We start from the raw sequence: 115,343 nt of genomic DNA, 5'->3' as shown, positions 1-115,343 counted from the left end.
CAACGGACAGATGCCCGCGCCCGGCTTGCCGAAGTTGCCCCGCAGCAGCAACAGGTTGGCAACCTGTTGCACGTTCTGCGTGCCGGTAATGTGCTGGGTCACGCCCATGCCGTAAGTGACGATGGTGGCGTTCGACTTGGCGTACGCCGCGGCCACTGCGCGCAAAGACGCTTCGCTCAGACTGGAGGCAGCCTCGATGGCCGTCCATGACGTGTTGCGCAGATCGGCGGCCAGCGCATCGAAACCGCGGGTGTGCTGCTGGATGAAGGCATGGTCGATGACGTCCGAGTCCGGACCGGCCGCCTCGTCCATCTCCAGCAGCGCTTTCATGATGCCCTTGAGCGCTGCCGCATCGCCGCCGACCTTCACCTGCAGATAGGTCGATGCAATCGGCGTGGAGCCGAGCGTCGCCATTTCCCACGGATCCTGCGGATCGGCGAACCGTTCCAGCGCGCGCTCGCGCAACGGATTGAGCACGATGATCGGAACGCCACGATGCGCCACTTCGTGCAGCGTGCCCATCATGCGGGGATGGTTGGTGCCCGGATTGTGCCCCATCGCGATGATCAGCTCGCAATGATCGAAGTCGTCGAGCGAGACGGTGCCCTTGCCGATGCCGATCGAATGCGGCAGGCCGACGCTGGTCGCTTCGTGGCACATGTTGGAGCAGTCCGGGAAATTGTTCGTGCCGTATTCCCGGGCGAAGATCTGATAGAGGAAGGCCGCCTCGTTGGACGCCCTTCCCGAGGTATAGAACTCGGCCATGTCCGGACTGTCCAGGCCGCGCAGGATCTCGCCGATGCGCGCAAAAGCCTCGTCCCAGCCAATCGCTTCGTAGATGTCCTTCTCGGCGTTATAGGCCATGGGATGCGTCAAGCGTCCCTGGTCCTCCAGCTGGTAATCGGTCCAGCCGAGCAGCGACGTCACCGTGTGGGCAGCGAAGAACGTGGGCGGCACGCGCTTGTTGGTCGCCTCCCAGGTCACGGCCTTGGCGCCGTTTTCACAGAACTGGAAGGTCGAGGTGTGTTTCTTGTCGGGCCACGCGCAGCCGGGGCAATCGAAGCCTTCCGGCTTGTTGGTCCGCAGCAGCGTCACCGCCGCTTCGCCCGCGTCCATCTGCTCGCGAACCGCCCGGGCCGTGGCACGCAACGCACCCCATCCACCCGCGGGATTGTCATAGGGGCGAATGCCAGGAATCTCTTTCTCGGCCATGACGGCACCTCGCTGAATCGTTGAACACCCGCTGCGCCCGCAACGTTCCGGCGGACACATGCACGAGCGGCCTGGCGCTTCCCTGCGCGTACGGCGAAGCTACGCCGGATAAGAACTATCCTCCCATCGATTCGCGAGTGTCCACCCTTTCCATGTTAGATAGGTGGCTGACATCCACTGCCCAGGTCGCCATGTCGAACCAAAACGTTCCCACCCTCTACGAATGGCTTGGCGGCATCGATGCACTGAATCGCCTGACCACGCGGTTCTACCAGCACGTCAAAGCCGACGCCTTGTTGGGACCCGTGTTCGAGCACATGGGCGACGATCATCCGAGTCACGTCGCCGCCTTTCTGGCCGAAGTGCTCGGCGGTCCGCAGACCTATTCCGCGCAGCATGGCGGTCATCCGCACATGATCCAGCGCCATCTCAACCGTCATCTGACGCAACCCCAACGGCGACGCTGGGTGTCGCTGCTGCTGGAAACGGCGGACGAGCTGGACATGCCGGACGATCCCGAGTTTCGCTCGGCCCTGGTCGGCTACCTGGAGTGGGGTTCGCGCCTGGCCGTGATCAATTCGCAGCCGGGCGCCAGCGCGGATCAGGATGCGCCCATGCCCAAATGGGGCTGGGGCGAGGTCAAAGGCCCGTATACGGGTTGAGCCCTTCAAGCCCGGCGCAAAGGCAGGAACCGGCTGTTGCGCAGCAGTCCCGCCGAGACCAGCGACACCAGCACGCCGACCGGGAAAATCTCCACGAAAGTCATCGGCAGGCGGAACATCGGGTTCGCGTACTGGACCTTGAAGGCCTCCATGTCGGCGCTCAGCTTCGCCAGTGCCTCGGCGCTGGCACCCTTCGCCTTCTCGCTGGCGATGATGGCCTGCGCATAGGAGTTGGCAAAATCCATGTGCATCATCGACTGCACCGCCTCCCACGCGGCCACGTAGAAGATGCCGGCAATGAAGGAGATGCCCAGCCCGACGCCGAGCGCCGGCCAGAAGCCGATCACCCCGCCCCGGTCCACATCCCGGTGCCGCTTGATCCCCACGAACACGGCGCTCAGTGCGATCAGCATGGTCGTATAGCCGATCAGCATGCCGTATTTCTGCGGCGGCATGCCGGAGAACGCGGCAAAGGTGACGAACTCGAAGCCGCCGACGACCACGCCGGCGATCACGCCGTATTTAAGGATAGTGCGCAACACGGTGTTCCCCTCAGTGATGGAAGTAGACGCCATTGACCGCGTTCGGGCCGCACCGGGCAATCGCCCGAAAGGGTGATTTGGGCCTATTCACCCGAAAAACCCGGCTTCAGGGCACGATCCCCAGCTCGCGTGCACGGCGGATCGCCTCAGTGCGCCGCTTCGCCCCCAGCTTCTCGAACAACCGCGCCACGTGCGTCTTGACCGTGTTCGGCGACACGTGGAGGCGTGCGGCGATCTCCTTGTTGGAGTGGCCGGCGGCCAGTTCGTGCAACACCTCCAGCTCACGCCCGCTCAGGCCCAGCTCGGCCTGCGCCTTCGGGTTGCCGTCGAAGGTGGCCGCAGGCGGCGTGGCAAAGACGCGTACGCCCAGCACGATGCCGAGCACCAGGAAGGCCGCCGCGACCAGGAACAGGTAGATGTCGCCCGAATGCATCCGCGCCAGGCGCTGGTAATCGAGCCACTGCAGCGCGAGCGTTCCCGCCGCCAGCAGCACCCCATAGCCGACCACCCGCTTCCACATCGCCGCCTCCGCCCGCCTTGCGCGCGATCATCTTAGCGCCGGTCTTTGGGCGGCATGGCATGGAGAAAAGCGTGTCCGGACTGCACGACCCGTCGCGTGCAGGTTCAACCTTCCGGAATGGTGGCAGCGGCGAATGGGGCCAGCACCGTCCAACCCAGGTTCGCATACAGGCTCCGGCCGTCTTCTGTCGCCACCAGAAGCTGTGGGCTGGCAGGTGATTTTCTTGCAGTACCCAGCGCGACCATCACCGCAATCCCGAGTCCTTTGCGCCGGTGATCCTGCGCCGTTTCGATTCGGTCGTAGATGAAGACATCGGCCGTTTCCGCCGCGCATCCGCTCGCGGCCAGATCGCCTTGCGGCCCTATGATGCTGGCCCGGGTGACTGCCCCGGCCCGCTCGAACTCCATCCTGTAGCCTTCCGGCAGAGGCTTCGTATCGTCGGCCACCGCAGTCGCCATCATGAAATAGTTCGCCGGCTGAATCTCCCAACGATCTGGCAGCGCACTTCGCAACTCCTCGTCAGAGCCGCAAAGCTTCAAATAATGTCGCGGCGCCGTAACGTCACGGGCGATGGTGCGCAACCCGTCGCACAACTGCGGAAACACCCAGCGCCTCACTTCCTTCTCCGAGTGCGTATCCACTCGGAAGCCTCCACGATCGGGAACGGGAGATGGCGAGCCGCGAGCGATGGAGTGTGCGGCCTGCCAGGCGAAAAGGAGGTTGGGATCGACGCGGGATAGGGTCATGGCTGCTCGTATGCGGCATTCGGATGCGGACGTATTTTCCGGCGGCCACACCCATCGTGCCGTGTTGACTCTCGCCGAAACGCCCATGACTTTTGACTAAAGCAATGCACCGTCTCAGGGGCTAAGACGGCGGCAATGGACTGGCTCAGAAGGGGCCAGGCAAACCGTCACGGAGAAAGTCGACGGAGGCGTTCATGCCCGGAATGAAGAATTCCTCGTTATTGCGGGGATAGAGAACTCGGGCCCGTTACGTCCTACAAGTTCGGCGGTGTCACCGACTTCGGCTGGGACCGCTACATCGTCGAGCGACGCAACGGCGCTGAAACCGTCTACCTGCTTGTCGATGGCAGCGGCTTGATCATCAGCGCATACCGCAAACCGGTGAATAGCTGAGCATCGGCTCGACATGCGAGGGCAGCGAATCGCCGACTGCCCTGGCGTGTCCTGGAAGTGGGCTATCCGATTCGGGTCGACAGCGAACGTCTGCTGTACCCCTGTCCTGCTGGAGATTGCAGCGCCCGATCTTCGTCACGGCCGCTGATGCGCGGAACGAAGACGCATCCAGCGTGTCCTGAAGCGATCCACCACCCAGCCCAGGTGAATCCAGATCTGTAGCAGTGGTCGGCGCAACGCAGGTGGCGGCGGCAACGGATAACCCAGCTTTCCGGCATCGTCGGCCAGCATCGCGCTCAATCGCTCGCGTTCGCGCGCGGTAAGCAAGTTGAACTCGACATCCGCCGGCCGCCGGTTCAATTTCCCAGCCACCTTGTTGCTGTCAAACGAGCTGTTGCTCGGGGTGGGAATGCCGTTCGCGGTTGGCAGGGTCAGGATCGGCAGCGGCTCGATCCCGAGAAAGGAGGCGATCCGTTGAACGCCGCTCGCGGTGTCCTCGAGCAGGTCCTCATAGCGAACAAGCAAGTACGAATCCGATGCAGGTTGAACGGAGCGGCTGGCTGCCTCCCGGTACGACAGGCGCATTTGACGCAGGAACCGGCTCTCTTCGCTCGATGGAAGGCCCGAATCACGCAGGGACTTGCAGCTCGACGCATAGACCGCGAAAGGATGGCGGACAACGTGGAGCATGCGTGCCTCGGGAAATTCGGCCATCAGGCGTTCCAGGAAGCGCTCGTTGGCAGGTGTTTTCTCGACCCATCGCTGCAAGGCTGACCCAGCGCCAAACCCTCTCGTGCAATGCGCGTAGGCAAGCGCGATCGCGACCAGCGGCCAGGACGTCGTGCGCGGCCCGAACTGCGTTCTGACCAGGGGCCACCAAGCCCGCACGGCACGAGCGAATTCAACGTAGGCCGAGCCTTCCGGCGACGAACGGCCAAGCAGCCAGTAAGGCTGCTGGTTGATCGGGTTGGCGAGTCTGCGCAGCCATTCGCAGCCGAGAAATGGCAGCCAGCTATCGGGTTCCAGTCGCTTCAGGTGCCACGCGAAATTGGTGAGCATGGTGCCTTCGGCGGGAAGCACCGAGAGCGCTGGGTGGTGGTCGAGCAGATCGCGCACCATCGTCGTGCCGCTTCGGTGGGAGCCGAGAACGAACACAGGCCGACGCGCAATGGCGAATCCCCGCTCGATTTCGCTCGTGGTGAGGGTCGGAAGGCCGGCCGACCCGCTGGCGGACCACACCGCCTGGGACCAGGCGATGGCCGCCTCACGCACGGCTGCCAGATTCGTGACGCGCGGTCTTTGCAGATGCTGATCGAGCTGGGCCTCGAGATCGACAATGGTCAGGAACTCGCGATTCATTTCACACGCTCTGTAGGACGCGCAAGTTCGCGGCCGCCGTTCAAGAAGCAATCACGGGCAACCTGGATCTTCGGCATGTCTACGGGGCCTCCGCTTGTCGCGTGGAGATAGGCTGCGACGGCACCTGCGCGGAATGCCAGTACCCTGGCCGCGTCGCTCCCTGTCGAATCGTCATGGTGAGTGTCTCCAGACGGCCCTTTTGGTTGCCTTGCGAAACCAAATGGCTCCGGCGGGGCGGCCTTATGTGCCAAAGCCGCCACAACACCGGCTGCGGGCGGAGGGTCGTCCGCCTAGGCGAGCGCGGTCCGCAGCGACTCGGACAGGGTGGGTGGATTTCCTCTGCTGATCATGGGTGTTTCTTTCGGCTCAAGCTCTAGGCATAAACGTGCCTGACCTCGGTGTATGACACCGCTGACCCATGGACGAAAGGGCGAATGGGCGGCAGCAACGTAGCGATGCCGGCCGGAGAAAAAGAAAAGCCGGACCCCATGGGGCCCGGCTGTGAAACGCAACATCGACAGGTTTGCGTGACGCCTTGGTCGCCTGACTAGAACTCCTGGCTCAACCGTATGCCGATCGTGCGCGGCGGGGTCATGACGGTATAGACCTGGCCATTGGGATAACCCGGCACCACGTCGTGTGCCGCGCAAACGGCTTCGGCGCATTCGGTGTAGCGGTAGAGTTGGCCTCGTTTGTCGAACACGTTGTTGATATAGACGTCCAGCGACAGGCCATGCCGCTTGATGCCGGCGGTGAAGTCGGCGGTGGTGTATGCGGGCAGGTTGCCCACCAGGCCACGTTCCACGACGCGCAAGTCCGACGTGCGTTCGCCCACGTGCACCACGGCGGCCTGCAGGAAGGCCTCCATGCCGGCGACGTCGAAGGTGTAGCGCGCCATCAGGTTGCCCTTGAACTTCGGTGTCACCGGCAACTGCGTGCCCTTGGGCGCCTGCGGACCCGTCACCACGTCACCGGTGAGCGGATTGACCGTGCCTGCGGGGCAGTAGGTGATCGGCGTGCCGCTGGTGTCGGTGAAGCCGCAGTAGTTCTCGGTCAATTTCGCGTTGTACAGGGCGATGCCCGCGCCGATGGTCAGGTTATAGGTGGCGGCCCAGTTGAGATCCGACTCCAGGCCGTCGATCTGCGCCTGGCCGGCGTTCTTGATCTCGGTCAGGCCGTTGGCGCCCAGGATGCTGAACTGGAAGTCCTTCCACTTCTCGCGGAACACTGCACCGTTGAACGACAGTCGGTTGTCGAACCAGGTCGTCTTCCAGCCCAGCTCATAGTTGGTCAGGTAATCCGATTTGTACGGCGGCAAGCTGCCTCGGCGATTGATGCCGCCGGGGCGGAAACCTTCGGACCAGGTGCCGTAGATCATCTTGCTTGGGGTGATCTGCCAGGTCAGGTTCGCCTTGCCGAGCGAGCCTGTTTCCGAGGTGGTCTTGAAGAAGTCCGAGCACGGTGCGCCGTGATAAGGCTGCTGCGTGATACAGCCGGCCTCGCCGTAAGTCGAGCTGGGCGAATAGCCGGAGCTGAAGCCGTAGAAGCCCTGCAGGCTGTTGTCGGTGCGGAAATAGCGGCCACCGATGGTGCCGGTCAAGGTCTCGGGAATGAAGTCGTAGGAGACCTCGCCGAACACCGCTTCGTCGCGATCGTTGCGCTGTTGCTCAGTCAACCACAGCGTGTTCGGCCAGCCCGGCACGGCCAGCGAATCGGCGAGGCCGTTGATCATGTAGGCCTGTTCGATGTCGTGCACCTGCTTCTGCCAGAACAGGCCGCCCACCACGCGCAGGCGGTCTTCCTTGGGCGAGGCGATGCGCAGCTCGTGGCTGTCCATCGTGTAGCGGTCCTTGCCCTGGATGTACTGCGACGGATTGATCAGCGCACCGCTGTTGTCGTAGATGTAGGCACCGTAGCCGGCCAGCGTGTCGTACCAGAACGAGTAGTCGCTGTAGTCGGTGTATTCCTCCTGGTTGCGCTTGAGATGGCCATACGCATAGGTCAGGTCGAAGTTGCCGATCTTGCCTTGCACCGTGAGCGCCGCCTGGATCCAGCGGTCGTTGGTCTTCTCCGGATAGAAGTGGGTGATCGCCAGGCTGCCCACCTGAGGATCGGAGGCCACGTTGCCATTGGCGATCGTCTGCTGTCCGATCAGCGACGGCGTGATCGACCAGTCGTCGTTGAGGTTGACCTTCAATGCCGCACGCGCACCGCTGGTGTCGACGTCGTTGTAGTTCTTCTTGGCCGCGCCGGTGCAGACCAGATCCGGCCCGGAGCAACCCTTGGCATTGCTGACGGTGATGCCGGAGGTGGGAAAGGTGCGCTCGCCGACCACGTTGTCGATGTAGCCGGCATCGTGCTCATGCCAACCCACCAGGCGGATCGCCGCACTTGGCGATAACGGGATATTGATCATCCCGTCGGCTTCGTAGCCGATGCCGCCATGATCGACCGAGTTGGTGCCGAGGCTGTAGCTGGCGGCAAATCCGCTCGGGTCGGGCTTGTTGGTGATGATGCGCAGCGCACCGGCTTCGGCGCTGGCACCGTAGAGCGTGCCCTGCGGACCGGACAGCGATTCGACGCGCGCGATATCGTACATGTGGATATCGAGCGGACCCTGGATCGTGGTGACCGGTTCTTCGTCGAGATAGACGCCCACGCTCGGCAGGGAACCGGAGTGGTTGCCGTCGCCGCCGCTGGCCACGCCACGCATGTAGATCAGCGCGTAGCCAGGCCCGAAGGTCTGGTAGGAAACGCTGGGCAGATACTTCACGTAGTCATCGAAACTCTTGACGTGCAGTTCCTGCAGCTGCTCGCCGCCCAGCACGTTGATGCTGATCGGCACCTTCTGCAGGTTCTCCTCGCGTTTCTGTGCGGTCACCGTCACTGCGCCCAGCGTCTTGGGCTTGGCCGGCGTGGCGGGTTCCGCGGCCGGACTCTGCGGCGGATTCTGGCTCTGGCTGTTGTCCTGCGCGAAAACGTTTGGCGCCACTGCAAGACAGATCGCCGCGGCAAGCGGCAACCTGGCTAGTCGCACCCTGTCGGTACGTATTGGCTGTCTTGGCCTGACCCTCTGCATCGACTTACCCTCCCCGGTAGTGACGACACCTATCAGTTAATGGCTATAAGACTCCCCATGCCGGCGGCTCGGGATAACAGCCGAGTACCGGTCCCAACGCCTGCTCCAAAGGCGCCAGCCAGCGGTCATAGTGGCGCCAGTGATCCACGCCTTCGCGGTAGATCGGCCGGCGTACCTGTTCCGAACTGGCCGTACGCACGGGCCGCTCGTTCTGGAAGAAGCGCAGACACGATTCCTCGAACGGCAAGCCACAATGGTCGAGCAGACGCCGAACCTCCCCTTCGGTGTCGTCGACCATGCGTTCATAGATGACGCGATGGATGCGACCCGGCAGTGCCTGGTCGAAATGCGTCATCAGCGCGACGTAATCGCGGTAGTAGCGACCGAGATCCTGCAGGCTGTAGCTGAAGCTCTGCCCGCGCGCAAAGTGCTGCTTGAAGCCTGAAAAACAGCAGGCCAAGGGATGCCGTCGCGCGTCGATGATCTTCGCGTTCGGCAGCATCAGATGGATCAGGCCGATATGCATGAAGTTGTTCGGCATCTTGTCGATGAACAACGGTGCCGAGGTCTTGCGCTGGATGCGCGTGTGCTCAAGATAGCGCTCGCCCAGCTCGTGCAGTGCGTTCGCATCGAGCAGCGCGAGCGCATCGTGGTACGGCATCTCGCTGGCGGCGTTCGCTTGTTCGCGCAGGCTGCGCGTGATCGAGGTGACCTCAGGCAGCTCCATGGTGCCCTCCACCATGCTGTGGCTGGAGAGGATCTGCTCGATCAAAGTGGAGCCGGCGCGCGGCAGGCCGACGATGAAGATCGGATCGGCCGATGCATGGCCACACCCGGCGCGCGCGGCAAAGAACTCGCTGGTATAGCGCTGGCGGATATGCTCGACGCGCGCCGTCGTTTCATCCGCGCGGTAGTTGAGCTGCGCATGACGTATGGCGTTGCCCTGCGCGTAGTGTGCAAACGACGACTCGTACTCGCCGCCATCTTCCAGCGCCTTGCCAATGGCGAACTCGAGGTGCAGGCGATCATCCTCGCCCAGGTCGCCGCGGGTCAGTTGCCGCCGCATCACGGCAAGATCGTCCGCGCTGAAGCGGAAGGTCTTGAGGTTGGCCAGGCTCCACCAGATCTCACCGAACGACGGTTGCAGCGCGACGCCGCGACGATAGGCATCGATGGCGCGCGCGGTGTGGCCGGCCGTCTTCAGGGCATGGCCGTAGCTCATCCACACGCTGGGATGGCGCGGATCGCGTGCCACCAGGTCGGCGTAGATGGCGATGGCCGGCTCGTAGTCGCCGATGCGGCATTGCACGGCGGCCTTGAGGTTGAGATGGCCGAGGTTGTTGGGTTCGACCGCGAGCAGCCGATCGATCTCCACCAGCGCCCGTTCCGGCTGATTGCCCCGGTGCAGCACCAGCGCGTAGTTCTGGCGCGCCGCATGAAAACTGGGCGCCAGTTCCAGGCAGCGCGCGAGCAGATGTTGCGCATCTTCAAGACGGCCCAGGCGTGCGGCGACCTCGGCGAACATGCGGATCGCCGCCACGTCGGTCGGCGTCTGCTTCAGGTGTTCGCGCAGCAACGCCTCGGCTTCCGGTATGCGGTTTTCGACCAGCGCGGTGGCCGCCGCCAGCAAACGCGGATCGCTGGTGGAATAGCGCACGTGCTGCGCATACGCTGCGTCGGCCTGGGCGTGCTCACCGGCAGCCATCAGCAGATCGCCCAGCGCACGCCATGCGTGCGACAGATCGGGCTTCTGCGCGACCGCCTTGCGCAATGCCGCGATGGCTTCCTGTCCACGTCCGCTACGAGCGAGCGCGATGCCGAGGTCGAAATGAGCGAGCGCCCAATGGGGCTGCGTGCGCAGCAACTTCTGCAGGTGGTCGATGGCGCCTGGCAGGTCATCCTGCGCTGCGCGCGCCGCGGCCAACAGGCGCAATGCAACGGGCTGGTTTTCGACCACCTTGAGGATTTCGGCGGCCTGCTCGGCGGCCATGGCAGGGTCGCGTTCCAACAGGCGCGCGGTATGCGCCAGCGCCTGTTCCAGGGTGCCGCTGGCGTCGTGTGCGGTCATGGCGCGAGGACTCTACGCCGCAGGCGGTGCGGCACGGGGCTTGGCATCGGGCGGCAGCTGCTACTCATAGGTCTTTGAGCAACCGGTAGTTGAATTCCAGCGACTGGTAGTAGGAACTCACCAGAATGCGTTCGTCCTGCCCGTGCGACCGGTCATCGTCCACGTCGTAGGGCAAGCCGTTGAACACATACGACGGCATGCCGGCCGCGCGCAGGAACACGCTGTCGGACGCACCGGCCGACATCATCGGCGACACCGGCACTGCTCCCCACACCGACTTCGCCGCGCTGGCAATTTGCGCAAACAACGCCGGGTCCACCGGACTGGGCGGGCTGGGCTGCGGTGGTGCGACGCGGCTGATCTCGATGCCGGCATCGGCCACGGCGTTCTTCAGCATGAGGTCGACCCGGTTGGGATCCTCGTCCGGCAGCAAGCGGCAGTTGATGGTGGCGCGTGCCATCTGCGGCAGCGCGTTCTCGGCATGGCCACCTTGCAGCAAGGTGGGCACGCAGGTGCTGCGAAGCTGGGCGTTGTTGTAGGTGGACGATGCCGCCAGCCGTTTCAGGGCGGCCGGATCGGAGGGATCCTTGCCCACGGCCCGCATGTCGGCCGCGTTCTTGTCCGTACCGAAGGTCGCGAGTTCGGCGTAGTAGCCGCGCGTGGCCGAGTTGCTGCGCAGCGGAAACTGCAGCGAGGACAAACGATCCAGCCCCTTGGCCAGTCGATAGATCGCATTGTCCGGCGTAGGCAGCGAGCTGTGCCCGCCGGGATTGCGCACGGTGAGCGTATAGCTGAGGAACACCTTCTCGGCCGTTTCCACCGACAGCACGGCCGGCTTGCCGTTGCGAATTTCCGGGCCGCCGCCATCGACATTGATCGAGTACGCCGAACGGATCAGCTCAGGTCGATGCGCCAGCAACCATTGCACGCCGTTGGAGATGCCGTCTTCTTCGCCCGCGGTGAGCGCGAGGATGTAGTCGCCCTTGGGCTTGAAGCCTTCGCGATGCAGGCGCAGCAGCGCATCGACCAGACCGGCGCCGCCGCCCTTGATGTCCATGGTGCCGCGGCCATAGAAGTAGCCGTCGCGCTCGGTCAGTACGAAGGGATCGACATGCCAGTCCTCGCGCCGCGCCTCGACCACGTCGAGATGGGCGAGCAGCAGGATCGGCTCGCGCTCGCCACGACCATGCAGGCGCACGACCAGATTGCGCCGCTTGGGATCGTCACCCACGACTTGCACGTCTGCCGGTGCAAAGCCCGCGGCGATAAATCGCTTGGCCAGCCGCTCAGCTGCCACCGTCGTGCTGCCGTGTTCGGAGGTGGTGTCGGTGGTGATCAGCTCATTGAGCAGCTCACGGCCCAGCGCGTTCTGCGCGCCGATGGCGACATCGGTCGCGTGTGCCGCCGCGGGTGGTAGGCACAGTGCGGCAAGGAGTGCGCTGGTCAAAACACGATTCATGCTCGCTCCATGGCTAAAGCCAAACCCTGGCCCACGCCGACACAAAGACTGATCAAGGCGCGCCGCTGGCCATGTCTGCGCAAGGCAAAGGCGGCGGTCATCGCCAGGCGCGCGCCGCTGGCGCCTAGTGGATGGCCAAGCGCGATCGCGCCGCCAGTCGCATTGAGCTGTGCCGCGTCGTCAGGCAAACCCAGCGCGCGCGCGCACGCCAGCACCTGCGCGGCGAACGCTTCATTGATCTCGATGCGATCAAAGTCCGCCAGCGCAAGGCCGCTGCGCGCGAGCAGCTTGTGGATCGCCGGCACCGGGCCGATGCCCATCACGCGAGGCGCCACCCCGGCCGACGCCATGCCGGTGATGCGCGCCAGCGGTTCGAGACCGTACTTGCGCACGGCCTGTTTGGACGCCAGCAGCACGGCGGCGGCACCATCGTTGAGGCCGGAAGCGTTGCCGGCGGTGATGCTCGTGCCTGCGCCAAGCAAGGGCTTGAGCGCGGCCAATTGTTCGTGGGTCGTGGCGGGGCGCGGTTGCTCGTCGGCATCGACGGTAGCGGTCTGCTTGCCCATCGGCACCTCGATGCCGCTGATCTCTTCGGCGAACCAGCCTTGCTGGCGCGCCTGTTCGGCCCGCTGCTGGCTGCGCCACGCATAGGCGTCCTGATCGGCGCGCCCGATGCCGTGTTCGCGCGCGAGGTTCTCCGCCGTCTGCGTCATCGAATCGACGCCGTAGCTTTCCCGCATGCGCGGATTGATCAGGCGCCAGCCCAGCGTGGTGTCTTCCAATTGCTGGTCGCGCGCCAACGCGCCGTGCGCCTTGGCCATCACGTAGGGCGCGCGCGACATGCTCTCCACGCCACCAGCGATGATCAACTCGGCCTCGCCGCTGGCAATCGCCCGCGCGGCCTGACCGATCGACTCAAGACCCGACGCGCACAGGCGGTTCACCGTAACGGCGGGCACGCTTACCGGCAGTCCGCTCAACAGCGACGCCATGCGTGCGACGTTGCGGTTGTCTTCGCCCGCCTGGTTGGCGCAACCGAGGATCACTTCGTCCACCGCCGCCCAATCGAGCGCGGGGTGACGCGCCATCAAGGCTGCCATCGGTCGCGCGGCCAGATCGTCGGTACGCACACCGGACAACGCCCCGCCATGCCGACCAAACGGCGTGCGCGTGGCGTCGACCAGGAAGGCGCTATGCATAGGCTCTCGTCAGCGCCATATGCGGTTGCCAGCTGCCGTGCTGGATCGCGTATTCGATCGAGCGCTGTGCGTCCTGCAAGGCGGGCAGGATCAGCTTCACGGCACGCGCCGGTGCATCGTCGGCATAGGGCATGCCCACGTTGAGCGCGGCAACCACGCGACCGTCGGCGGCATGGATCGGCACGGCGATCGAACACAAGCCCAGTTCCAGCTCGCGCGCCACGATCGAGTAGCCCTGTTCGCGCACACGCTTGAGCTCGGCCTTGAGCGCGGTCGTGGTGTGCAGCGTGTGCGTGGTGATCGCGCGGAATTTCTGCCCGCGCAGCCATGCCGTCAGCTCGGCTTCCGGCAGGTCCGCCAGGGTCACGCGTCCCAACGAGGTCGCGTAGGCCGGCAGTCGCGCACCGATGCCGAGAGCCACGCTCATCACGCGTCGCACCGGCACACGCAGCACATAGACGATATCGCTGCCGTCGAGCACCGCCAGCGAACAGGACTCGCCGACCCGTTCGGACAACAGGGCCAGCGTGTTCTGTGCCAGCTCGGTCAGATCCAGCGAGGAGAGATAGCTGTAGCCCAGCTCCAGCACACGCGGCAACAGGTAGAAGCTGCGCCCGCGACTGCCCACGTAGCCAAGATGCTGCAGCGTCAGCAGCAGGCGGCGCGCCACCGCGCGCGACAGCCCGGCGCGCTCGGCCACCTGGGAAAGGCTGGGACTGGCCATGTCGTGACTGAAGGCGCGCAGCACTTGCAGGCCGCGTGCCAGCGACTGCACGTAATCCGCACTGTCCTCGAAAGATTCCGGTGCCATAGGTCGCAAGTGTCCATTGACAGGCCGAGCGTAGAAGGATTCCAATGAGTTCGCAATACGAATTTATGTTCGGTAATCGAACAAGCAGACTCCGGGGGGAGAGGCTTGGCAAGCGAACACGACAGCGTCCTGCACAGCTGGTGCGTGCAGTCCCAATGGCAAGCGCCGACCGTGGTCGGCGGCAGCGGCGCGCACCTGCAACTCGCCGACGGCCGACGCATCCTCGACATGAGCAGCCTGGCCGAGTGCAGCAATCTCGGCCATCAACATCCCGCCGTCGTCGAGGCGATCCGCCGCCAGGCCGAACAGCTGTGCTTCGTCACCTCGGCCTGGGGCGCGCAACCGCGCGCGGAGCTGGCCGAGGCCATCCTGGAGAAAGCCGGCTTCGACGGCGGCCGCGTGTTCTTCACCCTGGCCGGCGCGGACGCCAACGAGAACGCGGTGAAGTTCGCGCGCCAGGCGAGCGGCAAACCGCACGGCAGCATCGTGACGCGCGACCGCTCCTATCACGGCGCCAGTTATGCGTGCATGGCGCTGTCCGGCGACGCACGCACGCGGGCGCAGGTCGATCCCGCCGCCTTCGGCGTGGTGCATGTGCCGCCCCCGTATGCCTATCAAGGCGCGTTCGGCAGCCACGATCCGTCGATCTGCGGCGAGCGTGCGGTCGAAGCCGTCGCCGCTGCGATCGACCATCATGGCGCCGCCAACGTCGCCGCCGTGATGATGGAGCCCAACGCGGGCACCAATGGCATCGTCGCTCCCGACAATTACTGGCCCGGCCTGCGCGCAGCGACCGAAACGCGCCAGGTGGCGTTGATCGCCGATGAAGTGATGAGCGGCTTTGGCCGCTGCGGCGAATGGTTTGCCTGGCAGCGCTACGGCGACGCCGGCAAGCCGGACCTGATGACGCTGGCCAAGGGCCTGACCGGCGCGCATCTGCCGCTGGGCGCGGTGGTGCTGTCGGCGGAGATAGCGGCGCGCCTCGAGCACCAGATGCTCTACACCGGACTGACCTACTGCGGGCATCCACTGTCATGCGCAGCGGGCCTTGCCGCGTTACGTGCGTACGAGCAGGAAAAGCTGATCGAACGCTCGCGCACGCTCGGCCATCACATGTTCAACGAGTTGCAGGCGATGCAATCGCGTCACGCCGTGATCGGCGATGTGCGCGGTGGCCACGGCCTGTTCGCGGTGATCGAACTGGTCGCCGACCGCGCCACCCGCCAACCGTTATCGGCATGGCCGAAAACTCCAGACACCCTCAACGCACTCGTCAATGCGGCGATGAGCGAGGGCGTGTCGCTCGCCTGCCGCGGCAACCTGATCTTGCTGGCGCCCCCGCTGGTGATCGATGAGCAGGACCTGGCCGATGCCTTGGCCCTCCTTGATCGACTGTTGGCGCACTTCTTTCCTTCGGGCCTCTGAGGAAACATCGATGAGCTTCCGTCTCACCTACGCCACCATGTACAACCCGCCCGAGGCGATGCACGAGCGCTTCGAGGAGGCCATGAAGCGCGTCGAGGCGAAAGCCGGTGCGCGCCATCCGCTGTTCATCGATGGCGCGGACTGCGACGCCGCGCAATACGTGGAACGCCATGCGCCGTTCGACCGCACGCTGAGGCTCGGTTCCTTTGCACTCGCCGACGCCACCGATGCGCATGCGGCCATGGAGGCGGCACGTGCCGCCTATCCGGCGTGGCGGGCGACGTCAGTGGCTGAGCGTGCACGGCTCGTTCGTCGCGTTGGCGATCTCATGGAAGAACGCGTCTACGACATAGCCGCCGCGCTCACCCTCGAAGTGGGCAAGAACCGCATGGAGGCGCTGGGCGAAACGCAGGAAACGGTCGATTTCTTCCATCACTACGCCGACGATTTTGAAAGTCACGCCGGCTACACCAACGCGCTGCCCGATGATCCGATCGACGGCATGGCATCGCATAACGCCAGCGTGATGCGGCCTTACGGCGTGTGGGTGGTGATTGCGCCGTTCAATTTTCCGCTCGCCCTGGCGGGCGGCCCCACCGCTGCCGCGCTGGTGACCGGCAATACGGTGGTGCTCAAGGGCGCGGGCGATACGCCCTGGGCCGGGCGCCTGCTGGCCGACTGCATCCGCGATGCAGGACTGCCGCCGGGTGTCTTCAACTATGTTTCCGGTGCGGGCCGCGACGTCGGCGAGGCGTTGGTACGGCACCCGCATACCGCGGGCATCACGTTCACCGGCTCGGTGCCGGTGGGCCGGCAGCTAATGCAGCAGATGACCAGCGGTACCTATCCGCGCCCGTGCATCGCGGAAATGGGCGGCAAGAACCCGTGCATCGTGACCGAACATGCCGACCTCGACCGCGCCGCTGCCGGCATCGTGCGCTCGGCCTACGGCATGGGCGGCCAGAAGTGTTCGGCGTTGTCGCGGCTGTATGTCCACGAGAGCGTCGCCGATGCACTGATTGAACGCATGCAGGCGCAGATCGCTGCGATCCGCGTGGGCGATCCGCGTCGACGCGAGCACTGGCTCGGGCCGGTCGTCAATGCGACGGCGTACGCGAGCTACGGGCAATACGCGGAAGCGTTGCGCACGGGCGGTGCCCACCTGCTCAGCGGTGGCGCGCGACTGGGTGAAGTCGAACCGACGCTGGCGAACGGCTACTACGTCGAACCCTTACTGGCCGAAGCACCGCTGTCGCACCCGCTATGGCAGCACGAGATGTTCGTGCCGATCCTGATGCTGCACCGCTACCAGGATCGCGATGAAGCGATGCGCCTGGCCAACGATTCGCCGATGGGCCTTACCGCGGGGTTCTTCGGCAGCGACGACGAAGTAGCGTGGTTCCACGACCATATCGAAGCGGGCGTGACCTATGCCAACCGTCCGCAAGGCGCCACCACCGGCGCGTGGCCGGGCTACCAGCCGTTCGGCGGCTGGAAGGGGTCGGGTTCCACCGGCAAGGCGATCGCCTCGTTCTACTACCTCGCGCAATACCTGCGCGAGCAGTCGCGCACCGTGGTGGAGTGAGCCATGCATCTCTCGCTTGCCGATGCGATCGAGAACTTCGTCGCCGATGGGACCAGCCTCGCGCTTGAGGGCTTCACCCACCTGATTCCGTTTGCGGCGGGCCACGAGATCATCCGCCAGCATCGGCGCGACCTGCACCTGATCCGCATGACGCCCGACCTGGTCTACGACCAGATGATCGGCATGGGGTGCGCGCGCAAGCTCACCTTTTCCTGGGGCGGCAATCCCGGCGTGGGTTCGCTGCATCGCCTGCGCGATGCGGTGGAACACCAGTGGCCCAACCCGATCGAACTGGACGAACACAGCCATGCGGGTATGGCGACCGCGTTCTGCGCGGGCGCATCGCGGCTGCCGTTCGGCGTGCTGCGCGGCTATGTCGGCACCGACCTGCCCGAGCGCAACCCGAACATCCGTCAGATCACCTGCCCCTTCACCGGCGAGCCGCTTGCCGCCGTTCCCGCGATCAACCCCGACGTGACGATCCTGCACGCACAGCGCGCGGACCGCGAAGGCAATGTCGCCATCGAAGGCATCATCGGCGCAGCACGCGAAGCTGCACTGGCGGCGCAAACGCTGATCGTCACCGTCGAGGAGATCGTCGACGAACTGCCACCGGCGATGAACGCCATCGTGCTGCCGCACTGGATCGTCAGTGCCGTGGTGCACTGCCCGGGCGGCGCGTATCCGTCCTATGCGCAAGGTCATTACACGCGCGACAACGCGTTCTATCAGCGTTGGGACGCCATTGCGCGCGAGCGCGACAGTTTCCGGTCCTGGATGGAGGCGAACGTGATCGGCGCACGCGACCACCGCACCTTCCTCGCCGGTTTGCAGCAGGCGGTTTCATGAGTGATTGCACCCGCGACGAATGGATGACCATCGCCGCATCGCGTTTATTGGAGAACCGAGCGGTCTGCTTCGTCGGCATCGGCTTGCCGAGCGCGGCCTGCAATCTGGCGCGGCTGACGCACGCGCCCGGGATCGTACTGATCTACGAATCGGGCACCATCGGTACGCGACCGGAGGTGCTGCCCTTGTCGATCGGCGACGGCGAACTGGCCGAGACGGCCGCCTGTGTGATCTCGCTGCCGGAGGTGTTCAGTTACTACCTGCAGGCGGGACGCGTGGACGTGGGTTTTCTCGGCGCCGCGCAAATCGACCGCTTCGGCAACCTCAACAGCACGGTGATCGGCTCGTATGACGCACCGACCACGCGCCTGCCCGGGGCCGGCGGCGCACCTGAAATCGCGCATCACGCGAAACAGGTGTTCGTGATGGCGAAGGCGTCGCCGCGCAGCTTCGTCGAGCAGCTCGACTTTCGCACCAGCGCCGGTTATCTCGATGGCCATGGCGCGCGGGCACGTGCCGGGGCATCCGGCGGCGGACCGCGCGCGGTGATCACGGATGTCGGCATGCTCGCGCCGCATCCCGAGACTCAGGAGCTGCAGCTGGTGGCGTTGTACGCCGATGCCAGCGTCGATGAGGCGCGCGCGGCAATCGGCTGGCCGCTAAGGGTCGCCGACCATCTCGACACCATTGCCGCGCCCACCGCACACGAACTCAACACCTTGCGCGCACTCGAAGCGCGTACCCGCGAGGCGCATGCGCGCCCTGTCCATATTCCGCTGCCCGCTGAAGGATTGCCGTGACCATGACCGTGCCCAATCCGGCCCATATCAAGACCGCCCTGCCCGGCCCGAAGGCCACCGCGATGATCGCCCGCGATGCCGAGGTGATCTCGCCCTCGTATCCACGCGACTATCCGTTCGCCATGTCGCACGGCCGCGGCACCGAAGTGTGGGACGTCGACGGCAACCGTTTCCTCGATTTCGCCGCGGGTATCGCGGTATGCGCCACCGGTCATGCCCATCCGCGGGTGGTGGGTGCGGTGAAGGCCGCTGCGGACCAGTTCCTGCATATTTCCAGCGACTACTGGCATGCGCAGATGCTCGGCCTGGGCGAACGCCTCGCGCGAGTGGCGCCGATGCAGACGCTGGCTGGCGAAGCGGCGATGAGCTTTCTGTGCCAGTCCGGCACCGAAGCCGTGGAAGGCGCGCTGAAACTCGCGCGTTACGTGACACGGCGGCCGCGCTATATCGGCTTTCTCGGCGGCTTCCACGGCCGCACCATGGGCTCGCTCTCGTTCACCTCGAGCAAGTACACCCAGCAGCTGGGCTTCGCGCCGACCATGCCAGGCGTGACGCATGTGCCGTACCCGAACCCGTATCGCCCGCTGTTCGCCGGGGCCGACCAGGGCAAGGCCGTGCTCGATTACATCCGCATGCTGTTCGAGCGCAGCGTGCCCGCCTCCGAGGTCGCGGCATTCCTGGTCGAACCCATCCAGGGCGAAGGCGGTTATATCGTGCCGCCCGAAGGCTTTCTCGCGGGCTTGCGCGCACTCTGCGACGAGCACGGCATCCTGCTGATCTTCGACGAGGTGCAGTCGGGCGTGGGCCGCACCGGCAGGATGTTCGCCTGCGAGCACACCGGCGTGGTGCCGGACATCATGACGCTGGCCAAGGGCCTGGGCTCGGGCTTGCCGATCGGCGCGGTGGTCGCGAAGAAATCGTTGATGTCGCAGTGGAAGCGCGGCGCACACGGCAACACCTATGGCGGCAATCCTCTCGCTTGTGCGGCGGCGAATGCCACGCTCGATCTCGTTTCGGAAGGTCTTGCCGACAATGCCGCAGCGACTGGCGCGCATTTCATGGCGCGCCTGCATGAGCTGGCACGCGACTATCCCTGCATCGGCGAGTTGCGTGGCAAGGGCTTGATGATCGGCATGGAACTGATCGAAGCCGGCGCCGAGCGCACGCCGGCCCGCACCTTGTGCGACGCCGTGGTCACCCGCGCGTTCCACAACGGCCTGCTGCTGCTTTCCTGCGGTACCAGTACGGTGCGCTTCATGCCGCCGCTCAGCGTCAGCACCGGCGAGATCGACGAGGCCATGGTCCTGCTGCGCGCCAGTCTCGATCAGGCACTGGCAGGACGCTGAGGCGATGCGGCGCCGGCTGGTCCTCGCCTTGGCCCTGCTCGCTTGCGCCGGCTCGACGCAGGCGGCGCGCGAGAGTGTGCTCAAGCAGATCGATCTGCCGCACGACTATTACTGGCGCGAGCTCTACCTGCCGCAGCTCACCACCGGTCCCGACTTCGCCAGCTTCACGCCCGCAGGCGATGCGCTGATCTACAGCATGGGCGGCTCGCTGTGGCAGCAGCGTATCGATGGCGATACCGCGACGGAACTGACCCACGCTTCACGCGCCTACGATAATCAGCCGGATGTCGCACGCAATGGCCGTAGCGTGGTGTTCACACGCTATGACGGCAACGCCATCGAGTTGTGGCGGCTCGATCTGACGACAGGGCGCGAGCAAGCGCTTACTTCAGGTGGCGCGGTGAACGTCGAGCCGCGTTTATCCCCCGACGGGCGACAGATCGCGTGGGTATCGACGCAGGGTACAGGCCACTTCAACCTGTTCATTGCCGACATCGATGCAGCAGGCCTGCACCATGCACGCCCTTTGCTCGGCGAGCGCAAGACCACGCTGGACCGCTACTACTATTCAGCGGTTGACCACGCCATCAATCCTTCGTGGTCGCCGGACGGCAAGACGATCTTTTACGTCAGCAATCCGGAGATCGCCTGGGGCACGGGCGACCTGTGGTCGGTGCCGGTCGACGATCCGGCCAAGCGCAGCAAGGTACTTAGCGAAGAAACCAGCTGGAACGCACGGCCCGAACTCAACCCGGACGGCAAGCGCCTGCTCTACACCAGCTATCACGGCCGGCAATGGCAACAGTTCTGGCTGACCACTCCTACGGGCGCTGCGCCGCTGCCACTGACCTTCGGCGACTTCGACCGCCGCAACGCGCGCTGGTCCTCCGATGGCAAACGCATCGTCTACGTCGACAACCAGGCAGGCAACACCGCCCTTCGCGTCCTCACCGCACTGGGTGGCGCCACGGCAACGGTCACGCCCGTCCATCGCCAGTACAAGACGCCACACGCTCGCCTGGTGCTCGACATCGTCGACGAACACGGCGAACGCACGCCGGCACGCGTCGCCGTGCTTGGCCATGACGACCGCGCCTACGCGCCCGACGACGCCTGGATGCATGGCGAAGACGGCTTTGACCGAACCCTGCAATCCTCGGAAACCCATTACTTCCACTGCGCACCGCCATGCGCATTGGACGTACCCGTCGGTGCCGTGAACATCTGGGTGCAACACGGTTTCGCCTATGCCCCCTGGCGCAAGACGGTGAATGTCGCGGCCGGCCCCGGCGTGGCAGTGCGCGCCACGCTCGTTCCGCAACCGTTGCCTGCGGCGTTCGGCCAATGGATCAGCGCCGACCTGCATATCCACATGAACTACGGCGGTCATTACCGCAATACGCCGGCCAACCTGGCACGGCAGGCGCGTGCGGAAGATCTCGATATCGCCTACGACCTGGTGGTCAACAAGGAAGAACGCATTCCCGATATCGCTTCCTTCCGCACCGCCGCCGACCCAGCCAGCCTGCCGCACAGCCTTGTGCTGCACGGCCAGGAATTTCACACCAGCTTCTGGGGCCACCTGGGTCTGCTCAACCTCGGCGATCATTTCATCACGCCGGATTTTTCCGCCTATCGGCATACGGCGATGGCCAGTCCGTATCCCCACAACGGCGTGATCGCGGATCTTGCGCACGCACAGGGCGGCCTGGTCGGCTACGTGCATCCGTTCGACACCCTGCCCGATCCCGCGCACGATGCCGTGCTGAGCAACGAGCTGCCGGCCGATGTGATCAACGGCAAAGTGGATTACATCGAAGTGATCGGCTTCTCCGACCACAAGGCGACGACCCAGGTCTGGTATCGATTGCTCAATCTCGGCTTCCACCTGCCCACCGGCTCGGGCACCGACGCGATGGCGAACTATGCCTCGCTGCGCGGACCGGTTGGCCTCAACCGCGTGTTTCTCGATACCGCCGGCAAACGCGATGCAGCCGCCGCCATGGCCGCATTGAAGGCCGGCCACGGCTTCGCCAGCAACGGGCCGATGCTTGGCCTGTTGCTCGACGAGGCCAAGCCTGGTGACACGATTGCCGCAGGTAAGCATCGCTACCGGGTCGCCCTGCGCTCGCCGGTGGCGGTGCAACACCTGGAACTCGTGCATAACGGCAAGGTGGTGAAGACCTTCGCGCTTGGCGGCGACCGCCATACGTTCGACAGCGAAGGCGACATCGACCTGGACGGCGGCTGGCTGCTGCTGCGCGCCTGGAACGACGGCGGCGATCCGCAGGTGCTGGATATCTACCCCTACGCCACCACCAACCCGGTCTGGCTGGGCGACCATGTGCGTGCGCCCAGTGCGCGCAACGATGCCGCCTGGTTCGCCGACTGGCTGACACGAACCATCGACGCGGCATCCGCACGCGACGACTACAACACCGCCGAGGAGAAGCGCTTGACGCTCGATTACCTCCATCAGGCACGCGAGGCATACCGTGCCCTTGCCAGCGAACCGACTTCCATTGAATCGACACGAGGCACGCGATGAAGCGAATTCTGTGGCCGTCCCTGCTGCTAGTAGCGCTGTACTGCATTTCCGGCGCAGCCCAGGCAGACGACACTCGTTTCAACGCCGCCGACATTAACCGCGTGGCCGATATCGGCGAACCGGTGTTGTCACCCGACGGCAACGCCATCGTCTACACCGTGAGCACGGCGAACCTGGAGCGCGACGAGCCGCAGTCGGACCTGTGGCGAGTGCGTTACGACGGCAGCGGCCGCGTGCAGCTCACGCATACGCCCGACAGCAGCGAGAGTCACCCGCAGTGGTCCGGCGACGGCAAGTTCATCGCCTTCCTTGCCGACCGCAAGCTCGATGGCGAAGCGAGCGACGACGACACCAAGACCCAGGTCTGGGTGATGCCCGCCGATGGTGGCGAAGCACGTCGCGTCACCAATCTGCCAAGCGGCGTCGAAGATTTCGTGCTCTCGCCCGATGGCAAGCAGCTCGCGGCGATCGCGTTCGATCCCGAGTATCCGGTGGGCACCAAGAAACCGAAGCATCCGCTGCCTATCGTCACCGACCGTTTCCAGTTCAAGGACGACGACACCGGCTGGCTGGGCAACCGGCACAAGCATCTGTACCTCGTGGACATCGCCAGTGGCGCCGCTACCCAGATCACCTCGGGCAAGCACGACGAACAGCTGCCGGCCTGGTCGCCCGACGGCAAGCTGATTGCCTATGTCACCAAGCGCGGCGCCGATCCCGACCGTCACCTCAACTACGACATCTACGTGATTGCCCCGCGTGCCGGCGCCAAGGAACGGCAGCTCACCACGTTCCCCGGTTCCGACCTCGATCCGTATTGGGGAACGCGCCCGGCATGGAGTCCCGACAGCTCGCGTATCGCCTATCTGCAAAGCGGCGAGGACAAGTGGATCTACTACGCGCCGTGGCAGCTGGCGATCATCGATGTCGCCAGCGGCAAGGCGACGCTGCCGGCGCCGATCGACCGTTGCTTCACCAAGCCGCGCTGGTCGCCCGATGGACGCAGCATCTACGTCTTGATCGAGCAGGCCGAGGTCACTCACCTGTCGCGCGTCGAGTTGCCCAGCGGCAAGATCACCGAACTGACCCACGGTGACCGCTTCGACAGCGACCTGGATGTGTCACCCAACGGTCACCTGATCGTGCTCGGCGGCGATAACACGCATCCTCCCCGCCTCTCCGCCGTCGAACCGGAGAAGTTGCGCCTGCTGGACGATCAGAACGCGTGGCTGGCTGGCAAGAAGCTGGCAACCACCGAAACGCTGCATCTGCAAAGTGCCGACGGCACCGCGCTGGATGCGCTGCTGACCAAGCCGGTGGGCTATGTGTCGGGCCGCCGCTATCCGACCATCGTGCGTGTGCATGGCGGTCCGGTGTACCAGTTCAGCCATGAGTTCATGCCCGACTGGCAGGTCTATGCGGCGCAGGGTTATGCGGTGCTTGCCGTGAATCCGCGCGGCAGCTCGGGACGCGGTTTCGCGTTTTCCAAGGCCATCTATGCCGACTGGGGCAACAAGGACACGCAGGATGTCCTTGCCGGCGTCGATCACGTGGTGACACTGGGTGTTGCCGACCCCGCTCGCTTGGGCATTGGCGGCTGGAGTTATGGCGCCATCCTCACCGACGAAATCATCGCCCGCGATACCCGCTTCAAGGCCGCCATCGCCGGCGCAGGCTCCGGCAACATGTATGGCATGTATGGCGACGACGAGTACGCACGCGAGTACGAACTCGAACTCGGCACGCCCTGGGCCAACCGCGATGCCTACGACCGCGCCAGCTACCCGTTCCTGCATGCCGACCGGATCAAGACGCCGACGATGTTCCAGTGCGGCGAACGCGACTTCAATGTGCCCTGCATTGGCGCCGAGCAGATGTACCAGGCGCTGCGCTCACTCGGCGTTCCCACCGAACTGGTGATGTATCCCGGCCAGCATCACGGCCTGACCGTGCCGAGCTATCTGCGCGACCGGATGGAACGCAACCTGGCCTGGTACGACCGCTATCTGAAAATCGGCGGTGCAACTCCGTGAGCACGCTCGGCTCAATGCGGTGGTTCGTAACGCCCGAAGCGCTTGAGCAGCGCGATCAGCTCTGCATGCGAAATGGCCTTGGCGTAGTGCCCGCCATCGCCCTGCATGTCGCGCGCGGCGATCATCGCATTGACGATGCTTTCCTCGGCCGCTTGCGCCGTGGCCTCGAACAAGGGGTCCACATGGTCGTTGCCGATGAAGCTCGCCTGCTGCAGCGGCGTATCGTGCAGCGCCTGCGCATTGGCCGTGGAGAACGCCACGAAGATGTCGCCCGACCCATTGCCGGCATAGCTGCCCATCCGTGCCAGCCCCATGCCGGCCCGCTTGGCGATGCGCTTGAGCTGCTGCGGCAGCAGCGGGGCATCGGTGGCCACCACGATGATGATCGAGCCGGTGTCGGCCGCAGCGGGGTTGGATGCGCTGCGCACACGGTCGTCGCGAAGATACTTGCCCACCGGCACGCCCGCGACGCGCAGGCTGTCGCGCAGGCCGTAATTGGCCTGCACCAGCACGCCGATGGTGTAGTCGCGCTCGCCGATATGCACGCGCCGCGAAGCGGTGCCGATGCCGCACTTGAATTCGTGGCAGATCATGCCGGTACCGCCACCGACATTGCCCTCGGCCACCGGCCCGCTCTTCGCATCGCGCAGCGCCTGCGCCGCGTGCTCGGGACGGACGTGGAAACCGTTGATGTCGTTGAGGTCGCCATCCCAGGTTTCGGCCACCACCGGCAACGACCACCAGTAGCCCGAGGCATCCGCGCCACCCCCGCGCACGCGCTCGGCGATCACCGCATCGCGCACCACGCCCACGCTGTGCGTATTGGTCAGCATCACCGGGCCTTCCAGTTCGCCGGACTCTTCCAACCACGCGGTGCCGGTCATCTCGCCGTTGCCGTTGAGCGCGAACGAGGCGCCGAAGGTGGGAATGTCGAAGCTGTCGTGCCCACGCGGAAGAATCGCGGTGACGCCCGTGCGTACCTTGTGTCCGTTCGGAAGGTCTTCGATCAGGGTCACCTGGCCCACGGTCACGCCGGCCACGTCGGTGATCGCATTGAGCGGACCGGGCGTGCCATCGAAAGGAATACCAAGATTCCTGGCGCGGGGTTCGGCCGCCGAGGCGACGCCGCACAGGACACACAGAGCAAACGCGAGACGACAGCGGGGCATGGAGACTCCAGAGTTCGACCGTTTGTTGGATCAGTCTATCCCGGGAAACCCATTTCGCATGCACGCTGACACGAAGATCACCGAGCTCACGCTCGCTCGCGCACTCGACCCGAAGTATTACTTCGGCGAACCCATGCTCGCGATGGAACAACGTGCGGTATTCGCACGCAGCTGGCAGCTGGTGGCGCACCAGGAACAGCTCGCTGCGGCGGGCGACCACGTAGTCGAACATATCGGCGGCGTTCCGGTCCTGCTGGTGCGCGGCCAGGACCATGTGTTGCGCGCCTTCCCCAACGTCTGCCGCCACCGCGCCGGTCCGCTGGCCCTGTGCAACGGCAAAGGTGCGAAGGCCCTGCACTGCAAGTACCACGGCTGGACGTACACGCTGGAAGGCCAGCTGCGCAGCGCGCCGGAAATGCAAAGCGCCTGCGACTTCAAAGTGGAGGACATCCGCCTTCCCCCGCTGCGCGTGCATGAGTGGCAGGGGCTGGTGTTCGTGGCACTGGACGAACGCGTGCCCGCGTTCGACGAGGTCTACGGCGGCATTGCCGAGCGCATCGCGCCCATCGATCTGTCCGACATGCGCTATCTGCACCGCGACAGCTACGATATCGACTGCAACTGGAAGGTCTACATCGACAACTTCCTGGAGGGCTACCACCTGCCCCATGTGCATCCGGGCTTGTCCAGAGTGCTGGACTATCGCGCCTACGACACCGAGTTGTTCCCGTGGCACTCGCTGCAATCGTCGCCCCTGCGCAATAGCGCCGAGATCTACGGCGACGGCCAGGCGTTCTACTACTTCATCTATCCCAACGTGATGTTGAACATCATGCCGGGCCGTCTGCAGACCAACCGCATCCTGCCACTGGGGCCGGGTCGCTGCCGCGTGGAATTCGACTATTACTACGCGCAGGAGGAAGCGGCACAGAAGCGCATCGATGCCGACCAGTCCTTCAGCGACGAAGTGCAGCAGGAAGACATCGATATCTGCGAGGCCGTGCAGAAGGGCCTCGCGTCCGGTTACTACGAGCCCGGCCGGCTGTGCCCCAAGCGCGAAGGCGGCGTCTGGCATTTCCACAACCTGTTGCGCACGGCGTATGCCCAAGGCGCTGGAGAACCTGCATGACGATGAAGTTGTCCGGCCTGTTGTGTGCCATCGCGATGGCCTGTGCCCTGCCCGCTGCCCATGCCGAGGGCGCACAACGTACTGTCGTGCATGCAGGCCATCTGCTCGACGTGGACAGCGGCAAGCTGCTGAGCGACCAGGCGGTCACCATCGTCGAAGGCCGTGTCGTATCCGTGCAACCGTGGTCGGCAAGCAGCGGCAACGGCGCCAAGGTCTTGAACTGGACCGCCTATACCGTGGTGCCCGGCCTGATGGACATGCACACCCATCTGGCCGACGAGATGGAAACCGCCGACTACGGTGCCGCGCTGAAGAGCAACCCGGCGCGCGATGCCTTCATCGGCGCCAAGAATGCGCACGATACGCTGCGTGCCGGCTTCACCACCGTGCGCGACGTCGGCGTGTTCCGTGGCTTTGCCGATATCGCGCTGCGCGATGCCATCAATGCCGGCTATGTGCCGGGCCCGCGCATGTTCGTTGCCGGTGCCTACATCACCATCCCCGGCGGCGGTGGCGAGATCACCGGGTTGCCACCGGGCACTGTGGTGCCGCCGGAATTCCGCGTCGGCGTCTCAAAGGGCGTGGAAGACGTGCGCAAGCATGTCGACTTCCTGCTCGACCACGGCGTCGACCACATCAAGGTGATCGCCACCGGCGCCGTGCTGGCCGACAACACCGAGCCCGGCGTGTCGGAGTACACCGAAGAGGAGATCCACGTCGCCGTGGTGGAGGCCGCCAAGCGCGGCAAGTTCGTCGCCGCCCACGCACATGGCGCCGAAGGCATCAAGCGGGCGACCCGCGCCGGCGTGCGTTCCATCGAACACGGCTCGCTGATCGACGACGAAGGCATCGCGCTGATGGTGCAGCACGGCACCTGGCTGGTGGCCGATATCTACAACGGTGACTACATCGACAGTGTGGGCCGCCGCGAAGGCTGGTCGGAGCAGACCCTGCGCAAGAACATCGAAACCACCGACGCCCAGCGCGAGGGTTTCCGCAAAGCAGTAAAAGCGGGTGTGCATATCGCATTTGGCACGGACGCGGGCGTTTATCCGCACGGTGACAACGCCCGCCAATTCGCGTACATGGTGAAGTATGGAATGACACCACTGCAGGCGATCCGCTCGGCCACCATCGATGCGGCGCGGCTGATGGGCAAGGAGAAGGAACTCGGCTCGATTGCACCTGGCAAGGCCGCCGACCTGGTCGCTGTGGCGTGCGACCCGCTGCAGAACGTCGAATGCCTGCGCAAGGTGCAAGGCGTGATCAAGGCCGGTGAGACGGTTTCCATCGACTAACCCAACGAGTGCAGACGACGTGAGCGAAAGCAAGAAGATCGGCTTCTGGACCTGCACCGCCCTGGTGGTCGGCAACGTGATCGGCATGGGCATCTTCATCCTGCCCTCGTCGCTCGCGCCCTACGGTTTCAATGCGTTGATCGGCTGGCTGGTGACCCTGGTCGGCTGCCTGATCCTGGCCCGCGTGTTCGCCCATCTGTCCAAGGCACTGCCGGCCGCCGACGGTCCGTACGAGTACATTCGCTGCACCCTCGGTGATCTTCCCGCGTACATGGCGCTGTGGGCGTACTGGGTCTCGTTGTGGCTGACCAATGCGGCGCTCGCCACGGGCGTGGTCGGTTACATCACGGTGGTGATGCCGCAACTGGCGGTGATCCAGCCGGTGCTGTTCGCGCTCTGCCTGTTGTGGCTGTTCGTGATCGTCAACCTGTTCGGCGTGCGCTCGGGAGGCGCCGTGCAAATCGTGACATCGGTGCTGAAGCTGTTGCCCATGGTCGCCATCGCGCTGCTCGGTGGATGGGTCTTGCTCACCTCGCCTGCAAGCTATGTGGCCCACCCGCCGACCACACCGATCACCTTCAGCGGCATCCTGGCGGCCTCGACCATCGCCTTGTACGCGATGCTTGGCATCGAGTCGGCCAGCGTGCCGGCCGGACGCGTGAACAACCCGGGGCGCACGATTCCGCGCGCCACCATGGCCGGCGCCATCCTTGTCGCGGCCGTCTACATCGTGGTCTCGGCGGTACCGCTGCTGTTGATCGAACAGAAGGAGCTGGCCAATGCCGATGCGCCGTTCGCCTTGCTGATGGATCGCTTCGCGGCGGCCGGCTCCGGTCGATGGCTCGCCTTGTTCGTGGTGGTGAGCGGCCTCGGCGCGCTCAATGGCTGGACCTTGCTGATGGGCGAACTCACCCGCACCATGGCCAACAACGGCTCGCTGCCGGCCGTGTTCGCGCGGCAGAATCGTCGTGGCGCACCCGCCATCGCGCTGATCGTCACCGGTCTGCTCGCTTCGGTGATGACCTGGATGAGCTACAGCCAGTCGCTGGTAGCGGCATTCACCTTCCTCACCCGCGTGGTCACGGCGGCCAACCTTCCGCTTTATCTCAGCTGCTCGCTATCGCTGGCTGTGTTGTGGCGTCGCAACGCCACCTTCGGCATGGGTCGCAAGGTGTTGCTGGTCGCCATGGGTGGTGCCGTGTACGCGGTGTTCGCCTTTGTGGGCAGCGGTCGTGAGCCGTTCCTGCTTGCCATGGGCTTGATCGCCGCAGGCCTGCCCCTCTACGCCATCATGCGGCTGCGTCGCAAATCGGCGCATGCCGCCACCGCACCGGCCAAGGTTTGAGTTCGATGAGAGATCCACGCTACGACATCTTGTTTACGCCGGTGAAGATCGGCCCAGTCACGGCCAAGAATCGCTTCTTCCAGGTACCGCATTGCAACGGCATGGGTCACGCGATGCCGCTTGCGCACGCTGCGATGCGCGAGATCAAGGCCGAAGGTGGCTGGGCGGTGGTTTCGACCGAAGAATGCGAGATCCATCCCAGCAGCGATCTCACGCCTTACGTCGAAGCGCGCCTGTGGGACGACCGCGACATTCCCGCGCTCGCGCTGATGTGCGACAAGGTGCACGCGCACGGTGCGCTCGCCGCGCTAGAGCTATCGCACAACGGCCCAACGGCTTCCAATCTGTATTCGCGCGAAGTGCTGCTCGGCCCTTCGCATCAGGTATCGAAATACGGTTATCCATCGCAAGCCCGTGCAATGACCCTACACGACATCCGCGAATACCGCCGCTGGCATCGCGAGGCCGCCTTGCGCGGCAAGCGTGCGGGCATGGACATCATCTATGTCTACGCCGCGCACGATTTGTCGCTGCCGATGCACTTCCTGCAGCGCCGCCGCAACCAGCGCAGCGACGAATACGGCGGCTCACTGGAGAACCGCGTGCGCCTGCTGCGCGAAGTGCTGCAGGACACGCGCGATGCCGTGGGCGATACCTGCGCTGTCGCGCTGCGGTTTGCCACCGAGGAATTGTTGGGGCCTGGCGGTGTCGAGTTGGCCGAAGCACAGGACATCGTCGGCATGCTGGCCGAGCTGCCTGATCTGTGGGACGTCAATCTCGCCGCCTGGTACAACGACTCGGTGCCGTCGCGCTTCGCCACCGAAGGCGCGCAGGAGCCGTTCATCGACTTCGTCAAGAAAACCACCACCAAGCCGGTGGTCGGCGTGGGCCGGTTCACCTCGCCCGATACGATGGTGTCGCAGATCCGGCGCGGCGTGATCGACCTGATTGGCGCGGCCCGTCCGTCCATCGCCGATCCTTATCTGCCCCGGAAGATCGAGGAAGGCCGAGTCGACGATATCCGCGAATGCATCGGCTGCAATATCTGCGTTTCCGGCGACATGACCATCTCGCCGATCCGCTGCACGCAGAATCCGAGCATGGGCGAGGAGTGGCGCAAGGGCTGGCATCCCGAGCGCATTCGTCCCGCCCCCCAACCCACCCGCGTGCTGGTGGTCGGCGGTGGACCGGCGGGTTTGGAGGCAGCGCGTGCGCTTGGCCAGCGCGGCCACGACGTGAGCCTGGCCGAATCGCGCAAGGAACTGGGCGGCCGCGTCACCCGCGAAGCCCGCCTGCCCGGCCTGGCCGAATGGGCGCGTGTGCGCGACTGGCGCGTGGGGCAGATCGGCAAACTCAACAACGTGAGCGTCTATCTCGATTCGCCGCTCACCGCGCAGGACGTGATCGATTTCGGCGCCGAGCATGTGGTGTTGGCCACCGGTTGCCACTGGAGGCGCGATGGTTTCGGACGCAGCAATGGCTTGGGCATTCCCGGTCTGGCGGACCATGCGCGCGTATTCACGCTCGATGACCTGATGGATGGTCGCCTGCCGGAAGGCCGCGTCACGGTATTCGACGACGATGGCTTCTACTACGCCAGCGTGGCGGCCGAGCTGCTGCGCGCACGCGGTTGCGAGGTCGCCTACGTGACGCCGGAAGACAGCATCGCCCCATGGAGCGTCAACACGCTCGACTACCGCCATATCCGCAAGCGCATGGCCAAGCTTGGCATCGAGGCCATCGTGTCGCACAACATCGCCGGCTTCGACGGTTCGACGCTGACACTGGAGCACGAGTGGGACGAGCAGCGGACCGAACGTCCTTGCGATGCCATTGTCACCATCACCTCGCGCCTGCCCGACGACGCGCTATACCAGCAGCTGTTGCTACGTCTGGGTGACTGGGGCGGTGCCGGCATCCGCTCCGTGCGCTGCATTGGCGATGCCGAGGCGCCCGGCCTGATCGCGCATGCGATCTACGCCGGGCACCGCTATGCACGCGAGTTGCAGGAACCGGTGACCGGCGAAGTGGCGTTCAAGCGGCACTTCCACACCGCCGATCCGGATGACCTGCGACGAGAGACGCCCGCGTGAGGTCACGTACCTTGCGTGAGCGACAAGCCGAGCGCAGGGGCGATGACATCGGTGTACTTCAAGCCTGCACCGGTGTTGAAGATGACCACGCGATCGGACTTCTTCAGGTCGCCCGAGGCGATCAGCTGCGCATAGGCGGCGGTGGCCGCGGCTCCTTCGGGCGATAGCAAGATCCCTTCGTTCGCGGCCCAATCGCGCAGCGATGCAAAGGTGTCCTCATCCGATACCGCGACAGCCTTGCCGCCGGATGCCCGGAGTATGTCCAGGATGATGTAGTCGCCGTACGCCTTGGGCACGCGCAGGCCGGAAGCCGCGGTCTTGGGGTCCTTCCACATCTGGCTGACGGCGGCGCCTTCATCGAAAGCCCGCACCACCGGCGCGCATCCCGACGATTGAATGGCGAACATGCGCGGCCGCTTGCCCGGCTTGACCCAACCCAGCTGTTCGAGTTCGTCGAACGCTTTCCACATGCCGATCAAACCGACGCCGCCACCGGTGGGATAGAACACGGCATCGGGGTATTCCCAACCCAGTTGTTCGACCAGTTCATAGCCCATGGTCTTCTTGCCTTCCACGCGGAACGGTTCCTTCAGCGTGGAAATATCGAACCAGCCTTCCTCCGCTTTGCGCTCGCCGACGATGCGTGCGCAATCGGAAATCACGCCGTCCACCAACGTCACCTTGGCGCCGTACGCCGTCGCTTCCACCATATTGGCGAGCGGCACGTCGCGCGGCATGAAGATATGCGCTTCGATATCCGACGCCGCCGCATACGCCGCCAGCGCACCGGCCGCGTTGCCAGCCGAGGGAATGGCCAGCTTGCGCAAGCCGTAATGCCGCGCCATGGTCACCGCCAACGCCAGCCCACGCGCCTTGAACGATCCTGTGGGGTTGGCGCCCTCCTCCTTGAGGAACAGTTCGCCGTGACGCTTGCTGCGCAGCATCGGCGTCCAGCCTTCGCCCAACGTCACCGGAGTGACCTCGGGCAGCACGGCGCGGTAACGCCACATGCCGCGCCAGGGCGTCGACGCATCGCCGCCATTCACCACATCGGCCGGCGAGCTGCCTTGCAGAGGCGTGAGGTCGTACCTCACGTAGAGCGCGCCCGCAGGCTGCTCGGGACATTGCGTGCACAGGGTCTGCGGCACGTCGGCGGGCAGACGCGCATGGCAGCGGGAACACTCGAGATAGGCAATGGCAGGCATACGACCTCGCTAAGGATGGAAAGCGAAACGACGAACGGAATCGTTCATGGGTGCTCGTCCACGGACGGCGCGTTTAGCTGCCGCTCCCACGACGCTACCGCAGCGGCAGCCACCGAGTTGCCGACGATGTTGGTGGCCGAGCGGCCCATGTCCAGGATGTGATCGACTGCCAGCACCAGCGCCAGGCCGGCGTCCGGCAGATGAAAGTAGTGCAGCGTGACGGCCACCACCGCGATGGCGGCGCGCGGCACGCCGGCCAGCCCCTTGGTGGTGAGCATGAGCAGGCCGAACAGCGTGATCTGCTGCCCGATGCTGAGTTCCACGCCGTAGGCCTGCGCGATGAACAGGATGGCGAACGTGCAATACATCATCGCGCCATCGAGATTGAACGAGTAACCCAGCGGCAACACGAAGCTGGCGATGCGCCGCGGTATGCCGAACGCCACCAGTTGTTCGAGCAGGCGCGGATACGCCGCTTCCGACGAGGAGGTGGCAAACGCCAGCAGCACCGTCTGCCGGATGCCGGCCAACAGACGCAAGCTGCGCGATCCGATGATCAGGCTCAGCGCGGCCAGCAGCAGCACCCACAGGATGGCCAGCGAAAGATAGAAGCCGGCGACGAAACGGGCGTACGTTCCGATGATGCCGATGCCATGCAGGCAGATCGAACTGGCCAGCGCAGCGAAGATCGCCAACGGCGCGACCTTCATCACATAGTCCGTCATCTTGAACATGATCGCGGCCAGCGACTCGATCAGCTCGACAAAGCGTTGCGCCTTCTCCTTCAACGCAGCCGCCGCTACGCCGATGAACAACGAGAACACCACGATCTGCAGGATCTCGTTGTTCGCCATGGCCTCGACGATGGAGCGGGGAATCAGGTGGGTCATGAAATCCGCCAGCGAAAAGCCCGGACTCGCGCCCGCAATTCCCGTCGTCGCTGGCAGTTGTGCAAACGCCGGCGTGCCATGCAGCGCCGCTCCGGGTTGTAGCCAGTGGGCCATCAGCAAGCCCACCGTGAGCGACACACAGGAGGCCACGAAGAACCAAAGCAGTGTGCGAATGCCGATGCGCCCGATCTCCGCCGCGCCACCCATGCGCGCCACCGCCGACACCAGCGAGGCGAACACCAGGGGCGCAACGATCATCTTGATGAGGCGCAGGAACGCCTCCGTGATGAGAGAGAGATCGGCGGCCACCGCAACGGAGCGCTCCGCACTGAGCGTGCGGTTGCAGATCCAACCCACGGCGACGCCAAGCACCGTCGCCGCCACCAAGGCCAGCGTGAAGCCGTGTCTCCCGGTACCTGCCGGGAGCCGCGGCTTATCGCCCTGCTGCATCTTCACGCAGACGCATGCCGTTCGCGCGACGCAGCCAACGAAAGCAGGCTCAACACGATGGCCAGCACCGCGTAGGCCCCGGCGAACTGCCACACCAGCTGTCGCGAGAGATCATCCAGCGACCAGGGCAGATAGACGCCACCGCTGATCTGCACCGAATGAATGATGCCGAACAGGCTCAGGGCCCCGCCGATCAGCAGAATGCCCGCCGCTCGTAGCGTGCGGCCATCGATCAGCGACACCAGGAAACTCGCCCAGATCATCGACGTGATGATGAAACCGTTGCCCAGCACCGTGATCACCGCCAGCTCGGAAATGCCGTGGCTGTGCTCGGCGAACAGCGCGCCGTAGCGATCGCTCGGCACGTAAGTGGGATCGCTCAGCTTGATCGTCACCATGCGCGCGATCGCCGGGAAGAAACTGAACACCACCGCCGCCGCGTAACGCACCGGCGTCGCTTCGAAGGCCTGCACGGTGATGCCGATCGCTACGAACACCAGGATCGGCGCCAGCACCGACAGCGGCAGCAGCTCGACCAGGTTGGAGAGATAACCGAACACGCCGCCCAGACCGATCACCAGGCCCGTCAGCAACGTGTAGCCGCTGCGCGCGCCCATCGCCTTGTACGACGGCTGGCCGATGTAAGGCGTGGTCTGCGCCACGCCGCCGCAAAAACCTGCCACCAGGGTTGCCAGGGCTTCCACCAGGAGAATATCGCGCGTGCGGTAATCGTCGCCGGCCACGCGTGCGCTTTCCGTGACATTGATGCCGCCCACCACCATCAACAAGCCGAACGGCAGAATTAACGGCAGGTAAGGCGTCGCCGCCGCCAGACCGTTGACCCATTGCAAGGTCGGCAGCGGCAAGGCAAAACGCCACTGCCATGCCACCGGCGGGTGATAGCCCGTACCCAGCCAGCCCAGCGGACCGAGCACGTAATACAGCAGCGCCGCGACCACAAACGCCACCAACACACCGGGCAAGCCCCACGGCATGCGTGCGCGCGCCACCAGCGCATACAGCACCACGCCCAGGCCGGCCAGGCCCACCATCGGCACCTTGAGAATCTCCACCAACGGAAGAAAGCCCATCAACACCAGCGCAATGCCCGCAATGGAACCGAGCAGGCCCGCGCGCGGCACATGCCGCTGCACCATGCCGCCAAAGAAGGACAGCACGAACTTCAGCACACCCATGATCACCAGCGACGCCATGCCCAGCTGCCAGGTGGCGATCGCGGCAGCATGTTCATCGAGCCCGCCTTGCTTGAACTGCAGGAACGCCGGACCGAGCACCAGCAAGGCCATGCCGATACTGGTGGGCGCATCCAGGCCCAGCGGCATGGCGGTGACATCGTCGCGGCCCGTCTGCTTCGCCAGGCGGCGCGCCATCGCGGTATAGGCCAGGTTGCCCAGCAACACGCCGAAGGTCGTGCCGGGGAACATCCGCAGGAACACGATATCGGCGGGAAAACCGAAGATGCCGATCAACGCCGTCGCCAGGAAGGCCATGATCGACAGGTTGTCGACCACCAGCCCGAGAAAGCCATTGACGTCGCCCGGCGAGAGCCAACGTTGCGAACGAATGCTGCTCATCTCAGAACGACACCTCGGCAGGCTGCGTCACCCGCAGCACGGACTGGTCGCCCGTGCGCTGTTTCCAAGCGGCACGGATAGCCTCCACCTTAGCGCGATTCTCGGCCGTATCCGGATAATCGATCACCAACATTTTCGATCGCAGGCGCTCCGGCGCCGTCTGCCCCTTGCCCTGCCACTGGCCATAGACGTCGACCACGCTCAGGCCATCGGGAAACCGCGGCGTCACCTCGGCATCGAGAAAGTCGCGCCAGCGCTGCTCGCTGACGCCACTGGCGGCATCGTCGAAGAGGCCGAGCCCGAAGTACAGCTTCGTATCCACCCAGGCCTGCGTTTGCGCGGGATGTGCCGGATCGCCATGCAAGGTGGCGGATGCCGGAGCCACCGAGGCGACGCAACCCGAAAGCAGCGCGACCGCCAGCAGCGCTCCCGCGCAACGCAAATGATTCATGGCTATTTCCTCATACCAATTTGGACATCTATACGGATAGACCGATGGAACGGTTTTCTTCGCGAAGTATTGACAACATAACTTCCGCAATGCAACAAATAACTGCCGGCCGCCGAGCGGGGCCAGCCCACTGCCAGCAGTACCCGGGGATCAGGTTTGTCGACGATGACGGAAAACATGCTTGAGAACCTGCACGCGCCGCATGGCATCGCCATGCGGCGATGTTGTCCGGCCTAGCAACCGTCTGCGCCCGACCTCGGCGCTCGCCTCCACTTATTCATCGCCTTCCGTGCCGGCTTCGCAGCTCGCGCTATGGACCGTTGCACCCTGAGGAATTCGTCATGTCGATCCACTCCACCGCGCCCACGCGCGTTCGCCTGCTCACCGTTCTCGTGGCCAGTACGCTGGCCGCACCGGCGACCTATGCGCAATCGCAGTCCGGCGATACCCAGGCCAAGACCCTGGATCAAGTGGTGGTCACCGGCGTGCGCGCCAGCAATCGCACCTCGCTGGACTCGCCGGTGCCCGTGGATGTGTTGAGCGAGCAGGATCTGCGCAACGCAGGCGCGGTCAACGGCGAACTGGGCGCAGCACTTGCCGTGCTACTGCCTTCGTTCAACTTCCCCCGCCAATCCAACTCGGGCGGATCGGATCATGTGCGAGCGGCCCAACTACGCGGGCTGTCGCCGGATGAAGTGCTCGTGCTGGTGAACGGCAAGCGCTTCCACACCTCGGCGCTGGTCAACACCGATACCAAGATCGGCAACGGCACCACGCCGGTCGACTTCAACGCCATCCCCATCAGCGCGATCAAGCGCGTCGAAGTGCTGCGCGATGGCGCCGGTGCGCAGTATGGCTCCGATGCGATTGCGGGCGTGATCAACATCATCCTCAAGGATGCGCCCAGCGGAGGCGAGGTCTCGGCGGATTACGGCGCCTACCACACGCACTTTCGCCCGACCGATCGCGAGATCACCGATGGCCAGGGCGGCTATGCCGCCGCGGATTTCGGTACCACGCTGTGGGGCAGCGGTTTTTTCCACGCGGGCGTGGAGACCAGCCACCATGCGGGCACCAATCGCGCCGGCTACGACACCGTGCCTGATTTCATCGCCGATCCCACCCCGGCCAATCTCGCCCTGCAAGGGCAGCGCAACTACGCGGCGGGCGATCCGCCCAATGAGAGTTACAACGGCTGGTTCAACGGCGAGCTACCGTTGAACGAGCACGCCAGCCTGTACGCCTTCGGCACCTATACGCAGCGCCACACCATCGGCGACAACTATTTCCGTTATCCCGACAGCGATGCGAACGTGCCTTCGATCTATCCGGATGGCTATCTTCCACAATCCATCGGCCACAACCGCGATGCCCAGACCGCCGGCGGCGTGCGCGGCACGCTGGGCGACTGGAACTACGACGGCAGCCTCAACTGGGGCAGGAACGCGTTCGACTACGACCTGCGCGATTCGTTGAATGCCTCGCTGGGCGCGCAGAGCCCCACGTATTTCCATATCGGCAGCTACGCGTTCAACCAGAGCACGGCCAATCTCGATGCCAACCGCCAGTACGACGTGGCCGGCAGGCCGCTCACCTTGGCGGTCGGTACCGAGTACCGCTATGAAACCTTCCGCACCGGCGCGGGCGATCCGGCGTCCTACGCGGTCGGCCCCATCGACGCGCCTGCCGGGGCGCAGGCCGGCGGCGGTTTGCAGCCGCAGGATGCGGCCGATCTCTCGCGCCGCGTGCAGGCCGCCTATGCCGAAGTCTCCAGCGACATCACCGACACCTTCTTTGCCGATGCCGCGGGCCGCTACGAGCACTACAGCGATTTCGGCGGCAACTGGAGCGGCAAGCTCAGCGCGCGCTGGGAATTTGCGCCCGGCTTCGCGCTGCGCGGCGCAGCCTCCAACAATCTGCGTGCGCCGTCGCTGAGCCAGATCGGCTACGAAGCCACCACTACCGGCTATGGCGCGGACGGCAAGCTGGTCACAGGCCGCATCCTGTCGGTCAACAACCCGCTAGCCCGCGACCTGGGCGCCCAACCGCTGAAGCCGGAGAAGTCGCGCAACTTCAGCCTCGGCATCACCGGCCAACTCGGCAGCGCCTTCGACTTCTCGCTCGACGCGTACCAGATTGCCATCGACCACCGCGTGACCTTGTCCGAGACCATCGACAACGATGGATTGGAGCAATACATCCAGCAGAACTTCGGCGTGGCCGGCGTGCAGAGCGTGCAGTTCTTCACCAACGCCGTGAACACGATCACCCGCGGCGCCGAACTGGTGGGCAACTATCGCACCACCGTCGCCAACGGCAACCTTTTACTCACCCTGGCCTACAGCCACAACAACACCCAGATCCGCAGTGTCGAGGCGACCCCGGCCGCATTGATCGCTGCGGGTGCCGACAACGTGCTGTTCGGCGTGGAAGCGCGCAACACCTTGACCGACGCCGCACCGCGCCAGCGCGGCAGCTTCACTGCCAAGTGGGACAACAAGCAGTGGGGCCTGCTGGGCCGCGTCACCCGCCAGGGCGCCACCACGCGCGTGTTCGATTTCGGCGACGGCTACATTCCCACGCAGACCTACGCACCGCGTTTCCAGCTGGATGTCGAAGTGGAATACCGCGCCACCGATCGCCTCAGCTTCGCCCTCGGCGGCGACAACGTCACCAATCAATACCCCACCCGCTCCAACAGCGACATCAACTACGGCGGCAATTTCCCGTACGACGTGATCTCGCCGATCGGCAGCAACGGTGCCTACTGGTACGGACGGGTGCGCTATACGTTCTGAACACCGCTTGGATTCTCGCCTCCGTATCCACTTCCCCTCACCGTCATTCCGGCGCAGGCCGGAATCCAGTAGCCTTCAGCGGACGGCTAGCGCCCAATGACCGCCCGCGTTGCGCGCGGCGCCAAGACCCCTGGATTCTCGCCTCCGTATCCACTTCCCCTCACCGACATTCCGGCGCAGGCCGGAATCCAGTGGTCTCAGTGGACGGCTAGCGCCCAATGACAGCCCGCGTTGAGCGCGGTGCCAAGACCCCCGGGATTCTCGCCTCAGTATCCATTGCCCTCACCGTCATTCCGGCGCAGGCCGGAATCCAGTGGCCTCAGTGGACGGCTAGCGCCCAATGACAGCCAGCGTTGAGCGCGGCGCCAAGACCCAATGCATCGCCACTGGATTCCGGCCTGCGCCGGAATGACGAGTGGCAAGAATGGAGCTTTTAAACAAGCTCCGAGCGCGATCAAGCCTCGCAACGATCATAGATGCTTCAACTTGTCCGGATTACGCACCACGTAGATGCCCGCGATCTTCTCGCCGTCCGTATCCAGCGCCGTGGTCTGGTACTGGCCATCGGCTTCCAGCGTGATGAAGCCCGGCAAGCCGTTGATGTAAACGGTGCGGATCAACGTCGAGCGGTTCTTCAGCACAAGCGCCGCCAGGCGCTCCATGGCTTCCATCACCGCGCGGTAGCCCATGATGGGTTCGGCCACCGCGGGACGCTTTCCGCCGCCGTCGGCATGCAGGCTCACGTCCGCCGTCAGCAGCGTGCCCAGCGTGTTCAGATCACCCTCGCGTGAGGCCCGAAAGAATGCTTCGGCAATCTGCAACGCGCGCTTCTTTTCGATCTTGAAGCGTGGCCGCGCCTCCCGCACGTGATTGCGGGCCCGCGTGGCGAGCTGGCGGCAGGCGGTGGCGTCCCTGTCCAGGGTGGTCGCAATCTCCTCGAACGGCACGCCGAACACATCGTGCAACAGGAATGCCGCTCGTTCGAGTGGCGACAGGCGTTCGAGCACCAGCATCAACGGCAGGGTGATGTCGTCGTGGTCGACGTCTTCCACCAGCGGTTCGGGAAGCCACGTACCGACATAGATCTCGCGTTGATGGCGCGCAGACTTGAGCTGGTCGAGGCACAGGCGCGTCACGGTGCAGCGCAGATACGCCCCCGGTTCGCGCACCGCGAGCCGGTCCACCGCCATCCAGCGAATGAAGGCATCCTGCACGATGTCTTCGGCGTCGCCCACCGAGCCGAGCATCCGGTAGGCGACACGCAACAGTTTCGGGCGCATGGCATTGAAATCCAGCGCTGCGTCGTTCAAGTCTGCCCGGTTCATCACGCGGCCGCCCTGCTCGCCTTGATCACGGCGGGATCCACCCACAGTCCAAAGCCGACCGCGATGCGGTTCCAGCCGTTGATGATGTTGATGGTCAGGGTGAGCTTGACCTGCTCTTCTTCCGTGAACGCGGTTTTGAGGGCGTCGTAGGCGGCGGCATGGTCCTGGCCATCGGACAGGCGCGTCATGGCCTCGGTCCAGCCCAGCGCGGCGCGTTCCCGCTCGGAATAGCAAGGCGCCTCGCGCCACGCAGGCAACAAGGCGATGCGCTGCCCTGTCTCGCCGTTCTCGGTGGCTTCGACGTAGTGCAGGTTGATGCAGTTGGCGCAGCCGTTGATCTGCGAGGCGCGCAACTTCACCAGCTCGCACAGGCTGGGCTCGAAGCTGGCGGCCTCGGAGAGCGACATCATGGCCCGCTGCCACTCCTGCATCAGCACGGGTGCGGCCGCAAACAGGTTGATCTTGTCAGTCATTACGGAACTCCTTGGGGATGGTCCATAGACATGACGAACCGCCGCGCCCGGGCGTGACATGCGCCCATGGCCAAGGGCCTTGTCCGCTCAGCGACGGGCGCGACGAGGCAGCACCGCCATCGCCAGACAGGCCGCCAACCCCACCAGCACCAGATACACGAACCAGTCGCCCCAACGCCCATACAGCGTGGAGGTGTCGTGCAATGGCAGGTCGCCCACCAGCTCCGCATCGCGATGCTCGCTAGAGGCTTCCGCCACGACCCGGCCACGATCGTCGCTCAAGGTGAGGCGTCCGCCACGTGCCGCTCGCGCAATGGCGAACCCGCTCTCCACACCACGCATGATGGCCATGCGGCTGTGCAACCAGCCATCGACATCGAAATCCGATGCGGGAACCAGCAGCAATTGCGTATGACGCGACGCGTAGGCGTGCCCGGTGTCATGGAAGTCCATGTCCTTGCAGATGGCCAGGCCAGTGCGCGGGCTGCCGTCGAGCATGGTGTAGGTGTCGCCGGGCGTGTAGTGCTCGAGCCCCAGCAACAGGTGATGCTTGTTATAGGTGGCCGGGGACTGGGCACCGGGCTGGATCACCGAGAGCATGTTGCGCTCGGGCTGCGCGGCGTTCTTGAAATCGATGCCGGAGGCCACGATCAACCCGCGTAGTCCCGCCAGTTGTTTGAATGCGGGAATAGTCGGGTCTTGCGCACCGAACGAAGTCTCGGGAATCAACACGATCTTCGCGCCGGCATCGGCAAGGCGACCCATAGCGTCCGCGTAGCGCGACTGCAACGCCTGGCCTTCGGCACTGTCGGCAGAACGCATTGGACCCAGCAGCGAGGCCAGACCGATTCGCAGCGAGGAGGTGGCCGGTTCCTGCAAGCGCCAGCCGCCATAGACGACGGTAGCGACGACCGCCAGCGCCGCCAGCGCACCTGCGATTACGCGATCGCGACGCGGAGCGGGCGACCACGTCTGCGCAGCGATGGCAGCGGGCACCAGCAGCACCAGGAAACCGATGCCCCACAGGCCCGTCACCGCCGCGATCTGGATGACAGGCAGCGCGTCAGACTGGGTATAACCGATATTGAAGAACGTGGAGTGCGGCGACAGCAGGCTGATGACGTACTCGCAGGCGACCCACAGCGCCGGCACCGACAATACCGCCGCGACCGTGCGCCCACGCAGCAGCAGGTGCCGATACAGCAGCACGCACAGCGCCAGCATCACGCCGCCGACCAGGATGAAGCCAATGACAGGCAGCGTCGGCAAACCGACCGCCGCGTGCAAATAACTCCATACATTCAAACCGCCGGCGGCATAGGCCGCGAACCCAGCCAGCGCCGCCCATCGCGCACCCACGCGCGGCGCGAGCCACAACACCGGCAGCGGCGCCAGCCAGGCCAACCACCATTGCGGCTCCACGCCGCTGGCAAACCACCAGGCCAAAGCAGCCAACGCAGTGGCTGCGACTCCCACCGGCCATCCGACAGTGTCAGGCTTTGAGGCCATGGATCAACTTCTCCAGTGATTGTTGATAGAAGGCGCGAAACTGCTTTTCGTCGTAACTGAAACGTCCCGCGCGATAGAGCGCGATCAAGCCATGCTGCTGCGCCCAGATCGCCATGGCGACGTCGTGCGGATCGTCGTGTTTCAACGCACCACCCGCCATCGCATCGTTCACCGCATCGACCACCACGTTGAACGTCGGCGAAAGGCCGGCACGGAAATCCTCCGGATAGCGCCGTGCATCGTCGCGACGCACCGAAAAGGCGTGGTCGAACAGATGCGGATGCGCCAGCGCGTAATCCAGATAAGGCTCGGCGATCGCGATCAGCCGCTTGATCAGGTCACGGCTGCGCGAGCGCGCCTTCCATTCGTGCGCGACGGCGTTGAAGCTGTCGTCCGACAGCCGCTTCAGCAGCGCATCGCGATTGGGAAAGTGGCGATAGATCGCCATCGGGGTAATCCCCACGGCATCGGCCACGCGGCGCATCGTCACGGCCTCGACGCCCTCGCCATCGAACAGCTGATGGGCGGCACGGAGGATCTTCTCGGCGGTAGTCAGACGGGTCATGTATACAGTGTATACAAAGAATTCCGCCGGCCACAACGGGACTTCCGGGCTAGCCGTCGCCAACTGTGGAAGCGCACTTGTGCGCGACCGCGGCCCACCGGCACGCACCAGTCGCACACAAGTGCGCTCCCACCATGGGCTCCGAAAATAGGCTAGCGTGCCAACTTCATCGAAACGACCGCCGAACCATGAACATCAGACACGCCGACCAAGCAGAGATCGATGCACTCGCCCAGCTCTGGTACGACGGATGGCAGGACGCCCACGCACCTCTGTTGCCGGCAGAACTCACCCGGCTGCGCACGCGCGAGAGCTTCGCCCAGCGGCTCCAGGCGGCGCTTGGGCGCGTTCGCGTGGCCGGACCGGCGGGAGAACCCGCGGGCTTTTCCATCATCAAACGCGACGAGCTCTATCAGCTGTATGTCTCGGCCCAGCAGCGCGGTGCCGGCGTCGCGACAGCGCTCCTTGCCGATGCCGAGGCCGCACTTGCAGCCGATGGAACGAAGACCGCGTGGCTCACCTGCGCGATAGGCAACGGGCGCGCCGCGAGCTTCTATGAAAAGCATGGGTGGCAGCGCGCAGGCGCCGTGACCAGCCTGGTGGAAACTTCGGAGGGACCGTTCCCGCTGGAGGTCTGGCGCTACGAGAAACGCCTGGCTTGATGCCGGCGTCGGGAGGCGTGTGCCAGACGCCCCATGGATCGGCCAGAGTCACAGCGGCAGCGCATACGTCTGCTTCACCACCTGACTCGGCATATCCGTCTTCACGTTCTGGATGCCATTCGCACGGGTGAGATGGGTGGACTGAAAATGCCGGTACGCATCCAGGTCCGCCACCGCCACGCGCAACAGCGCATCGCTTTCGCCGAGCATGATGTAGCACTCCATCACTTGCGGCAGCAGCTTCATCGCGCCGATGAAGTGCTCGATCGTCTCCGCGTCCTGCGCGGTGAGCCAGACGCGCGTAAACAGCGTCAGGCCCGCGCCGACCATCGACGGGTTGAGGACGGTCACGTAGCGATCGATGACGCCGGCCTCTTCCAGCAAGCGGACTCTGCGCAGGCACGGTGAGGGGGAAAGGCCGACGGTGCGCGCGAGGTCCGTGTTCTGCAACCGCGCATCCTCCTGCAGTGCACGCAGAATCCGCTTGTCGATCGCGTCAAGCTTGATTGGCATATAAATTCACCTAAGAAGCCATTCCTGGCATTGGATGCCAGAAATAGGCGATTAGCTGGAATATTAGCAGCCAAATAGCGCCCGCGCGGACGTACCCTATTCGCCATGACTACCCATGCGCTAGGCCTGTTCGCCCTCACCGTGATCCCGCTTATCTGCGTCCCGGGACCGGACATGCTCTTCATTGTTTCCCAGGCGATCTCTGGCGCCACTGCCGGCTTGCGCGCCACGGCGGGGGTGTGCGCCGGCTATGTGATTCATTCGTTGCTGGTCGCGTTCGGCCTGGCTGCTGTCGTTGCTGCATCGCCTCTGCTGTTCGAAGCATTGCGTTGGGCCGGTGTGGGCTATCTGGTCTACCTGGCGTCGCAACTGCTCAAGTCAGCGATGAAACCGCAAACCGCTGGTTTGCCTAGCCGACGAATCGCGAATCCGTTCCGCAAGGGATTCTTGACTGCTGTCTTCAACCCCAAGGGAATGATGATTTACTTCGCGATACTCCCGCAGTTCATGCAGCACGATCAGCCAGCCGCGCAACAAGCCTTCGTGCTTTCCGCGATTTTCATCGGCTTGTGCGGTGTCATCTACAGCGCCCTCAGCGTCATCACTGCGGCGACGGGCGGGAAAGCGGGTGGCATCAGCGATCGTCGTCGTCGTTGTCTCGAAGGCGTCTCGGGCGGCGTCCTCATTGCCGCGGCGGCAAAACTCGCAAGCCGTTGAGTGCGCACCCGTAGCGCGTCAGAGCCGCTCCATGCGCAGCCACGACGGATCTCCCAGCCAGGCGCGTTGAAACGCCTGGCGCGCTGCAGCGGCTTCGTTCCCGCGTCCGAGCGCCTCCTCGCTTTGCGCCAGCCCATACAGCGCCCAGCCGTTCTGCGGCGTTTGCTTCAGCGCCGCCTGGAATGCTTGGCTGGCCTCGTCGTAGCGACCGGCCTGGAACAACGCCGCGCCGAGCGACTGGCTGACCGGGTAGTACCAGTACGCGGGTTCCTGGTACGGGATCTTTCGCTCCAGCGCGATGGCTTCCCGGTAATGATCGGCCGCCTCCACGAAACTGCCTTGGGCTTGCGCATATCGGCCTCGCGCAACGGCTTCGGCCAGCAGCAGCAAATCGGGCGCAGGCACGCCCTGCTCGATCATCGTCGCGAACGCATCGGAGCCGCGCAGCGTGGAGAGCGCCGCCATTTCGCGGTCGAACGCCGCACGATCCTGCCGCTGCGCATGAGCCACCGCGCGCGCGTAAAGGCGCATGGCGGCCGCATAGGGAAGACGCGAATCTGGCGGCGGCAACGCGAGGATCGCATCGGCCTGCGCAAACTGCGCCATCGCCAGATAGGGCGCCGCATCGATCGCTTGGATCCACGCGATGCGCGCGGAAGTATCCGGGTCGAGCACGGTACGCAAACGACGCGCCTCGTTGATGGCGGTATCCATATCGCCCGCCATCTGCGCCGAAGTGACGATGAAATGGATGTTGTGCGGGTAGTAGCCGTAGCGCACGAGGCTGTGATCGTCCGTGCGGCGAATGAGCGCCTCGTCCGACCGGGCCGCCGCAACGTTGATGCGAATGGCATCGGCGTACCGGCCCGTCAGTGCATAGATATGCGCCGGCATGTGGACGAGATGCCCCGCGCTGGGAGCGAGCGGCTTGGCCAATCGATCCGCGGCCGCCTCCGCGAGACGCGGGTTGGCGCTGTTCTCCATCAGATGAATGTAGAGGTGAGCCGCCTGCAGGTTCTCCGGATGCCGGGCAAGCACCGCCTCGACCAACCTGACCGCCTCACCGCTGCGTCCCACGGGCGTGCGCTTGTCGGCTTCCCAATAATTCCAGGGACTGGTGTCCATCACCGCCTCGGCAGCGAGCACGGCGACATCGTCGTCCTTCGGAAACCGGCGTGCGACATCGAGCATCGCATCCGCATAGGCCACATCGAGCGCAACACGGTCAGCCTTCGCATCGCGCGAATAGCGGCGCGCCATGGCATCGATCAGCCCCCGCCCGAGCGGCGATGCCTGCGCGCGTAGTGCGCGTGCCCGATCCATCGCGGCCAGCGCCGCATTCCGGTCGCGATCATCCATCGGCGCATTGATATTGGGACCCAACGCGAGCGCCTCGCCCCACCAGCACATCGCGCACGCTGGGTCGAGCCGCTGCGCCTCGCGGAACGAGCGCACCGCGCCGGCATGATTGAATCCGTAGGTGAGGATCAAGCCTTGATTGAAGTAGCGCCTGGCCTGCTCGCTTCGCGTCGTGATCGACAGCTGAGATGCGGTGAGATCGGCAAAGAGCGGCATCGGCGCAGCGGCGGCGCCCTTCGGTCCAGCGACCACCGAAGCGAACGCCAGACTGCGTGTCAGCGACGACGTGGCCGACCCGCCCCCACACATCGCCGTCACCAAAAGGCCGGGATCAAAAGCCCGCGCTTCCGAAGAGAAAGACGCGACCAGCGACGAGCTCGTGAGCACCACGCCTGCCCCCGCAAGTACCGTGTACTTCAATAGGTTGCGCATGACCCAAGCTCCGCGTTCAAACGTAGCGAGCGCGAGGTTACTCCCCCTGTCCGGCTTGTATATAACCTGAAAGAGGTGTCCCCGCGGCGTCCCAGCTCGCCTTGTCGGGTCGCAACGATTACGTCGAAAGCACGGTGCGAAGCCGATACTTCCGCCATGCCATCGCATCGGGGCAACATCCGGAACCGAGGTGAACAAGATGAGCTACGCCATCGTCTGGGAATTCCTGGTACCCGGGGATCAAACAGCATCCTTCGAAGCGGCCTACGGCCCCGACGGTCCCTGGTCCCAACTGTTTGCACGCGCCCCGGGCTTTCTTGAAGTAAGACTACTTCGCAGCCACGACCGCGCAGGCCGCTACCTCACCATCGACCGGTGGCAATCGGTCAACGCGTTCGAGAACTTCAAGAGGCATTTCGCGAAGGAATATCAGGAGCTGGATCGTCAACTGGAAGGGCTGGCTTCTTCCGAGGCACCTCTCGGGACGTTTGATGACATGCCCGAAACTGGCGGGGATTCTTGCTGATCGGACGCAAGGAGAGTTCTTACAATGGCAGCAGTCCAGCGGCCTGGTAGTTCTTGATCAGTGCATCAAAGAGTTTGATATCGGAACGACCGCGCGCCATCAGCTGCGCTCCCGCTACGGCAGCGAAAATGGCATGGGCGCGCTTCTTGGCATCCTTGGTACTCACGATGCCCGCCGCAACAAGCGTCTTGCTGAGCCACGCGACATTGACGTCAGTGAAGGTCTCGACCTCTTTCTTCACCGGGTCCGGCAGATCGTCGAACTCCGCCGTCATGAAACTACACAGGCAGATGCGATTGTCGTTTTCCAGCGACTTTCGAAACGTTCCGGGAAATCGCCGCAAGCGATCGGCCGGGTCTTGAGTCCTTGAAGACAGCACTTCCAGTCCTGCGGCCGCGTCCTCCCAGTAGCGCTTGGCAACCGCGGCGGCAAGATCGGCTTTGCTCGGGAAATGGTGGTAGAGGCTGGCAGCCTTGATCCCGACTTCTTCTGCAAGCGTCCGCAGGTTCAGTCCGCCGTAGCCATGTGCCTGCGCAATCTTTGTCGCAACGTCCAGGATCTTGTCCCTGGAACTTGTGCCTGTCTGGCTATCCACGAATCCATCCTCGATGAAATGAGCCACCCGGCAATCGTGGGGCTCATTGATTTGTTCACGTGCGGCCCTTGGTCGGCTGAGCCCGATCAACGGGAGCGTCTCGCCGTACTCACGCGCCGCACAAGCGAGGCCTCTTCGCGATGCCGGTTCAGCTTTCTCACGATCCATTCTCTCAAGAGCCAAAGCCAACGCCAAACCCAGCCGCGCGAAAAGTGGTTGACGGGATCGTAGCATGATGCTTATCCTTCAACCTAACGAGCGTTAGGTAGGCCGGCTCCCTAGCCTTGTTGACCCTATCCAACAAGCCGAGATCCCCCTATGAGCACCGAACTTGTCTACCAAGATGCAACCAAACTCGCTGAGCTGATCCGCACCAAGGAAGTTTCACCGGTGGAGGTCATGCAGGCGCACATCGACCGCATCCACCTGACGAATCCCAAGCTCAATGCCATCGTTGCTGTCGCCGACGATGCGCTGAAAGCGGCGAAGGTGTCCGAAGCCGCCGTCCTGGCGGGTGAGAAACTTGGGCCGCTGCATGGCGTTCCCTTTACGGCGAAGGATTCCTTCGATACGGCCGGCGTACTCACCCAATTGGGCTCGCCGATCTTCAAGGGACGCATTCCCGACACCGACGCGACCGGCATTGCGCGGATGAAGAAGGCCGGCGGCATCCTTCTCGCCAAGACCAATCTTCCCGAGTTCTCCTACTGGATCGAGAGCGACAATTTGCTCTCGGGCCGCACGCTCAATCCCTGGAACCTTGATCGCACCCCCGGCGGATCGAGTGGCGGCGAGTCGGCAGCCATCGCGGCGGGCATGTCGCCCATCGGTCTTGCGACTGACGTTGCCATCTCTGTCCGCGGTCCCGCCGCGTTGACCGGCGTCATCGGCCTCAAGGCAACCCATGGACGGATCCCGATGACCGGCATCTGGCCGCGCGTGCCGCGTCGCTTCTGGCACGCCGGTCCCATGGCCCGTTCGGTTCGCGATATTGCACTCGCTTATGCGCTCCTGGCAGGTCCGGACGGCGCTGACGGCTTCTCCACCAGCCCACTCAGCCTGGACGCCGGCGTGGGCACCGTGCCGAACCGACCGGTCCGCGTCGGCTGGCTCGTTGAGCCGGGATTTGGCGCGATCGACAACGATGTGGCAGCCACCGTCAAGGCGGCGGCTGAGGCGTTGAAGGCCGCGGGCGTCATCGTGGAAGAAGTGCGCATCCCCGTGCTGGAGCAGATCAACGCGCTCGAACTTCTTTGGAAGGTCCAGGCGATGGAGACAAAACCCGCTTTCAGGAAGGCGACAGCCGGACACGAAGCGCTGATCTACAAACATGTCCAGGGCGTCTTCGACACTCCCGACACGTCGATCGAAGATTTCGTCATTGCCGAACAACAGATCGAGACGATGCGTGACGGCTTCGCTCAGTACTTCGCCCGCTATGACGCGCTGCTCTGCCCCGTGACGCCGGTGCCCGCACATGCTCACGACGCAGCGGAGTTCGTCATCAACGGTCAGACGGTCTCTTCCTTGCACGTGATGGATGCGACCGCACCGCTGAGTGTCACCGGGCTACCTGGCTTGTCGCTGCGCTTTGGCACGAGCAAGGATGGTCTGCCGATCGGTGTGCAGCTCGTGTCGCCGTGGTTTGCCGAATCCACGATTCTGCACCTGGGTTCGCTGCTGGAAAGCCTGAGCCCTGTCCGAGACCTTCACCCCAGCCTGGCCAACATGGGCATCGTGTCGTAACAGCATTCCCCGCGCGGTCAACGGCCTTTGATTGGGCCGAGTCAGCGATGGCTCGGCCCGGTTGCCGCGAAGATATGAAGCCCCGTTGCCGGTCAGCCCGGTGTTCCTTGACGGGTAGTCGGAGCACCTCACAGAATCCGGAGTCGCCCCACTGCAGGGTCTATGAGAGTCGGGCCTTATGAAGAATGCTCCACCCGGATACGCGTGTCCGTTCTGCGGCATTGCTGAGACGCTTCCATCGCCGGCCCAGGAATCAGCCGTTGTCCTGGTGGATGCCAACGTGTTCGCTTTGGTTCCGACTCACCACTACGCCGGAATAAAGGGCAACTGCCTCGTGATACCTCGGGGCCACTATGAGAACGTATTGGACATCCCGGACGATCTTGGCATCGACTTCTTTCGTGCCACGCGTCGCCTGGCGAACGCGATGCGCCATGCCTTCGGCTGCGAAGGCATCTCCACTCGCCAACACAACGGTCCCGCCGGGAACCAGGATGTGTGGCACTACCATCTTCATGTATTTCCTCGCTACTCCAATGACGGGCTGTACGGGGGAAGGAAAGTGCCCTACACCACCGAGGAGCGCATTGAGTTGGCAGCCAGTCTGCGGGCCGCCTTGCAGTAGCGGAATACGGGGCGGAGATAGCTAAGTTCGATCAGTTCGCGGCACGCACGGACATACGACTTAACTACCCCCGCCCCTTTGCGACAGGCACGTTTAGTGACTGAGCATCAAATCGGTAATCACACCGGTGCTGATGGCAACCAGCAGAAAGTCGCCATTGTCGCTGCGAACCCAGTGATAACCGCGGGGCGGCTCACGCAAATGCTCGGAGTGCCAGTCGGACACGACATAGCGATTGTCGCGGTATTCCCGCGGAACCGTGCCGCCCTTCTTGTACCAACCTTCCTTGGCACCGCGATCGTGCATTACCGCGTTTTCCCGATGCTGGTCATTGCCGGGATGATCGTGCTCCTGGGCCATGGCTGCATTCGAAAGCAGCAGCGCGGCGCCCAGCGCCAGTGCGAGTGTCGGTTTCTTCATAAGATGGATCCTTGCTCAAAGTGTTTTCGAAGTAGCGAGTTTTAGTCCATGACGGCACGCATGCCGTGGGCCGACACTCACTTTCAGTAGGTCACGGTCGTGTGACATTGATGTGGATGTCGCGGCGGCCATTCATCGCTGGATCTTGCGTATTTCATCCTGTGGCGCGCACAGCGAAAAAGTAAGTCTCTTAAACGCCAGCTTTTCATCGATCCATTCGAACGCGTGAGCAGAAAGCCATGGCAAACGACATGCCGGATGCGTGCCATCGCTTCGAAATTACTTTCGACCAGCGGGGTAATAGTCGTTCGGTCCAAACCGTCCAGGCGCCGGAAATGGCGCCGGGGACGGTCAGTACATAGCCATGCCTGCGTTACAGCAGCTTCGGCGGCAACTCACGTTAGCCGCCGAAGCCAGACACCATTACTGGTCGATTCTCACTTCGACACGCCGGTTCGGAGCAAGACACGCCACCAGTTGCGCATGCGGTCCATCGGGGCAATCCTTCACCGGGTCGCTCTCACCTCGCCCTTCTACCTGGATCTTCGACGACGGCAGGCCGTCCTGCACGAGAACGTCCATCACCGCCTGTGCCCTGCGTTCGGACAGCCGTTGGTTGCTGGCTGCGCTGCCGAGACGATCCGTATAGCCGGTGACGTGGATGCTCCGCACCTGGTCGCCGTGCGCACGCAACGCTGTGGCCAGGTTCGCCAATGCGTTGCGTCCCTCAGGCGTGATATCCGCCTTGCCAAATGCGAAGAGCGCATCGGCTGAAAGCGTGAAGTGCTGCGGCATCTCTTCCCTGGACGGAGCAGCGGGCTTCTGCTCCACGAGCAGCGCGGCGCACGATTCGGGTTTCCAGTAGAAGCTGCGCGCGACCTTGCCATCGTCGAACAGCACCTTGTACTGGCATACCGTTACGTCGTCGCTATCGGGCTTGCGGAAGTTGAACACGTAATTCCACTCGCGCACGCCCCACACGCCTTCGCTGAAGTGCGGATAGCCGATCAGGTCGGAGACTTGTTGCTTGTTGAGGCCCGCGCGCATCTGCCGCAAGTTGGCGAGATTCGGGAAGGTGCCGCCCTTGTGCATGGGCGTGACCTGATCGGGTGTCGGCCACACCAGTTCGCCGGCCGAGTGGCCGTCCTTGGCCACGTCGTGGCTGACGTTGCCGCAAGCGGCCAGTGCGAGTGTGGCGGCGATGGCCACGCTGATCTGTTTCCATGACTTATGCATATTGATGACTCCTGGATGCTTTCGGGAGGCGCCCCGGCGCATGGCGCCGAGCGGCGCCCATTACCAGACCACGCCCGCGCCCACGCCCGCGCCGGCATCGCCGCGCGAGTTGGTGGTGGCGTTGAGCTTGAACACGTAGCGACCGCTTTCGGTGATGGTGGACACGCCAATGGCAATACCGGTTTCACCGTGGAATGCACCGAGCGAAACCGCGGCCGAACTCTGATTCGGCTGATAAGCCTGTGGCAGGCTCGCCAGCGCCATCGCCGAGGCAATGCCCGCATTGGCACGGTTACCGATTTGATTGAGCTGGCGGTCGACGGTTTGGAAGCGTTGGTCGACGTAATCCTTCGACCAGTTCTCGGCCTGGTTGATGGCTTCGCCGAGCTGGCCCACGTTCACTGCATCGGTGGCATTCACACCGTTGGCCACGTTGGTGATGGTGCGTTCATTGCCGGGCGAACCGACTGACACCGCGTTGCTGGTGGACGCCACCGAACCCGCGCCGATGGCAACACTGTTGTCACCCGTGGCACTGGAACCGCTGCCGACCGCCGTGCTGTTGTTGCCCGACGCCGTGGAGCCGGCACCCGCCGCGGTGGAGTTGTTGCCCGATGCTGTGGAACCGGCGCCAGCCGCGGTGGAGTTGTTGCCCGTCGCCGACGCCACCGTCGTGTTGTTGGTGCTCGTCTGGTAGGTGTTGTTCACCGTGGTGGTACCGCCGCCGCCACCGCCACCACTCGACGGCGGCAGATTGTTGACGACGTTGGCGAGGTTGTTGAACTGCGTGTACAGCGAGTTCAACGACTGATTGGTCGCATACAGCTGCGAGCCGTTGATCGCATCCGTGCTGCTGCCACTGATACGACCTGCCGCCACGTTGGTGAGCGTACGTTCCGCACCCACGGTGCCGACGCTCACCGTCGCTCCCGGCGTGGTGCCGGCGAAGTTGTAGGTGGTGCCGCCGATGGTGGCACTGGTCGTGCCCACGGCCGCATCGGTCACCGATCCGGCACCCAGGGCCACACTGCCGGCAAAGGCCGCCTGCGAACCCGCACCCAAGGCCATCGCCTGGATGCCATTGGAGGTAGCGTTGGTGCCGAGCGCGACGCCATCGGCGAGATTCACCGTGGCGTTCTGGCCGATCGCCGTACCGCCCGGCGCGGTCTGCTGCACGATCGCGCCATTGCCCATGCCGATGCCGTTATCGCCGTTCACCGTGGTCTGAGGACCGATGGCGACCGACTCCGCGCCCACCGCCAGCGAATCGGATGCGGTGGAGTTGGCGTGGAAGTACTTGATCGGCGTGACCGAGAACGAACTCATCGCGCCCTTGAGCTGGCGCAACGTCACCGCATCCTGATCCAGCGTGCCGTCCGCCACATTGGTGATCTGGCGGAAATCGGTGGCGTTGCCCACCGAGACCGCGCCGAGCAGATTGCGATCGGTGGTGTTGTAGGGAATGGTGTTGGTACCCACAGTGATGGAGCCGGAAGTCGGTGCGATGGCGCGATCGGAGACCGCGCCCGAGCCCAGCGCCACGCCGCCAAGCACCGAGACGTTGCTGTTCTGACCCAGCGCGGTGCCGTTGTCTGCGGTGGCCGCTGCGCCCACGCCTGCGGCGAGCGCGTTGATGCCGGTTGCGCCGTTGTTGGCGTAGTTGCCGCCCTGCACACCGTTGTCGTTGACGCTGTAGTAGTGCGTGGCGCCAGCGGTGACCGCGTTGCTCAGGTTGTCCACCGCCTGGTTCGTGGCGAACAACTGCGAGCCGTTGATCGCATCCGTGCTCGACCCATTCACTTGTCCCGCCGCCACATTGGTGATCGTGCGCTCATTGCCCACGCTGCCCACGCTGACCGTACTGAGCGGCGTCGCGCCGGCATAGGTGTAGGTAGTTCCCGCGACCGTGCCACTGCCGGTCTGCACCACGGCACCCGTGCTTGCACCGGAACCCAACGCCACGTCGCCCGGGTTGGTGGCCGCGACGGCGCCATTGCCGATCGACACCGCGTTGGTGGTACTGGCGGTAGACACCGGCCCCACCGCGACGCTGTTCGCGCCGATGGCCTGCGAGTCGGCCAGGATGGAGTTGGCATGGAAGTACTTGATACCACCGCCGCCAGCCACCGAACCGTCGATCTGGTCGAACACCTGCTGCAGCGAGGTATACGTCGTGCCGCCATAGCTGACATTGGTGGTCACGGCGCCCGTGGTCGGGTTGTAGGTGGTGCCACCGCCGATGCTGGTGGCGATGGTGTTGCCGAGGTTGGTCACCGTGCTGCCCACTGTATTCACCGCCTGGTTGGTGGCGAACAACTGCGAGCCGTTGATGGCATCCGTGCTGGAACCGCTGATGCGGCCCGCAGCGACGTTGGTGATGGTGCGCTCCGTATTCAACGCACCCACGCTCACCGTGCTGGTCGGCGTCGTGCCGGCGAAGTTGTACGTGGTGCCGTTGATGGTGGTGTTGGCGGTTTGCACGGCGGCTGCCGTGGTCGAGCCCGAGCCCAGCGCGACATCGTTCGCGTTGTTGGCGGTGGCTGCGTTGCCGAACGCCACCGCACCTGCGGCCAGTGCGCTGCTGCCATTGCCCACGGCCACCGAGCCAACGCCCTGCGCATTGTTGGTGTTGCCGATCGCCACCGCGCCATCGCCGTTGGCGGTGTCGTTGGCACCCGTAGCTACCGCACCGTTGCCGTTGGCGGAGTTCGGATCGCCAATGGCGACCGCGCCGTTGCCGTTGACCACCTGGCCCTCGCCGATCGCCACGGCACCCGTGCCGCCATTGACCTGCGAGCTGTGACCCATCGCCACCGAACCAGTGCCCGCGCCCGCGGCCACGGTATTGCTGTTGCCGATAGCGACGGTGGAACCGGCCAGCGCCTGCGACAGCGCACCGACGGCCGTGGCGCCGCTCGCGCCTGCATTGGCCTGCGTGCCGACCGCCACCGCGTTGAGGGCATTGGCGGTAACGCTGGTACCCAGCACCACCGCGTTGGTGCCGGACGCCGTGGAGCTGTTGCCCAGGGCAATCGCACCGGTGCCGGTGGCATTCGTATCAACACCGAACGCGGACGAGCTGCCCATCGTGGCATGCGTGTCGAAGCCCACGGCGGCAGCGTTGCTGTTGATGGCGCTCGACTCTGCGCCGATCGAAATCGCATTGGTGCCAGACGCCATGGCACCTGCAGTGCTGTCACCTCCGATCGCGATGGAAGCGACGCCAGAGGATTTTGTCGTCATGCCGAGAGCGATCGCACCGGTCTGGCTCGCATTCGCCTGCAAGCCCATGCCGATGGCATAGGTGCCCGAGGAGTTCACATCCGTGCCGATGGCGATGGCCGACTCGGCCGATGCGCCGGTTCCGGTCGTGCGGGCACCCAGATAGATCGCGTTGAGCGCCGTTGCATACGCTTGCCAGCCCACCGCGGTCGCGTGGGCAAACAGGCTTTGCGTCGACAGGCCGACAGCCGTTGCGCCCTCGCCGGTGGCATTGGTAAAGCCACCCAGGGCAGTGGCCTGACCGTTGTTCACCTGCGCGGACGTACCCAGCGCAACGGCATTCAAGGCACCTACCGCTTTGGATACGCTACCGATGACGACGCTGTTGGCCGAGTTCACATCGGCCGAGGCATGCGTGCCAATGGCGACGCTGCTGGTCGAGGCTGACGATGCGCCATCGCCTTGCGCAATCGCCGAAGCACCCGTGGCGTTGGCGATGATGCCGATGGCCATCGCGTTGCTCGCCGTGGATACCGCCTGGGTTCCAAAGGCAATCGAGGAGTTGCCGGAAGCGGTGACGTCGGTGCCAACGCCGATGGCGCTATTGGCCAGCGCGCCCGTACCTGCCGCGGTACGCGCTCCGATATAAATGGAATTGATAAAGGCGGCATTGGCCTGAAAGCCGAGCGCCACGCCATTCTGCCCCGTACTTTGCGCGTTGTATCCCACCGCGACCGCACCCAGTACGGACGCGTTGGAGATCGAACCGAGCGCAGTCGCGCCGACCCCACTGGCGGTGGCGCCGAAGCCCATGCATGAGGCCGTGCTGTTATAGGCGTTGAAGGGCGATGGGTTGCAGTCCACCGACTGCGCATGCGCCGGCAAGACCCAGCCGATCCCGCCCGCGGCAGCCAGCAAGATCAAGATTCCCGGTCGTGGCCGCGACAACGGTGAGCGCCCATCCGCTCGCTGCCCCTGTCCACCACTGCGCTGGCACGAGGCCAGTTCCGAAACCACCACGAGCTGACTCAGCGCGCGGCTCCATACTTTCCGATAGATCTTGTTCATGCCTGGCTCCCTTATGGCTCAAATGGCATCAGGGATGCGGTCAGGACAAAGTGCTGGGCGCAGTCGACCTACCGCGCACGCGGCAGCCTCGTGCACAGGGCAAAACGACACCCTGCGCCCACGCATTCGCATGAACGTTTTTTTAAAGGTCAGGAATCGAGTCGATGCGCTCGGCTACTAAGAACCCTGCACAGCCCCTGTTTTATGACGAAGACTCAAACGAAACGGCATGACTGGGGAAATCGGCCTGATTCGCTTCGTTCCGTTGATGCGACAACCGCGTCATCAAGCAACACTTGACGCGCAGCCCCCCTGGAAATACCCGGACTGTTTCAAACTGAATTGCAGCTGTCGCGCCCGAAGGATGGCACCACAAGGAGAAACTTGTGAGTGGCGATCGACGAAATAAATATGAACTCCATCACAATTTGTATCGATCTATCTTACGATTGCGCATCTCGTGAAAAGTGCATGAAGACTTTTTCGCCAACGGTAATAGAGCACTGAGCACACGCTGCGTCAGGTGACGATTTTCAGCAGCTGGCGAGCGCCTGCGCAGCGCACCTGCCGGCGCACCGCGCGATGGAACGAAGTGACAGGATCTGCTTGCGCCAGGTCAGATCGACCCGCAAGTATTTGAGGCGGCCGTTCGCTCTACGGCCGATGCAGTTGCCGCAACCCTGCTGCTGAGCAGCTCCGTTACGGATTGAAGGAGGCTATATCGCCAAGCGCATCGAGAATCCGCTGCGCGGGATGGTCGCTTCTGACGGAGTGCTGCTTTGGTACGAATAGCGCCGATGCTCTATTTCGATGGTGGTCTGAATAGCGCTATCGGCCAAAGCCGAAAACCCAGCGAAAACCGGGATCAGAGTGAGATGGCCCAAGTTTGGGCCTGAGACAGCTAGGCCTACCTAATTGTCCCTGACACCATTTTTCCAAACCGAACGCCGCCCCCGCTTGCGCTCACCAGAACTGGCACTAGTTGAGCGGTGCGACAGTTCCATCCCAGACGTAGAACCTGCCGTTGAACTTAGCGGCAAATACCCTGTAGAGCTGGCCAGGATGAAAACCGGTACCACCGTTTCCTGGCGCAGGTGATACGACCTGAATCTGGCGATCCTTGAACGCTCCGGGTAGTTCTGCCAGCACATGGGTCGCCTTCAGCGTCCAGACGGACTGCCCCGGAACGCTGTCATCCTCTCGGCGAATCAACTGCGCATCGAACAACAGGCCGCCTTGCACATTGGAGGGCACCCTTCCGTCAGCGGCCGCCAACAGCTCCGACCTTCCCTCCTTGATTTCATCCGGCGTCAGGCTGACCGAGAGACGCCCGCCATCCAGTGCCATGCGGCAAGGCGTGCCCGCCTGATGTAGCGGGACCAGACACTCGGGCTGCGCCGCCGCCATAGGCGAGTAATGCAGCGCACCCAGGACCAACATCAGACACAAGCGAGACACACGCATCGATGGGCACTCCTTCAGAAGCCTGGTGATAGAAGCCTGGTGATCAAAGCCGGGGCCAGAGTGGACTTTCCAGGGAAGCGGCAAGAAAGAAGAAATGGTGCCTGGAAGAAATGGTGCCAGGGACAATTAAGCAAGCATCGCTGGAAGAAATGGTGCTGAAGAAATGGTGCCAGGGACAATTAAGCAAGCATCGCTGGGCGTAGCTTATTGTCCCTGGCACCATTCTTCCTCTTCCCCAGCCATGCCAATGGGTAATCGCCCGTTTTGTCGCTGCACACCGAAGTGGCCTGCCTGATGGGCACCAGGCCACCGCGGTTCCCCAGCCAAACGCCTCTACCGCTTGCGCTCACCAAACCGATAAGTCGCCTGCAAGTAATACGCCCTGCCATACACGTCATAGTTGCTCGAGTTATACGGCGCCCCAGACGTGCCCGGATAGCTACGATCACGCGGCGGCATCGCATCGAACACGTTGTTGACCTGCAGTGAGAGCAGCAAGCCAGGCACCGCCTGATACGACACGCTGGCGTTGTAGCGTATCCATGGCGCCAGGGTGCCCGCCCCTGCATACGCGTAGCCATTGTTGGAGGCGAGGTAGTTGGGCGTCTTGCCGTAGCGGTTGGCGTAGAGGGTGGCTGACCAGTCGCCGCGATGCCAGTTGGCCGAGGCGTTGGCGCGCGTCTTGAAATCGGTGCTCCACGTGGGGTCGCGCAGCCGGTCGGCCATCGGATCGCCGGCATACGGTTGATAGTCGTGCTTGAGCATGTCGGTGTAAGTGGCGGTAAAGCTCAGGTCGCCATAACGCCCTATGCCGAAGCCATAGCGAAAATCCGCCACCAGCGCATTGATGACACGGCGCGAGACGTTGACCTTGGTGCGATAGATCGAGGTGATATCGCCGATGGTGCCGTCGTTGGCAACGCCGACACTGCGCTTTATCTGCGCCAGGGCGACACGGCAGGACGGCGAGTTGATGTCCCGCTCGCCAAGCCGGCACAGCATCTCGTCGTTGAGCAGCGAGTCCACGCTCTGGTTCTGCACTTCGCCTTGCACATTCCAGTGCAGGTAGTCGACGCTGACCGCCATGCGGGCCAACGGCGACCACACCACGCCGTAGCTCCAGGCGTTCGCCTCGATCGGCTTCAGCGCCGGGTTGCCCGACTGCTGGCCAAAGTACTGCGCGTTGCCATAGCGGGTCGGGCACTGGTCGATCTTGGGTCCGCGGTAACCCAGTGCGGCGCAATTGAAGTAATCCGTGGCGCTGCTGTAGAAGCCACTCAGGCCCTGGAACTGATCGGATAGCGACGGCGCCTTGAAGGCCGTGCCGACCTTGCCTCGCAACAGCAACGTCTCGATCGGCCGATACTCCAGGCCGAGATTCCAGGTGGCGCTGTCCACCTGTTTCCCGGCCACTTTGTAACTGTCATAGCGCGCCGAAGCATCGACGGTCAGCTGCCGCCACACCGGCGCGCGCAACTCCAGGGTGCCGGCGTAACGCGAACGGTGACCCGCGCCCTGCACCGCCGTCATGCCCCACACGCGGCCATCCATCAGGCGTGCGTCCGGCGTGTAATTCCAGCCCTGGTTGCCGGCCTCCAGCACGGCGGCGATGCCCGCGTCGCCACCCGGCAAGGTAAACAGCGAGGCGTTGGTGAGCTGGCCGCGCACCAGGTTGTCCCAGGTCTTGCTGAGGCTGCTGGTGTAGCCGGTGAAACTGCGGAAGTCGGCGACCGACATAGGGGTGTAGAACGCAGCGTAGTCGGGCGCGAAGCTCCGATAACCGCGGCCGCGCGGGTCCGGCCCCAGGTCGGGGCCCAGCACGTGCTTGGTGAAGTAGTCGTTGATCGGATCGGCCCAGCGCGAGAACCCGCGCTGATTCAGCTGATCGTCCGAATGCGTGAAACCGAGGTCGTAATCCCACGCGCTCGAACCCAGGCGCCCCTGTGCGCCCAGCGTCAGCATGTACGCGTTCTCCGTGGACTTGTTCATGATGGAGTCGTAGCCGCCGACGTCCTCCGGCGAGAACACGCGCTGCATCTGCACGTAGTCGCGCAACTTCGTGTCGTAGAAATAGCGGTATTTGCTGCTGCTACCCCACCACGTGTAATTGGAGCCCGAGGCGTAACGGGTCTCGTTGTAGTTGTAGAGCAGGTCGCCGTACAACTGCACGTGTTCGCCCGCATCGTAGGTAGCATGCGTATACATCTGCGCATTTTCGGTGGCGTTGCCTAGCGTGCGGTAACCCGGCGTGTAGAACGAGCCGCAGTAGCTTCCGTTGGGTACACGCACGCGATAGCCGGTAGTGCCTGCAAACTGTTCGGCCACGCGACTGCAGGCGCTGGCGTCAACCTTTTCCACGTTGATGTAGCGGCCGGTGGTGCCGCTGGTCAGCATGTAGTCGGCGCTGGCGATCGAAGGGCCGGTGCCATCGGTATTGCGTCGACGGGTAAGGTCGCGCTGATAGCCCCAGATCGGGTCGACGTTTTCGTATTGCACCCCGCCCATCAGATTGAAGCGGCCACGCTGAAACCCATCGCTGAAACTAAACCGCCGACTGGTGCCACCGCCCTCCTGATAGACGCCGTAGCGCGCGTCCAGCGCCGCGCCATCGACGCGCTTCTTCAGCACGATGTTGATCACACCAGCAATTGCATCCGAACCGTACAGCGACGACTGCGCGCCCGGCAGGATCTCGATGCGATCCACCAACTGCATCGGGATGCCCGACACGTTGTTGAACACATCCCGCCCGTTGTACAGCGCGGGGAAATTGCCCATCGGCCGGCCGTCGATCAGGTATTTGGTGAAACCCGGCGGCATACCGAACAGGCTGAGCGTCTGCGCGCCCTGCGTGAACGAGCCGGAACTCTGCTCACCCTGCACGCTGCCGGTGGCCACCGACGATTGCTTCAGCGCCTCGGCCACCGTGGCGAAACCGCGCGTCTGCAGCGCGTTGCCGGAGAGGGTGATCAACGGCGCGGCGGTTTCGATCTCGACCTGGGGAATCAACGAACCGGTCACCGTGACCGCTTCGAGTTTCTTGGCCACGGGCTTCTGATCGACACCGGCCTTCTTGGTTTCCGTTTCAGTACTGCGTCCGGATGCCTGCGGATCGGCGGAGACATCCGGCGACACGCTCGCTGCACACAAACCGAGCAAGGCGATGGCCAGGGCGGAACGGCGGCAATGCCGCAGCGCGCCGACACCCGTCATGGGCGGCCTTGCTGCGTCGTGAGCCGGCGCACTTCGCACGGAGTGCGGAGCGAACGGGCGCAATGCAAACGACGGACACGTGCGTACCTGCAGATCTGGCGTAGCCATGATCGGTTCCTTTGGTAGTGAAAGGGTGGTGGGTGACTCGCGTGAGCTGCCTTCAAGGCGCGGCTAACGGATGTCGGGAACGGCTTCGGTGCCCGCCGCAAAGCGAGCGGTTCCAGCGATGCCTCGCGCCTCGCACGCCAGGTCATAGCGCGCCTGCAACACCAGCCAATAGAGCGCCGATGTATCCAGCGCGATGGCCAGCCGTATCGCGTTCCTTGGCGATACGGATCGTTGGCCGGCGAGGATTTCCTTGATATGCACCGCAGCGATGCCGGTGCGGCGTGCGAATTGCGCGGGGTTGAGCCCCTCCGCACGCATGTAGTCGTGCAACAGCACGTCCCCGGGAGAGCGCAGACGCAGCGACGCATCCACGCCCAGGCGCGGCCCAAGCTTGATCAGTTCCATGGACTTGCTCCCCTGTCAGGCACGCCCTTAGATCAGGCGCGCGCCTACGGTCATTCGTGCCAGCGAATGCCTAGTGGTTATGTCAGTGATCCCCAGGTTGCGGCGCACCGCCATGCAGAACGATGCGCCGCCGGGGCGATCAATGGCCGTGCGGAGAACTCACTCGTGGCTCGTGGCCGAGCAGCCTGGCGTACTGCTGCAGGCATTCGACCGCGGTGCCAAGGCTGGTGGTTTCCGCCGCGGAAAGCGGCCACACCAACGATCTGGCGCGGAATCCCCTGGCCTGCGCCTTGCGGCATTGCTCACTGTCGTAACGCAGGCGCGTGAGCATGAGAACCGCCAAGGCGATGTCTGCGCGAGTGCTTCGAGGGGAGGTCTCGGGCCACGCGACGCGTGCGGGAGGAAGGGCGTCGGGAGGACCAGTGAGGGTGTGGTCAGCGGGAACTGACGGGCGAATGCCTGCCGTATGATCGCGGGTAGCCATGATCAACTTCTCTGAGTTGGCGATGGTTAGCGGGTCGTGGGTGTTAACGGCACTCACGGCTCGCGCTTCATGACTTTGGAGTCATGACCACTCGCGAGGCGTTGCAAGAAAAATCGGATTCGCGGATGGCTAGACGAAGCTAGCGATTGGCCGTCTCAACGTCTGTCGGAAATAGTTGGGGCGAGCGTGCGCTTTTCGGAATGCGGTTGGTGCGCAAACACCGGCTGAACTGCGCGTCAGTGCAGGCTCACAGGCCGGCGGCGATGCTGCCCTAATCAGCCGAACGAATTCCAGCCAGTACGCAAAGCAGTCCTTGTCGCCGGCCGTGCTATATCCGGGCAGGCGAATCGTTCGCAGCCGCTTGAAGGGTCGGTCCTGCGGAAACGCGTGCCACAACGTATCGTCTGCGCTAAAGGCTATCGATCAAGCTCCATCGTGGTCTGTTGGATCGTACGCGGTGGGTGACCCAGTGGAACGATGTCGCTTTGGCGCATCCACCCGAGCCACTTTAGAAGTTCTGCCGGCGTAAATCGTTGCTTTCGGCTGTGCCAGTGCTCGCGAACCTCCTTAACGATCCAGTCGTCACTCGGATCATCGCCATCGATCAGGGCGTCATTCCAGGCAGCGAAGAGGGTCGCGATAATTTCGACCTGCTCCGTCTTCAGGCCACCCATAAGGTCCAATAGGCGATCCATCTCTATGCGCATACTGCCCAGGACGGTAATGCCCTCAGTTGCAATTAACTTGAGCGCCTTGCCGGGCTTATAACTCACCTTCTCGTTGCCTGAAGAAAGCGTCTCGGAGCTATGGGTATACCAACCAGCAACTTCTGCCTCCCTCTCCAGATCATAGATACTCGTGTCTAGAGGACCGGCAGCTTCACGCATGTATCGTCCTCCCAGACTCAAGCCAAGGCGAGACTCGGCAAAATATAGGTACTTCATGTGTGCAGTACGGCCAAAACTCCGCTTTGAACCGAGTCGTGAGACCACGTAGCCGCTTACAGCAGCACGCGACCGCCTTCTACTTATTTCGGACACAGGCTTAAGGGCCTCGCACAGCAGTGCGTCGAGCAGGCGGCCGCGGACGGCTTCTCCGGCGACGATGCTTGTTTCGAGTTGGTCGCAAAGAACCATGAGTTCGTCGACTTTGGAGACGATGCGCTGCTGTTCTGCTAAGGGAGGAAGAGGAATAGAAAGCGATCGAATATTTTCGAGATTTAGACCAGGTTTCCCAGCGCCATAAGCTCGTTCAAGCAGCTCAGCTCGCCCACCATCGTTAGCCATAAGGCACATCAGAAGCCACCTTGAAAGCTTTTTCTCAGTGGGCCGAATGAGGCCAACATGCTGACTGACATATGCTTCAGCAATTTCATGATCCAACAAAGCCGTGTTCGTAACTCCCGCGCCTGTGATCACAATAAGGAGATCGCCCTTCTCAACTTTCGTTCTGCTCCCCTCAGAATCTGAGGGCGGGCGGACGAAGGCCATATCATCAAGATTGAGCGTTCCGAACTTGATATTTTGTGACCTAATAAAGCCAGCGCCGGTGTCCGCATAAAACTCAGCCCACCCGCGGGATCCGCTCGTTACTAAGCTGCAGACCTCGTTCAAAGCAATCAATACCCAGGATTCAGGAAGTCCATTTGGCAGACGCCTAGTATCTCGGATGTTTGCCTTTCCTCCCGGGATTTCCCCGGCATTCACTTGCCGAGCCTTCTCCTTGGCGATTTGCGCTAACAAGTCCGATGAATGCCCGTCCTGTGGATGCTGTGACACAAGCTTGCCACGGACGGCCAGGTTGAGAATGGCTTGACGAAGCTGCTTGACCTGGTCGGGGCGGCTGGTAAGTGCCGGAATACTATTTAGGGCGAAACGGACGTCATCCGGAAAAGTGCCAGAGTCACGAATATCAAGGCGAGCGAGGCTAGCTGCAGTCAACTGATCACGCGTAGCCTCACGGCGCACTCGTGCCATCTCCAGCCGGTCGCACAGCGCCATCAACTCATCGACCTTCCGTTGCGTTGCCATGTCAATGATAGGCACGGGAACGCCGGCTATTTTCCCGACGCTTAGAGATACATTTGCCGTCCCTATCATTCGTGAAACGAGCAATTCGTCCTTAAATGTTGTCAGGTACTCAAACAGGAATCGCGCAGATACAAGCTGCTCGTCACGTGGAAAGATCGCCGCCAAGATCGTTCCCAAGGCGAACTTCCCTTCCTGATAGTGAAGACGATGCAAGCTGGCTTTGCCGTGCCCAGTTGACGATACCAAAGGCACAATTGCGGCTGCACCGTCAAAGTCATAGTGCTCGCTCGTTGTTCGTGCGGCAGCCGTGACCACCATCGGGAACGGGCCCGGCTTCGCCCCTTTAATGCCCGTGCGACCCTTTTCGATCCTCGCTATGTCGCCTAAGCGCACAAATCGATCAGCCTCAAGAAATCCCCGCGGCAAGTCATCTTTATCGATGGAGCCATCGAGTCCTTTGCGTGGAACTCCTCCAACAAGCGCGGCGGCTACGAAAGTTTTCCTTAACAATGCCCAAGCCTTTTGCGGGTCGGCAGCACCACCGGCGCTCGTCAGCTTCCCGGAAATTGCGAGTGCCACGATAACCTTACGCATTTGTTGAATTTGCGCAGGCCCATCTCCCAATATCTCCAATGAACTAAGCAATTCCTGTGCATTCATCGCGCCAACGCCTCGACAAGAACTGCCTTCAGTTGGTCGCGCAGCCGCGCCGTTTCGTTTTCGGTGGCAACCAGTTCCGCAAGAAGCGCTTGCGGATCACCATGGTCCCTAGCTTCAGCGTGCGGGTTCTTTACATCGAGGTTGTAGCCTCGAGCCTTCACTTCTTCGATAGAGACCTTCCACGCCTGCGGCGTTTCCACTCGACCTTCGCGGCTGGCACCACCCCACCAATCGACACAATCCTGTAAGTGATCGATCCGGATTGGCCTGGTCATTGAGTAGGCTTTCTGGCCATCGGGCACGCGATGCTCGTAGTACCAGATATCACGCGTGGGAGCGCCCTTATCGAAGAACATCAGGTTGGTGCCGATGGTGGCATAGGGTTTGAACACGCTATTAGGCAACCGCACGACGGTGTGAAGGTTGCACTCTTCCAGCAGGTGCTCTTTCAGCCGCGTCTTGACGCCTTCACCGAACAGACTACCGTCGGGCAACACAACGGCTGCTCGTCCGCCAGGCTTAAGTAGGCGAATAAAGAGCGCAAGGAAAAGATCGGCGGTTTCTTTTGTGCGGAAGTGCGCTGGGAAGTTGGACTCAATTCCATCTTCCTCGCGGCCGCCAAACGGAGGATTCGCGAGGATAATATCCACCCGCTCCTTCTGCTCCCAGCTGATATATGGCCGGGCCAGCGTGTTGTCGCGTCGCACGAAGCCTGGGTCCTCAACGCCGTGTAGCAGCATGTTGGTGACGCACAGCATATGGGGGAGCGGTTTTTTCTCCACCGCACGCAGGCAAGACTGCAAGGCCTTCTCGTCTGTCACAGACTTCACATAGTGATCGCGCATATGGCGGATGGCGCAAGTGAGAAAGCCACCGGTTCCACAAGCCGGATCGAACAATTTCTCGCCGGGACGCGGATCGATACGGTCAACCATGAAGGCAGTGACCGCGCGCGGCGTGTAGTACTCACCCGCGTTGCCCGCATTTTGTAGATCATTGAGCAGTTGTTCGTAAACCTCGCCGAAGTGCTTGCGTTCGGCCAGATCGTTGAAGTCCACTGTGTTGATTTTATTGATCACCTGACGCATCAGGTGTCCGGACTTCATGTAATTGTAGGCATCCTCAAAAAGGCTGCGGATAACACGCGCGCGGCTGGCTTGCTTTCCCGAGGTCTGCAGCTCCTTGAGCGCTGGGAACAGACCATCGTTGACGAAAGCCATCAAGCTGTCGCCGGTTTCGCCTTCGGGGTTGGCCGCCCAGCTTCGCCACTGCAAGCGCGACGGAATGGGTGATTTGAAGCCTTCATGCATCAGCTCTAACTGCTGATCCTGATCGTCGATGATCTTCAGGAAAAACATCCAGCACAGCTGAGATAGGCGCTGGGCGTCCCCATCGACGCCTACATCCTGGCGCATGAGGTCCTGGATGGATTTGACAGTAGTGCGGGCTGACATGATTTAGGAACCTAGGTTTTTCAACAAATTGAGCAATGGATCGTGCAAGTTCGGATAAAGTGCTTCGTGTTCGATCTTCGTAAAGTTCGGATCACTCCAGAATCTCCTTAGATCGAGCCGGAATTTCGCGATTAAGCGCCGGCCGAAATCGATCTCATAAGGCGCGTAGTAACGCTTCTGATCAAAGTCTGGCATCTCAGGATATTCGCCGAGCAGAAAACCTTCCTGTATATGCGGTCGCACCGCGTCAGGGGGGCATATACCCGCAAGTTTAATCACCTGTAGCCCCGCTTCCGCGCTCGCCGTAACGGCACCGCTTATATTGGGCACAGCCAGCACGTAAAAAAACGCGTCCCCCCTTGCCCCGAAGGAAGCAAACGACGCCGCAACCCGAATGGATTGCGAAACATCCAATAAGGGGGTTGCGCACACCTCATAGTGCTGCAGGATTGACCATCGAAGGATTCGGTACCTCGCAATTCTCTGACGACCCGTGATCTGCTCCCGTTCAAAAGTTTCGGCCAGATCTCTTTCGCATACTGCAAGACGGTCAAATCTTTGCGACAGCTCGAATTGATCTGGTGGATCAACTCCACGACCAGCACTTGCCCTAAAGAGGGTAGGCTTGAGAGTCGTGTTGCGCAGCCGATTCTTGTAATCATTGCCCTGCCCTCGAAAAAGGAGCACGTAGTCGCGATTATGGAACTGAAGATCTGCAACTTTCTTTGCCAGCTCCATATAGGACGACACTGCATGCCCTGCACCACCTCGAATTTGAACATTAGTCGCCTTTCGTATCTCCTGGATCTCATCAAAATACGAAAATACGTGAGTCTTTCCGACCTTCTCCATGTCTATGCGATCTCTTCATATAGGGCTTGCTGCAACTCGTGCACAGCATTCTCGAAGCCTGCCTTGCTGCCGAAGGGCTTGATGAGCTGAAGCGGGGTGCCCATCGCATTGAAAGGCGGAATCTCCAGAACCCGTACATTATCCAGATCTGCAACTACACCTTCATCTCGATATTTGACGAGCAGCGCCTCCAAGACCACGCGAGCTTGCGGACCGTACTTAGTGAACACATTTCGCTTGGTCACGCTGGCGGCGCGCTCGCGTCGGCTGAGCGGAGGTTGATCGAAAGCGACATGGCAGATCAAGTCAAAGGGATCAATGTCCTTGCCGACTTCTTCGTGAAGGGGCTCTAGCAATAATCCCTCCTCGGCCAATTCAGCGAGCACCGACTCTTTACGCTCGGCATCGCGCCAACGGCGAAGGAAGATGTCGAGACTCGCAAAATGGCCGCGAATGGTATTGCGGCTGTAATCGCGCAGGGACTCGGTAACCAGCTTGCCGGACTCGTCAAGATATTCAACGCGCTCAAGCGCCACTGTGACTGGGCGGTGCTTGACGTAGAACTTGCGTGGCCGGTCGTCGGTTACGACAGGCGGCGGGATCTGCGGAGGCGGACGATCGACAATGGTCTCTTCATCGGTAGGCTGTGGCGGCAATGGCATGCCCCCCTCATCAAGAGGTATGTCATCGGGTGGAACCGGCGGATCGTATGCTTCGGGCTGATAAATCTGCACCGGCTCGCCGTCAAAATCCGGGTCGGCAAAGTGATTGGCCGCCTTGCGAAAGTCCACAAGAGTGAAGTAGTACTTGTGGGTGTCCTCGTGCACGCGCGTGCCACGGCCGACGATCTGCTTGAACTCGGTCATCGAGCCGATCTCGCGGTCCAGCACAATTAGTCGACAAGTCTGCGCGTCGACGCCTGTCGAGAGTAGGCGTGAAGTGGTGACAATGACCGGCCAAGTCGACTCGGGGTCAATGAAGTTGCCTAGCTGAGCCGTGCCTTCTACATCATCGCCAGTCATACGCATGACGTATCGAGGGTTCTGCTTAACCAGGTCGGGATTCTCATTCACCATCGCCTGGCGCATACGCGCGGCATGCTCGGTGTCTACGCAGAACACGATAGTCTTCTGGAACCGATCACCACTTTGCTTTAGGTAGTCGGAGATCCATTTGGCAACGCGCTGGGTGCGATCGTCGATCACGAGGCTGCGATCGAAATCTTTCTCGTTGTAAAGCCGGTCATCAATGGCATAACCGTACTTATCGGTTTCGCCGCGCTGCGGGCGGTACCCTTGCACATCGACATCCAGATGCACCTTGATGACCTTGTACGGTGCGAGGAATCCGTCGCTGATGCCTTGTTTAAGCGAGTAGGTGTAAACCGGCTCGCCGAAGTAATGGATGTTAGAGACGTACTCGGTCTCCTTGGGTGTTGCGGTGAGGCCTATCTGGGTTGCGTTTCCGAAGTACTCCAGGATCTCGCGCCACGCCGAATCCTCGGCCGCGCTGCCACGATGGCACTCATCGATAACGATGAGATCGAAGAAGTCCCGCGAGAATTCGCGAAACAACTTCTGGCGCTCTTCCGGCCCAGTGATGGCCTGATACAGACCGAGGTAGATCTCGTAAGCGGGGTCGATGCGACGCTTCTTGTCCAGCGCCAGTGTCAATTCGACCTCGCTGCCGTCTGCTCGCTCGATGGTCTTGCTGGCAGTGCTTAACTTGGCCATCGCCGGGCCGAACGGACGAAAGTCGTTGACCATGGTCTGGTCGATCAACACATTGCGGTCGGCAAGAAACAGAATGCGTTTCTTCTGTCCCGACTTCCACAGACGCCAGATGATCTGGAACGCCGTATATGTCTTACCCGTACCAGTGGCCATTACCAGCAAGATGCGATTCCGCCCCTTGGCGATGGCCTCGACAGCTGCGTTGATGGCATTGCGCTGGTAGTAGCGCGGCTCCTTGCCGGTGCCGTCCTCGTAGTAAGCCTGTAGGACGGTGCTTTCCTGCTCAGGCGCGAGTCCTTTCCAATGCCGGTAGCGGCCCCACAGCTCCTCAGAGCCGGGGAATTCGTCCATTAATAGAGTCTGTTCGAGCTGCGCAGATACGCCGGTGCGGTCGTGAAATTGGAAGCCCTTGCCGTTTGAGGAGAAAACGTAGGGAATGTCCAGTACGGCGGCGTAGCCCAACGCTTGCTGCATACCGTCACCGACCGCATGCGTTTGATCCTTGGCCTCAATCAAGGCCAGTGGCAAATGCTTGTAGTACAGGACGTAATCGGCACGCTTGGCCTTGCCTCGGGTGACCAGTCGCCCGCGGACAATGATGCGACCCTTAGTGAAGCTAACTTCTTCACGAATTTGGGTTTGCACGTCCCACCCGGCAGCAACCAACGCCGGAGTGATGAGCTTGGTGCAGACGTCACGCTCGCTAAGTTTCGTCCCTGTGTTCACCGGCCAAAGCCCCTGCTGTCGCCTGTTCAAGGCTCACTTTCAGAAGCTTAGCAAAGCAAGTCCCGGGTAAGGCGATAAAGCGGCGAACGGAGTTCCGTGCGCTTCTGTTCGCTAAAGCATAAGTTGGCCGCGGCTTTGAACCATAACTTGGCCGCTCGATCGCAACGGTCCAGCTACGTCCAGGATCACCACTGGACACGGGTATTCACACGTCCGCACGCGATGAGCGGCACTGCTCGTGAGCCTATCCGGCGTCGCGGGCCTTCACGAAGTCCACGAAAGCGCGTAGCGGCGTGGGCAGGTTCCGTCGCCACGGGAAATAGAGGAAGGGGCCACCGAAGGTTGCTCCCAGTCCTTAAGGATGGGGACCAGCCCGCCTAAATCGAAGTGGGGACGTAAGAGTTCATCATAGATGTGCACCACACCCATCTCGGCCAGCGCGCCCTGGATGAGCAAGTCGGACGCGGCACCCGGACGCGTACGCAGCGGGCCGGTGGGATCGATGCGCACTGCGTCGCCGTCGCGCTCGAACTCCCACACGGGCAATCCTTACCCGTAGACGCCTTTGGAGCGACAAGTCCTACAGGGCTCAATAGTGTGGACAGCACCTTCCTCGGTATCGACAAATAAAAAGCCCGCAAGGGGAGCCTGCGGGCTTTGGGTCATCCATCTTTAGTTTGCTTAGGTAGGAGGGGAAGCCAGGCTAAGCGGTGGGACTGATGTCTCTCGACATGGAATAACTATACCTATCAGTATATTAATAAATCGTAACTTGGACGAGGCGTCGGCGACCTCTGCTACACGAGCTTTCGCCGCGACTGGAAAGCAGGCGTGACGGCTGCCAACTGGGCAAGAAATGCGCAGTTCGCGATAACTGCGTGAGAGGGTTCTAGCACCGTCTGAAAGGTGTGCTCGTGTTGAGCGCCCTGCTCGCGGCCTGAATTTGGCCTATTGAATTACGATCATCATGCTATATGATGATCGTAATGGCATCGCGGTGGCGCCCTGCGCGGCCATGACAACGGCACATCATTCCGCTCTTGCGAGGCTTTTATGAACGACACAACCGCCGCCACCGATATCTCCAGCCGCCCTGCGCAGGCAGGGGCGAGTGACCTGACTATGCTCGGACTCGCCCAGGCCGCCGCTGCCATCAGCCGCGGCGAAGTTACCTCCGAGGCTTATACGTCTGCCCTATTGCAGCAGGCGCGAACGCAGACCGAACTCAACTCATTCATCAGCGTTGATGAAGCCGGCGTTCTAGCCGCAGCAAGAGACGCCGATAAAGCGCGCGCGGCCGGCTCGGCAGCCCCGCTCTTGGGCGTTCCGATCGGCGTGAAAGACAGTTACTTGACGAAGGGGTTGGCAACGAGCCTGGGGATCGGCGGCCTCCGCCACTTCGTACCAGAAGAGGATGCAGATGCCGTCCGCGCGATTAAAAATGCCGGCGCATTAGTACTCGGCAAGAACAACCTCGTGGAGATGTCCTTCGGTTTGACCGGCAGCAATGGAGACTTCGGGCAAGTAAAGAATCCGCACGCGCATGATCGGGTGACAGGAGGCTCTTCGAGTGGCTCCGCCGCCTCCGTGGGTGCCGGCATTGTTCCAGCTTCCTTGGGTGGCGACACCGTTGGCTCGATCCGCGTGCCAGCTTCCCTTGTCGGCGTGGTGGGCTTCAAGCCGACGACGGGTCGATGGCCGCGCACCGGTGTGGCGCCCATTTCCCATACGCTCGATACGACCGGTGCATTTGCACGCAGCGTCGAAGATATCGCGCTGCTTGATCAGATCGTGACCGGCGAACGGGACAGGGCGTCATTCAAGGGCGGACCTGACCTAACGGGCATCCGGCTGGCTTATGCACCGCGGCAATTCCTCGATCTGATCGATCCGGAAGTCGAAGCCCGCTTCCATGAGTCCCTTCGCCAGCTGCGGCACGCGGGTGCTGAACTGATTGAGGTGGACCTTGGCGACGATTACGGCGCCCTCATCCATTCCGCAACGTGGGGCATCTTCTTTCACGAGACGATGGGCGCGGTCTCGGAGTTTGTTCGCCACCACCAAATCCCGACGACGTTTGATCAGATCTATCAGGCCCTCAAGCCAGAGCTGCGCGACGTTTGGGGCCACATGGTGTTGCCCAGTGGCGGGGGCGCGATCTCGCATGAAGCCTATCAAACGGCGCTCACGGTCAGTCGCCCGGAGATCCAGCGTCGATTGGACCAGGTATTCGTGGCGCAAGGAGCCGCGGCAATTCTGCAGCCGACCACGCCCAGCACGGCACCACTGATCGACCAGCAGACGAATTTCACCATCGCGGGCAAAGACGTCACTTATCTCGCCCTGGCAACCAACACGGTATCCGCAAGCAGTGTGGGCTTGCCGGGCATCAACCTCCCGATGGGCTTGTCGAGTGACCGGCTTCCCATCGGCCTTGAGCTCGATGCCCCTTTGCGAAGCGACCGCGCCCTGCTGGACCTGGCTCGTCGTATTGAGGCCATTTTGGGTGCCCAGACGGCTACGTTCTGAATCTCGGACCCCTTTCCATTATGGAAGGGGGCCGACTCCATTTCGCGCTAGCAATAGGAAAGATCACCATGTCAAAGGCAACGTATTCCGTGCGCACGATTTCGGTCGAGCACGTCACCATCAAATCTGCAAACCTCTTCGAGAATGTTCGTGCGAAGCTCTCATCCTTGGCCCCTCGCATCGACGACGGGATTTTCGTCCTTCTCCGCTATGGTGAGAGCAAGCGAGCACTTCAGGAACTAGAGGCATGTCCCGCACTGTCTATTTTCGCCCAGCGTGATCACGGCGCGTTGTTGGCTGTGGCAGGACTCCAGCGCCGTTCCATTCAGTACGATATTGGAAATCCACTTACCGCTTCCAAGATGACCCGCCACCAATTGTCAGCTGGCCTCTACGCACCGGTCCGCGTGCTGTTGCGCGAGGATACCGACGGCCAAGTTGCATTCGAGTACGACCGACCTTCCTTCGTCTTTGGGCAGTTTGGCAGTGACGAAGTCGACGAGGTGGCACTACAGCTTGATCTCAATCTCAGGGCTTTGCTGGAAGAAGCTGCGAGCTGAGATCGCGGAATATCCTGAGAGCGAAAAGACAATGCGTTACGAGAAAGGTCAAAAAGCAACGACACGACGCCAGATACTCGAGACAGCCTCGAGATGTTTCCGCCGGGATGGGGTGTCGGCGGCGGGAATCGCCGGAATTATGAGCGAGGCCGGCCTGACGAATGGAGCGTTCTACACCCACTTCGAATCGAAGGAAGAACTGGTTCGTGACGCATTGGTCGACGCACTCAGTGGCCAGCAACTTCGTCTTGAGGAAGACTTACGCGCGGGGCTCAATCTTGAGGCCATCATCCGTGGCTATTTGAGCCCGGATCACCTTACAGCACCCCAAATTGGGTGTCCTTCGGCAGCGCTGCTTCCGGAGATCGCACGGCAGCCCGAAGCAACTCGGGAGGCCTATGAGCAGGGGTTGAGCCGCTATGTTGCGCTGCTGGCGGGTCAGCTTGAAAACCTTGACTCTGCCGCCGCTCATCGCCGCGCGACAGCCATCTTCGCTCTCATGGTGGGGACACTTGAGTTTGCGCGCGCTATACCAGATACGGCGCATGCGAAAAAGATCTTAGAAGACGGCATTGATGCCGCGCTACTTCTCACTAACGCTGCGTCTGTTGATGTTTTGAGAAATCCGCTGGAGCACGCCTGAAAACTGGGGCGATGGCCCGTTAGATGGATTTTTCCACGCTCACCAATGTGGTTCGAAGCATCCATCAATACATCAGACTCCCTAGCTATCCTCGCTGCGCGCAATTGAAGGTAATCCTCTCTATGACAATCATCTCGGAAGACAGCGGCCTTCTGACTTTCATCAACGTGTTCACGGTGAGTCCAGACAATCAACAGAAGCTCATTGATCTTCTGACTCAAGCAACTGATCTGTCCGTGCGCCATACAAAAGGCTTCGTTTCTGCCGCTTTGCACCGCAGTCTGGATGGCACCAAAGTCACGATGTATGCCCAATGGCAGAGCATGGAAGCGTATCAGGCCATGCGCGGAGATCCTGTCGCGACCCCCTATTTAACTGAGGCCTTGGCGATCGCCACCTTTGAGCCTGGCGCATACAACGTCGCAGGAACGTTTACCCCACAAGTCACAGATCAGTGACAAGGTGCCTCGGCGTTGAGTACTCCTTGCCATGAGTTGCGCATTTGCTTGACCCAGAGGGAACATCTCGGATACCCCGTCGACGCACTGGCTGATGCCGGCGTGCATGTGGATGCGGCCTCAGTGCGCCAAGCAGCGCTCGCGCCATTGCACTCATTCGGAGCCGACCCGCTTCCGTTCTTAGCGCGAAAAATCGCCTATGGGAGATAGCCGCTCTTCACAAGCCAATCGTGAAACATTCTTGGCCACTCGCTCTCTTGCGGGATATCGGAAGCCAGTCCTGCTCCATGTTTTCCGTGCGGAAACAGATGGGTCTCGTGCGGAACCCGAGCTTCTTGCAGGGCTCCGGAAAACAGCACGCTGTTCTGCGGACTGATCTGTGCATCGTCCATGCTTTCGAACAGGAAGGTGGGAGGGGCATGCGGCGTGACGTTGTACTGCCCTGAAAGATAACGCTCCAACGAAGACAGTGCCCCTCCCTCATATCCTTGGAGGAGATGGCCAAGGGAGTTGGGTGAAGCGAACTCATCCGGCAACATGGAAATGACTGGATAGCCCAAGCCAAGAAAGTCCGGTCGACCGTTGAGCGCGTCGACAACGTCGTGCCGATCGAGCTTGAAGTCCGTCGCGGAATGCACGGCCATCATAGTCGCGAGGTGCCCGCCCGCCGAGAACCCGAATACACCCAGTTTGTTTGCGTCGAAGCCGTACTGGTTGGAGCGATAACGAATCAACTTGATGGCGCGCTGGGCATCCCACATGGGGATCGGGTACCGATAGACGCCGTTCTTTTGTACCAGTCGGTAGAACAGAACGAACGTGGTGACATGAAGCTTCTGCGAGAAATACTCGCCTACCGGTGCTTGCTCCTTACGGTCGCTCAGGCGGTCGTATCCTCCGCCTGGCATGACGATGATCGCGGTTCGCGTCGGCGCCGTGTCGCCAGGCGCGCGATACATCTTGAAGTAGGGAATATCCCGGCATGGATCATCGCCGACGGCACCTGGGGCTCTGTCTTCCCATAGACGGATTTCGGTGGCATCGCCCGGGTCGTAACAATTTTCGGAGTTGGTCGCCAACTCGCGACCTTGATGCGTCTGGCGATGTTCCGCGCTTGCTCCGAATGAGGAGAAGCCGAGTACCAGGCAACAGAAGCCTGCCGTGCGCGTGAAGTGGTTTGCGATAGCCATGGTGAAGAAGAAGCCTTGCCAGTGCCGATAGCGCACGCGTCGCTTGCCGCGCAGAGCGGCCATGATGCCGAGGCGAAGCGATACTTTGAAACGCCGCAAGAAGCAGCGTTTCATATCAATTAAGTATGTGGGAGCAGATCGATAATCAACTTCCGCGACGGGCGTGCACCGTTGCCAGCATCGTGGCCATCAACGCTCGGACGTCAACTTCACCATTCACCGCATGACATCCTTGAATGCTGTTGCCATGAAATCAGCGAAGGCACGGGCGGAAGGTTTGGCCGCCCGCCCTGCCGGCAAGATGGCGTGGATGTCTGCCGAGCCCATGTGCCAGCTTGCCAGCAGACGGACCAACTTGCCGTCATTCAATTCATTGGCAAATCCCAGATGGCCGGACGATGCGATACCCATGCCGGCGACGGCGGCAGCCGCAACACCCTCATTGCTGTCGATGATGATGCGACCCCGCAGGCGGACGGTGTCTCGCTTCTTACCCTTGTGAAATGTCCAGGCCTCCTGGCCGCGCGATGCCGGCCCCATGATGATCGGATGGCTGGGCAGATCGGCTGGCTTGCGAGGTGTTCCGCTCTTGGCCAGGTAGCCAGGCGAAGCAACGAGTACACGCTGCATGACCCCGATCTTCCGGGCAACCGCGCCGGTCGAATCGCCAAGAGAACCCACTCGGACGGCGACATCGATGGCTTCGCCGACCAGATCCTGCCGCTCGTCGGCCAGGGTGAACTCGACGCGTAATGACGGATGTGGATCGGTGAAACGTGCCAGCCGTGGCAACACGGTGCGTACTGCCAACGACGAAGACATCGCCACGCGAAGCACGCCACGCAATTCGCCCGTGCCACGCGCCATGTGGTCCGCTTCTTCCAAGGCGGAGAGAATGGCCTCGGCGCGCGCCAGATAATCGGCACCCGCTTCGGTCAGGGTGACAGCACGCGTGGTTCGGGTCAGTAGCGATACGCCTATGCGCTGCTCCAGCGCACGCACCACTCTGGAAACGCTGGGCTGGGAGAGTCCCGTTTCGCGAGCAGCCACCGAAAAGCTTCCGGCGCGAGCAACACGCGCAAAGAGTTGCATGGACAGGAATCGGTCATTCATACGAAAACTGCATAAGTCGTAGTCGATTTACTCTATTACTACGACCTTTGGAATGGTGCAAACATCGCGGTCAGCCGCAAAGCCCGCTGTTTCGGGCTTGCATCGTTTTCGAAGGACTGCTCATGACCTCTGCCAATCCCACCTCCTTGTTCCTGCCTTACGACACAGGCGCTCTCAAGCTATCCAACCGGGTCGTCATGGCTTCGATGACGCGCGGTCGCGCCTGCAATACCGCCATGGCTCCCGGCGCGCTTCATGTGGAGTACTACCGCCAGCGTGCAACGGCAGGATTGATCATCACCGAGGGCACCTGGGTCAGCCGGCGCGGCGTTGGCTTCATCAACGTGCCCGGTCTCTTTCGCGCGGAGCAGGTTGAGGGTTGGCGCGCGGTGACTGATGCGGTGCATGGCGCAGGCGGTTTGATCTTTGCGCAGCTGGCCCATTCGGGTGCCGTGTCGCATCCGGATTTCTTTGATGGCGATCTTCCCTGGGCGCCGTCTGCGATCAATCCCGGCCAACGCACGTTCACACCGTCGGGATTCAAGGAAACGCTCACGCCCAGGCCCATGACCATTGAGGACATCCGCACGACGGTAGCGGAATACGCCTTGGCCGCGCGTCACGCCAGGGATGCGGGCTTCGATGGCGTGGAGATTCATGCCGCGACGACGTACCTGCTACCGCAGTTTCTGCATAGCGACCTCAATACCAGAAGGGATGCTTACGGTGGCAGCGCGGTCAACCGGATACGCATCGTGCTGGAGATCCTTGAGGCGGCTCTGGGCGAATGGGGAGCGGGGCGTGTCGGCATCAAGCTCAGCCCTACTCTGACAATGGGTAGCCTCACGCCCAACCAAGACACGGTTGCCACGTACAACGAACTGATCGACCGGCTGGACGAGCTGCCGCTTTCCCATCTACAGATCGTTCGCGCCAATCGCGACTTGACTGGGTCGCCGGTCGAAGCGCTACAGGACACCATCGGCTACTACCGGCAGCGATACCGTGGCACGCTGATGGCCAACGGCGGCTTCGATGGATTGTCGGGCAGTGCCATCGTGGCATCCGGCAATGCCGACCTGGTGTCGTTTGCCACACCGTTCATTGGCAACCCCGATCTTGTTCGCCGGCTGCGCGAAGATCTTCCGCTTGCCGGCTCGCACCGCGAGACGTACTACCAGGGAGGCGCAGAAGGCTATATCGACTACGCCGCCGCGTTGGAGACGCCGGAAAAGATCTACCTTGACTGAAAGGGTGACAGACCTTTCAGCCATAGGCTGCGCATCAAACCAAGTCCAAAAATGACTTTCGAAATTGGTGGGCCCACGAGGATTCGAACCTCGAACCAAGGGATTATGAGTCCCCTGCTCTAACCGTTGAGCTATAGGCCCATGCTGCCGGCGTTGCGCTGGCTTGGGGCGAACATGGTAGCGGGGTCGGGCGGGGGCGTCGACGGGGTTGGGACGGTTTGGGGGTGGGTATTCGGCGGGATGGTGCGGGTAACGTAGACTTTGCGCTGTCGCGCCCTGGCTGGCGCCCGCTTTTGAAGGATGCGCCATGCGCGAGTTGATCGAACGTTACCTGGCTGCCTATAACCGCATGGATGTCGACGGGATGGCGGCGACGATGCATCGCGAGGTGGTGTTTGAGAATTACACCGCGGGTGTGTTGAGTGTGCGGACGTTTGGGGTCGATGAGCTAAGGCATCTGGCGCAGAGTTCGAGTTTTCTGTTTTCGGCGCGGCGGCAGGTGATTCTTGCTTATGAGGAGCGGGATGGGACGGCTACGGTGCACATCCTGTTTGATGGGACGTTTGCGGTTGACTTGCCTAATGGGGTGCGGGCGGGGCAGTCGATTACGTTGAATGGGCGGAGTGAGTTTCGGGTGCGGGATGGGTTGTTGGTTTATATTGGGGATTACAGTGAGTGATTGGGGTGGGGCTTGTTTGTAGGAGCCCGATGGGGGTCGCTCGCGATAGCCGGCCAGTGGGGCGCTGGATTCCGGCCTACGCCGGAATGACGAGCTAGGGAAGAGCCTGCCCTCGCCTCTTTCGGGGGTCTCGCAGGGATGGCGCGCTAGAAGCCTGCGGCTCGCGCGTCCGCTTTTAATCCATCCGCATCCGCGCGACGCAGCAGTGCGTTGCGCCATTGCTGTTGCTGGGTGGTGGTGGATTCAACGAGCCATTGCGGTTTGTTTGCGACCATGGCGGCGACGGCGGCGCCGTCTTCGTAGAGGACGCGGGTGCCGACGACGGCGGGGAGTTTGGTGCCGGCTAGTACGGTGCCGACAAGGTTGAGGGGGTCGGAGCCGCTGATCAGGACGAGTTCGCCTTGGGGTTCTTGTTGGCGCACGGCGCGCAGGCGGGTGATGGCTTCGGGTAGGGCGAATTGTTCGCCGACCAGGCCTTCGACGAAGCGGCCGCCGCGGATTTCGCCCCTTGCTTCGAGGCGGTGATAGACGCGCAAGAGTTCGCGCCAGCTGGGGAGCCAGGAGGCTTCGCGTTCTAGCAGTTTCCAGAAGATGACGCCGTAGCGGCGGAGGAGGCTGCGGGCGATGTGTTCTAGGTGGTCGGGGTCGGGCTTTTGGCTCGCATTAGGCAACGATTTCTCGAGCACCCGACCTTCATCCCCTTTTCGGGACTCATCTGCCCTGCCGGGCATCTTCTCCCCGGAGGGTAGAAGATTTCCACGGTTTGACCTTACTAACGACCATCTGCCGGCGTCTTCGATGCCGGTGAGCATGTGTCTGCGCAGGCGGCGGTGGCGGTGGGCGTCGCGTTTGGCGGCGGGTACGAGCAGGGCGCGCAGGCCGGCGAAGCTGTCGGCGGTGACGCGGCCGGCGGCGACGAGTTCGCCTAGGGCGTCTTCCAGTTCGGTGCGCAGCAGGTGGGTGTCGTTCAACAGTTCGTCGAAGAACAGGGCGCCGTGATCGCGTAGCGCGTCGAGCACGGCTTGGGCGCGCGAGGAAACGATCACGTCCTGCGCATTCGCATCGATGGCGGCGGTGGCGGTCCAGATCGGCAGGCTGCGGCGGGGCAGCAGCACGATGGGTGTGGCACGCACGGGGCCGCTGCTGCCGGTGCCGCTGCGCAGGCGGCTCCAGCTCACACGGCCGGCGCGGATCTGTTCGTCCAGCCAGGTGATCGAGTAGTCGTTGATGCGCGCGGGCAGCAGTTCGCTTTCCCAGGCGCCGGCGGCGGCTTCGAAGCCCTCGAGCTGGGTGAGTACGGCGGGCAGTGCATCGGGGCCGCTGAGGCGTGCACCGGGTGCCACGTGCTGCCATTCGAACAGGAAGCGCATCAGGTCGCGGCGGCTGACCGGTTCGATTTCGCGGCGCAGGCGGCCGATGGTGTAGCGATGGATGCGCGCGAGCAGGTGGCGTTCGCACCATTCGATCTCGTGCGTGCCGGGCGTGAAGTGGCCTTGCATGACGTAGCCTTCGGATTGAAGGCGTAGCAGCACGAGGTCGATGTCGCTTTGTTCGACCTGCAGCGAAGCGGCGAGTTGGGCGACGGTGATGGGGCCGGCGCCGGTGAGGCGGCCGCGCACGAGTTCGAGCAAGGCGTCTTCGCGCGACCACGGTTGTTTGGCGTAGTCGGCGGGGGCGTCGATGGGTGAATGCAGGATGGCGGCCGGGTGGACGGCTTGCCACTTGGGGAGGGATTCGGCGGTGGTCCAGATGCCGGGAGCGTGGGACTGGGGCGAGGTTGCCCCCTCTCCCCGGCCCTCTCCCGCGAGGGGAGAGGGAGACAAGCGGGTGGCGCGGTGAGTTTTCGCTAGGCTTGAGAGCCAGGCGTCCCAGCCTTCGTTTGACTCGGCTTCGGCTTGTGTGATGCCACCGAGGATGGTGAGCGCTTCATGCATTTCGTCGACGCTGCGCACTTGCGGCCACGCTTCTTCGCGTACCGAGGCGATGGCTTCGGGGTCGAGGCGGCCCAGGTCGTCAGCGTTTTCCGGATCGGACCAGCGGCGCGATTGCACGGCTTGGGTGCGGCGCTCTTCGAGCGGCGCATCATCGAGATAGGCGTAGGGCGCGGCGTTGAGCACTTCGCCGGCGAGCGGACTCGGCGCCGCGAGATCGCGGGCCACGACCTGGATGGAGCCGTCTTCCAGGCCGCGCAGGATGTGCAGCAGGCCGTCGATATCCATCGCTTCGCGCAGGCAGTCGTGCAGCGTCTGGTTGACCAGCGGATGATCGGGAATCTCGCGCTCGCCCACGATGTTTTCCAGGCACGCGACCTGATCGGGGAACACCGCGGCAAGCAGGTCTTCGCTCTTCATGCGCTGCAATTGCGGCGGCACTTTCTTGCCGCCCTGGAAGCGCGGCAAGGCAAGCGAGGTGGTGGCGTTCCAGCGCCAGCGCGCGGGGAACAGCGGCGCATCAAGCAACGCCTGCACCAGCACGTGTTCGGCCGTGTTGGAGTGCAGGTAGCGCGACACTTCTTCCAGCGGGAAGCTGTGGCTGGTGGAGAGCGACAGCACGATGGCATCTTCGGTGGCCGCCGCCTGCAGTTCGAAGTTGAACTGGCGGCAGAAGCGCTTGCGCAAGGCCAGGCCCCAGGCGCGATTGATGCGGCTGCCCCATGGCGTGTGGATGATCAGTTGGGTGCCGCCCGACTCGTCGAAGAAACGCTCGAACACCAGCGTTTCCTGCGTGGGCAGCACGCCGAGCGCGGCCTTGGCGGCGGCCATGTATTCGGCCAGCTGCTGGGCGGAGGCTTCGTTCATGCCCAGCGTATGCATCAGCCAGTGCATGACGGCGGGTACGCCGCCTTCATCGATGCGCGTGGCGATTTCTTCGCGCAGACGCGATACGCCGTGCGACAGCTCCGCACTTCGCCCCGGCGCTTCGCCCAGCCAGAACGGGATATTCGGCGGCACGCCTTGCGCGTCCTCCACGCGCAGGCGATCGCGCTCGACGCGAATGATGCGGTAGCTGGTGTTGCCGAGCTGGAAGACGTCGCCGGCGAGGCTTTCCACGGCGAAGTCTTCGTTCACCGTGCCGATGATGGTGGCTTGCGGTTCCAGCACCACCAGGTAGTCGGCGGTGTCGGGAATGGCGCCGCCCGAGGTGACAGCGGTGAGCCGCGCATTGCGGCGCGCGCGCAATTGCTTGTGCACGGCATCGCGATGGATATAGGCAGCGCGGGGGCCATGCCGGGTGGTGAAGCCGTCGGCGAGCATGCGCACGGTGGCGTCGAACTGATCGCGCGTGAGATCGCGGTAGGGATAGGCGCGGCGCAGGGTGTCGTAGAGCGCGTCTTCGTTCCATTCCTGGCCGGCTACTTCGGCCACGATCTGTTGCGCGAGTACGTCGAGCGGCTGCGGGGGCTGGATCAGTGTGTCCAGTTCGCCGCGGCGCACGCAGTCGAGCAGCGCGGTGCATTCCACCAGGTCGTCACGCGAGGTGGGAAACAGGCGAGCCTTGGGTGTGCCGTTCACCGCGTGGCCGGAGCGGCCGGCGCGCTGCAGGAAGGCGGCAATGGAGCGCGGTGAGGCGAGCTGGCAGACCAGATCCACGTCGCCGATATCGATGCCCAGTTCCAGCGAAGCGGTGGCGACCAGCACGCGCAGTTCGCCGCGTTTGAGGCGTTGTTCTGCATCGAGTCGTTGTTCTTTGGCAAGGCTGCCGTGGTGCGCGGCGACTGCCTCTTTGCCGAGACGTTCGGATAGATGGCGCGCTACGCGCTCGGCCATGCGGCGCGTGTTGACGAAGACCAGGGTGGTGCGATGCGACTCCACCAGTTGGGTGAGGCGGTTGTAGACGAGTTCCCAGCAGTCGTTGGACATCACCGATTCGAGCGGCACCGGGGGGACTTCGATGGCGAGGTCGCGTTCGCGGGTGTGGCCGACGTCGATGATGTTGACGCTGTCTCTTTCCTTCTCCCCGCCGGGGAGAAGGTGGCCCGAAGGGTCGGATGAGGGGTCGGGGCTTGCCTCGGTGGATTTCGAAGCGCGCTTCTTTGTGGGGGTGTCGCTAGGTTGCCCCCTCTCCCCGGCCCTCTCCCGCAAGGGGAGAGGGAGCAGAGCGTGCGCTCCTACCAGGAACTTGGCCACGTCCTCGATTGGCTTCTGCGTCGCGGACAACCCAATCCGCAACAACCGCCGCTGACACAGCGACTCCAATCGCTCGAGCGACAACGCCAGATGCGCGCCGCGCTTGCTCGACGCCAGCGCATGAATTTCATCCACGATCACCGTGCGCGTGCTCGACAACATCGTGCGGCCCGACTCGGAGCCAAGCAGGATGTACAGCGATTCGGGCGTGGTGACGAGGATGTGCGGCGCTTGCTTGCGCATCAGCGTGCGCTCGGCCTGTGGCGTGTCGCCGGTGCGTACGGCCGTGCGGATGGCCACATCGGGCAGGCCCATCGCGGCGAGTTGCGCGCGGATGCCTTCCAGCGGCGCTTCCAGGTTGATGCGGATGTCGTTGGAGAGCGCCTTCAACGGCGAGATGTACACCACGGTGGTGGCATCGGGGAGCACGCCGTCGTTCGCCACGCCTTCGCGCACCAGCGCATCGATGGCGGAAAGAAAGGCCGTCAGCGTCTTGCCCGAGCCCGTGGGTGCGGCCACCAGCGTGTGCCGGCCTGCCCGTATGGACGGCCAAGCGGCTTTTTGCGGTGCGGTCGGTTCAGGAAAGGTGCCCTGGAACCAGGCGGCAACGGCGGGATGAAAGTCGTGCAGGGGCATGGACTTAAGTCTCGCGCGGGACGTTCTCAGAGTAAGAGATATGGGGACGTCAAGACTTCTGGCAACTGTTTCGAAAGAAAATTCGCTTCAGTCCCTCGCATAATTACGTAACAATATCGTTAAGCCGCGATGTCAACTCAGTTCTTGCGGCGTTTTCCTGCTCCGTTGCCCTTCCTTTTCCCCTGGGGACCATCCAATGACCGCCGCCAGCCACACGCGTTTCGCGTTGCTCGCCCTTTCCATTGCCACCGCCCTTGCCGCAGGAACGACCGCTTTCGCACAGGACGCGAATCCGCCCGCCGCCACCCCGGCCAAGGCGCAGAACAGCAAGCCCGTCCAGCTCGAAACCATCAACGTGACCGCCGAAAAACGCGTTGAGAACCTGCAGAAGGTGCCGGTCTCCATGACCGTGATCACCGCGGAGCAGCTGGGCAATTACGGCCAGTCCGGCGATACCGTGCTGCAGCTCGCCGGTCGCGCGCCCAGCGTGTATGCCGAGACTTCCTACGGTCGTGAGTTCCCGCGCTTTTATATCCGCGGCCTGGGCAACAGCGATTTCGATCTGAATGCGTCGCAGCCGGTGTCGATGGTGTACGACGACATCGTGCAGGAAAACCCCATCCTCAAGGGCTTCCCGCTGTTCGACCTGCAGCAGGTGGAAGTGTTGCGCGGTCCGCAGGGCACCATGTTCGGCCGCAACTCGCCGGCGGGCGTGATCAAGTTCGATTCGGTCAAGCCGAGCCAGGAAACCAGCGGCTACGCCAAGGCCTCGTACGGCACCAAGGGCACGGCGAATGCTGAAGCCGCGTTGGGCGGTTCGCTGGGCGGCAACTGGTCGGGCCGCGTGTCGGCGCTGGCGCAGCATCGCGACGGCTGGATCGACAACGACTACACCGGTAAGAAGGACGATCTGGGCGGCTACAACGACCGCGCCGTGCGTCTGCAGGCCATGTACGACGTGCAGGATTTCAACGCGCTGATCAACGTGCACGGCCGCTGGCTCGACGGCAGCGCCATGGTCAATCGCGCCAACGCGATTCCGCTGGGCAGCGACAGCCTCGCACCGGGCTTCGATCGCGACGTGGTCTATCAGGATGGCCTCAACCGCCAGCACCTGTTCTCGTGGGGCAGCAACCTGCACCTCACCTGGAACCTGGGCGATTACACGCTCACCTCGATCACCGGCTTCGAGAAGGCCACCACGTACAGCCTCGGCGACGTGGACGGCGGCATCGCCATTCCGCTCGCGCCGAACCAGGTGGCTTACCAGACGCCGTTCCCGTCGGAAACCGCCGATGCGCTGCCGCACGATCGCCAGATCACGCAGGAAGTGCGTTTGGCCAGCAATCCGCAGGATCGCCTGAACTGGCAGGTGGGTGCGTATTACTTCTACGAAAACATCGCGATCGTCAATTACGACTACGCCACGCTCAACAACCACGCGATGGACGGCTACGCGCAGCAGGCGCAGACGACCAAGGCGTATGCGGTGTTCGGTTCGGCCGACTATCACATCACCGACGATTTCGACGTGCGTGCCGGTACGCGCTGGTCGCACGATTCGCGCGATTTCCATGTCGACCGCATCCTGTCGCCGATCGGTGGCGGCCCGTTGTCGCTGAGCGCCAACCCGCACGACGCGCGCTGGAGCGGCGACCTCACCGGCACCTGGGAACTCAATCCCAACGTGAACGTGTACGGCCGCATCGCCAACGGCTTCCGCGCACCCAGCGTGCAGGGCCGCGTGCTGTTTGCCGACTTCATCTCGCAGGCCAAGCCCGAGACGATCACCTCGTACGAGCTGGGCGTGAAGACCACCGGCATGGACAACCGTCTGCGTTTCAACGCCGACGTGTACGACTACACCATGCACAACCAGCAGCTCACCGCGGTGGGCGGCGACATCAACGTCACGCGCCTGATCAACGCGAAGAAGACCGAGGGCTACGGCGCCGAGTTCGACCTCGAAGCGTACGTGACGCCGAACTTCATCCTCACTGCCGGCGGCAGCTACAACCACACCAAGCTGGACGATCCGGGTCTGGCCGTGGCCGTGTGCGGCTCGGGCTGCACCGTGCTCGATCCGGTCAATGCGGACGGCAATGCGCTGGTCAACGGCAATCCGCTGCCGAACGCACCGCAGTGGATCGGCAACTTCACCGCGCGCTACGGCATCCCGTATGGCGAGAGCGGCGAGTTCTTCGTCTACACCGACTGGAGCTACCGCAGCGAAGTGAATTTCTTCCTGTACGACTCGGAAGAATTCCGCGGCAAGCCGGCGCTCGAAGGCGGTGTGCGCGTGGGCTACAACTGGGATTTCGGCAAGCGCGAAATCGCCCTGTATGGCCGCAACATCACCAACAAGCAGTACATCACCGGCGCGATCGACTTCAACAACCGCACCGCGTTCGTCAACGACCCGCGCATTATTGGCGTGGAGTTCCGCGCGGACTTCTGATGTTGCTGGTGGCCTGACCGCTGGCCATGCGATACGAAGAAGGGGAGCGACTTGTCGCTCCCCTTTACTTTGGCCCCACCGCTCGTCATTCCGGCGCAGGCCGGAATCCAGGTGCGATGCATATGGTTATCGCGGAGCAGTCATCAAAGGCCGATCAGAACTGTCGCAACGATCGCAGCGCACCGCGCCTGGATTCCGGCCTGCGCCGGAATGACGAGCGTAAGGGGGGTGCAGTGCGGTTTTCGCTGGGCCGCCCTAAAAGGCCGATCCTAACCGTCGCAACGAGCGCAACGCACCGCGCCTGGATTCCGGCCTGCGCAGGAATGACGAGCTTAAGAGGTCTGCCGCTACCCCCTGGTCTCTGGCGATAACCCATTGCAAGGCGCAAAACACACCCCGCTTGTTGCAGAATGCGGACTTTTACCGTCGAGTGAACGATGTGAACCACCCGGGCGACCACGGCAGCGAACGCTCCCAGCTCCTCAGCATGGCCGATGGCCAGCCGCTGTTCGTGCGTGACTGGCCGAGCAGCCGGGCGCATGACGCGGTGCTGATCGTGCACGGCCTGGGCGAGCACAGCGGCCGCTACCAGCGGATGGCGCAGTGGTTCCACACCCGCGGCTACGCGGTGCGCAGCTACGACCAGCGCGGCCATGGGCAGACGCCGGGCCGGCGCGGCGCGTTGGCGCACCCGGATGATCTGCTGGAAGACCTGACCACCGTCTACAACGACTACGCCCAGTCCCTGCCGAAGCGGCCGCTGTTGCTCGGCCACAGCATGGGCGGTCTGGTGGCCGCACGCACCGTGCTGGACAGCCGCGTGCAGCCGCCGGCACTGGTGCTGTCCTCGCCTGCCCTGCGCACCTGGGAGCCGGCGTGGCGACAGAAGCTCGCCGCTACGCTGGCCAAGGCGCTGCCCAACCTGCCGATGCCCAACGGCCTGCCGTTCAACAAGCTCTCGCACGATCCGCAGGTGGAACCGGCCTATCGCGCCGATCCGCTGCGCCACGGCTGGGTCACGCCGCGACTGGCCGATTTCATCTTCCGCGCGGGCGATGCCTCGGTAGCGGATGCCTCCAAGCTCACCGTGCCTACGTTGCTGCTGGTGGCCGGCGCGGACAAGCTGGTCAATCCCTCGGGCAGCCGCGACTTTTCCTCGGCCACCTGGGCCGGCAACAAGGTCACCACGCGCTACTTCGACTCGCTGTATCACGAGCTGTTCAATGAGGCTGAGCCTGCGCGCAGCCAGGTGTTGAAGCAGCTGGGCGACTGGTTGCAGAAGCGCAGCTAGCCGAAGCTCCTTTTTTTTGTGGGAGCGCACCCTGTGCGCGACAAATCTACGGAGCGGTACTTCGCAGCGCTTCGTCGCGCACAGGGTGCGCTCCCACAGTGGAGAATGAGGATCCACCCTTCTCTTCAAACGCATGGGCCGCCAGCAAAGTCACCCGCTATTTCGGCCCGCTGCATCACGAGCTGTTCAACAACGCCGAGCCTGCGCGCAGCCAGGTGTTGAAGCAGTTGGGCGATTGGTTGCAGAAGCGAAGCTAGCCCGAGCCTACTTGTGGGAGCGCACTTGTGCGCGACGGCAACCTTGAAGCTCACCGCACCGCTGGCTCGTCGCGCACAAGTGCGCTCCCACAGAAAGAAAGGAATGGCTCACATCCACTCCCGCTTGCCGGTGAACACAATAGTCAGCCATTCGGCCCGAATATCCGTGCCCAGGCGCGTGGCGATCTCATGCCGCACGGCATCGACATCGCCCATGTCGCCCAGCGGGCGGGACGACTCCACCAGGATATGGATGTCGATAAACCGCATGCGGCCGATCTTCGCCACGTAACTGGTGAAGTCGAGATAGCCCCGCTCCCGAATCATCGCCGACATCACATCGCGCACGCGCTGATCGAGCGCATCGGGCGCGAGTTGCAGCACCTCGCGCAGCGCATGCCACAGGCTGCCCAGTGGCAAGGGCAGCAGTGCCAGGATCAACAGCAACAGCACGGCAGAGTCGATGAAGCGGGTCCAGTGATCGAACGGGCCGCCCTGGATGATCGCCGCCATCGCGAAACCCACCACCACCGCCACGTTGATGCAGCCGCCGATAAGCCAGCCCTTGGCGTCCAACTGCAGCAGTACCGAACCCAACGCTCTTGCCTGGCGCCGCATGTACAGCGCCATCACCAGGCTCACCACGCCCATGGCCGTCGCAAACGCCGCACCGAAGCCGAACGCCAGCTCGTGGCCACCGGTCAACAAGTCATGCAGGGCCGCAAAGCCGCCGTAGCTGCAGATCGCGGTAAGCACCGCCGCGTTGAACACCAGCACCAGCGGCTCCAGATGCCAGTAACCAAACTGGAAGCGCCGGCTGCCCTCGCTGGTGACCAGATGCGACACCACCAGCGACCCGGCGGTGAGCACCACATCGACCAGCGAATAGAAACCATCGAACGCGATGGCCTGCGAGCGCATCAGCAGACCCACGGCGATACAGGCGACACCGACCAGGAAAGTCACGCCGATGGAGAGGCGCAGCAGGCGTTGCTCGCGGGAGGTATCCATGCGATGTCGCCATGTTGGGTTGGGCCATGATAGCCCGGTGAGCGGTGAGCGCAGTTGTGCGCGACAGCATCCTTCGGCGCTGCGCTTGTCGCGCACAAGTGCGCTCCGACAAAAGAGTGACGTAGGCGTCCAAACGTCATACCGGGAATCGCGGCCGGGACATCCGCCTCTCACCCTTCGTTCTGTAAACAAACCTTCACGTTTTGCTTTCACCTGTCGCGGCAGCATGTCCGGACGCACGGCGCGTGTGCTACGGGAAGTGTCATGTCGAGCAAGCCCAGTTCGCCTTCACGTCGCGACTTTTTGCGACAGTCCCTGGTAGCGGTTCCCGCGGTCAGCCTGCTCGGAACATCAGCCATTGCGCAGACGCAAAGCGGCACCACTGCCGCTCCGGCTGGCACGGCCGGCTCCGGGTATTCGCCACGCTATTTCACGGCGCCCGAGTGGGAGTTCCTGCAGGCCGCCGTCGAACGACTGATTCCCGCCAACGAGGATGGGCCCGGCGCCGTCGAAGCCGGCGTTCCGGAATTCCTCGATCGCCAGATGGAAGCGGCCTATGGCCACGGCTCGCTCTGGTACATGCAAGGGCCGTTCGTGCCCGATGCGGTACCTACACTTGGCTACCAGCTGCGCTTCACGCCGCGCGAGTTCTATCGCAAGGGCATCGCCGCCATCGACGGCTGGTGCCAGCAACAGCACAAGCAGAACTTCGCGGCCCTGCCGGCCGACCAGCGCGACGCGATCCTGCATCAGCTGGAAAAGGGCGAGATCAAGCTCGACGACATTCCCACCGCGACGTTCTTCGCGCAGCTGCTCACCAATACCAAGGAAGGCTACTTCGCCGACCCGATGTACGGCGGCAACAAGCAGATGGCGGCATGGAAGATGATCGGCTTTCCTGGCGCCCGCGCCGATTACGCCGACTGGATCGAACAACCCGGCAAGGTCTATCCGTTCGGACCGGTGTCGATCGAAGGGGCGAAATCATGATCCGGATGAAACCGGTCGATGTGGTGATCGTCGGCTTCGGCTGGACCGGCGCCATCATGGGCATGGAACTGGCCGATACGGGCCTGAAGATCCTGGCGCTGGAACGCGGCGCGTATCGCGACACCTCGCCCGACTTCACCTATCCGCACAACGCCGACGAGCTGGCCTATGGCATCCGCGGCGAGCTGTTCCAGCCGCTGGCGCGCGAGACGGTGACGATCCGCCACAACCTCAACGAGACGGCGGTGCCGTATCGCCAGTACGGCTCGTTCCTGCTCGGCAACAACGTGGGCGGCGCAGGCATCCACTGGAACGGCCAGCACTATCGGCCCTCGCCGGAAGACCTGGAATTCCAGAGCCATATCAGCAAGCGTTACGGCGCGAAGTTCATGCCGGCGGATATGCAGATCCAGGATTACGGCGTGACCTACGACGAACTGGAACCGTTCCTCGAACAGTTCGAATACCTGTGCGGCACCTCGGGCACGGCGGGCAATATCAACGGCGAGATCAAGGAAGGCGGCAATCCGTTCGAAGGACCGCGCAAGAAGGAGTATCCCAACCCCGCGGTGAAGAACAATTACGGCGCCCAGCTTTTCGCCGATGCGGCGCGTTCGAAAGGCTATAAGCCGTTCCCGCAGCCCTCCTCCAACGCGTCGCGGCCATACACCAATCCGCACGGCGTGCGTCTGGGGCCGTGCAATCTGTGCGGTTACTGCGAGCGCTTCGGCTGCTTCATGTATTCCAAGGCATCGCCGCAGACCACCATTCTCCCGGTGCTGATGCGCAAGCCGAATTTCGAACTGCGCACGCACAGCCATGTCACCAAAATCAATCTCGATTCCAGCGGCAAGCGCGCCACGGGCGTCACCTACATCGATGCGCAGGGCCAGCAGATCGAGCAGCCGGCAGACCTGGTGATCGTGGCCGCGTTCCAGATGCACAACGTGCGCCTGATGCTGATGTCCGGCATCGGCGCGCCGTATGACCCGAACACCGGCAAGGGCGTGATCGGCAAGAACTATGCGTACCAGATGATGAGCAACGTCAACGTGTTCTTCGACAAAGACGTGGCGATCAATCCGTTCATCGGTGCGGGCTCCGGCGGCAACGTGATCATCGACGAGTTCAACTCCGATCACTTCGACCACGGTCCGCAGGGTTTCGTGGGCGGCGGCTACATCCTCGGCGGGCAGACGGGCGGCCGGCCCATCCAGCAATTGCTGGTGCCGCCGGGCACGCCGGCGTGGGGCGAAAAGTGGAAGCGCGCCGCCAAGGACAGCTACCTGCATACCACCGGCGTGCAGACGCATGGCTCGGTGATGTCGTATCGCGACCGCTATCTCGATCTCGACCCGACCTACAAGGACGCCTTCGGCCTGCCGCTGCTGCGCATCACCTTCGACTGGCACGACAACGAGTACAAGATGACGCGCTTCCTCACCGACCGCGCGCAGGAGATCGCCGATGCGATGAAGCCTCGGCAGACCTCGCAGACGATCCGCAAACCCGGCGACCACTACGACGTGCGCCAATACCAGACCACGCACACCACGGGCGGCGTGATCCAGGGCGCCTCGCCGGAAACCAGCGCGCTCAACCGCTTCCAGCAGAACTGGGACGTGCACAACGTGTTCGTCACCGGCGCATCGGCCTTCCCGCAGAACATCGGTTACAACCCGACCGGCCTTATCGGCGGTCTCACCTACATGTCCGTCAAGGCCATCCGTGAGACCTACCTCAAGAACCCCGGCCCCTTGGTGCAGGCATGAACACGTTCGCCAGGCCTCGTCGTCGCGGTGGCGGCTTGTGGCGCGTCATTGTCGCGCTGCTGATCCTGCTGTTGATCGTGTGGATGGCCGCCATGCTGTTTCCCGGTGGCGGTGGCGATGCGTCGGCCAAAGGCGCGGAGATCACGCCCGATCTGGTCAAGCAAGGCGAGTATGTCGCGCGCCTTGGCGATTGCGCCGCCTGCCACACCGCCCCCGGTGGCAACCCCTATGCCGGTGGCCTGCCGATCGAGTCGCCCGTTGGCATCATCTACAGCACCAACATCACGCCCGATCCGGACACCGGCATCGGCAAGTACAGCTACGGGCAGTTCGAACGCGCGGTGCGCCGCGGCATCGACGCCGAGGGACGTACGCTCTATCCGGCCATGCCTTATCCCTCGTACGCGAAGGTCAACGATCAGGATATCCAGGCCTTGTACGCGTACTTCATGCAGGGCGTGCAGCCGGTGAAGCAGGACAACCACGCCGAAGGCATTGCCTGGCCGCTTTCCATGCGCTGGCCGCTCACCTATTGGCGCTGGCTGTTCGCGCCGAAGGTGCGCCCGATGCAGGCGGCGGACACCGCCGATGCGACGATGGCGCGCGGCCAATACCTGGTGGAAGGCCTGGGACACTGCGGTGCCTGCCACACGCCGCGCGCCCTCACGCTGCAGGAGAAAGCGCTGGGCACGGCGGGCGGCTCCAAGTACCTCAGCGGCAGCACCAACGACAACTGGGTCACGCCCAGCCTGCGCGGCGAATTGGCGAGCGGCCTGGGCAGCGTGCCCGAAGCGGAGCTGGTGACCCTTCTCAAGTCCGGCCGCACGGATCGCAGCGCCGTTTTCGGCGGCATGAGCGACGTGGTGGAACACAGCACCCAGTACATGAGCGATGCGGATCTCGCCGCCGTGGCGCATTTCCTCAAGTCGCTGCCCGCGGCGCGCGACGAACAGGCGGTGGTCTACAACGAAGCCACGCGCACGGCGCTGTATGGCGGCAATGTCAGCGCGCCGGGTGCGCAGCTCTACGTCGACAACTGCGCCACCTGCCATCGCACCGACGGCCGTGGCTACGGACAGGTGTTCCCCGCACTTGCCGGCAACCCCGTGCTCAACGGCGAGAATGCCGGCTCGGCCATTCGCCTGGTGCTGCACGGCGCCACCATGCCGCCGGGCCGTGATGCGCCCACGCAGTTCAGCATGCCTGCGTTCCGCGAACGGCTGACCGATCAGCAGATCGCGGATATCGTCACCTTCGTGCGCGCCAGCTGGGGCAATCGCGGTGGCGCCGTTTCGGCTCACCAGGTGAGCGAGCTGCGAGGCAAGCCACCCGTCGGCCAACCGACGATGACGACGTACGATCCGCGCGTGCGGGGCTCGGATGCGCCGGGGGCGACCGCGGAAGAACAGGCCGGCACGTCAGTGACCGACAAATAGGCCGTGCGTGGCTATCTTTTGTGGGAGCGCACCCTGTGCGCGACCAGGTGGAGCGATGCGCATCGCGCTGGCCAGTCGCGCACAGGGTGCGCTCCCACAGAGGACTAGGCGTCAGGCGGAGCGTCGCTTAGCGCGTCGCCACCTCGTTGCTGCCGGACCAGCCGCCACCCAGCGCGCGGAACGTTGCCACCGCGGCACGGGCATCATCGGCATGCACACGCGCCAGCTGGTCGCGCGAAGTGAGCAGCTGGCGATCCTCGTCAAGCACTTCGATCAGGCTGACGGCGCCGCCCTTGTAGGCATCCTGCGCGGCGTCGCGTGCCTGCACATGGGCCTGCACTTCCAGCGTGAGATCGCGATGCTGCGTTTCCAGTTCGGCCAGCGACACGATGGCGTTTTCCACGTCTTCGGTGGCACGCAACATCGACTGCCGGTACAGCGCCAGCGCTTCGGCGTTGGCGCCCTTGGCCTGCGCTACTTCTGCGTCCACGCGACCGAAGTCGAACAGGCGCCAGTGCAGACCCAACACCGCCTGCGGCTGGAACGCCTGCGAAGAGAACAGCGAACCGCTCTGCAGCGTCTCGAAGCCGAGCAGGCCGCCGAGCGAGACCTTCGGGTAGTACTCGGCCACCGCCACGCCAATGCGCGCGTTGGAGGCAGCGAGCTTGCGCTCCGCCGCGATCACGTCCGGACGGCGGCGCAGCAGCATCGCGGGACCGCCATCGGTGCCGATCACGGGAACGGTGAAGTTTTGCGGGCTGTCCTTCAACTCGGCGGCGTACGTACCCGGCGCCGCACCCATCAACACATCGAGACGATTGAGCTGTTGCGCCAGCGTGATGCGCAGCGGCGGCAAAGTAGTCTTGGCCTGCAGCACCAGGGCCTGCGCCTGGGCCACTTCGCGCGACGTTGCCAAACCGCCGGCCAGGCGATCCTTTACCAGTTCGAGCAGCTGCGTTTCGGTATCGATCTGCTGTTGCGCGAGGCGGATGCGTTCCTGCGCACCGCGCACCTGGAAATAGCTGTCCGCCGCTTCGGCGGCCACCGAGATGCGCACGCCATCCTGATTCGCTTCGGCCGCCTGTGCTTCGGCATTGGCCGCTTCCGCGCCGCGATGCAGGCCACCCGCGATATCCAGCTCCCAGCTCGCGCCAACGCCCAACGTTTCCAAGGTCTGCCGGCGCTGGTAGCCAGGAAACTGGCTGGCGATTTCGCCCAGCGCGCCCTTGGTCGATTGATGCTCCTGCGCCACCTGCGCATCGAGGCTGCCTTGCGGTGCCAGCTGCGCGCCCGCTTCGCGCGCCGCGGCGCGGGCCTGGTCGACGCGCGCCATGGCAGCGGCGAGGTCGAGGTTCTGGCTCATCACGCGGCTGATGATGCGGGTGAGTTCCGGATCATCGAAGCCCTGCCACCATGCGTCGAGCGCGGGTGCGGCACGCGTGGCGTCGCGCGCCTGCAGCTGCGACTGGCTGGCATAGGTCGCGTTGGTGGTCACATCGGGGCGCACGTAGTTTGGGCCGACCGTGCAACCGGCCAGGCCGATCAGCGCCGCCGCGACGGCACCCATGCGGAACGCGTGCCGACGCGACGTTGACCGTGACGCGTCGGAGGACGAAATCGAGGTACTCATCGTGATGTCTCGGAGATAAGAAGGGAATTCAGTGCGCATCGGCGGAAGGCGCGGCCGGCGGCGCCACCTTGCGCATCAGCGGCACCATCGCCGTGGCGACGACGAAGCACAGGCCAATGGCGAGGAAGGCGTCGGCATACGACAAGGTCTGCGCTTCGCGATACGTCAGCAGCCACAACTGCCGCAGCGAACCGCCGGTGGCATCGTCGATGTTCTGCCCGAGGTCGGCGATGTGGCCGGTGGTTTGTGCCAGCCAGCCGTTCATCGCCTCGTTACTGCTGTTGAGATGTTCGGACAGTCGATAGAAATGCAGATTGGTGCGATCGTTGAGGATGGTCGCGCACACGGCGATGCCGATGGCCCCACCAAGATTGCGCATCAGGTTGAACAGGCCCGAGGCCAGCTTCAGCCGCTGCGGCGCCAGGCCGCCCAGCGTCAGCGTGACCGCCGGCGGCACCGCCAGCTGTTGCGCCATGCCGCGCAGTGCCTGCGGCAACAGCAGTTCGTGCGCGCCCCAGTCGTGCGTGATCGGGGTGAAGTCCCACATCGAGATCGCGAAGATCGCCAGGCCCGCCATCATGATCCAGCGCAGGTCGTAACGCTTGGCCAGATAGGTGTACAGCGGAATGCTGAGGATCTGGAACACGCCGGTGGAGAACACCGCCTCGCCAATCTGCAAGGCGCTGTAGCCGCGCACGCGACCCAGGAACAGCGGCGTGAGATAGATGGTGGCGAACAGGCCGATGCCGGTGACGAAGGAGAAGAAGCAGCCCAGCGCGAAGTTGCGGTCGCGCAGTGCGCGCAGATCGACGACCGGATGATCGTAGGTCAGGCTGCGCGCAATAAAGCCCACGCCCGCCAGCCCCGACAGCCACGCCGTGGTGCGGATCACCTGGTCGCTGAACCAGTTCCAGCGCGGACCTTCTTCCAGCGTGTATTCCAGACAGCCGAGGAAGATCGCCAGCAACACCATGCCCAGGTAGTCGGCATGCCGCAGCAGGGAGTAATCCGAGCGGTCGATGTTGACCAGCATCGGCACCGCCACCGCGACGAAGATGCCGGGCACCAGGTTGATGAAGAACAGCCAGTGCCACGAGGAGTGATCGGTGATCCAGCCACCCAGCGTGGGCCCGAGCGTGGGCGCCAGCGAAGCGATGGCGCCGATGGTGGCCGCCGCGATCACGCGCTGCTTGTTCTGGAAGAACACGAACGCCGTGGTGAACACCATCGGGATCATCGAGCCGCCCAGGAAACCCTGCAGCGCGCGGAACACGATCATGCTCTTGATGTCCCAGGCCATGCCGCACAGCATGCTGGTGATGGTGAAACCCGCCGCGGAGGCGGCGAACAACCAGCGCGTGGACATCACCCGCGACAGCCAGCCCGACAGCGGGATCACCACGATTTCGGCGATCAGATAGCTGGTCTGCACCCAGGCCGTTTCGTCGGTGCCCGCGGACAGGCCGCCGCCGATGTCGCGCAACGAGGCGGACACGATCTGGATATCCAGCAGCGCGATGAACATGCCCACGCACATGCTGGCGAAGGCGAACACTTTCTGCGCCATGGTGAGCATGGCCGGATCGATCGGCCCACTCATCGGCATGCTGGCCGCCCTGGCATTCATGGCGAGGCGACCCGGCCGCGCGTATCCACTTCAGCGACCACCGACAGGCCCGGGCGAAGCACGCCGAGCGCATCGTCCTTGCTGTCCAGCACCACGCGCACGGGTACACGCTGCACGACCTTGGTGAAGTTGCCGGTGGCGTTTTCCGGCGGCAGCACGCTGAATTGCGCACCGGTGGCGGGAGCGAGGCTGCTCAGGCGACCGTGGAACACGCGGCCCGGCATCACGTCGGCGCGGATTTCCACCGCCTGCCCCGCGCTCATGCGCGCAAGCTGGTCTTCCTTGAAGTTGGCGTCGACCCACAGACCGTGCGCCGGCACCACCGACAACAATTGCGTGCCGGCCGCGGCGTAGGCGCCGGTACGTGCGCGGCGATTGCCGACCACGCCATCCACCGGCGCGCGCAATTCGGTATAGCCTTCGTTGAGTCGTGCGATCTCCTGCTCGGCCTTGGCCTGTTGCAGGGCTGCGCGCGCCTGCAGTTTCTGCGACTCGATCACATCGATCTGGCGCTGCGCGGCGATCAGCGCGGCTTGCGCCTTGTCCGAACCGGCGCGTGCCGTCTTGTAGGTAGCGTCGGCACGTTGCGCGCTCTCGATGGACACGGCCGAGCGGCTGGAAAGATCGCGATAACGTGCTTCGTCATCGCGCGAGCGCTGGGTTTCGGCAGCAGCGGCGGCGACGCTGGCCTGCGCCTGGCGAATCACCGCCAGCTGGAGATTTTCGGTGGCATCGAGATTGGCCAGCAGCGCCTGCTGTGCGGCGACGGCACCATCGGCCTTGGCCAGCGCCGCGCGGTAATCGCGATCGTCGATCTTCACCAGCAGATCGCCGGCATGCACCACCTGGTTGTCGGTCACCGCGACTTGCGTGATGTAGCCGGGCACCTTCGGGCCGATCACGGTGACATCGCCGCCCACATACGCATCGTCGGTGTCTTCGATGAAGCGCCCGACGCTCCACCAGTGGCCGCCATAGACGACGCCGGCAATGACGGCTGCGCCGATGGCCAGACGCACCAGCGACTTCTTCTTGCTGCGTGGCGTGGATTCCGCAACGGCGGGACTGTCCGCGCGCTCGGCAACGGTAACGGCATTCATGGGAGTGACTCCGGAGGCTTGGTATCGGAAAGGGCTTGGCGCGCCTGTGCGCGCGAATGTCTGAAAGCGATGCGCGCACGCATGCGCTCGCTGGCCGCAGGGCCGGGGCGCACTTCGTGGCGTTCAGGGGTGATCGGTTCGCCGCTCAGGCGATCGACCAGCACCGGCTCCACCACCTGGCCGGACTGCTTGTCGATCAACTCGAGGGCCTGACCCTCGGGCGCGAAGTGGCGGTTGCCCCACGCCATCATCGACAGCAGGACGGGGCGGAAATCGCGACCGCGTTCGGTCAGCAGGTATTCGTAGCGCACCGGGCGGACGCTGTAGCGATGCCGTTCGAGCATGCCCGCTTCCACCAGCGTGGCCAGGCGGCGGCTGAGGATGTTGGGGGCGATCCCCAGGCTGGTCTGGAAATCGTCGAAGCGGCTCAGCCCGTAAAAGGCATCGCGCAGGATCAGCATGCTCCACCACTCGCCGACGTGGTCCAGGCCGCGGGCGACGGGGCATTGCATGTTTTCGGCGGTGGTGCGGTGCACGCTGGCGAGCCTTCGTTTTAGATGATGATCATCATATAAAGGGTAACTTGCGGAATGCAAGTGACTTTTCGTGACGACGGCGTGAAGAGCGCGACCTGCAAAAAAATTGTCGTCGTAGCCTTGAAAGGCCGCCCGTCGTCCTTTATATGATAATCATCATTCAAAATGATCAGCGTTCCTCCCTCCTCCTCCATCGGACATTCGCCATGAAAATCCAAGGTTCAACCGTTCTCGTTACCGGCGCCAACCGCGGCCTCGGCCTCGCTTTCGCCCAGGCCCTGCTGGCCGCAGGCGCACGCAAGGTCTACGCCGGCGCGCGCGACCCCTCCACCGTCACCCTGCCCGGCGTGGTGCCGGTGAAGCTGGACGTGACCAACGCGCAGGACATCGCAGCCGCTGCCGCGCTGGCTTCCGACGTCGACATCGTCATCAACAACGCCGGCATCACTGGCGACGTTGCGCTGCTCGATGCGAAGAACGGCGACAACAACCTGCGCCGCATCATGGAAACCAATCTCTACGGCGTGCACGCGCTGAGCGTGGCGTTTGCCCCGGTGCTGAAGAAGAACGGCGGCGGCGCGCTGGTGAACATGCTGTCCGCCTTGAGCTGGCTGAGCCTGCCCAGCACCAGCGCCTACTCCGTCTCCAAGGCGGCCGCCTGGGCGCTCACCAACAGCCTTCGCAATGAATTGCGCGCGCAGGGCACGCAGGTACTCGGCATCCACGCCGGCTATATCGACACCGACATGGCGAGCCACGTCGATGGCCCCAAGACCAGCGCCGCCGACATCGCCAAGCGTGCGCTGGATGCACTGGAGCACGGCCAGTCCGAAGTGCTTGCGGATGACACCGCCAAGCAGGTGAAGGCCGGTTTCAACGCGACGCCGGCGGCCTATATCGGCGCCTGATCGGCGGCATCCGCCGCGGGCGAACCGCTCGCCCGCGGCGATCGTGTGTGCCGAACCTGTCTGGACGCCCAGAAGTCCGGCCATGCGGCGGCGAATGGCGAAAAAAAACGGTCTACGCTGCAGCGCAGTACTGGACGAAAAAGCCCGAGGGAGTCACGCTTACCGTCTCCCCAAGTGCAGGACCGTCCATGAGAACACCAGCCCGTGCCGCCCCGACCTTGCTTGCTGATCTCGGCGGCACCAATGTGCGATTTGCACTGGCTGACACGGGCCGCGCCAACCCGTTGATGGACGACAGCGTGCGGCGCTACCGCGTCAAGGATCACGACTCGCTGGCCGAGGCCATGCGCCAGTACTTCACCGACACCGGCCTCACCGCCACGCGCGCGATCATCGCCGCGGCCGGCCGCGTCAGCGACGGCGAGACGGTGAAGGTCACCAACAATCCCTGGCAGGTCGCCGCGCATGCGTTGCAGGCGGAGCTGGGCATGGAAGCGGTGCACCTGGTCAACGATTTCGCCGCGCAGGCGATGGCGGTGCCGCTGCATACGCACGACCAGCTTTCCTCGGTCGGCCCGCAGCCGATGCCGTCGCTGGGCACGCGCGAGCAGCAGACGTTCGTGGTGGTGGGTCCGGGCACCGGACTGGGCGTGGCTGGCCTGATGCGCCGCGACGGTCGCTGGATGGTGCTGGAAACCGAAGGCGGTCATGCCGGTTTCGCTGCGCACACCACCGAAGACGTGGAGATCCTGCATCGCCTCAACGCGCGTTTCGGCCGCGTCTCCAACGAACGCATGATCTGCGGCAACGGCCTGGTGAATCTCTACCTCGCGCTGGCCGACATCGCCGGCCAGCCGCCGGAGGAATACACGCCCGAAGACATCACCGCACGCGCCGAATCAGGCACCGATCCGCTGTGCGTGCGCACGGTGGAAACGCTGGCCGGCATCTTCGGCAGCGTGGCGGGCGACCTGGTCCTCAACCTGGGCGGCTGGGACGGCGTCTACCTCACCGGTGGCATGCTGCCGATCCTGCTGCCGTGGCTGAAGCATGGCGGTTTCCGCGAGCGCTTCGAGGCCAAGGGCCGCTTCCGCGAAACCATGGAACAGGTGCCCACCGTGGCGATGATGCATCCGGACCCGGGCCTGCTTGGCGCCGCCGCGCTGGCCGTGCTCGATGCCGGCAAGGCGCTGGTGCCCAACAACGGCTGACCTTGGGGCCAGCCGTTGGCTGGCACTCAAAGGTACTGACGCGTCACCACGACTTTGCGGCCACCGTCGGGCCGATCGACGAAGTAGTCGAGCATGGCGACGCCCGTGGCGCGCTGGGCGTTTGCCGTGTTCTCCGTATAGACGGAGCGCGTGCTGCCGCTGCCGCAGCTCCTCACGCTAGCCCGCGCACCGAGGGGTGCGCCGGGGTTGCAGGCCTCCTGTACGACGGCGCCGGTAAAGGTGAGTTGCGTATATCCCTCTTGCGCGCTCGCCGCACCCATGGCCATGAACGTCGCCACGCCTGCGGCTGCAAGCCACCTGTTCGTCTTCATGAAGTTCCCCTATTCGCGATGATGGTGGTCGCGCGTGCGATCTGCCGGGGATGTCCACGTGGTGATGGTCGCGAAGGGCGACGCGCGGTCTGACGACCGCGCCCCGCTGCGACGTGCGCTCCACCCCCCGGCTGGATGCGCTCGTTCGACGACCCACACGTTAGGCAGCCAGCGCGAGGTTTTCTGTCAGCGGACAAACGGCCCTACACCACAACGTGCAATGCATCACATTTTCCGGGGGCTGCCGACACGGGTGCTACGCTTGATCGACCTCCCCAGCTCGAGCGCTCCCATGTCACGCAGCGATACCGCCTTCCTGTTCGACCTCGACGGCACCCTGGTCGACAGCGTCTACCAGCATGTACTGGCCTGGAAGGAGGCGCTCGATCGCGAAGGCGTGGAGCTGTCGGTGTGGCGCATCCATCGCAAGATCGGCATGAGCGGCGGCTTGTTCGCCAACATCCTGCTGCGCGAAACCGGCATCGAGATCACCGAGGAACGACTGGCGCGCCTGCGCACCTGGCATGCCGAGGCGTACAACCGCCAGGCCACCCAAGGCTCGGTGCGCCCGCTGCCCGGTGCGCGCGAACTGCTCGCTTTCCTGACCGACGCACAGATTCCCTGGGCCATCGCCACCAGCGGGCGCATGACCACGGCGGCGCACAACCTCGAAGCGCTCGGGGTGGATCCCTCCAAGGTGCCGGTGGTGACGCGCGACCAGGTGCGCCATGCCAAACCCGATCCGGATCTGTTCATCACCGCGGCGCAACGACTGGGCGTGGACATCCACTACAGCCTGGTCATCGGCGACAGCATCTGGGACATGCTCGCCGCGCAGCGTGCACGCTCGCTCGGCGTCGGCTTGCTCTCGGGTGGCTATGGGCAGGAAGAGCTGGAAGATTCGGGCGCGTTCCGTGTCTACGAGGATCCGGCGGATCTGCTCAAGCACATCGACGAAGTGGTCGCGCGCAGCTGAGAGCGACGAGTGAGGGAAAAGAAGTGACGAGTGAGAGAAGTGCGGACCTGCTCTTCTCTCACTCCTCACTTCTCACTGCTGCTCTTAACTCGCCTTTTATGTTTGCCGCGGATTCATCGCCGCGCAGACACTTGCGCTAGTCTCGGGGAAGGATCCGCACTACCGGAGGGCTCATGCGCCGTTTCCTTGCCCTGCTCCCACTCGCGCTACTGGTTGCGTGCTCGCCCTCGTCGCCGCCACCCGATCAGAAGCCACCGCAACCCAAAGCGACTGCGCAAGCGACGCCGGACAATGCCGAGCTCGGTTCGCCGCAATGGTACCAATGGGTCGACGACCGCCTGCACATCAGCGACGACGGCCACGGCCCCGATCGCGGTTCATCGGAATGGAACAGCGCCGTGCAGCACAAGCTGGGGCAGGAAGCTCCGCAATCGCCACTAGGCTCGCCGCAATGGCAGCAGGCAGTGGATGCGCTGTTGCGGACTAGGCCGGCGATGTAGTGCACCACTCGAAAGAATAGTGCGCCACCCGTAAAGGAATTTTGTGGGAGCGCACTTGTGCGCGACAAACCGACGGAGCGATGCATCCAGGTGTGGCAGTCGCGCACAAGTGCGCTCCCACAGGAAAGCACACGCGTTCCCGCGAGCACACCGCAATAACAGCGGGCAGTGGGCGCGCCGTTGCGAACAAGGCCGGCGATGTAGCGCACCACTCGAAAGAATAGTGCGCCACCCGTAAAGGAATTTTGTGGGAGCGCACTTGTGCGCGACAAACCGACGGAGCGATACATCCAGGCGTGGCAGTCGCGCACAAGTGCGCTCCCACAGGAAAGCACACGCGTTCCCGCAGCACACCGCAATAACAGCGGGCAGTGGGCGCCCTGTTGTGATCAAGGCCGACGATGTAGTGCACCAGCCGTACAAGAATTTTGTGGGAGCGCACTTGTGCGCGACAGCCTACGGAGCGATACATCCAGGCGTGACTGTCGCGCACAAGTGCGCTCCCACAGAAAGCTCACAGGTTCCCGCGAGCACCCGCCCCTCCCCCGGCAGGGAGAGAGAGAAGTGCGGTGCATCGCTAGAACCAGCGGCGGAAAACGCGCTAGAGAAAACAAAGATCAACCCGGTGCCAACAACGCATCCAGATCCGACTGATCGAAACTCAACTTCTCGCGGGTGCCGCCGCCCTCAAGCACCGCTTCGGCCAGCTCCGCCTTGCGCGCCTTCAGCTCTTCGATGCGCTCCTCCACCGTCCCGCCCGTAATGAGGCGGAACACGAACACCGGCTTGTCCTGGCCAATGCGGTGGGCACGATCCGATGCCTGCGCTTCCGCCGCAGGATTCCACCACGGGTCGTAATGGATCACCGTGTCGGCGGCGGTGAGGTTGAGGCCCACACCGCCAGCCTTCAGCGACAGCAGGAACAGCGGCACTTCGCCTTCCTGGAACTGGCGCACCGGTTCGGCGCGATCGCGCGTTTCGCCAGTGAGCGTGACGTAGGGAATGCGGTGTCGATCGAGTTCGTGCGCGATCAGCTTCAGCATCTCGGTGAACTGCGAGAACAGCAGCACCTTGCGGCCTTCGGCGAGCAGCGCAGGCAGCATGTCCATCAGCAATTCGAACTTCGCCGAATCGCGCACGCCACGCGCCGCCTCGAGTTTCACCAGGCGCGGATCGCAACACACCTGGCGCAGCTTCAGCAGCGCATCAAGTACCACGATGCCGCTGTGCGAGATGCCGCGCTGCGCGATCACCTCGCGCAGTTCTTCGGCCAGCGACAGGCGCAGGCTTTCGTACAGTTCGCGCTGGCGGCCTTCGAGGATCACGCGGCGGGTGATCTCGGTCTTGGGCGGCAACTCGCTGGCCACCTGCGACTTCGTGCGGCGCAGGATGAACGGCGCGAGACGCCGGTTGAGGCGGTCCTGGCATTCGGTGTCGCGATGACGCTCGATCGGCACGCGGTAGTGACGACGGAACGCGCCTTCGTCGCCCAGCAAGCCCGGCACCGAGAGATCGACCTGCGACCACAGTTCGCCCAGATGATTTTCCAGCGGCGTGCCGGTGAGGCAGATGCAGCGTGGCGCGCGCAGGCTGAGCACGGCGCGGCGTGCCTGCGTGCGCGGGTTCTTCACCTGCTGCGCTTCGTCGAGCACGATCAGCGAGAACGGTTGCTTGCGCAGCGACACCACGTCGCGCGGCAGCAAGGCGTAGCTGGTGAGAATCAAATCGTGCGTGGCGATCTGCGAGAAATCGCCGCTGCGTTGCGGACCGTGCAGCGCCAGCACGCGCAGCGCGGGCGCAAAGCGGGCCACTTCGGCCAGCCAGTTCGGAATCAGGCTGGTGGGCACCACCACCAGCGCCGGCTCGGTGAGCGCGCCGCTGTCCTTCAGCGAAAGCAGATGAGTGATCAGCTGCAGCGTCTTGCCCAGGCCCATATCGTCGGCGAGCACGCCACCCACGCCCGCTTCCGCGAGTGCATTGAGCCAACGCAGGCCTTCGCGCTGATACGGGCGCAGCTCGACGGTGAGGCCTTCGGGCACCACGTCGCTGGCGCGCTCCGCAGCGTCACGAAGGCGCGCAGTGAATCCACGCAGTGCGTCAGGTGCGACCAGTTCGCCGCCAGTGGGCAGCGCTTCGACCAGCTCTTCCAGACGGCCCGCCTGCACGCGCGGCAGATGGAGTTTCTTGCGCGGACGCTCGAGGTATTCGGCCAGCGGCGCCAGCAAGCCGCGCAGCTCCTTCAAGCGCACGGGCACGCGGCGACGTTCGTCCACCGGCGCGTACCACACCGCGTCTTCCGGTTCGTTCGGCACCGGGCTGAGGTTCAATTGGTGATCGGCCAGCGCCTGCGCCACGGCGGGCAGCAGGTTGTGGCGCTTGCCTTCCACTTCGATGCCGATTTCCAGATCGAAGGCGTGGTCGTCGGTGTCTTCCACCGCGTTGCCGTACCAGCGCACCGGACCTTCGAGCACTTCGAACGGGAAGCTGGGTGCGTAATCGAGCACGAAGCCGTCTGCTTCCAGCTTGGGCCGCAGCGCCAGCCAGCGCGCCGGCGTGTTCACTTCCAGCGCGCCCGCATAGCCCTTGCCGGGAAACAGCCAGGCGTCTTCGGGCAGCGTGTCGGCCAGATCCCAGGGCAGGCCTTCGGTATCCACACCCGGCGTGAGGCCGGCGCGTTCGAGCTGCTCCATCGCCGAGAGTTCTTCCGCGCGGCGGCGGATGATTTCGACCAGATGCCCGTTGCGCACGCGTCGCACCAGCGGCTCACCGCCACGGCCGGGCAGGCGCTCGCCGGCGTAGTCGAAGGCAAGGCGCGCATAGGCCAGCGGTGGCGTGCCGGCAGCAAGGCGCGCATGGCGGGTGAGCGCGTGCAGCGTGAGCACCGGCTTGGGCGCGAGTTCCGCGCGACGCATTTCGCCCAGCACCTGCGGCAGCGGCAGACGATGCGAGAGGCGGCTATGCGGCAGCGCATTGCGCAGGATCTGGGCGTATTCGTGCTTCAACGCCGGCAGGTCCAGCCATGCCGTTTCTTCCAGCGGCGCGTCCAGGTGGCCCATCTCCGCGCGCTCGGCGTCGAGATACCAGAGGGCGTCGATGCGCAGCACGCGATGGTTGGTCGGCATACAGGGCTGCAGGCGCTGGCTGCCGTCGTTTTCCAGGTGCCACTGCCAGTTGAGCTGATGACCCTTGCCGCGCGACAGCCGCAGGCCCGCCAGGCCGCCGAGGAAGCACGGCGTGGTGTCCAGGATTTCCGCCAGCAGGGCATCGCCCACATGCCCGGCCAGGCGCGCGTAGCTGCGGCTCTTGCGCAGCGTCTGCGGCAGGCCGAGCACGGTCGCGGCGAGGCGCTGTTCGTGGGGTTGCAGCGGCTGCTGCGAGAGATGCTTGCTGTCCAGCGGCGCGGGGCGCACGTAGCGGCCCTGCTCGGCCATGGCGAGGAGCACGGGCGCCACGTCCACGTGGGCGTAGGGCACGCCTTCCTCGGGCACCACGTCGATGAAGAAGCCGAGCACCTGCGGCTCCGGCGGCACGATCGGGGCGGGTAACGCCAGCAGCTTTCGCCAGACGCCGGGCAGCGGTTCGCTGCCGCCGTCGTCGTGTGGCGAGGTCAAACGCTCGTGCCGTTTATCGTCCGGTGACTGCATGCGCATTCGGTCCAGGGCGACCAAAAGATTCAGCTTAGCAAGGGTCTTGCGTGCGTGCGCGTCTCACGCTCCGGTTTTTTCAAAGCAGAGATGACAGGTATCTGTGAAGCGTTCAGCGTGAACGGACCAAAGGCTTACGCCGCCGGCGTGAACAAGCCCCGCGGATACTCCGGCTTCTGCTCACGGCTCATCAGCAACTTGAGCCCTTCGGCCGGCGTCACCTCGCCGTGCAGCACGGCGCGCACGCCGCTGCTGATGGGCAGATCGAGGCCATGCTTGGCCGCCAGCCGGGCCACTTCGTCCGCGGTGAGCACGCTTTCCACCACCTGTCCGATCTCGCGCACGGCTTCGTCGATGGCCTTGCCGCGACCCAGCGCCAGACCGAGACGACGGTTACGCGACAGGTCGCCGGTACAGGTCAGCACCAGATCGCCCAAGCCAGCCAGGCCCATCAATGTTTCCGGACGCGCACCCAGCGCCATGCCCAGGCGCAGCATCTCGTTCATGCCGCGGGTGATCAGGCCGGCGCGGGCGTTCAGGCCCAGGTCCATGCCGTCGGCCACGCCGGTGGCCACGGCCAGCACGTTCTTCATCGCACCACCCAGTTCGGCGCCGAGCACGTCGCTGCCGGAATAGGCGCGGAAGTTCGGCGCGTGCAGCACCAGCGCCATTTCATGCGCGAAGGCGTCGTCGTCCGAATGCACGGTGACGGCGCTGGGCATGCCCGAAGCCACTTCCTTGGCGAACGAGGGCCCGGTGACGACCGCCGCCGGACGACCCGGAAAGCGCTCGGCCACCAGCTCGTGCAGGAAGCGGCCCGTGCCGGGCTCGAAGCCCTTGGTGGCCCAGGCGATGCGGGCATCCGGCTCCAGGTACGGCTCGATCTCCTCCAGCATGGAGGCGAACGCGTGGCTCGGCACCACGATCAGCACCACCTGGGCGCCGCGCAGGGCGGCAGCCAGATCGGCCTCGTAGACCAGTTCCTGCGGGAGCTCGACGTCGGGCAGGTAACGCTGGTTGCAATGGGTTTGTTCCATTGCCTTCAGCGCGGAGGCATCGCGCCCCCACAGCCGGGTCGGCACCTGATTGCGGGCAGCCAAAGCGGCCAGCGCGGTGCCCCAGGAACCGGCACCGAGTACGGCCAGGGTGGGACGCTCAACCATGAGCAACGCCTTGGATCAGCTGTTGAGCGTCGGCACGGCGCTGCCGCCGAGGATGCGGCGCTGCTGTTCGGCGTACAGCGCATCGAAGTTGATCGGCTGCAGCAGGAACGGCGGGAAGCCGCCTTCCAGCACCAGCGACGACAGCATCTGGCGGGCGTACGGGAACAGCAGGTTCGGGCAGTAGCTGTTGAGGATGCCGGCCAGGTCTTCTTCCGAGAACCCGGCAATGCCGAACACGCCGGCCTGGTGCACTTCGGCCAGGTAGGCGGTGCGGTCGTTCAGCGAGCAGGTCAGGGTCAGGCTGAGCACCACTTCGTACAGGTCGTTGCCCATATCGGCGGACTTCTGGCCCAGGTTCAGCTGGACCTGCGGCTGCAGATCGGTTTCGCCGACCTCCTGGAAGATCTGCGGAGCGTTGGGTGCCTCGTAGGACACGTCCTTGATGTAGATCTTCTGCAGCACCAGCTGGGGCTGGCCGGCCTGGCCGTTGGCGGAGACGTCTGCCATGGGGTATTCCTCGTAAGTGTTCGGTGCGTGAAAACGCAAAGGGTTTGATTGTTCCATACATCCCCGCGGCCCGCCATGCGCCTGCATCCCCGAATTGGCCAAAGATTGCGCACCGCCCTGTTTTTCTGGGAGAATAGCCGGCTCGTCCATGCCGACCCGACTCGTCGGGCACGTCCGCCACGCGATGCGGGCCTTACGGCAGACCACGAAAAGCACCATCTCCAGCATCGCGAGGCCTTGTGCCGCTGGGCCGATGCCGCCCTGGCTAACGGGTGGCAAACGCGCCTTTGGGCGCCTAACAGGAGGTCATCATGGCCCGTATTTGCCAAGTCACCGGAAAGGGTGTGCAGACTGGTAACAACGTCTCGCACGCAAACAACAAAACTCGCCGCCGCTGGTTGCCGAACCTGCATGAGCGCCGCTTCTGGGTCCCGAGCGAGAACCGCTGGGTGAAGCTGCGCGTTTCCAACCATGCCCTGCGCACGATCGACAAGAACGGCATCGAGTCCGTCCTCGCCGACCTGCGCGCCCGCGGCGAAAAGATCTGAGGATTGAGCCATGGCTAACAGCAAGCAAGACAAGATCCGCCTGATCTCTTCGGCCGGCACCGGCCACTTCTACACCACGCAGAAGAACAAGAAGAACACCCCGGAAAAGTTCGAGTTCAAGAAGTACGATCCGGTGGTCCGCAAGCATGTGATCTACAAGGAAGGCAAGATCAAGTAAGCCCGCAGGGTTTGTTTGACGCTTTCACGAAGAACCCGCCGCGAGGCGGGTTTTTTGTTGGGCCCGCACCTGGTGACGGAACGCAGGCAAGACGCGCACGCTTGCTCTCGTCCACCCGCTTTCCGATGATGGCGTGCCATGTCATCGCCGACCGCCCTGTTCCATTCGCTGTTGGAGACCACCGGCTGGTCCTGCCTGGCGCCAGCGGTGCAATGCATGCACGCCGAGGGCAGTGTGATCCAGGCCAGCGGCGAGGCCGACGTCGACGGTGCGCGCCACGCGTTCGCCCGACTGCTGCGGCGTCTGCTGACCCTGCCCGAACCCGGCCGGGGCCAGCACATCGCGCTCACCATCGAGCGTCATGCCACCCACGAACAATGGACCCGGCGCTTCGCGCGCGGCTGCATGCGCTCGACCCTGCATCCCGACGGATCGACGTCACTGCGGGAGAGACTCGGCCCCGTGGCACTGCATTTCACCTTGCGCTGCAACGACAACGCCATCGACTGGCAACTGCACCGTGTCACCGTGCTTGGCCTGCCGCTGCCGCGCGCGCTCTGCGGCCAGGTGCTGTCGCGCAGCGGCGCACGGGATGGCCGCTATACCTTCGACATCGATGTGCACCTGCCCTTGCTGGGACAGTTGGTCGCCTATCGCGGCTGGCTGGAGATCGACCATGTCCGCTGAACTCGATCATCCCGTGATCGTGTTCGACGGCATATGCGTGCTGTGCAGCCGCTGGGTGGATTTCATCCTGCGTCACGATCGAAGCGGCTGCTTCCGGCTGGCGGCCATGCAAGGGACCCAAGGGCGCGCCTTGCTGCTTGCACACGGCCTGTCTCCTGACGATCCATCTTCCTTCCTGCTGGTCGATGGCGGACACGGTTACAGCGATACCGATGCCATCGCACGCGTCCTGGACCGCCTGGGCGGCCGGTGGCGTGCAGCTGCTAGCGCACTGCGTCTGGTTCCCAGACGGCTGCGCGACCCTGTGTATCGCTGGCTCGCCCGCCATCGCTACCGCCTGTTCGGCAAGCGCCAGCAATGCCGCCTGCCCGAACCGGAGCAGGCCTGGCGCTTCATCGATTAGCCCGCGCACTTTCCCTGTGGGAGCGCACCCTGTGCGCGACCGCCACGCCGGGATGTACCGCTCCGTAGGTTTGTCGCGCACAAGGTGCGCTCCCACAGTAGATCGTCACCACGATGCACCCCACTGCTCCCTCTCCCCGCCGGGGAGAGGGAGCAAAGCGCCAGCTCGGCTGGTTGTCGTCGCCCCATAAAAAAACCCGCCTTTCGGCGGGCTTTTTCATTCAATCAGCGACAGCGCTTACGCGTTCGCCACCGAATAGCTCTTCAGGCGACCGGCAAACTCCTGCAGCGCGCGGATGCCACTCTGCTCGGCTTCGGCGATCCACTGCTGCAGACCCTTCAGCGCCTGGTCGGCACCACGCTGCTCCATCAGAGCGGCAAGGCGATTGCGGAAATCGCACACCGTGCTCAGCGTCGGACGCTTGGCCAGCACGGCCTGCATGCGGTCACGGCCTTCGCTGTCCAGCCAGCGGCCACCATCGGCGAGCGCGCGGCGCATGCGGCGCGGCACCGACTTGATGCTGTCGCCGGCGTGCTGCGCTTCGTCGCGCAGGGTCGGCATGATCACGTTGCGGTAGTAGTCGGTCATCGCCGAGAAGCGGTGCGTCAGCACGCCCTTGAGCGTCTCGGCATCCGGCAGGTGCACGTTCGGACGGATGTCCAGCGTCGGCGCCACGCGCAGCACCTTGGCCAGACCCACGGCACGCAGCGCGCAGATCGCCGCCCAGCCGATATCGAACTCCCACTTGCGCAGGGCGAACTTGGCCGAGCTCGGGAAGGCGTGGTGGTTGTTGTGCAGCTCTTCGCCGCCGATCCAGAAGCCCCACGGAATGAGGTTGGTCGCGGTGTCGGCGCTTTCGAAGTTGCGATAGCCCCACCAGTGGCCGATGCCGTTGACGAAGCCGGCCGCCCAGAACGGGATCCAGATCATCTGCACGGCCCACAGGGCAGCGCCGATCACGCCGAACAGGGCGAAGCTGATGAACAGCATCAGGGTCGGGCCCCAGTACGGATGCGCGCCGTAGAGATTGCGCTCGATCCAGTCGTCCGGCGTGCCGCGGCCGTACTTCTCGAGGTCTTCCTTCACTTCGCTGGCGTCGCGGTACAGCGACACGCCATCCCAGAAGACCTTCTTGATGCCGTAGATCTGCGGGCTGTGCGGATCTTCCTCGGTCTCGACCTTGGCGTGGTGCTTGCGGTGCACCGCCACCCACTCCTTGGTGACCATGCCCGTGGTGAGCCAGCCCCAGAAGCGGAAGAAGTGCGAAATGGACCAGTGCAGATCCACGCCACGATGGGTCTGGCAGCGATGCAGGTAAAGCGTCACCGTGAAGATGGTGAGCTGGGTCATGACCAGCATGTAGATCAGCATGGTCAGCCAACCGGCATGCGTCAGGCCGTTGGACAAGAAGTTGAGTACTGCATCGAGCATGGGGAAACACCCAAGGTAATGAAAATTCAGTCTAAACGAGGGGTTTCCGTACCCGCCAGCATGGACCAGCAAAATATTGTCGCACCCATTTGCGGTGCGGAAGTTAATGTGCTGTGCCGCCCACTCGCGCCCTCTCCCGGTTGTATGAAATTGGGGCCGCACTGACAATCATGCAATGACCGCGCCTACCGTTGTATTGCAACTGGATCACATAACCCGACATCGCGCGGGGCGACCCGCCGTCGCCGATCTCAGCATGACGCTGGACGCGGGACAGGTACTGGGTTTGCTCGGGGTCAACGGGGCCGGCAAGAGCACCACGTTGGCCATGATTGCCGGTGCCCTGACGCCCGACAGCGGTGCCATCAAACTGAACGGGAAGGACTTTCTGCAGCAGCCGGAACTGGCACAACGCGGCATCGGCTGGCTGCCTGAACGTGCCCCGCTGTGGCCGGAACTGACCGTGTTGGAACACCTGGACGCCCACGGCCGCCTGCGCGGCCTGGGTGGCGCGACGCTGGCCAAGGCACGCCAGCGCATCGTCGAGCGACTGGAACTTGGCGCCCTCTCGCGTCGGCTGGCCGGCGTATTGTCGCAGGGTCAGCGCCAACGCCTCGGACTTGCCTGCGCGCTGCTGCACGAACCGTCGCTACTGGTGCTGGACGAACCGGCCAACGCGCTCGATCCGGTTCAAGTAGCCGCGTTGCGTGGTGTGATCCGCGAACAGGCCGCTGCTGGCACCGCCGTCATCCTTTCCACGCACCTGCTGGCCGAAGTCACCGCAGCGTGCGATCGCGTGGCGATCCTGCACGAGGGGCGGCTGCACTACGACGGCCCCATCACCGACGGCGACCACAAGATGCTCGAGCAGACGTTCTTCGATATCGCCCTGCGCGGTGACGGCAACGACAAGGTGCAGGCCGCATGAGTGTGCTCGCCGTGACGCGGCTGGAGCTGCGCCGCCTGATCGTTCGTCCGCTGGCCTGGGTACTCGCCGCGTTGACGCTGGCGCAGCTGGCGTGGCGCTTCACCCTGTTGCTGGGCGGCTTTCTCGCCGGGCAGATCAAGCTCGCCGCCCTGCCTGGCGGCCCGGGCTACAGCGACCTGGTGGGCGTGCCGATGCTCAGCAGCATCCTCACCGGCGGCATCCTGCCGTTCGGGGTGGTGGAACTGGCGCTGGTGATCGTGCCGCTGCTCACCATGTCCTCGCTGGCCGGCGAGCGCAGCAACGGCACGCTGCCGCTGTGGTTTGCCGCCGGCCTGCCCGCCTCGCGCATCGTGCTGGGCAAATACCTGGCGCTGATGGTGTGGCTGGTGCTGTGGCTCGCGCTTGCGCTGGCAATGCCGCTGAGTCTTGCGCATGGCGTGGCCCTCGACTGGGGCAAGCTCGCCGCGGCGTCGCTGGGCGCACTGCTCACGCTCGCCGCGCTGGCCGCCATCGGCGTGGCGAGTTCGGCGTACGCATCGCATGCGTCCATCGCGGCCACCATCGCGCTCACCATCGGCCTTGCGCTGGCCGGCGTGAACATCGCTGTGCAGAAAGCCGGTGCCAGCAGTGGCGTGTTCAACTGGCTGGCGCTCAGCGGTCATCTGGAGGACATGCTGCGCGGGCTTGTCTCGCTATCCGACGTGGCGTGGTTCCTGCTGGTGATCGCGGTGGCGCTGGCGCTGGCGACACAACGGCTGGCTGCCGAAAAGGAGCGTGGCTGATGGCGCGCTTCTTCCGACATGTGAATGGATGGCTGTTCGCCCTGGGCCTGTTGCTGGCCGCTGGCGCCGTCGGCTATCTCACCACGCGCCATGATCGTGTCAGCGACTGGACGTTCGGCGGACGCGCGAGCCTGTCGCCCGAAAGTCGCGCGGTGCTGAATGCGCTGCACGGCCCCGTTGAAATCGTCAGCTACGCCAATCCGCAGGGCGACCTGCGCCACACCGTGGCCGGCTTCGTGGAACGCTACTCGCGGGTGAAGCCCGATCTCACCGTCCGCTTCGTCGATCCGCAGCAGGATCCGGCCGCAATGCGCGAGCTGGGCATCACCGTGGATGGTGCGCTGATCCTGCATTACCAGGGCCGCGAGCAGCGCCTGGATGAACTCTCCGAGCGCAGCCTCACCAATGCGCTGGAACGTCTGGCACGTGGTGGCGAGCGCATCGTCGCGTTCGTTTCCGGCGACGGCGAGCGCAAGCCGGACGACAAGGGCAATGCCGACCTCGGCATGTTCATGGCGCAGATGGAAGGCCGCGGCATGCGCGCGGTGCCGTTGAACTTCGCGCAGGTCACGGCGGTGCCGCAGCACACCGACCTGGTGGTGCTGGCGAGCCCCGAACTGGCGCTGCCCGACGGCGCCGTGAAGGCACTCAGCGATTACGTGGGCAACGGCGGCAACCTGCTGTGGCTGAGCGAGCCGGGCAACGACGATCTGCATCTGACCCCGCTGGCCGATGCCTTGGGTATTCGCGTGTTGCCGGGCGTGCTGGTCGACGGCCAAGGCGCGGCGCTCGGCTTGAAGGACCCGCGCATGCTGGCGCTGGGCGATTACCCGCAACACGCGATCACGCGCGGCTTCCAGCTGACCACCTTGTTCCCGCAGGTATCCGCGCTGGCCATGGCCGCGCGTACCGACTGGAAGGTGGCACCGTTCCTGCGCTCCAGCGCGCAGAGCTGGACCGAGTTCAAGCCGATCGACAACACGCAGGCGTCGTCGATCCAGTTCGACGCCAGCGCCGGCGAACTGAAGGGTCCGCTGGATTTCGGCTTTGCCTTGAGCCGCCTGTCGCCGAGTCCTGAGAAGGCCGAGCAGCGCGTGGTGGTGATCGGCGATGGCGATTTCCTTTCCAACACCTTCCTCGGCAACGGTGGCAACCGCGCGCTGGGCGAACGCATCTTCGACTGGCTGCTGGGCGACGACGCGCTCGTCAACCTGCCGCCGCGCGGCGCTCCGGACCGCCTGCTGCAGATCACCCAGGCGCAGCTGAGCATCGTGACGCTGGGCTTCCTGGTGGTGCTGCCGTTGCTGTTGCTGTTGATCGGCGGCTTCATCGTCTGGCGCCGTCGTCGCGCATGAAGCGGGCGAATCGACAACGTGCCTGGCTTGCCATCGGCATCGTGGCGCTGCTGGCCGCGACCGTCTGGCAGTGGCGACAGGATCGTGCGCAGGCCACCGGCACGCTGCTGAGGATCGATCCGTCGAGCGTGGACTCGGTGGCGCTCGCCATCGGCAGCGGCGACACCGAACACTTCGCCCTGCGCGAGGGCCACTGGTGGCGCACCGATGGCACCCCCACGCGCGCCGACGATGGCCGCCTGAGCGAACTGGCCGATACGGCCGCCGCAGCCGTGCTGAGCTGGCGGCCACTGGGCGATTTCGATCCCGCCAAGATCGGGCTGGCCACGCCCGTGGCGGTGCTCACGCTGGATGGCCAACGGCTGGAGTTTGGCGAGACCTCGGTGACCGGCCCGCAGCGTTACGTGCGAGTGGGCGACCGCGTCGCGTTGATATCCGTGCGCTATACGCCGCGCGGCGCCACTAGCGAGGCCAAGCAGCTCAAGCAGTGAATGGTGCGAGGTATGGCGCGCCCGCTCCTCTTCACCCACTGCTGCCCTGCCAGGGCGTACCTTGCACCGTCCAGCAGACTCCCCATATGGGATTGCACACCTCGACAGGAGCGACGACATGAGCAAGCAGGCGATCGGCGTAGTAGGCATGGCCGTGATGGGCAGCAACCTCGCCCTGAACATCGAAAGTCGCGGGCACGCCGTGTCGATCTACAACCGGCATCGCGAGCGTACCGATGAAGTCGTGGCGCAGAATCCCGGCAAGAAGCTGGTGCCCGCGTACACGCTCGAGGATTTCGTCGCCTCGCTGGAAAAGCCGCGCCGCATCCTGCTGATGGTGAAAGCCGGCGAACCGACCGACGCCACGCTGGCGCAGTTGAAACCCCTGCTCGACAAGGGCGACATCGTCATCGACGGCGGCAACACGTTCTTCAAGGACACCATGCGCCGCGAGAGCGAGATGAGCTCGGCGGGACTGCACTTCATCGGCACCGGCGTGTCCGGCGGCGAGGAAGGTGCCTTGCACGGTCCGTCGATCATGCCGGGCGGCCCGCGCGAAGCGTACGACCTGGTGGCTCCCATCCTCACCGAGATCGCCGCGCGTGCGCCCGATGGCGAACCCTGCGTGGCCTACATGGGTCCGAACGGTGCGGGCCATTACGTGAAGATGGTGCATAACGGCATCGAATACGGCGACATGCAGCTGATCGCCGAGAGCTATGCCGTGTTGCATCACGTGCTCGGCCTCAGCAACGAGGAACTGGCCGAGGTATACGCCGACTGGAACAAGGGCGAGCTCGACAGTTATCTGATCAGCATCACCGCCGACATCTTCGCCAAAAAGGACAAGGACACCGGTAAGGCGATGGTCGACATCATCCTCGACCGCGCCGCGCAGAAGGGCACCGGCAAGTGGACCAGCCAGAGCGCGCTCGACCTGGGCGTGCCGCTGCCGCTGATCACCGAGTCGGTATTCGCGCGCCTGCTCTCCGCGCTGAAGGACGAGCGCGTGGCGGCGAGCAAGATCCTCAAGGGTCCGCCGACGGGCAAGTTCGATGGCGATCGCAAGGCATTCGTCGAAGCCGTGAGGCGCGCGTTGTACCTCAGCAAGATCGTCTCCTACGCGCAGGGCTTTGCGCAGCTTCGCGCGGCGTCGGACGAATATCAGTGGGACCTGCCGTACGGCACCATCGCACGCATCTTCCGCGCCGGCTGCATCATCCGCGCGCGCTTCCTGCAGAAGATCACCGATGCCTACGAGCGCGATGCGCAGCTGAAGAATCTGCTGCTCGATCCGTACTTCCGCGATATCGCCACCGAGTACCAGGGCGCCCTGCGCGAGGTGGTCGCGGCCGCGGTGAAGGCCGGCGTGCCGGTGCCGTGTTTCTCGTCCGCCGTTGCGTACTACGACAGCTACCGTGCCGAACACCTGCCCGCGAACCTGATCCAGGCGCAGCGCGATTACTTCGGCGCGCACACCTTCGAGCGCGTGGACAAGCAAGGCAGCTTCCACAACGACTGGAGCTGATGCGTTCGTGTTGCATCCACCAGCCCTGACCGGGATACGCAGTGCCTGAATTGCCAGAAGTCGAAACCACCCGCCGTGGCATTGCCCCGCATGTGATCGGACGACGCGTCACCGGCGTGGTGTTGCGCCGTCCCGACCTGCGCTGGCCGATTCCGCCGGAGATCACCACGCAGTTGCCGGGCCAGCGTATCGATGCGGTGGAACGGCGCGCCAAGTATCTGCTGCTGCATACGCAGATCGGCAGCGCGCTGTTTCATCTGGGCATGACCGGTGTGTTGCGTGTGCTGCCACCCGATGCGCTGGTCGGCAAGCACGACCACGTGGACATCGCACTGGAACCCACCGCCACCGAAGGGCCGCGCGTGCTGCGCTTCACCGACGCGCGCCGCTTCGGTTCCCTGCTGTGGCAGCCAGCGGGAGAAACGCACGAGTTGCTGGCGGAACTGGGGCCTGAACCGCTCACCGACGATTTCGATGGCGACCTGCTTTGGCGGCTGTCGCGAGGGCGCAAAGCTGCGGTGAAGTTGTTCCTGATGGATAACGCGGTCGTGGTGGGCGTGGGGAATATCTACGCAAGCGAGGCTCTGTTCGCTGCGGGCATCGATCCACGCAAGGCTGCCGGCTCGATTTCCCGAGCGCGTTATGCGCGATTGGCGGCCGAGGTGAAACGCATCCTGGCCTGGGCGATCGAACGCGGCGGAACGACGTTGCGGGATTTCATCAATCCGGATGGAGCGCCGGGGTACTTCTTTCGCGAGTTGCAGGTGTATGGGCGCGAGGGAGAGGCGTGTCGGGTGTGCGGGACACCGGTGAAGCAGGTGGTGTTGGGGCAGCGGTCGACGTTTTGGTGTGGAAAATGCCAGAAATAGCTGGCCACTCGCGGGAACTGTGGGAGCGCACCCTGTGCGCGACAGCCACGCCGGGATCTACCGCTCCGTAGGTTTGTCGCGCACAGGGTGCGCTCCCACAGTAGATCCGCAGCTCTTGGCTCCGGCTCTAGCTCTTGGCTCTAGCTCTTGGCTTCAGCTCTCGGCTCCCAGGGGTCCCCGTATGACGCGGCGGGTGGGTGGAGGAAAGCCCGCAGGGTGGCCCGCATGGATGCGGGCCAGTTTTTCGCCAGGGCGGGATGCCCTGTCGAAAAACCCCGCAACCCACCTGCGCACCTGGAGGGCCGCTAGGCCCGGAAGGCGCGTCATCCGGGGGGCCCTTTCTTTTGGTTAGGCGGTGTCAATCTAGAAGTGCATCATCGATCGCTTGGGCGAGGTCATCGCGCCCCAGCGCACGCATGAACATCTCC

The 115,343-nt window shown here is 63.7% G+C and carries 90 protein-coding genes and 1 tRNA gene (1 of these 91 running past the window's edge); 43 read left to right on the top strand and 48 right to left on the bottom strand.

Annotated features, from left to right (window positions below; translation table 11 throughout):
- Nucleotides 1-1,212 carry the 5' portion of an FdhF/YdeP family oxidoreductase gene (locus ISP20_RS17840; protein ID WP_204637483.1) on the bottom strand. 1,074 nt of this gene lie to the left of the window's left edge, so the window shows 1,212 of its 2,286 coding nt (coding positions 1-1,212); its start codon is at nt 1,210-1,212; its stop codon lies beyond the left edge, outside the window.
- Between the two features lie 191 nt (nt 1,213-1,403).
- On the opposite strand from ISP20_RS17840, the gene ISP20_RS17835 reads away from it, so the two are divergent.
- Nucleotides 1,404-1,874: a group II truncated hemoglobin gene (locus ISP20_RS17835; RefSeq protein WP_204637482.1), complete on the top strand. Its 471-nt coding sequence runs from the start codon at nt 1,404-1,406 to the stop codon at nt 1,872-1,874.
- A gap of 5 nt (nt 1,875-1,879) precedes the next feature.
- Here the strand turns inward: ISP20_RS17835 and ISP20_RS17830 are convergent, their stop codons facing one another.
- The 9 genes from ISP20_RS17830 to ISP20_RS17790 all read right to left on the bottom strand — a co-directional run bounded on the left by ISP20_RS17830 (nt 1,880) and on the right by ISP20_RS17790 (nt 14,050).
- Nucleotides 1,880-2,389 carry a DUF4199 family protein gene (locus tag ISP20_RS17830; RefSeq protein ID WP_204637481.1) on the bottom strand — a complete coding sequence of 170 codons (510 nt, stop codon included), beginning with the start codon at nt 2,387-2,389 and terminating at the stop codon, nt 1,880-1,882.
- Nucleotides 2,390-2,522: 133 nt separating this feature from the next.
- Complete coding sequence (locus ISP20_RS21750) at nt 2,523-2,936, bottom strand: helix-turn-helix transcriptional regulator (RefSeq protein ID WP_204637480.1); 414 nt, start codon at nt 2,934-2,936, stop codon at nt 2,523-2,525.
- 104 nt (nt 2,937-3,040) lie between these two features.
- Complete coding sequence (locus ISP20_RS17820) at nt 3,041-3,682, bottom strand: hypothetical protein (protein WP_204637479.1); 642 nt, start codon at nt 3,680-3,682, stop codon at nt 3,041-3,043.
- Nucleotides 3,683-4,210: 528 nt separating this feature from the next.
- Complete coding sequence (locus ISP20_RS17815; RefSeq protein ID WP_204637478.1) at nt 4,211-5,434, bottom strand: sulfotransferase family protein; 1,224 nt, start codon at nt 5,432-5,434, stop codon at nt 4,211-4,213.
- A 547-nt stretch (nt 5,435-5,981) separates the two neighbouring features.
- Nucleotides 5,982-8,513 (bottom strand): TonB-dependent receptor, encoded by a 2,532-nt coding sequence (locus ISP20_RS17810; RefSeq protein WP_204637477.1) that lies wholly within the window; start codon nt 8,511-8,513, stop codon nt 5,982-5,984.
- A gap of 43 nt (nt 8,514-8,556) precedes the next feature.
- Nucleotides 8,557-10,581, bottom strand: a complete 2,025-nt coding sequence (locus ISP20_RS17805; RefSeq protein ID WP_204637476.1) for a tetratricopeptide repeat-containing sulfotransferase family protein — start codon at nt 10,579-10,581, stop codon at nt 8,557-8,559.
- 64 nt (nt 10,582-10,645) lie between these two features.
- Entirely contained in the window at nt 10,646-12,040 is a 1,395-nt protein-coding gene (locus ISP20_RS17800; protein WP_204637475.1) for a M20/M25/M40 family metallo-hydrolase, read from the bottom strand.
- Nucleotides 12,037-13,239: a 3-oxoadipyl-CoA thiolase gene (gene pcaF / locus ISP20_RS17795; RefSeq protein WP_204637474.1), complete on the bottom strand. Its 1,203-nt coding sequence runs from the start codon at nt 13,237-13,239 to the stop codon at nt 12,037-12,039. The genes ISP20_RS17800 and pcaF overlap by 4 nt, the downstream gene beginning before the upstream one ends.
- The gene (locus tag ISP20_RS17790) at nt 13,232-14,050 is read right to left on the bottom strand and encodes an IclR family transcriptional regulator domain-containing protein (protein WP_204637473.1); all 819 of its coding nucleotides are present in this window, start codon (nt 14,048-14,050) and stop codon (nt 13,232-13,234) included. The genes pcaF and ISP20_RS17790 overlap by 8 nt, the downstream gene beginning before the upstream one ends.
- A gap of 105 nt (nt 14,051-14,155) precedes the next feature.
- On the opposite strand from ISP20_RS17790, the gene ISP20_RS17785 reads away from it, so the two are divergent.
- Genes ISP20_RS17785 through ISP20_RS17755 form a run of 7 tightly spaced genes read left to right on the top strand, consistent with a single transcriptional unit; the run spans nt 14,156 to nt 24,636 of the window.
- Nucleotides 14,156-15,475, top strand: coding sequence for an aminotransferase family protein (locus tag ISP20_RS17785; protein WP_204637472.1), 1,320 nt, complete (start codon nt 14,156-14,158; stop codon nt 15,473-15,475).
- Between the two features lie 10 nt (nt 15,476-15,485).
- Nucleotides 15,486-17,060 carry an aldehyde dehydrogenase family protein gene (locus tag ISP20_RS17780; protein ID WP_204637471.1) on the top strand — a complete coding sequence of 525 codons (1,575 nt, stop codon included), beginning with the start codon at nt 15,486-15,488 and terminating at the stop codon, nt 17,058-17,060.
- Between the two features lie 3 nt (nt 17,061-17,063).
- The gene (locus ISP20_RS17775) at nt 17,064-17,909 is read left to right on the top strand and encodes a CoA transferase subunit A (RefSeq protein WP_204637470.1); all 846 of its coding nucleotides are present in this window, start codon (nt 17,064-17,066) and stop codon (nt 17,907-17,909) included.
- On the top strand, nt 17,906-18,709 hold the full coding sequence (locus ISP20_RS17770; RefSeq protein ID WP_204637469.1) for a CoA-transferase subunit beta: 804 nt from the start codon (nt 17,906-17,908) through the stop codon (nt 18,707-18,709). Before ISP20_RS17775 ends, ISP20_RS17770 begins: the two co-directional genes overlap by 4 nt.
- Nucleotides 18,710-18,711: 2 nt before the next feature.
- A complete protein-coding gene (locus ISP20_RS17765) occupies nt 18,712-20,055 on the top strand; it encodes an acetyl ornithine aminotransferase family protein (protein ID WP_204637468.1) in 1,344 nt (447 codons plus the stop codon).
- A 4-nt stretch (nt 20,056-20,059) separates the two neighbouring features.
- Nucleotides 20,060-22,603 (top strand): CehA/McbA family metallohydrolase, encoded by a 2,544-nt coding sequence (locus ISP20_RS17760; protein WP_204637467.1) that lies wholly within the window; start codon nt 20,060-20,062, stop codon nt 22,601-22,603.
- Nucleotides 22,600-24,636, top strand: a complete 2,037-nt coding sequence (locus ISP20_RS17755; protein WP_204637466.1) for a S9 family peptidase — start codon at nt 22,600-22,602, stop codon at nt 24,634-24,636. The genes ISP20_RS17760 and ISP20_RS17755 overlap by 4 nt, the downstream gene beginning before the upstream one ends.
- Before the next feature lie 11 nt (nt 24,637-24,647).
- Here ISP20_RS17755 and ISP20_RS17750 read toward each other — a convergent pair whose 3' ends face one another.
- Nucleotides 24,648-25,805, bottom strand: coding sequence for a DmpA family aminopeptidase (locus ISP20_RS17750; RefSeq protein ID WP_204637465.1), 1,158 nt, complete (start codon nt 25,803-25,805; stop codon nt 24,648-24,650).
- Between the two features lie 58 nt (nt 25,806-25,863).
- On the opposite strand from ISP20_RS17750, the gene ISP20_RS17745 reads away from it, so the two are divergent.
- From ISP20_RS17745 to ISP20_RS17730, 4 genes are read left to right on the top strand one after another with little or no spacing between them, the layout of a single operon-like run.
- A complete protein-coding gene (locus tag ISP20_RS17745; protein ID WP_204637464.1) occupies nt 25,864-26,934 on the top strand; it encodes an aromatic ring-hydroxylating oxygenase subunit alpha in 1,071 nt (356 codons plus the stop codon).
- Nucleotides 26,931-28,232 carry a Xaa-Pro dipeptidase gene (locus tag ISP20_RS17740; RefSeq protein ID WP_204637463.1) on the top strand — a complete coding sequence of 434 codons (1,302 nt, stop codon included), beginning with the start codon at nt 26,931-26,933 and terminating at the stop codon, nt 28,230-28,232. Before ISP20_RS17745 ends, ISP20_RS17740 begins: the two co-directional genes overlap by 4 nt.
- A 19-nt stretch (nt 28,233-28,251) precedes the next feature.
- Complete coding sequence (locus ISP20_RS17735) at nt 28,252-29,577, top strand: amino acid permease (RefSeq protein ID WP_204637462.1); 1,326 nt, start codon at nt 28,252-28,254, stop codon at nt 29,575-29,577.
- A 5-nt stretch (nt 29,578-29,582) separates the two neighbouring features.
- Nucleotides 29,583-31,670, top strand: coding sequence for an oxidoreductase (locus ISP20_RS17730; protein WP_204637461.1), 2,088 nt, complete (start codon nt 29,583-29,585; stop codon nt 31,668-31,670).
- Between the two features lie 2 nt (nt 31,671-31,672).
- Here ISP20_RS17730 and ISP20_RS17725 read toward each other — a convergent pair whose 3' ends face one another.
- The 4 genes from ISP20_RS17725 to ISP20_RS17710 are packed head-to-tail and all read right to left on the bottom strand — an operon-like array spanning nt 31,673 to nt 36,261.
- A complete protein-coding gene (locus ISP20_RS17725; protein WP_204637460.1) occupies nt 31,673-32,875 on the bottom strand; it encodes a threonine synthase in 1,203 nt (400 codons plus the stop codon).
- 44 nt (nt 32,876-32,919) lie between these two features.
- Nucleotides 32,920-34,215: a dicarboxylate/amino acid:cation symporter gene (locus ISP20_RS17720; protein ID WP_239536104.1), complete on the bottom strand. Its 1,296-nt coding sequence runs from the start codon at nt 34,213-34,215 to the stop codon at nt 32,920-32,922.
- A gap of 2 nt (nt 34,216-34,217) precedes the next feature.
- Nucleotides 34,218-35,810 (bottom strand): SulP family inorganic anion transporter, encoded by a 1,593-nt coding sequence (locus tag ISP20_RS17715; protein ID WP_204637458.1) that lies wholly within the window; start codon nt 35,808-35,810, stop codon nt 34,218-34,220.
- A 1-nt stretch (nt 35,811) separates the two neighbouring features.
- A complete protein-coding gene (locus ISP20_RS17710; RefSeq protein WP_204637457.1) occupies nt 35,812-36,261 on the bottom strand; it encodes a DUF3574 domain-containing protein in 450 nt (149 codons plus the stop codon).
- Between the two features lie 341 nt (nt 36,262-36,602).
- Here ISP20_RS17710 and ISP20_RS17705 point away from each other — a divergent pair, with 341 nt between their 5' ends.
- On the top strand, nt 36,603-39,059 hold the full coding sequence (locus tag ISP20_RS17705; RefSeq protein ID WP_204637456.1) for a TonB-dependent receptor plug domain-containing protein: 2,457 nt from the start codon (nt 36,603-36,605) through the stop codon (nt 39,057-39,059).
- A gap of 470 nt (nt 39,060-39,529) precedes the next feature.
- On the opposite strand, the gene ISP20_RS17700 is transcribed toward ISP20_RS17705, so the two are convergent.
- The 4 genes from ISP20_RS17700 to ISP20_RS17685 all read right to left on the bottom strand — a co-directional run bounded on the left by ISP20_RS17700 (nt 39,530) and on the right by ISP20_RS17685 (nt 42,931).
- Nucleotides 39,530-40,384, bottom strand: a complete 855-nt coding sequence (locus tag ISP20_RS17700) for a sigma-70 family RNA polymerase sigma factor (protein ID WP_204637455.1) — start codon at nt 40,382-40,384, stop codon at nt 39,530-39,532.
- The gene (locus ISP20_RS17695; protein ID WP_204637454.1) at nt 40,384-40,857 is read right to left on the bottom strand and encodes a carboxymuconolactone decarboxylase family protein; all 474 of its coding nucleotides are present in this window, start codon (nt 40,855-40,857) and stop codon (nt 40,384-40,386) included. The genes ISP20_RS17700 and ISP20_RS17695 overlap by 1 nt, the downstream gene beginning before the upstream one ends.
- 87 nt (nt 40,858-40,944) lie before the next feature.
- Nucleotides 40,945-42,366, bottom strand: a complete 1,422-nt coding sequence (locus tag ISP20_RS17690; protein WP_204637453.1) for a nitrilase-related carbon-nitrogen hydrolase — start codon at nt 42,364-42,366, stop codon at nt 40,945-40,947.
- Nucleotides 42,350-42,931 carry a TetR/AcrR family transcriptional regulator gene (locus ISP20_RS17685; protein WP_204637452.1) on the bottom strand — a complete coding sequence of 194 codons (582 nt, stop codon included), beginning with the start codon at nt 42,929-42,931 and terminating at the stop codon, nt 42,350-42,352. The genes ISP20_RS17690 and ISP20_RS17685 overlap by 17 nt, the downstream gene beginning before the upstream one ends.
- Nucleotides 42,932-43,119: 188 nt before the next feature.
- Between ISP20_RS17685 and ISP20_RS17680 the strand changes: the two genes are divergently transcribed.
- Nucleotides 43,120-43,593 carry a GNAT family N-acetyltransferase gene (locus ISP20_RS17680; protein ID WP_204637451.1) on the top strand — a complete coding sequence of 158 codons (474 nt, stop codon included), beginning with the start codon at nt 43,120-43,122 and terminating at the stop codon, nt 43,591-43,593.
- A 48-nt stretch (nt 43,594-43,641) separates the two neighbouring features.
- On the opposite strand, the gene ISP20_RS17675 is transcribed toward ISP20_RS17680, so the two are convergent.
- Nucleotides 43,642-44,106, bottom strand: coding sequence for an Lrp/AsnC family transcriptional regulator (locus tag ISP20_RS17675; RefSeq protein ID WP_204637450.1), 465 nt, complete (start codon nt 44,104-44,106; stop codon nt 43,642-43,644).
- A 105-nt stretch (nt 44,107-44,211) separates the two neighbouring features.
- Here ISP20_RS17675 and ISP20_RS17670 point away from each other — a divergent pair, with 105 nt between their 5' ends.
- Nucleotides 44,212-44,823 (top strand): LysE family translocator, encoded by a 612-nt coding sequence (locus tag ISP20_RS17670; protein ID WP_204637449.1) that lies wholly within the window; start codon nt 44,212-44,214, stop codon nt 44,821-44,823.
- Nucleotides 44,824-44,841: 18 nt separating this feature from the next.
- Here the strand turns inward: ISP20_RS17670 and ISP20_RS17665 are convergent, their stop codons facing one another.
- The gene (locus ISP20_RS17665) at nt 44,842-46,812 is read right to left on the bottom strand and encodes a tetratricopeptide repeat protein (RefSeq protein ID WP_204637448.1); all 1,971 of its coding nucleotides are present in this window, start codon (nt 46,810-46,812) and stop codon (nt 44,842-44,844) included.
- A gap of 1 nt (nt 46,813) precedes the next feature.
- Here ISP20_RS17665 and ISP20_RS17660 point away from each other — a divergent pair, with 1 nt between their 5' ends.
- Nucleotides 46,814-47,140: an antibiotic biosynthesis monooxygenase family protein gene (locus ISP20_RS17660; protein ID WP_204637447.1), complete on the top strand. Its 327-nt coding sequence runs from the start codon at nt 46,814-46,816 to the stop codon at nt 47,138-47,140.
- Between the two features lie 19 nt (nt 47,141-47,159).
- On the opposite strand, the gene ISP20_RS17655 is transcribed toward ISP20_RS17660, so the two are convergent.
- The gene (locus tag ISP20_RS17655; RefSeq protein ID WP_204637446.1) at nt 47,160-47,969 is read right to left on the bottom strand and encodes a TetR/AcrR family transcriptional regulator; all 810 of its coding nucleotides are present in this window, start codon (nt 47,967-47,969) and stop codon (nt 47,160-47,162) included.
- Nucleotides 47,970-48,053: 84 nt separating this feature from the next.
- Between ISP20_RS17655 and ISP20_RS17650 the strand changes: the two genes are divergently transcribed.
- Together ISP20_RS17650 and ISP20_RS17645 are read left to right on the top strand one after the other, a co-directional pair.
- On the top strand, nt 48,054-49,481 hold the full coding sequence (locus ISP20_RS17650; protein WP_204637445.1) for an amidase: 1,428 nt from the start codon (nt 48,054-48,056) through the stop codon (nt 49,479-49,481).
- Between the two features lie 178 nt (nt 49,482-49,659).
- On the top strand, nt 49,660-50,106 hold the full coding sequence (locus ISP20_RS17645; RefSeq protein WP_204637444.1) for an HIT family protein: 447 nt from the start codon (nt 49,660-49,662) through the stop codon (nt 50,104-50,106).
- A 93-nt stretch (nt 50,107-50,199) separates the two neighbouring features.
- Here the strand turns inward: ISP20_RS17645 and ISP20_RS17640 are convergent, their stop codons facing one another.
- The 12 genes from ISP20_RS17640 to ISP20_RS17585 form a co-directional block, all read right to left on the bottom strand.
- A complete protein-coding gene (locus ISP20_RS17640) occupies nt 50,200-50,526 on the bottom strand; it encodes an RcnB family protein (RefSeq protein ID WP_204637443.1) in 327 nt (108 codons plus the stop codon).
- A 423-nt stretch (nt 50,527-50,949) separates the two neighbouring features.
- Entirely contained in the window at nt 50,950-51,762 is an 813-nt protein-coding gene (locus ISP20_RS17635; RefSeq protein ID WP_204637442.1) for an OmpA family protein, read from the bottom strand.
- 60 nt (nt 51,763-51,822) lie between these two features.
- Entirely contained in the window at nt 51,823-56,052 is a 4,230-nt protein-coding gene (locus ISP20_RS17630) for a YadA-like family protein (RefSeq protein ID WP_204637441.1), read from the bottom strand.
- 978 nt (nt 56,053-57,030) lie between these two features.
- Nucleotides 57,031-57,516, bottom strand: a complete 486-nt coding sequence (locus ISP20_RS17625) for a hypothetical protein (RefSeq protein ID WP_204637440.1) — start codon at nt 57,514-57,516, stop codon at nt 57,031-57,033.
- A gap of 333 nt (nt 57,517-57,849) precedes the next feature.
- A complete protein-coding gene (locus ISP20_RS17620) occupies nt 57,850-60,837 on the bottom strand; it encodes a TonB-dependent receptor domain-containing protein (protein WP_239536090.1) in 2,988 nt (995 codons plus the stop codon).
- A 63-nt stretch (nt 60,838-60,900) separates the two neighbouring features.
- Nucleotides 60,901-61,242, bottom strand: coding sequence for a HigA family addiction module antitoxin (locus ISP20_RS17615; protein ID WP_204637439.1), 342 nt, complete (start codon nt 61,240-61,242; stop codon nt 60,901-60,903).
- 139 nt (nt 61,243-61,381) lie between these two features.
- Nucleotides 61,382-61,573 carry a hypothetical protein gene (locus ISP20_RS17610; protein WP_204637438.1) on the bottom strand — a complete coding sequence of 64 codons (192 nt, stop codon included), beginning with the start codon at nt 61,571-61,573 and terminating at the stop codon, nt 61,382-61,384.
- Nucleotides 61,574-62,142: 569 nt separating this feature from the next.
- A complete protein-coding gene (locus ISP20_RS17605) occupies nt 62,143-64,416 on the bottom strand; it encodes a restriction endonuclease subunit S (protein WP_204637437.1) in 2,274 nt (757 codons plus the stop codon).
- On the bottom strand, nt 64,413-65,870 hold the full coding sequence (locus ISP20_RS17600) for a type I restriction-modification system subunit M (RefSeq protein ID WP_204637436.1): 1,458 nt from the start codon (nt 65,868-65,870) through the stop codon (nt 64,413-64,415). The genes ISP20_RS17605 and ISP20_RS17600 overlap by 4 nt, the downstream gene beginning before the upstream one ends.
- 3 nt (nt 65,871-65,873) lie before the next feature.
- The gene (locus ISP20_RS17595) at nt 65,874-66,722 is read right to left on the bottom strand and encodes an FRG domain-containing protein (RefSeq protein WP_204637435.1); all 849 of its coding nucleotides are present in this window, start codon (nt 66,720-66,722) and stop codon (nt 65,874-65,876) included.
- A gap of 2 nt (nt 66,723-66,724) precedes the next feature.
- Entirely contained in the window at nt 66,725-69,181 is a 2,457-nt protein-coding gene (hsdR, locus tag ISP20_RS17590) for an EcoAI/FtnUII family type I restriction enzme subunit R (protein ID WP_204637517.1), read from the bottom strand.
- A gap of 264 nt (nt 69,182-69,445) precedes the next feature.
- Nucleotides 69,446-69,721 carry a type 2 periplasmic-binding domain-containing protein gene (locus ISP20_RS17585; protein WP_204637434.1) on the bottom strand — a complete coding sequence of 92 codons (276 nt, stop codon included), beginning with the start codon at nt 69,719-69,721 and terminating at the stop codon, nt 69,446-69,448.
- Between the two features lie 513 nt (nt 69,722-70,234).
- On the opposite strand from ISP20_RS17585, the gene ISP20_RS17580 reads away from it, so the two are divergent.
- The 4 genes from ISP20_RS17580 (at nt 70,235) to ISP20_RS17565 (ending at nt 73,371) form a co-directional block, all read left to right on the top strand.
- A complete protein-coding gene (locus ISP20_RS17580; protein WP_204637433.1) occupies nt 70,235-71,710 on the top strand; it encodes an amidase family protein in 1,476 nt (491 codons plus the stop codon).
- A gap of 68 nt (nt 71,711-71,778) precedes the next feature.
- Nucleotides 71,779-72,270 carry a DUF302 domain-containing protein gene (locus tag ISP20_RS17575; RefSeq protein ID WP_204637432.1) on the top strand — a complete coding sequence of 164 codons (492 nt, stop codon included), beginning with the start codon at nt 71,779-71,781 and terminating at the stop codon, nt 72,268-72,270.
- Nucleotides 72,271-72,301: 31 nt separating this feature from the next.
- Entirely contained in the window at nt 72,302-72,913 is a 612-nt protein-coding gene (locus ISP20_RS17570) for a TetR/AcrR family transcriptional regulator (RefSeq protein ID WP_204637431.1), read from the top strand.
- Nucleotides 72,914-73,035: 122 nt separating this feature from the next.
- Nucleotides 73,036-73,371, top strand: a complete 336-nt coding sequence (locus tag ISP20_RS17565; protein WP_204637430.1) for an antibiotic biosynthesis monooxygenase family protein — start codon at nt 73,036-73,038, stop codon at nt 73,369-73,371.
- Nucleotides 73,372-73,568: 197 nt separating this feature from the next.
- Here ISP20_RS17565 and ISP20_RS17560 read toward each other — a convergent pair whose 3' ends face one another.
- Both ISP20_RS17560 and ISP20_RS17555 read right to left on the bottom strand, forming a co-directional pair.
- Entirely contained in the window at nt 73,569-74,660 is a 1,092-nt protein-coding gene (locus ISP20_RS17560) for an alpha/beta hydrolase (protein ID WP_204637429.1), read from the bottom strand.
- A gap of 117 nt (nt 74,661-74,777) precedes the next feature.
- Entirely contained in the window at nt 74,778-75,674 is an 897-nt protein-coding gene (locus tag ISP20_RS17555) for a LysR family transcriptional regulator (protein ID WP_204637428.1), read from the bottom strand.
- A gap of 122 nt (nt 75,675-75,796) precedes the next feature.
- On the opposite strand from ISP20_RS17555, the gene ISP20_RS17550 reads away from it, so the two are divergent.
- On the top strand, nt 75,797-76,924 hold the full coding sequence (locus ISP20_RS17550) for an alkene reductase (RefSeq protein ID WP_204637427.1): 1,128 nt from the start codon (nt 75,797-75,799) through the stop codon (nt 76,922-76,924).
- 65 nt (nt 76,925-76,989) lie between these two features.
- On the opposite strand, the gene ISP20_RS17545 is transcribed toward ISP20_RS17550, so the two are convergent.
- Nucleotides 76,990-77,065, bottom strand: a tRNA-Ile gene (locus ISP20_RS17545).
- 166 nt (nt 77,066-77,231) lie between these two features.
- Here ISP20_RS17545 and ISP20_RS17540 point away from each other — a divergent pair.
- Nucleotides 77,232-77,603: a nuclear transport factor 2 family protein gene (locus ISP20_RS17540; RefSeq protein WP_204637426.1), complete on the top strand. Its 372-nt coding sequence runs from the start codon at nt 77,232-77,234 to the stop codon at nt 77,601-77,603.
- A 146-nt stretch (nt 77,604-77,749) separates the two neighbouring features.
- On the opposite strand, the gene ISP20_RS17535 is transcribed toward ISP20_RS17540, so the two are convergent.
- Entirely contained in the window at nt 77,750-82,366 is a 4,617-nt protein-coding gene (locus ISP20_RS17535; protein ID WP_204637425.1) for a DEAD/DEAH box helicase, read from the bottom strand.
- Nucleotides 82,367-82,562: 196 nt separating this feature from the next.
- Between ISP20_RS17535 and ISP20_RS17530 the strand changes: the two genes are divergently transcribed.
- Together ISP20_RS17530 and ISP20_RS17525 are read left to right on the top strand one after the other, a co-directional pair.
- Nucleotides 82,563-84,824 (top strand): TonB-dependent receptor, encoded by a 2,262-nt coding sequence (locus tag ISP20_RS17530; RefSeq protein WP_204637424.1) that lies wholly within the window; start codon nt 82,563-82,565, stop codon nt 84,822-84,824.
- Between the two features lie 439 nt (nt 84,825-85,263).
- Nucleotides 85,264-86,115, top strand: coding sequence for an alpha/beta hydrolase (locus ISP20_RS17525; RefSeq protein ID WP_425490861.1), 852 nt, complete (start codon nt 85,264-85,266; stop codon nt 86,113-86,115).
- Between the two features lie 365 nt (nt 86,116-86,480).
- On the opposite strand, the gene ISP20_RS17520 is transcribed toward ISP20_RS17525, so the two are convergent.
- Nucleotides 86,481-87,383, bottom strand: a complete 903-nt coding sequence (locus ISP20_RS17520) for a cation diffusion facilitator family transporter (protein WP_204637423.1) — start codon at nt 87,381-87,383, stop codon at nt 86,481-86,483.
- A gap of 264 nt (nt 87,384-87,647) precedes the next feature.
- Between ISP20_RS17520 and ISP20_RS17515 the strand changes: the two genes are divergently transcribed.
- From ISP20_RS17515 to ISP20_RS17505, 3 genes are read left to right on the top strand one after another with little or no spacing between them, the layout of a single operon-like run.
- The gene (locus ISP20_RS17515) at nt 87,648-88,373 is read left to right on the top strand and encodes a gluconate 2-dehydrogenase subunit 3 family protein (protein WP_204637422.1); all 726 of its coding nucleotides are present in this window, start codon (nt 87,648-87,650) and stop codon (nt 88,371-88,373) included.
- Nucleotides 88,370-90,145 carry a GMC family oxidoreductase gene (locus tag ISP20_RS17510; RefSeq protein WP_204637421.1) on the top strand — a complete coding sequence of 592 codons (1,776 nt, stop codon included), beginning with the start codon at nt 88,370-88,372 and terminating at the stop codon, nt 90,143-90,145. Before ISP20_RS17515 ends, ISP20_RS17510 begins: the two co-directional genes overlap by 4 nt.
- A complete protein-coding gene (locus ISP20_RS17505) occupies nt 90,142-91,581 on the top strand; it encodes a cytochrome c (protein WP_204637420.1) in 1,440 nt (479 codons plus the stop codon). Before ISP20_RS17510 ends, ISP20_RS17505 begins: the two co-directional genes overlap by 4 nt.
- A 127-nt stretch (nt 91,582-91,708) precedes the next feature.
- On the opposite strand, the gene ISP20_RS17500 is transcribed toward ISP20_RS17505, so the two are convergent.
- The 4 genes from ISP20_RS17500 to ISP20_RS17485 form a co-directional block, all read right to left on the bottom strand.
- On the bottom strand, nt 91,709-93,148 hold the full coding sequence (locus tag ISP20_RS17500) for an efflux transporter outer membrane subunit (RefSeq protein WP_204637419.1): 1,440 nt from the start codon (nt 93,146-93,148) through the stop codon (nt 91,709-91,711).
- A gap of 91 nt (nt 93,149-93,239) precedes the next feature.
- Nucleotides 93,240-94,838: a DHA2 family efflux MFS transporter permease subunit gene (locus tag ISP20_RS17495; protein ID WP_204637418.1), complete on the bottom strand. Its 1,599-nt coding sequence runs from the start codon at nt 94,836-94,838 to the stop codon at nt 93,240-93,242.
- Nucleotides 94,835-95,938 (bottom strand): HlyD family secretion protein, encoded by a 1,104-nt coding sequence (locus tag ISP20_RS17490; protein ID WP_239536086.1) that lies wholly within the window; start codon nt 95,936-95,938, stop codon nt 94,835-94,837. The genes ISP20_RS17495 and ISP20_RS17490 overlap by 4 nt, the downstream gene beginning before the upstream one ends.
- A complete protein-coding gene (locus ISP20_RS17485) occupies nt 95,935-96,474 on the bottom strand; it encodes a winged helix-turn-helix transcriptional regulator (protein WP_204637417.1) in 540 nt (179 codons plus the stop codon). Before ISP20_RS17485 ends, ISP20_RS17490 begins: the two co-directional genes overlap by 4 nt.
- Before the next feature lie 206 nt (nt 96,475-96,680).
- On the opposite strand from ISP20_RS17485, the gene ISP20_RS17480 reads away from it, so the two are divergent.
- A complete protein-coding gene (locus tag ISP20_RS17480; protein WP_204637416.1) occupies nt 96,681-97,382 on the top strand; it encodes an SDR family oxidoreductase in 702 nt (233 codons plus the stop codon).
- A 188-nt stretch (nt 97,383-97,570) separates the two neighbouring features.
- Nucleotides 97,571-98,593, top strand: coding sequence for a glucokinase (glk, locus tag ISP20_RS17475; protein ID WP_204637415.1), 1,023 nt, complete (start codon nt 97,571-97,573; stop codon nt 98,591-98,593).
- A gap of 26 nt (nt 98,594-98,619) precedes the next feature.
- Here glk and ISP20_RS17470 read toward each other — a convergent pair whose 3' ends face one another.
- A complete protein-coding gene (locus ISP20_RS17470) occupies nt 98,620-98,925 on the bottom strand; it encodes a hypothetical protein (protein WP_204637414.1) in 306 nt (101 codons plus the stop codon).
- Between the two features lie 292 nt (nt 98,926-99,217).
- On the opposite strand from ISP20_RS17470, the gene ISP20_RS17465 reads away from it, so the two are divergent.
- Complete coding sequence (locus tag ISP20_RS17465; RefSeq protein ID WP_204637413.1) at nt 99,218-99,901, top strand: HAD family hydrolase; 684 nt, start codon at nt 99,218-99,220, stop codon at nt 99,899-99,901.
- Between the two features lie 173 nt (nt 99,902-100,074).
- Nucleotides 100,075-100,401 carry a hypothetical protein gene (locus ISP20_RS17460; RefSeq protein WP_204637412.1) on the top strand — a complete coding sequence of 109 codons (327 nt, stop codon included), beginning with the start codon at nt 100,075-100,077 and terminating at the stop codon, nt 100,399-100,401.
- Between the two features lie 617 nt (nt 100,402-101,018).
- On the opposite strand, the gene ISP20_RS17455 is transcribed toward ISP20_RS17460, so the two are convergent.
- The 3 genes from ISP20_RS17455 to secB form a co-directional block, all read right to left on the bottom strand.
- A complete protein-coding gene (locus ISP20_RS17455; protein WP_204637411.1) occupies nt 101,019-104,045 on the bottom strand; it encodes a DEAD/DEAH box helicase in 3,027 nt (1,008 codons plus the stop codon).
- A gap of 134 nt (nt 104,046-104,179) precedes the next feature.
- A complete protein-coding gene (locus ISP20_RS17450; RefSeq protein ID WP_204637410.1) occupies nt 104,180-105,208 on the bottom strand; it encodes an NAD(P)H-dependent glycerol-3-phosphate dehydrogenase in 1,029 nt (342 codons plus the stop codon).
- A 15-nt stretch (nt 105,209-105,223) separates the two neighbouring features.
- Complete coding sequence (gene secB / locus ISP20_RS17445) at nt 105,224-105,715, bottom strand: protein-export chaperone SecB (RefSeq protein WP_204637409.1); 492 nt, start codon at nt 105,713-105,715, stop codon at nt 105,224-105,226.
- Between the two features lie 311 nt (nt 105,716-106,026).
- Between secB and rpmB the strand changes: the two genes are divergently transcribed.
- The 4 genes from rpmB to ISP20_RS17425 all read left to right on the top strand — a co-directional run bounded on the left by rpmB (nt 106,027) and on the right by ISP20_RS17425 (nt 107,531).
- A complete protein-coding gene (gene rpmB, locus ISP20_RS17440; protein ID WP_109127083.1) occupies nt 106,027-106,263 on the top strand; it encodes a 50S ribosomal protein L28 in 237 nt (78 codons plus the stop codon).
- Nucleotides 106,264-106,273: 10 nt separating this feature from the next.
- Entirely contained in the window at nt 106,274-106,441 is a 168-nt protein-coding gene (rpmG, locus tag ISP20_RS17435; protein WP_008211962.1) for a 50S ribosomal protein L33, read from the top strand.
- Between the two features lie 138 nt (nt 106,442-106,579).
- Nucleotides 106,580-107,128 carry a DUF4166 domain-containing protein gene (locus ISP20_RS17430; protein ID WP_204637408.1) on the top strand — a complete coding sequence of 183 codons (549 nt, stop codon included), beginning with the start codon at nt 106,580-106,582 and terminating at the stop codon, nt 107,126-107,128.
- On the top strand, nt 107,118-107,531 hold the full coding sequence (locus ISP20_RS17425; protein WP_204637407.1) for a thiol-disulfide oxidoreductase DCC family protein: 414 nt from the start codon (nt 107,118-107,120) through the stop codon (nt 107,529-107,531). The genes ISP20_RS17430 and ISP20_RS17425 overlap by 11 nt, the downstream gene beginning before the upstream one ends.
- A gap of 237 nt (nt 107,532-107,768) precedes the next feature.
- Here ISP20_RS17425 and ISP20_RS17420 read toward each other — a convergent pair whose 3' ends face one another.
- A complete protein-coding gene (locus ISP20_RS17420) occupies nt 107,769-108,962 on the bottom strand; it encodes a DesA family fatty acid desaturase (RefSeq protein WP_204637406.1) in 1,194 nt (397 codons plus the stop codon).
- Nucleotides 108,963-109,137: 175 nt separating this feature from the next.
- On the opposite strand from ISP20_RS17420, the gene ISP20_RS17415 reads away from it, so the two are divergent.
- The 6 genes from ISP20_RS17415 (at nt 109,138) to mutM (ending at nt 114,915) form a co-directional block, all read left to right on the top strand.
- The gene (locus tag ISP20_RS17415) at nt 109,138-109,890 is read left to right on the top strand and encodes an ABC transporter ATP-binding protein (protein ID WP_204637405.1); all 753 of its coding nucleotides are present in this window, start codon (nt 109,138-109,140) and stop codon (nt 109,888-109,890) included.
- Entirely contained in the window at nt 109,887-110,672 is a 786-nt protein-coding gene (locus ISP20_RS17410; protein ID WP_204637404.1) for an ABC transporter permease, read from the top strand. Before ISP20_RS17415 ends, ISP20_RS17410 begins: the two co-directional genes overlap by 4 nt.
- Nucleotides 110,672-112,027: a GldG family protein gene (locus tag ISP20_RS17405; RefSeq protein WP_204637403.1), complete on the top strand. Its 1,356-nt coding sequence runs from the start codon at nt 110,672-110,674 to the stop codon at nt 112,025-112,027. Before ISP20_RS17410 ends, ISP20_RS17405 begins: the two co-directional genes overlap by 1 nt.
- A complete protein-coding gene (locus ISP20_RS17400) occupies nt 112,024-112,518 on the top strand; it encodes a hypothetical protein (RefSeq protein WP_204637402.1) in 495 nt (164 codons plus the stop codon). Before ISP20_RS17405 ends, ISP20_RS17400 begins: the two co-directional genes overlap by 4 nt.
- Nucleotides 112,519-112,636: 118 nt before the next feature.
- Entirely contained in the window at nt 112,637-114,046 is a 1,410-nt protein-coding gene (gene gndA / locus ISP20_RS17395) for an NADP-dependent phosphogluconate dehydrogenase (protein WP_204637401.1), read from the top strand.
- A gap of 41 nt (nt 114,047-114,087) precedes the next feature.
- Nucleotides 114,088-114,915, top strand: a complete 828-nt coding sequence (mutM, locus tag ISP20_RS17390; RefSeq protein WP_204637400.1) for a bifunctional DNA-formamidopyrimidine glycosylase/DNA-(apurinic or apyrimidinic site) lyase — start codon at nt 114,088-114,090, stop codon at nt 114,913-114,915.
- The last annotated feature ends 428 nt before the right edge of the window (nt 114,916-115,343 follow it).

The organism is Dyella kyungheensis (assembly GCF_016905005.1).
In the GTDB taxonomy this organism is placed as follows: Bacteria; Pseudomonadota; Gammaproteobacteria; order Xanthomonadales; family Rhodanobacteraceae; genus Dyella; species Dyella kyungheensis.
The sequence above is the reverse complement of the archived record's forward strand: the minus strand, read 5'-3'. Positions and strand labels throughout refer to the sequence as shown.

What these genes read in the sequence shown, in the direction of transcription:
- ISP20_RS17835 (WP_204637482.1), top strand. Translation starts at nt 1,404, where the DNA reads ATGTCGAACCAAAACGTTCCCACCCTCTACGAATGGCTTGGCGGCATC.
- ISP20_RS21750 (WP_204637480.1), bottom strand. Translation starts at nt 2,936, where the DNA reads ATGTGGAAGCGGGTGGTCGGCTATGGGGTGCTGCTGGCGGCGGGAACG.
- ISP20_RS17820 (WP_204637479.1), bottom strand. Translation starts at nt 3,682, where the DNA reads ATGACCCTATCCCGCGTCGATCCCAACCTCCTTTTCGCCTGGCAGGCC.
- ISP20_RS17815 (WP_204637478.1), bottom strand. Translation starts at nt 5,434, where the DNA reads ATGAATCGCGAGTTCCTGACCATTGTCGATCTCGAGGCCCAGCTCGAT.
- ISP20_RS17810 (WP_204637477.1), bottom strand. Translation starts at nt 8,513, where the DNA reads ATGCAGAGGGTCAGGCCAAGACAGCCAATACGTACCGACAGGGTGCGA.
- ISP20_RS17805 (WP_204637476.1), bottom strand. Translation starts at nt 10,581, where the DNA reads ATGACCGCACACGACGCCAGCGGCACCCTGGAACAGGCGCTGGCGCAT.
- ISP20_RS17800 (WP_204637475.1), bottom strand. Translation starts at nt 12,040, where the DNA reads ATGAATCGTGTTTTGACCAGCGCACTCCTTGCCGCACTGTGCCTACCA.
- pcaF (WP_204637474.1), bottom strand. Translation starts at nt 13,239, where the DNA reads ATGCATAGCGCCTTCCTGGTCGACGCCACGCGCACGCCGTTTGGTCGG.
- ISP20_RS17790 (WP_204637473.1), bottom strand. Translation starts at nt 14,050, where the DNA reads ATGGCACCGGAATCTTTCGAGGACAGTGCGGATTACGTGCAGTCGCTG.
- ISP20_RS17780 (WP_204637471.1), top strand. Translation starts at nt 15,486, where the DNA reads ATGAGCTTCCGTCTCACCTACGCCACCATGTACAACCCGCCCGAGGCG.
- ISP20_RS17775 (WP_204637470.1), top strand. Translation starts at nt 17,064, where the DNA reads ATGCATCTCTCGCTTGCCGATGCGATCGAGAACTTCGTCGCCGATGGG.
- ISP20_RS17770 (WP_204637469.1), top strand. Translation starts at nt 17,906, where the DNA reads ATGAGTGATTGCACCCGCGACGAATGGATGACCATCGCCGCATCGCGT.
- ISP20_RS17765 (WP_204637468.1), top strand. Translation starts at nt 18,712, where the DNA reads ATGACCGTGCCCAATCCGGCCCATATCAAGACCGCCCTGCCCGGCCCG.
- ISP20_RS17760 (WP_204637467.1), top strand. Translation starts at nt 20,060, where the DNA reads ATGCGGCGCCGGCTGGTCCTCGCCTTGGCCCTGCTCGCTTGCGCCGGC.
- ISP20_RS17755 (WP_204637466.1), top strand. Translation starts at nt 22,600, where the DNA reads ATGAAGCGAATTCTGTGGCCGTCCCTGCTGCTAGTAGCGCTGTACTGC.
- ISP20_RS17750 (WP_204637465.1), bottom strand. Translation starts at nt 25,805, where the DNA reads ATGCCCCGCTGTCGTCTCGCGTTTGCTCTGTGTGTCCTGTGCGGCGTC.
- ISP20_RS17745 (WP_204637464.1), top strand. Translation starts at nt 25,864, where the DNA reads ATGCACGCTGACACGAAGATCACCGAGCTCACGCTCGCTCGCGCACTC.
- ISP20_RS17740 (WP_204637463.1), top strand. Translation starts at nt 26,931, where the DNA reads ATGACGATGAAGTTGTCCGGCCTGTTGTGTGCCATCGCGATGGCCTGT.
- ISP20_RS17730 (WP_204637461.1), top strand. Translation starts at nt 29,583, where the DNA reads ATGAGAGATCCACGCTACGACATCTTGTTTACGCCGGTGAAGATCGGC.
- ISP20_RS17725 (WP_204637460.1), bottom strand. Translation starts at nt 32,875, where the DNA reads ATGCCTGCCATTGCCTATCTCGAGTGTTCCCGCTGCCATGCGCGTCTG.
- ISP20_RS17720 (WP_239536104.1), bottom strand. Translation starts at nt 34,215, where the DNA reads ATGCAGCAGGGCGATAAGCCGCGGCTCCCGGCAGGTACCGGGAGACAC.
- ISP20_RS17715 (WP_204637458.1), bottom strand. Translation starts at nt 35,810, where the DNA reads ATGAGCAGCATTCGTTCGCAACGTTGGCTCTCGCCGGGCGACGTCAAT.
- ISP20_RS17710 (WP_204637457.1), bottom strand. Translation starts at nt 36,261, where the DNA reads ATGAATCATTTGCGTTGCGCGGGAGCGCTGCTGGCGGTCGCGCTGCTT.
- ISP20_RS17705 (WP_204637456.1), top strand. Translation starts at nt 36,603, where the DNA reads ATGTCGATCCACTCCACCGCGCCCACGCGCGTTCGCCTGCTCACCGTT.
- ISP20_RS17700 (WP_204637455.1), bottom strand. Translation starts at nt 40,384, where the DNA reads ATGAACCGGGCAGACTTGAACGACGCAGCGCTGGATTTCAATGCCATG.
- ISP20_RS17695 (WP_204637454.1), bottom strand. Translation starts at nt 40,857, where the DNA reads ATGACTGACAAGATCAACCTGTTTGCGGCCGCACCCGTGCTGATGCAG.
- ISP20_RS17690 (WP_204637453.1), bottom strand. Translation starts at nt 42,366, where the DNA reads ATGGCCTCAAAGCCTGACACTGTCGGATGGCCGGTGGGAGTCGCAGCC.
- ISP20_RS17685 (WP_204637452.1), bottom strand. Translation starts at nt 42,931, where the DNA reads ATGACCCGTCTGACTACCGCCGAGAAGATCCTCCGTGCCGCCCATCAG.
- ISP20_RS17680 (WP_204637451.1), top strand. Translation starts at nt 43,120, where the DNA reads ATGAACATCAGACACGCCGACCAAGCAGAGATCGATGCACTCGCCCAG.
- ISP20_RS17675 (WP_204637450.1), bottom strand. Translation starts at nt 44,106, where the DNA reads ATGCCAATCAAGCTTGACGCGATCGACAAGCGGATTCTGCGTGCACTG.
- ISP20_RS17670 (WP_204637449.1), top strand. Translation starts at nt 44,212, where the DNA reads ATGACTACCCATGCGCTAGGCCTGTTCGCCCTCACCGTGATCCCGCTT.
- ISP20_RS17660 (WP_204637447.1), top strand. Translation starts at nt 46,814, where the DNA reads ATGAGCTACGCCATCGTCTGGGAATTCCTGGTACCCGGGGATCAAACA.
- ISP20_RS17655 (WP_204637446.1), bottom strand. Translation starts at nt 47,969, where the DNA reads ATGCTACGATCCCGTCAACCACTTTTCGCGCGGCTGGGTTTGGCGTTG.
- ISP20_RS17650 (WP_204637445.1), top strand. Translation starts at nt 48,054, where the DNA reads ATGAGCACCGAACTTGTCTACCAAGATGCAACCAAACTCGCTGAGCTG.
- ISP20_RS17645 (WP_204637444.1), top strand. Translation starts at nt 49,660, where the DNA reads ATGAAGAATGCTCCACCCGGATACGCGTGTCCGTTCTGCGGCATTGCT.
- ISP20_RS17640 (WP_204637443.1), bottom strand. Translation starts at nt 50,526, where the DNA reads ATGAAGAAACCGACACTCGCACTGGCGCTGGGCGCCGCGCTGCTGCTT.
- ISP20_RS17635 (WP_204637442.1), bottom strand. Translation starts at nt 51,762, where the DNA reads ATGCATAAGTCATGGAAACAGATCAGCGTGGCCATCGCCGCCACACTC.
- ISP20_RS17630 (WP_204637441.1), bottom strand. Translation starts at nt 56,052, where the DNA reads ATGAACAAGATCTATCGGAAAGTATGGAGCCGCGCGCTGAGTCAGCTC.
- ISP20_RS17625 (WP_204637440.1), bottom strand. Translation starts at nt 57,516, where the DNA reads ATGCGTGTGTCTCGCTTGTGTCTGATGTTGGTCCTGGGTGCGCTGCAT.
- ISP20_RS17620 (WP_239536090.1), bottom strand. Translation starts at nt 60,837, where the DNA reads ATGGCTACGCCAGATCTGCAGGTACGCACGTGTCCGTCGTTTGCATTG.
- ISP20_RS17615 (WP_204637439.1), bottom strand. Translation starts at nt 61,242, where the DNA reads ATGGAACTGATCAAGCTTGGGCCGCGCCTGGGCGTGGATGCGTCGCTG.
- ISP20_RS17610 (WP_204637438.1), bottom strand. Translation starts at nt 61,573, where the DNA reads ATGCTCACGCGCCTGCGTTACGACAGTGAGCAATGCCGCAAGGCGCAG.
- ISP20_RS17605 (WP_204637437.1), bottom strand. Translation starts at nt 64,416, where the DNA reads ATGAATGCACAGGAATTGCTTAGTTCATTGGAGATATTGGGAGATGGG.
- ISP20_RS17600 (WP_204637436.1), bottom strand. Translation starts at nt 65,870, where the DNA reads ATGTCAGCCCGCACTACTGTCAAATCCATCCAGGACCTCATGCGCCAG.
- ISP20_RS17595 (WP_204637435.1), bottom strand. Translation starts at nt 66,722, where the DNA reads ATGGAGAAGGTCGGAAAGACTCACGTATTTTCGTATTTTGATGAGATC.
- ISP20_RS17580 (WP_204637433.1), top strand. Translation starts at nt 70,235, where the DNA reads ATGAACGACACAACCGCCGCCACCGATATCTCCAGCCGCCCTGCGCAG.
- ISP20_RS17575 (WP_204637432.1), top strand. Translation starts at nt 71,779, where the DNA reads ATGTCAAAGGCAACGTATTCCGTGCGCACGATTTCGGTCGAGCACGTC.
- ISP20_RS17570 (WP_204637431.1), top strand. Translation starts at nt 72,302, where the DNA reads ATGCGTTACGAGAAAGGTCAAAAAGCAACGACACGACGCCAGATACTC.
- ISP20_RS17565 (WP_204637430.1), top strand. Translation starts at nt 73,036, where the DNA reads ATGACAATCATCTCGGAAGACAGCGGCCTTCTGACTTTCATCAACGTG.
- ISP20_RS17555 (WP_204637428.1), bottom strand. Translation starts at nt 75,674, where the DNA reads ATGAATGACCGATTCCTGTCCATGCAACTCTTTGCGCGTGTTGCTCGC.
- ISP20_RS17550 (WP_204637427.1), top strand. Translation starts at nt 75,797, where the DNA reads ATGACCTCTGCCAATCCCACCTCCTTGTTCCTGCCTTACGACACAGGC.
- ISP20_RS17540 (WP_204637426.1), top strand. Translation starts at nt 77,232, where the DNA reads ATGCGCGAGTTGATCGAACGTTACCTGGCTGCCTATAACCGCATGGAT.
- ISP20_RS17535 (WP_204637425.1), bottom strand. Translation starts at nt 82,366, where the DNA reads ATGCCCCTGCACGACTTTCATCCCGCCGTTGCCGCCTGGTTCCAGGGC.
- ISP20_RS17530 (WP_204637424.1), top strand. Translation starts at nt 82,563, where the DNA reads ATGACCGCCGCCAGCCACACGCGTTTCGCGTTGCTCGCCCTTTCCATT.
- ISP20_RS17520 (WP_204637423.1), bottom strand. Translation starts at nt 87,383, where the DNA reads ATGGATACCTCCCGCGAGCAACGCCTGCTGCGCCTCTCCATCGGCGTG.
- ISP20_RS17515 (WP_204637422.1), top strand. Translation starts at nt 87,648, where the DNA reads ATGTCGAGCAAGCCCAGTTCGCCTTCACGTCGCGACTTTTTGCGACAG.
- ISP20_RS17510 (WP_204637421.1), top strand. Translation starts at nt 88,370, where the DNA reads ATGATCCGGATGAAACCGGTCGATGTGGTGATCGTCGGCTTCGGCTGG.
- ISP20_RS17505 (WP_204637420.1), top strand. Translation starts at nt 90,142, where the DNA reads ATGAACACGTTCGCCAGGCCTCGTCGTCGCGGTGGCGGCTTGTGGCGC.
- ISP20_RS17500 (WP_204637419.1), bottom strand. Translation starts at nt 93,148, where the DNA reads ATGGGTGCCGTCGCGGCGGCGCTGATCGGCCTGGCCGGTTGCACGGTC.
- ISP20_RS17495 (WP_204637418.1), bottom strand. Translation starts at nt 94,838, where the DNA reads ATGAATGCCAGGGCGGCCAGCATGCCGATGAGTGGGCCGATCGATCCG.
- ISP20_RS17490 (WP_239536086.1), bottom strand. Translation starts at nt 95,938, where the DNA reads ATGAATGCCGTTACCGTTGCCGAGCGCGCGGACAGTCCCGCCGTTGCG.
- ISP20_RS17480 (WP_204637416.1), top strand. Translation starts at nt 96,681, where the DNA reads ATGAAAATCCAAGGTTCAACCGTTCTCGTTACCGGCGCCAACCGCGGC.
- glk (WP_204637415.1), top strand. Translation starts at nt 97,571, where the DNA reads ATGAGAACACCAGCCCGTGCCGCCCCGACCTTGCTTGCTGATCTCGGC.
- ISP20_RS17470 (WP_204637414.1), bottom strand. Translation starts at nt 98,925, where the DNA reads ATGAAGACGAACAGGTGGCTTGCAGCCGCAGGCGTGGCGACGTTCATG.
- ISP20_RS17465 (WP_204637413.1), top strand. Translation starts at nt 99,218, where the DNA reads ATGTCACGCAGCGATACCGCCTTCCTGTTCGACCTCGACGGCACCCTG.
- ISP20_RS17460 (WP_204637412.1), top strand. Translation starts at nt 100,075, where the DNA reads ATGCGCCGTTTCCTTGCCCTGCTCCCACTCGCGCTACTGGTTGCGTGC.
- ISP20_RS17455 (WP_204637411.1), bottom strand. Translation starts at nt 104,045, where the DNA reads ATGCAGTCACCGGACGATAAACGGCACGAGCGTTTGACCTCGCCACAC.
- ISP20_RS17450 (WP_204637410.1), bottom strand. Translation starts at nt 105,208, where the DNA reads ATGGTTGAGCGTCCCACCCTGGCCGTACTCGGTGCCGGTTCCTGGGGC.
- secB (WP_204637409.1), bottom strand. Translation starts at nt 105,715, where the DNA reads ATGGCAGACGTCTCCGCCAACGGCCAGGCCGGCCAGCCCCAGCTGGTG.
- rpmB (WP_109127083.1), top strand. Translation starts at nt 106,027, where the DNA reads ATGGCCCGTATTTGCCAAGTCACCGGAAAGGGTGTGCAGACTGGTAAC.
- rpmG (WP_008211962.1), top strand. Translation starts at nt 106,274, where the DNA reads ATGGCTAACAGCAAGCAAGACAAGATCCGCCTGATCTCTTCGGCCGGC.
- ISP20_RS17430 (WP_204637408.1), top strand. Translation starts at nt 106,580, where the DNA reads ATGTCATCGCCGACCGCCCTGTTCCATTCGCTGTTGGAGACCACCGGC.
- ISP20_RS17425 (WP_204637407.1), top strand. Translation starts at nt 107,118, where the DNA reads ATGTCCGCTGAACTCGATCATCCCGTGATCGTGTTCGACGGCATATGC.
- ISP20_RS17420 (WP_204637406.1), bottom strand. Translation starts at nt 108,962, where the DNA reads ATGCTCGATGCAGTACTCAACTTCTTGTCCAACGGCCTGACGCATGCC.
- ISP20_RS17415 (WP_204637405.1), top strand. Translation starts at nt 109,138, where the DNA reads ATGACCGCGCCTACCGTTGTATTGCAACTGGATCACATAACCCGACAT.
- ISP20_RS17410 (WP_204637404.1), top strand. Translation starts at nt 109,887, where the DNA reads ATGAGTGTGCTCGCCGTGACGCGGCTGGAGCTGCGCCGCCTGATCGTT.
- ISP20_RS17405 (WP_204637403.1), top strand. Translation starts at nt 110,672, where the DNA reads ATGGCGCGCTTCTTCCGACATGTGAATGGATGGCTGTTCGCCCTGGGC.
- ISP20_RS17400 (WP_204637402.1), top strand. Translation starts at nt 112,024, where the DNA reads ATGAAGCGGGCGAATCGACAACGTGCCTGGCTTGCCATCGGCATCGTG.
- gndA (WP_204637401.1), top strand. Translation starts at nt 112,637, where the DNA reads ATGAGCAAGCAGGCGATCGGCGTAGTAGGCATGGCCGTGATGGGCAGC.